Genomic DNA, 115,081 nt, shown 5'->3' with positions numbered 1-115,081 from the left:
CAGCTCCTGCAACAGTCCACGCGGCCCGAGCTGCTGCGCCCGGTCGAAGTGCGCGGAGATCAGCGCATCCTGTTCGTGGCACGCCCCCTTCCTTCCGGCCGCACCCTGCTCGATGCCCTGCGTGAGCGCCGCTCCTTCCCCCGCCCCGTCGTCGCGCGTCTGCTCGCCGTCATTCACTCCGCCTACGAAGCTCTCTGGCCGTTGATGGAGCGCCGCTACATGGCCACCTCTCTCGACCAGTTCTGGCTGCCCTCCGCCACTGGCGAGGCCGATGAAAACGGTTTGCTGCTGGATGCAGCGCAGCTTGTGATCGAGTCCACCAGCTCGAACTCCCAATCCACCGCGCGACAGGTGAACCACTTTGCACGCCTCGCCTTGCTGCTTCTCGGCCAGAATGTCGGCGGCCTCTCTGGCGAGGGGCAGGTACGGTTCACGCCCGTGCCCGAACTCAGCGCTGAGGTAAATGGCATGCTGCGCCTCGCCATCTCACCGGAGCAATCCGGGGACATGACCCTCCCGCGCTTCCTGGCGCAACTGACCGCGGCTCTGGCAGGCCATACCGCCGTGGCTGAGGCCAGCCGGCAGGTGCTGCAGGTCCCTGAAGACCTGCGCAGCATGGAGCTCAAGCCCAGCAGACGGCTGCGCTTGAAGCCCGTGGAGAACTCCCAGCCCTTCATCGCGCTCGTCGCAGACGAATCTCTCTGGCTTGGCCGCGCCAGCACCCATAGCGACTACGTGGCGCAGTTCCGTCCGCACAATCCGGTGAACGACAGCCGCACGCGCTTGATCAGCCGCGCGCAGACCCGCGTTTACATGCAGAACGGCCAGATTTTTCTCAACGACACCGGCACCACCAATCCCTCCTTCACGGCCGGACATCGCCTCGGCAATCCTGAAATGGCCGACCTGCCGATGACGCTCGTTCTTGCGGGTGAGTATTCGCTGGAACTGCGCCCGCTGAAGTCCGCATATGCCACGCCGGGGCCGGTCGTCACCGGCTGGCAGCCGAGCAAGCACCGCTCTCTGCGCCGTGGAGGCTGCGCCATCTTTTCCCTGGACCGCAGCACTTTGCCCTTTGAGGCCGCCTGGCTCTTTACAGACGCGAGCCTCGGCATCGACTCGAACGGCCGGCTGGCCTTCGATGATCAAAACACACAGAACAGCGTCGTGCGTTTCCACCACCATGCAGGGAGCTTCTGGGTGGAGGCCACCCTCGCCTCAATGCTCGAGATCAATGACCGGCGCCTCAACCCCCGCGAACTCGCCCCGCTCAATCCAGGAGATGAGCTGCGCATTCAGGGGCTGCTGTTTCGTGCTGAAGAATACGCTCTCGAAAGCAAAGCGGCGTAGCACCGAATCGTTCCACGCCTTTTGCAGAAGTGTCTTCACGCCACCCATTCTTGTCACGTGCTTGATCAATGCGTGCAGCACATCGGCTCCTCGAGAGATTTCAGCCGCCGGGACCACAGAAACTTTCCCTCCAGATACGGCAGCGGCTCAAAAGCCCTGACATCCCCGAACACCCGGCCGTTGGAGCGGCCCAGCTGCAGCTCCTGCTTCGCCTCACCGCGGCGGTACCTCACCCGGAAGTCCCCTGGCACCTCGCTGATCAGCCGCCGAAACTCAAACCACGGCAGGATGAAGTGCCCCGCACTGCCAAAGTGCTGAATGCTCCGCGGGCGCACGCCAGGCGCAAACACATCCGGCTCACTCGCCACCACCTGCACCAGATCCGTCTGCAGAGTGAAGAGATCCGTCCGCCTCAGGAAAAGATGGTTCCCCGCCCCCTCCGAGCGCAGATTGCTGAACATCGAGTACGAAGTCTCCGTGCGGCTCCCGATCCACGGCATCAGCCCGTTCAGCAGCACCGGCAGGAGCCCCACCCAGGCCACGGTCCATCGCGGCCCGCACGGCAGCGCCGCACGCGCTCCTCCTGCCCCACGGCCTGCCAGCAGATAGCACGCACCCAGCCAGCAGCCCCACACCCAAAAAACCGCAAACCCGATCCGGTTGGCCGTCTTGAAGACCGTTTGGTCCCGGTGCACAAACAGGTACAGCGCCACCTGCCACAGCAGGGCCGCAAAAAACAGCCCCACGATGCCCCACCGCGCCAGCCGCCGCCCGCACGCCTCATCACCCCGCCCCAGCCACGCCAGCTGCCGTCTCCACAGCCCCCGCAGTCGCGCCCCCCACTCGACCGGCAGGAAAAACACCAGCAGCGCAAACATCAAAGCGCTGTAGCTGAAGATCCCCGCCGCAGGATGGATCGAAAGCCACAAATGAAACACCACCGCCGCCGCAAAACCCAGGCGGCGCGTGCGCCCAGACATCAGCAGCACCGGTATGCCGAACTCAAAAGCATACGAAGCCCAGATCGCCCCATGCAGCGCCCACGACCCCGTGGGAATGAACCAGCCCAGGCACGCCGCGATCTCTCGGTGAAAGACCGCCGCGCAGGACGTCTCCGGATTAAGATAGTCCCAGTTCAGCTTTTGGATACCCGCCCACCCATACATGACCACCACCGCCGCACGCATCACCGGTGCGAACCGGGAAAACCACTCCTCACCCCCCGCCTCCACCACAGGCAGCCCCCGCAGCCACAGCGTAAAGGCACCCGGCACCAGCAGCGTCGTGCAGTAATCCAGCACCATCCCCCGCGGCATTCCCGGCACGTAATCATAGAGCCCCTTGATTGCCGCAGCCCCCGCCACAAGCACCCATCCCCAGGCCGGCCCCCACCTCGCAGCAAGCAAGCTCCTCAACCCCTTGCCCCGCACCAGCCATTCGACCAGCGCCACCCCCATCGTCAGGTGCAGCATGCCCTCAAACAGGATGTGATTCGGCACAAACGGCAGCTTGTCCCACAGATGCAGCAAGCCCGTCCCCACCAGCATCGCAAAACGCAGCACGCACGCCGGCTGGAAGATCACCTGCACCGCCGCAGCCGTCAGCAGCCAGCCCTGCCACGTCTCCGCCCAGAACGTAAACGCCAGCTGATGCACCAGCGTCGTCACACCCCAGATCAAGGCAAACACCGGAAAAGGTCGGAACACAGCACCCTTCGGGTCGGGCGAACGTTCTAGACCAGGGCTCGAAAAGATTGTCATATTGAACCGGCGAGCGCAGCGGCCCCAGTGGCAAGGCGGGAGCGCCGTCTGCTATTGAAGAATAACAGGCAAGCGACTAACGCAGCCAATGGGGCCGCTCCGCCGCCCGGGCAATGTGACAAGATTATTGAGAGTTGGTCTATAATCATACCAGACACATGGGGCCAACCACCGCTGCCCGCAAGCCAGGCATGGCCGCAGCACCCTCACGATCTCATTTCAGCGCGTCCAGATGCTCCTGCGCCATCGCCACCCCGCCACGCGCCTCACGCGGGAAAAAATTCCCCGGCTTCCTGGCGCTATGAACCGTGAACGATGAGCAAGGGGCGGAATTTTGACGTAATCGACCGCGCCTACGACAATGTCCGGCTCTTGATCGGAAAAAGCTGCCGGGTTCCTTCTTGATGTTCCAACCCATTTCAGATTCAATTCCGGAACTCCCCCGTCGCCTGCTCCAAAGCCTTCGCCCTGCCAGCAACGTCCACCCCTGAACGATCATGAAGCTTCTACGACCGCTCCCAGCCCTTGCAGCAGTCCTTCTCATCGCCGCCGCGCTCTTCGCCGGAAACCACTTCCGCCTCTGGCGGGACACCATCTTCCACTCCAAGGCCGGCGGCACCATAGTCCTCCCTTCCGGCCACTGCCTCCCGACCAACCAGTGGATCGTCTATCCCGCAGACGCTCCCGAATTCGGCCTCCTCCAGATCGGCGATGGCCGTTCGCGACGCCGGCACGTCATCCAGAACCTCGATTTCGACCATCTGGCCACCCTCGACACCCCCACGAAATCAGCCCCTGTTGTCGTCACGACTTACAATTCCGCCGGCCCAAAAGCCTACCGCGAATTCTGGGTGGAGCACTAAGTCGCCAGCGCAATGTTGCGTTTGGACAAGACACAAAGTCCTCCGTCCATGATACCTGAAGAAAACTCACTCCATGCAGTTCGAGATGCCATTGTGAGTTGGGAGAAGCTGAGGATCCCGTTCAATCTCCTTCAGCTCGCACTTGGTCTCCTGCTTTCATGGGATCTCCACCCAGCGTTCGGAGGAATGCATGCGTATGTTTTTTGGGCGATCATGTATGGAGTCACCGTCAATGCCTTCTACTGCCTGGGCCCGCTCTCCGAGATCTATCTTCTAACCCTCGTCCCGGGACGAATGCCCCAAATCCGGCTGCTTGTGTTTGCCGCCGGCACCCTGCTGTCTTTGGCGGTCACCACTGTCGTCGCGCTTGGCACAATGTGGAAGTTTGAATAAAATGCACGACATGAATGGCACTCAGTTAAGACAGCTTTTCGTTGGTTCACAATGCCAGCAACTCTGCGTTTTCTTGCGGTGGTGAAGCACTCTTTGCTCACCCCGCTCCGCGACACACCAGCCCTGAAGGGGCTGCGGATTACAGCCCAGGGTCAGCCGAGCCTCAGCGAGGCGACCCTGGGTACGGCAGCAAGCAAGCGGAAAGCAAACCCAAGACTCCGCCACGGCCCACGCCCACCAGCAGCGTCTGCGAAGTGCTCCGCCACGAGCCGAACGTGCCGAAGCTCCAGAGCCATCGAACTTCGTCCTTAACTGAGTACCATTCATGCCCGGCATCCTGTTGCCCACCCAGCGTCCTCACCGCAGCGCAGGCGCAAAAGACACTTGTCATCTTTTACGTTACCTCACTGCCTGCCATCCTTCCCCATGCGCTTCCTCTCCGCCATCGCCCGTTGGATCACCAACCGATTATCACACCCCAATTCCGAGGGCGTCATCACCGCCAACGCCCAGTTCAACCACAAGATCGGCCCCCTCCAGCGTGGAGACGTTTACGAAGATCCCCTCATCGACTTCCTGGAACATCACAACAATGCCGGAGAAGTCGATGGCGGCGGCACCCAGCAGGAAAAAACCGGCGAGATCGACTGGTGCGATGTGAACCTCTATCTGAAGCCCTCCGCCGCGTCCCTCATCCCCTCCATCATCCAGTTCCTCGAGCAGCGCGGCGCTCCCAAAGGCTCCAAGCTCACCTGCCACTTCCCGGACGACACCGAACAAGAACTCCCCTTCGGCCTCCGCGAAGGCTTCGGCATTTACCTCGACGGCGTCAATCTCCCCGACGAAGTCTATCGTGACTGCGACATCAATTTCGTCGCCTCAGAGCTCGACCGCCTCCTCGAAGGCCACGGCTCCGTCGAGTCCCACTGGCAGGGCCCCACCGAAACCGCCCTCTACATCTACGGCGACTCCCTCGCCATCATGAAGCCCCTCATCGCCGGTCTCCTCTCCACCTACCCCCTCTGCAAAGGTGCACGCGTCGTGGATCTGACACCGGCATGAACATGCACGCCCATACACGGGGCTTGGTGCAAGCCACGTAGCAAAACCGGTAGGCGCGGGTTCAATTCCCGCCCTCGCCTCCACAAGCCTTCCATGGCATTCGGTTCAGTCAGCACTCAGGGACGGCGACGGACCCAAGATTTCGGGTCAGTTCTAGGAGTGTTTGATCAGTGTCCGATGAGTGGTTCAAAACTCCGCCCCTGCTAAACACAAGGAAGTTCATCTCTTCTCCACAATCTAGCCGCCTTGAATTCAGGCAGCAGGAGCAAAAAGCCGCATTCCCTCCCCCGGTCCCGGCGCTCCCATTCCCATGCAGACCTCCGCCTCACCTCGCCTCAATTCGCCAGAAACCGGCGTAGAACAATCATGCAGCTTATCACACCCAGTGTGCCCAGGACCACATAGACCAGGAACTTCAGCGGGCGGTCATCCTCCTCGATCTGCCCCAGGTACTTCTCGATCTCCCGCACCTGTTCCTTCCGCGGCACCTCCTTCTCAATCGGCACCTGCTGCGCATAGGCCCGCACAGGGGCCAGACAATCCACCACTCCGAAAACAAGGCAGAGCCGCAAAAAAGTCGCCAGGCGTAGAAAAAGGAAGCGATGTTTCATATACAGAAACATACGCTTAAGCAGTTAGCACTCCATCTAAGGCATGAATCTTTATTTAGTTGAGCACATCCCCCGCTGCCCATGCCATTTTCCTGTTTGCCCAACACGGAATCACCCACAACCCACTCAGAATCAATTGGAAAACACCATGCGGCACGCGTGAAAAAAAGCACCATCCCAGCCCTGCCCGCACAGGGCAGGAGGCTGAAGGACAAGCCTCCGCCGAGCGCCCCCACACCGGCTTTTCAAAAACCAGTTTCAGAAAACGCCCGCGTCCTCCCGCAACAACGGTCGCTGGCAGCGGTCCAGCCACTCAGCCACTCCATCCCCCTCACCCGCTTACTTCCCACGCACCTCATCCACCCAACCCATTCACACTGTCGCCGACAGGCTCGCTACCCAGAGCTTCCGAAGCTCAGGCACCTCCAAACCACATTTTCATTGCCCCACAATCGCACGGGAATGTAAAACCACACCCATGCGCCCCACGGTCCGCACTTTACTTCGACGCCCCTACCCTGCGCGACTAACCCCCGCTGCAAACCTCGCACTCGCTTCAGGAAATGCCGAACCAATCTCACACCGCACAGAATGGAGCGCCGCAAAACTTTGATTCTGAGGGTATTCTCTGCGGTCTTCCAATCTCTTGCGGTGTTAAATCAGGGGTTTCTTAATTCTACTTTGGTAACTCTTCAGGGCGTTCATAAAAGTCATCAGGAGATTTCCACCCTCAGCCTCAGGCATCCGTGTCAATCCGTGTTATCCGTGGTCAAACATTCTGGAAGAATCAGGTCTGACCAGGCCCATATTAGAACTTACCAAAGTAGAATTAACCCCTCATCCAGTTCGCCCCACCTCCACCTGCCTCCCAGCCATGAGCAATGCCTACACAGTGCTTTGGAACAGTGACCGGGTCCGGATCGCCAAAAAGCACGGCCTCATCGGCAGGAGCATTGACTTTCTCTTTGGCGGCCCACACACCACGCAGCCAAGTTTCATCAAAGCCGGCGTGAAGGCCGGGGAAATCGTGTATCCCGTTTCAGTTCGAGACGGTGGCCTTCACATTCTCTCGCAGGTACGGATCAGGGCCGTTATGACGGTGGACGACTTCATCGCAGCTCATCCCCATCTCTATCCTCCCGAGACTCATGCACCACGCGCTTTCGAGACCCTCGAAAAAGGCGTCGAGTTGCACCCCTGGCTGCGCGCCTTAAACTGGACCGGGTCAGACCATGTCCTGCTGGCAGAGAGATCCACCCCGTTCAGCTTCGACACCGTCCTACCGCCCGAGCTGCTCACGCGGCTGACCTTCCGTTTCAACAAAGCCGACTGGCCCGTCAGTGGCGTCGCAGAAAGCCGCCTCACCACCACCGTCGGCCTTCAGGGCATCCATCGGTTGTCATTCACTTCTGCATGGGACTTTGCCAGCCTCTTCCCGGCATGATTTCAGACCAAATCCCTGGCATCTTTTTCTGAAAAAGTGCGTCCAATTAAGTGTTCGCAGTAAAAATCAAAACTGCTAGGGTTAAGCAATGGCCCCGACCGCACGACCGCTAAGTAACGATAACGTTGTCGATAATCTCGCACTTGTCGCCGACCTCCCGATGCTGGCAGAAGAACTTGGAATGCGAGTGATCTCGCGTGGCTCCAAAAATCCAAAGGCGCTTTGTCCGTTCCACGACGATCAGACTCCTTCGCTAAATTTTTATCCCGGCGAGGGCACTAAACGTGGCCAATACCACTGTTTTGCCTGCGGAGCGCATGGTGATGTCTTCGGATTAGTTATGCGCTTGAAAGACTGCGACTTTCGGTCTGCGCTACTCTGGATCGCGGACCGATATCAACAACCTCTGCCCACCGGGCATGAACGTTCGAACCGCAGTTTGCGTGCAGAAGGATTGGAATTGGCGTTTAGTGCATTCAGCAAGCAGTCGACCCCAGAAAAAAAGCTGCTCCGTGATTTTGCGGAAGCTCGTGAATTCGCTTCCAATTGGCTGGAGAAAGCAGAAGTTTTCGGTGCGGTTGGGCGCAAATTGACACGCAAAGCTATCCCAGGCGGCCGCGAAGGTGCGGAAGCGCTGCGCGAGGCTGGCGTGTTGCAGCGGGGTGAAATACCAACAGGTCCAGACGGTGTACCGTTGGCGCTCGATTTGCCATGGCGGGATTTTTTCTCGCAAGACCGTGTGCTCTTTACATTGCGGGATGATCGGGGCCGTGTTGCAGGCTTCGCCGGACGCGCCTTATCTTCACAAGATTCTCCCAAATACCTTTATACCCCCGGTTTTAAGACATCCGAAACGCTCTATCGTTTTGATCGTGCGAGGAACATCCTCCTCAAGAACAGCAAAACAGCTCAAAATGCCGACCTTTTTGTCGTGGAAGGACTGCTCGATGCGCTTCGCTTAGAATCCTTAAATTTCCCTGCGGTCGCAGTATTTGGCAGTCAAATAAGTGCGGGGCAGGCTAAGCTCCTGAATCGGCTGGCAGATGAGTTGGACCGGGATGGTCGTCGTCTTTCCATTCACTTGTTTCTCGATGCCGACGATCCAGGGCGCGCAGGCCTTCGCCGTTCGCTGTCCCGATTGTTGACGTCATTATTAGAAGAACAAACGCAAACGCTTGCGATTGACGTCATCTCACCGCCAACAACAGCAGAGAAAAGAGATCCCGATAGCCTATTATGTGAAGTCAAGACGCATGAAGACGCACAGAAACACTTGGCAGCATGGAATGCTGGAGTGTTGGAATGGCTGCTGGCGGACTCTCTGGAAATTCCGCCTGAACACTTACCGGCAGAATGGCCGCGACTAGCTGCTAGCCGAATACAGCGCGCTCATCGTAGCATCGAGCGTTTGCTTCCGCCTGAGAACTGGCCTCAGATCTTGACGCGTTATTCCCTTGCGGAGCGTGTCCTCGCTCCCTCAAACGGCCAGCCACCCGAATGGAGCCATGGGATCGAAGAGTTTTTACGGGCACGGCGTTCCGTAAGTCCAATTTCGCAGAATTTCCCTCCAGACCGCTCTAATACGAATAAACTTCAGCACGCAATGCGTGTTGCTAAAGCAAGTGGACAACGGCGAGAACTTCCGGTTGATGAAGGAAGCTGGCCTCGGCTCGAAGCCGCAATCGAGATTGCGATTCCCGCCCTAATCGAGGAACTAAGACATGGAAGGCAGCCGGAGGAACCATTTGTCAGCACGCTAGTGCCACGAAGCGACGCCCAATACCGGCCAAAGGCGCTGCCAAGCCCAGAGTCACTGACAATGCAGCAGTACATTCTCAACGAACTGCTGCGCGACTTTCCCGAAGTTCCACTCTTTGCCAAGTCCATTCCGGCAGTTCGATCTCTTACAGGTCGCGAACGAGGTCACTCGTGGACCACGGGACCTAAGATGAGCCAAGAGACGGTGGCCTTCGCCTACCAACTAGACATGGATATTATAGAGGCACGTCGGTTGCCTGAGCGTGAAGGAATGTTTCGTCCGTATTCGCGCTGCTGGAGCGAATTTATCAGCTTCATCGATAAGCGGACGAGCGAGTTCCACGCCTCCCTCTTTCACGTCGCGCGAGTGGATATTCGACGCTACTACTGCACCCTCCCCCGCTCTGTTGTCATCGCAGCATTGTTAGAGCCCCTTCGGACAGCGCTGCACGCCGTAGCAGCTTGGGACACTAACCGTAGTGCTGTGGGATGCGCGCCATGCTTTGCACCACAAGTGACTGACCCTGACGCAAGAGCGCAACGTCTCGTTGATTGGCTCTGCGATCAATGTTTCCAAATTGAAAAAGAGGATCCGAAGACCGGTGAACGGTTACTACAGCAACAAGGCGTGCCACAGGGGCCAGATTTGTGTGCTTATCTTGCAAACATCGCGCTTTTTCCCCTAGATCAAACGCTTCAGAAGCTCGTGGAGAGTATCAATGCTCAAGCTGAAATAACGCACGGGAAGGGCGTTCGCGGGGCGGTGTATGCACGTTACGTCGATGACATGGTTTTGGTGGCTACCACACCACACGATCTTGCCCGCATGCGTGCGACAGTTGAAAACGGCCTTTCGGCACTTGGTCTGACAATCAGCCCAAAGACGGAAGAACTGCCTGCAATGAGCTATACGGAATTACGCAGATGGTTGACTGAAAAGCGCGGCTTGGCTTTGGGAGCCTCCGGACCCTTTGCTGGCCCGCCAACAGTAGAGCCTCTTGGTTCATGGGAACCGCTTGCAGATGCCGGTGAGATTGATCGGAGTGACTCACTATTAGTATTACACGCGCCAAGCTTCACCGATCCAGAAACAGCACCAGAACAAGTGATTGAAGCCGTTCGGGTTGCCCTTCGAGGCGAGAATTTGCGTCATGGCGACAAAGCTAGGGCTGCCCAAGGCTTGTGGATATGTGCAGCGCAAAGTCATAACGAAAACGTAAAAGAAGCAGCGTGCAGTTTATCAAATTTGTGGAATTCTACAGCTCCATATCCCGTCGAAATTAACCCCTCTAAACAAAGCAAACCATGTTACGGTTTGCCGGAATTGTTGGCATGGTTAGATGGCTTGGAACGACTTCTCTGTTCGCGCCCAGAGCGCAATCCTAGCTTTTCTCCTGATAAACAGGAACGGGCGCTTCAAATCCGCCAAATCGTCGCTCGGTGGACGAATCAGGGGATTTGTGAACAACTCGCCAACCTAGTGGAGCATTCCGCACAAGAGCAGAACGCACATATGATTCGCTTGCGTAAAATGGCAATTTTACGCGCCTCACTTATGCTATTGCCTGAGCACGGGGTGCCGCACTGGTTCAAAAAAGAAGCAGCGCAACGCAGCATTGTAACACATGCCGAATGCCGTCTTTTAATATCTATTGCTGAGTCTTGCAACGACGCGGAGTTTCTCACGCGAGCAAGGTTGCACCCCGACGTTTCTTCTCCGTGGCTGCTGCTACATGAAGCGACTGCGCGCCTCATTATTGCAACCAGAGAAAGTCCGCCTAAGCAAGACACCCAAAATCAACCGGTAACAGAAACGGTGGACCCGCTTGAAGCGCTGCGTTCGCGAGTGTCTCCACTTAAATCCAAGGATTTTCATTTTTTTCTAACCACATCGCTGGAGTTTCTAACGCCAGATTTCTCAAGGAATTATTCCGAGGGTGACAATAAACCTGCACAAGCTGCAGCTCGCATGCTCTCGACGCTTGACCCTAGATGGCTAAATTCACTTTTTCGCAAACGACAACCATTGACTGAGGCAGTATTAGGACATGGTGGTGAGTGGACAGGTGTTGCCATCGCTACTCCCCCAGGACTAAACGTTCCGGGATTGCTAGGAGTGAAGACAGAAGAGCAGAATGAAGTTGTTCGAGTCGATTTTAGAGTTAACTCAAGCTCCGTCTTATCGCCCCTCTTAACATGGACACAACCGCAGGCCGCTGACACCGCTCTTCAATTCTGTAAAGCCGATCTTGGTATCCGGAGCTTATTAAGGCCTCGCGATCTCGGTGCGCCGTTCACTGCTTCGCAGTTTCCACGACTTGCTCGTGCGTTTCGTTGCCTGGCGAAACCGCCCTCAAGCACGACAGAGCCTTTATGCCCTGTTACGCCAGTAAACGTGCTTGGTCCTGACTTGAATTCGCAAGCTGCTGATAGAGAAGACGCGGTCTGGGAACCACTAGGCTACCAAATTCCTTTGGAAGATCTACGCGGACACGCATTTGTCAGGAACGGCTCTGGTCTTACTATCGAATGGGTCGCACAGCGCCACGACAATTTGTGGAGGGCTGGAACCGCGCTTGCCGATTTGGTGGGAAGGGGTAGCCACACTCGTTCATTCGACACTCAGCGCTTCGGCGAATCTTCGAATACTCTGAGAGACGAAGATGATTGGGGCACGGAAGCGATGCTTCGATATTGCCTCACGCGGCTACGCGGCACTGCTTTTCCTAGCCGTTCACCCATCTCGCGAGGACAAGAGTTTCCCGCCAGTATTGAGAGGGTGCTCAAACGGATGGAGAGCTTTCCCATAGGCAATGGTGAAAATGCTTCAATGATAGCACACCTTTTTGCGACTTTAGCCGAGGGCCGTGCTCTATACGCGAGCACTGCATGCGAAGGATACGATTGGACCTCCTCTGGTGGGCCTGCTGCACTTCTTGCGGATTTAGCACCATCCTTTTTTCGGGTGGATGAGATGCTGGCATACCATCTGCCACGAGTGAAAGTGTGGCCCGAAAAATTGCCGAAACGTCGTCCCACATTAGCTTGGCTGGCGGTCGCCGTCCGCATCGATCTTCTTGTGAACGCGGACCGTCGCGGCGATGTCGATCCGACTTTAACATGCGTTGCAGCTAGTGCGCGTCTTCTTGCATTACAGGCTGAAATACGTGCTCAAGCACTTGAGCAATGGGCGCGCCTGAGTGTCAATACACGCGAGCAACTGCGGGCGAAACCGCCGAGCCCCGGCGAGGCCTGGAGAATTGATGCCAGCTCTCTTTTACAACGTAGTCAGGGCCAAATGGGCGATGTGGGGAGAGCAGATGCAAACGTGTTGTCTCTTTTCGACACATTGGCTGACGCAACAAAGAAAGGTGCCGCCTTCCCATTTCAAAAATTAGAGAGTATCACACCGCTGGGTTGGCTTGTCGTTCTCGGCACGCTCACCTCAGCTTTTAAAGACAGTGCTCATGCTGGGACGGGGGCGCTTCATGCGGAATTGCTACCAGAACTCCATCGTGAGTTGGGCGATTTAGCGGCTGTGCTGGCTGCCAACGGCAGTATTGATGGTGAACCGCCGTGGGATTGGGTAGAGCCATTTGTGTCAAAGTTCGGTGTTGAAAGAGCAGAACGAGCTTTCAGCACCTTAGCGCGCTTGGACTTCGCCATGGGGGCTGAAATTGTCTCAAGTGTATCGAGCCTTTTTCGATTGATTCCCATTCAACGGCAGGGCGTGGTTCAATACTCTTCTGAACATGGCACCTTCGAACTGCCCGCGTGGCAAGTGCAGTTTGCAAAGGTTCGTGGCGAAAGAGGAAATGTGGTCGAAAATCATTGCCTTAATGGAGAGGTGTTTTCACACTTTGTTGAGACACGTTCAGGCGGACGACTATTAGGCTTGAGCGTCATTCAACCGCATCTCGCTATACTTGCAGATTTGACAAACCTGCCAGAACAGATATTGCCAGATCCTACGCCTTTGGAGACTGAACCCGAGCTTAACATCGGGCTTGCACAGCAGTCTATACCCCCTCTCCAGCCCGTCTCACCAGAGCCTATTCCTTCGCCTAGTGTTAGTTCACAGCGCTCTTCAGCGTCTCGCAATTATCGCGCTCAACTGGAACAGTTACAGCAGAGAGAGTGGAGCAAACGTTCGAAAAAGGCCCCCCGCCACGCTCGGGTCGCCTTTTTCCAGTGGGACGTCGATGACAGTTACCGCCATCCTCTCTTTGATGCGTGTCACGCCGACCAGAGCAGCGTTCCAGACCCCGAGGAACCGGGGAATTGGAAGCAGCATGAACAGGTTCCAAGTTGCGCTGAGGAGCGCCGTCGAGAACTTCTCATTGCAGCTCTCCGCGCGTGCAGACACTTTGAGGTAAACATACTCCTACTTCCCGAATACTCGATCCGGCCGGATACCGCTAAATGGCTGCGAGAGGTCTTACCAAATTTAGCACCTAATACATCGGTTTGGGCCGGCACATACCGAGTGCCCGGCAAAAGTGTTGTGGATGTTGCGGGTGATCAACTTATCCCGGGAGGATGGAGCGCAATAATGCCCGTCTTTCTTCAGGACGAAGGTCAAACAATTAGAGTAAATCTGCGACAAAAAAAATATCCATCTGTAGCCGCCGGAGAAATCTTCAGGCCGGAGATTAAGCCTCTCCAACCAGTTTTTAGACCCCTCTCTATGCGTTTCGACCCTCGGAACTATGTGACAGAACTGATTTGTTCCGAAGTGTTTCTCGCGACTAGTCCCGCCAACATTCATGGGACAACACTCGCACTCCGCGCACTCGCGGATCGCTTTTCGATCCCTGAGTTGTCTCGGGACGACCTTCTTGAAATTGTTTCAAAAGACATCCTTAACTTTGGAAAATATTGTTCTCTAAGTGGAGCTCCAGAGCAGCCAAGGCTGATTTTGCTTGTTCCTGCGATGACGGCTAGGACCGCAGACTACGCCGCGCTTGGGCAGGCCAGCTTTCTTGCATCCTCAATCACAACGGTTTTCTGCAATGCTGTATCGGAGTGCTCACGCGGTGAAAGCTGTATAATCGGCCATGACGGCTGGGGCATTGAGGCGGAAGAGAACTCAGGATTGCCTCAGCCCGGCCCCTACCACGGTGCTCTTCCCGGCATCTATCAGCCAACTGCTGCGATGAACGCACACAATCTTGGTAGACTCGGAAAAAAAGAACAGGCCTTGGTAATTGCCGATATTGACCCAGTCTATTCGCCAGAGGGCAAGCCTCGTCCTCAAGTGCTCCCGCCGCCGCTCTGCTTGGTCGCACACCTTCCGTTGATCGAAAGTGGCCATTTTTCTAATCCTTCTGTTCCCAAACCAAAGCATTTGTGCCGGTGTCAACACTCGTTGATCCAGACGGACAAAATAGCGCAAGTTGCCATAGATATACTTGAACGCATTAAGCGGGGAAGAGAATTGGATTGGAGGACGACAGCAGACGACTCAACTCCCGCCTCTACAGGAGAGTTGCTCGGCAAACTAGCAGAACTAATTGAGGCTAAACGCCCAGGTTGGTTGTTCAAAAGGAAAGACTTTTATATCCGCGAGCACTTAGCCAATCCTCTGCCTTGGCCCCCGCCTGCATTAATTGATTGGCTTTGGGTAGAGAGACAGCGGCCAGATGGAAATTTTGCAAAGCTCGATACTCCTCCGTACTCGATGTAAAGCATTTTAAGCATTTTAAGCATTTTCAATCTTAATAAGATGCCGGGCATTATTTGAGACGATCGGCGGCATCTCGCTGGTTTTCAGCGCTTTGGCACGGATGCGTGGCCCAACCCTTGGCGCGTGATCGGGCGACGGAAAACGGATTCATCCTCGCAGCCTTGCAGGACGATGGGGTTATTCCTGCTTGATGTTCCAGCGCTTAGGGGATTCTTTTCGGGGCTGCCCGCCAGTGAACTCCAAACAAAAACGAACGATGCGCAGCAGCGAACGGTAGGTCGTTCGCCAAACTCACCTATCCCTCGTAATGCAACAGAAGCCGCTCCTCGTTGGCCCATGGCGGGGCAAAGTATCATACGCCAGCATGAGAACCCTTGAGCCAAGCCTCCGACAAGCCGTCTTCCAGTTCGTTGCATCCTTGGGCATCTCGATAATTTTCGTTCTGCTCGCGGTCCCGTTGATCTCCAGCCCTGTGTATGTTCAGATTGAGGGCGCACCCGAAGGTCAATGTAGGATAGATGAATGGGCATCATTCTCCCGGAACTGGTTGCCTGACAGTCTGCTTCTGGCGGCTGGCCTCTTGGTTCTGTGGGGCCTGTTCATGCTCCTGAGAGCCACCTATCTCAAAGTATGTGCACCCTATAGGCACGATTAGCCCTCCTGAACATGGAATACACCGAATTCGAGTCCTTCATCGAGCAGGCGAGAAAGAAGACATAACCAAGCTTATTGAGGAGAAGTGGCCGGCAGAGGAAATCGATGGTTGGGAGATGACCTCGGTTTCAGCAAGAACCGGCGAGCGCAGCGGCCCCAGTGGCAAGGCGGGAGCGCCGTCTGCTATTGAAGAATAACAGGCAAGCGACTAACGCAGCCAATGGGGCCGCTCCGCCGCCCGGGCAATGTGACAAGATTTTTGAGAGTTGGTCTAGGTCGCCAAGTGCCAGTGGAGATTTGTTTTTGCTCTACGATAGGCTCGAGTTTATACCGGACGAAGAGAAGCAAGACTATCGCCCTCTCAAACGACCGGCAGGACAAGGTGCTGATAGCAGCTCCCACCCGCAATGAAGAAGCAGGGTCCCAGCCATTCACCCTCGCCAGCCAGTTCTCCCTCACTTCATCCACTTTCCGAACTCTCTTCAATCTCTGCCACCACTGCTCCTTGGCCCCTCTGCGGCAAACCGAAGCTCGGCTCCGTAGGCCCTCCTCTTCGTTCCCCTCCGGCTCCTTTCAGTCGTCTGCTTGCCTTCGGCTATCTCCGCTTCGCTCCGGTTCGCTGTCCCTCGGCTCCGTAGCCCACCATCTCTCCGTTCACAGCTCCACGAAAACGTAGGCCCTTCCTGCCTCATCCAGGTCATCGGGAAGATCGCTGAGTCCCCTTCAGCGACAGGCATCCGTGTCAATCCGTGTCAATCCGTGTCATCCGTGGTCAAACACTCTGGAACAACGAGCCTCTCTTCATCGTCCCTCCCTCCCCCTTTGACGATAACAGGCAAGCGCCCAACGCCGCCAATGGGACCGCTCCGCCGCCGGAAAGGGACAAGATTGATGAGAGCCGGTCTGCCAGACAACCGGGCACCTCAAATCCCGCCCTGACGATCATCATCCCAAACGCAAACAACCTGCAGGATTGCCGAATCCGACACACAACTCCCTCCCATGCTCCCTTCCATCGCCATGACGATCCTTGACCTCGCCCCTCTCACGGCCCCCACCCATAACCCCATCTCCCGCTCCCCCATCCCCTCCCAAGCTCCCCACCTGAGAGAACCCACCCCCGCCCCCCTTGGCCCGACGCCCACCGCCACCCCAAACCCCTGATCCTCATCCCCTTAAAGACGAAAAACACGACATTTTCTTACCTCCAGCGGCGAAAGCGCACCTTTTGAGCACGTAGGTAACCACTTCCGCCTGCCATACAGCCAGCCAACCAGCAAGGCGGACAGCCCGCCTGCATGCCACCACGCCTCGCCTCCTTCGATGCATATCGCGGCATCGCCCTCTTCCTCATCGGCCTGCACGAGCTCCTGCTGCTGGACGAAGTCGCAGCGCTCCACCCCGACAGCCCCGTCTGGCAGTTCATCCGCTTCCACACCTCCCACGTCCCCTGGTCCGGCTGCTCCCTGCACGACCTCCTCATGCCCTCCTTCGTCTTCCTCATGGGCGTCTCCATGGTCTTCAGCATCAATGCCCGCCAGGCCCGCGGCGACACCCGCCGCCAGCTGACGCAGCACGCCGTACTGCGCGCCCTGGGCCTCATTTTCCTCGGCATCTTCATCCGCAGCATCTCCCGCCAGATGACCCTGTGGACCTTTGACGAGACCCTCACCCAGATGGGCCTCGCCTGCCTGCCCGTGTTTGCGCTCGCCTTCTGCTCCATGCGCGCGCGTGCGCTTGCCTGCGCCTCCTTTCTCCTGCTGCACTGGCTCATCTACGCCCTCCACCCCATCCTGCCGCCCCACGCCGACCCCACCGCCTGGAACACCCCCGCCGGCTGGCCCCACGACTTCACCGGCTTCTTTGCCCACTGGAACCACAACCGCAACGCCGGCTGGGCCTTCGACGTCTGGCTCCTCAACCACTTCCCCCGCACCGCCCCCTACGTCGGCTGGCTCGGCGGCTACACCACCCTGAACTTCATCCCCACCATTTCCTCCATGATCCTCGGCCTCATCGCCGGCACCTGGATCAAAAACAACAGCACCCCAGTCCGCCGCCTCGTCATCACCGGGGTGGCCGGCATCCTCCTCGGCCTCGGCCTGCATTACGGCGGTATCTGTCCCATCGTGAAGCATTTATGGACCCCCGCATGGGTCTGCCTGAGCGGCGGCATCTGCATGCTCGTCCTGGCCGGCTTTCACCAGCTGATGGACGTGCAAAAGCACAGCCGCTGGGCCTTCCTGTTCATCGTCATCGGCATGAACCCCCTGGCCTTCTACCTCATGCGCCACGCTCTTGAGGCCTGGATGGCCGAGGCCGTGCACCGGCACTTCGGCACGCGCTACGTGATGCTGCTCGGCCCGCAGATGCAGTCCATCATGACCGGCGTCCCCAGCCTCCTCTTCATCACCCTTGTGGTTTACTGGATGTACCGCCGGAAGATCTTCCTCCGCCTGTAATCGTCATCATTTCTGGGTTCCTTTTTCACAAACTGAACCCGTTTTTCAGAAACATCGCCCGCACTTCCTGCTCGATCTGCTCCAGCGAGCGGTCGTTGAGCAGGATGCCCAGGTGCTTCGCGCAGACGGCGTCCGGATCGGTGTCGTCGGGCGGCTGGGGGTCCTTGGGGGGCGAGGGGGGCGGTGTGGGCGGAGTAAGGCCTTTGGGGTAGGAGAAACGGCCGCCGCCCAGGTCCTTCACTCCGGGCTGCTGCATGAACTCTTTCATGGCGCTGCGGTAGGCGTCATACAGCGGGCGCAGTTTTTTGAGCTCCGCATTGTAGGCGTCCACCTGGTCCCAAAAGGCGGGCCATTTTTTCTTTTCCTCATGCAGTGCGTCAAAGTAGCGCATGAGGCGCCGACCGCCGTCATCGTGCACAAAGAAATACGCGAGGATGTGGGAGGAGTGGTAGCGGTTGGCGAGGTCTTCCATGGAGGGCGGCGGGCCCGCGGGGCGCGCCCGCTGTTCTTCATGGTCCGCCACCTTGAAACTTTTGATCTCATGGCGCGTGCTGATGTCCGTGGTATAGCCCCACACCTCCTTCACACCGATCCACTGCGGCTTGTAACGCATGGCGCTCATCAGGCCGCGATTGCGTGAGCCGGGCTGTTTGGCCAGGAAGGAGGTGCCGTCCCCGCTCACGGAAAACATGCCGCCTTTGTAGGCCAGATTGGAGGTGTACTCCGCCAGACCTTCGATGAGCCACACCGGCATGTAGGGAAGGTACTCATGCATCATCTGATGCGTGATCTCGTGCGTGATGGTGTCGTTGTTGATCTCGCCTTTGCGGTAGTAGGCGCCATTGGCACCGACGGTGTTGGAGATGCCCAGCTCATTGAAGGGCATGCGGAAGACCTTGTCCGGGCGCACATACACGCCGCCGGACCATGGCGGCGCGCCAGTGGCCAGGTACTGGTCTCGCGAGGCATACAGCTCCGCCTGAAACTTGGCCCGTCCTTCCTCGGGCTTCGGGATGATGCCCCAGGGCATGAGGCGCACGAGTTCGTAGGTGCTCTCAAAAGCGCGGCAGACATCCTTCATGAGGATGGCGCCCAGCTTGGCGCTGGTCTTGAACTGAAAGTGGCCGGACTCGTAGATGCAGCTGCCCGGCTCCTCTTTCACCACCTTGATGTTCATGTAGAGCATCGGTTCCTTCACCTCGCTGGGCATGCGGCGTTTGTCCCAGGGGATGCGGGCTGCGTCCGCGGGATCTGCGGTGCTGGCGGCGGGCTTCGGGGTATTCGTGGTGTTTTGCCGCACCCAGGCCTGGTCTTCTGCGGAGAGGCTTGCAAGAGCCACAGTGGCGGTTTGTCCTCCGGACATGATCAGCGTGACGTTGCCGTCCTTCATGCCTCCAAATTCGGCCTGCACCTGCTTTCCCTGCGCATTGGTCCATGGACGTGGCTCAGCCTTCGCGGAGGAAACAGCCAGCAGGCTCAGGAGAGCCAGGGTGTGAGGGCGCAGGGACATGACGGCACACCATGAAGGAGAATGGCCTTCACTGACAAGAGCAAAAATGAGGGGGCTTTTCCCACAGCCCAGGCCCACTCTGGGCATTCCGCCTAATAGCCGCTCCAGCCATGCCCCGGCATGCCAGGCTGCACTCCATCTCCGGCCCGATGATAATGTGGCACCTGAAAAAACGCAGCGTAGAACAGCGGTCCGATCAGCGGAAGGAGAGCCACGAATGACCAAGACAACTTTTTCAGCCACGGCACTGCGGTGAATTTTGGCAGCAGCCACAGCCCGAACACCAGCCGCAGGGAGACCACCAGCGACACAAGGATGATTCCGGTGGCAAAGGAGTGCTGGCGGATGAACTCACTCATGTAGGCAACCTACCGGGGTTTGCCTTACTTTGTCAACGCATGACGAAACCTCTTTTCACGGCATCAAAAGTGCGCATTCTCGAACGGCTCTGATTTGAACCCTCATGGAAGCAGTCAACATTCAGTTTGCCCCTGCAACAGGCACCGAAGAAGAATGGAACGAGGCGTATGCACGCCTCGCGGACTACTTTCGTTCGTACCAGCTGCACAATCGAATCCGTCGTACGCAGCTCATTCTGGAAACTCTGCGCAATGCGTCCAAGGCGCATGCGAAAGATCCCTCGCGCACGCCCACGGCGCATTCCATCGAGCAGGCGCGGCTCATGCTGCGCGAGTGGCTTGGACGGATCTACAGCGATCTCAATCTCAATGAGGCGCAGCTGGAGGCGACGGGGCGGCTGGGCTTTCACCTGGCCGGCGGCCCCTCGCGCTGGCCGCAGTTTTTCCTGGATGAGCAGAACATGCCGGATGACATGGCCGAGGCCATGCGCTCCGCCATCCGAACCTCCGGTCCGGGCATGCAGGTGAGCAAGATGACTCCGCGAGACATCGACCTGGGCATGTTTACCGACGTGGCGGACGACACCTTTGACCGCCTGGGCCGCCACCCGATCCTGCGCTACTCGGTGCTGGTGATCATCATCGGCAGCGTGCTGGGCTACCTTTACTCCCTCTTCGGATGAGCGCACCCATTGGCAGCCAGACCGCGAACATCGCGATGACCGCCGGGATGCCGCCCAAGCACGTCTCCCGGACACGCCGCGCCACGTTCTTTTCACTCGTGGGGCTGGGCACCATCGTAGGTGCGTGGCTTTCGTATATTTTTCTTTCGGAAAATGGCATGCGCAAAGGGGAATGGGGGCTGCTGCTGGTGTTCATTCCGCTGTACTATCAGCTGAATGTCGGCTTCTGGACCGCGCTCTTTGGCGTGTGGCTGATGAACCGGTCCGAGGCCGACCCGCTGAGCCTGTGGCACTCGCTGAGCAAGGACGACTTTGACCAGCCGATCACCGCCAGCACGGCCATCATCATGCCCGTCTTCAATGAGGACGTGACGCGCGTGTATGAAGGCCTGCGCTCGATCTACCTCTCCCTGGAAGCCACAGGACGGTCCAAGCACTTTGACTTTTTCATCCTGAGCGATTCGGACAAAGCGAGCCAGTGGATCGAGGAAGAAACCGCGTGGCTGGAGCTCTGCCGGCAGCTGAAGGCGTTTGGCCGCATCTTCTACCGACGCCGCCGCAAGCAGATCAACCGCAAGAGCGGAAACGTCTCCGACTTCTGCCGCCGCTGGGGCAAGCGCTACCGCTACATGGTGGTGCTGGATGCGGACAGCCTCATGTCCGGCGCGCTGCTGACGAGCATGGTGCGCATCATGGAGAAGAATCCAGGCATCGGCATTTTGCAGACGTTCCCAAAACAGATCGCGGCGGACACGCTGCTGGGGCGCGTGATGCAGTTTGCGCAGGCGCTGTATGGGCCGCCTTTCATGGCCGGGCTGGACTACTGGCAGTGTGGCGAGGCGAACTTCTGGGGACACAACGCGATCTTGCGACTGGCGCCGTTCATCGAGCATTGTGCGCTGCCGCCGCTGCCTGCGAACGCGCCCTTCGGCGGGCACATTCTGAGCCACGACTTTGTGGAGGCGGCGCTGATGCGCAAAGCGGGCTACGCGGTGCGCTTGCTGCCCACCACGCGCGGCAGCTATGAGGAAGGCCCGCCCACGCTGGTGGACATGCTCAAACGAGACCGGCGCTGGTGCCAGGGGAACATGCAGCACCTGTGGCTGCTGTTTGCCAAAGGCTGGCACCCGATGAGCCGCATCAATTTCCTGCACGGCATCCTCAGCTATGTGAGCTCGCTGCTGTGGTTCCTGTTCCTTGTGCTGGCCACTTTCCTGGCCGCCACTCCCACGGAGCACTCGCAGCCGCAGGCCATCCTGGCGGAGAAAATACTTCTCGGCGTCACGGCGATGCTGATCTTCCTGCCGAAGACGGTCATCCTGCTGGACGAAGTGATCACCGGGCGGATGTTCAAGCCGCTGCGGCTGCGCTTTCTGACCTTTTTCAGCAGCCTGCTGGACACCGTGGTCTTCACGCTGATGGCGCCGGTGCTGATGGTCTTCCACGCGCGTTTCGTGGTCTATACGCTCATTGGCAAAAGCGTGAGCTGGGTCACGCAGCGGCGGAAGATCGATGGTGGGCTTAACTGGAGCGAGATCATCTTCACCTTCCTCAGTGTCACGCTGATGGGCGTGGCGTGGGCGGTGCTGGCCTGGTACGTCTCGGCGGAGTTTCTCACGTGGATCAGCCCAATTCTGTTCTCGCTGGTGGTTTCCATCCTGGTGGCGGCGATTGTTTCCGGCGGGCGCAGCGGACGGCGGCTCGGCCTCTTCCTCACGACGGAGGAACATGAGCCACCGACGGTGCTCAAGACCATGCAGCAGAATCTGAAGGAGATCAAAGACCGCATCCAGCTGTCGCCCGAACTGGAGCGCCACTTTGGCCTTATGCAGGTGTGCCTGGACCCGTATGTGAACGGCCTGCATGTGAGCCTGCTGCGCCGCCGCCGCACCATTGAAGTGTCCTCCACGTACCTGAAGGAGATCAGCCACCGGCTCATCACGCAGGGGCCGCAGACTCTGAATGCGCAGGAACTGAAGGCGCTGATGCACGACACCGACACGGTGACCAATCTGCACTACCGCATCTGGAGCGCCGCGGACCACGAGCTGGCGCCCTTCTGGGCCACCGCGATACGGCAGTACAACCTCGCCTCCACCAGCCCCTTCGCCCATACTTTGGCGAAGAAGGAGGTGGAGTAAAAAATACGACGCGCGAGGTCTGGGCCGCGATGGAAAGCCGATAACTCCGGCCATGCCCGGGCGGCGGAGCGGCCCCATTGGCTGCGTTAGTCGCTTGCCTGTTATTCTTCAATAGCAGACGGCGCTCCCGCCTTGCCACTGGGGCCGCTGCGCTCGCCGGTTCAATATGACAATCTTTTCGAGAACTGGTCTAGAAACCTCCGAAGTTGCCACCCAGTCCGCCTCCCGCGCCGCCGCCGCGGTAGCCACCCATGCTGGTGCTAGGGCGGGCGTAGTGATTGCGGTAGCCGCCGTGGTAGGGCCGGCGCACGTAGGCCCTGTTGTAACCGTAGGGTGCCACGCAGGAGCTCAGAGAGCCCAGGGTCAGCAATGCAGCACAGATGGCGAGAAGTTTAGTTTTCATAACAAGCAAGTGATTGGCGGGTTGAACCTAGGCAGCACCAATCAGGCCATCGGTTCTGCGCTGTTTTCTGAGCTTCACAAAACAGCGTCCGGAAAACTCCGGACGCTGCAGTAGAAGATTCAAAGCCTGCACGAATCGCCGGCCTGAAGGAGACTCTTCTTAGTGGTGGTGACCGCCAAAGCCGCCGTGGCTGAAACCACCTGCGTGGCTGAAGCCGCCCGCATGGGTGAAGCCACCATGATAGCCGCCGAAGCCACCGGGACGGTAGCTGCTGTAGCTAGGACGATAGCCGGTGAAGCCGGGACGGCCATAATAGGGGCTGCGGTAGCCGCTGTAGGCATAGCCGGGACGGTTATAGTAGTAGTTGTTGAAACCGATGCCGCCATAGAGGCCGCCCAAGCCATAGCCGGGATAATAATTGTTATACCCATAGCCGTAGCCGCCATACGGGGCGACACAGGAGCTCAGCGAGCCCAGCGTCAGCACAGCCGTGAAAAGAAGGATGAGTTTTGATTTCATAAACGTGAGGGTTGGTTCATCAAGTTCGACGCTGCCTGCCGAACCGTATTCAAAAAAACGCCCCCCTATCGTGGCGCAGGGGATTTGGATTCCCCCTTCCCAAGGGCGGCCGTTCATGCCAGCATCCCGCCCACCATGAAAATGCTGCTCCCATTTGCCCTGTTTTTTGCCTGCCTTTGCACCCTGAACGGCCAGCAGAAGAGCGGGCCAGTGATCTCGCCGGACATTCAGGAGGATCACAGCGTCATCTTCCGCCTCCGTGCGCCCAAGTCCGAGAACGTGGCCGTGCGCGGCCAGTGGGACAGGAAAACGACCGCGATGACGAAGGACGCCGAAGGCCTGTGGACGCTGAGCGTGCCGGGCGTGCCCGCAGGTGTGTGGGAATACAGCTTTGTGGTGGATGAGCTCAGCATGATCGACCCCGCGAACACGGCGCAGAAGCCGCAGCGCAGCCCGACCTCGAGCATTCTGCACATTCCTGCGAATCCGCCTGCGCCGTGGGATTTTCAGGATGTGCCGCATGGCACGGTGCACCAGCACACCTACCTCTCCAAGGCGCTGAGCAAACAGCGAGGGGCGTGGGTGTATACACCGCCGGGGTATGAAGGGGGCACGCATAAGGAATACCCGCTCTTTGTGCTGCAGCACGGCTCCGGCGACCGCCACGAGACGTGGGTGCAGCATGGGAAGGCGCACTGGATTCTGGACAACCTCATCGCCGCAGGCAAAGCGCAGCCGATGATCATCCTCATGATTGACGGCCACCCGCTGGGCCAGGTGCCGCGGGACATGGCGGACCGCCGCGCGCTGTCGCTGGCTGCTTTTAAGAACGAACTTTTCACGGATGCGATCCCGCTGGTGGAAAGCCGCTACCGTGTGTCCAAAGATCCCGCGCAGCGCGCTCTCGCCGGCCTCAGCATGGGCGGCTGGCAGGCGCTGAGCATTGGCATGACGAACCTGGACCGCTTTGCGTGGATCGGCTCCTTCAGTGGCGCGGTGGATGAGAATGAGATCAAGCCGGCGCTGGATGACGGCCAGGGAACGAATGCGAAGGTGAAGCTGCTGTGGATCGCGTGCGGAGAGAAAGATTTTCTGCTGGAGCGCAACCACCAGCTCATTGAGAAGCTCAAGAGCAGCGGGGTGAAGCATGAATGGCACGAGACGGCGGGGGATCATTCGTGGCCGGTGTGGAGGAATTATCTGACGGAGTTTGCGCCGAGGCTGTTTCGGTGAGGAGTGTCAGTCCAAGTTTTTGGATCGAGAATACAACCGATGTTTCATCCACCCATCGAACCTGCTGTTCCGTTTACCGAAACGCAGCTGGACTTGATCGAGCAGGCTCTTGGGAGACCGCTGCCCAAGGAGTACCGGGAGTTTGCGTCTGTGTATGGAGGAGCATTTGTGGGTGGATCCATCGATGGAAAGGCGGAGTTTCCTATTCTGACCTTTTTCGGTGCCAAAGCCGTGTTGCTAAGACTGGACATACACGATGATTTGAAGGCTGACGGGGTGCTGCCTGTCGCCGACTGCGAAATGGGCAATCTCTATGTGATTGACCGTCAAAACGCGGTTCACTACATCAACTATTACGGTGGACAAACCACTGCAAGGCGGGTGGCCGATGCATTCGATGACATGCTCAAGCGCATTGTTGTGGAAGAAGAATAAAACTCACGCGCTCTTCCTGCATGCCACAGCCCCACTTGCGCATCGCCATCGTTGGTTCCGGAACAGCGGGACCTGCAGCGGCGATTTATCTGGCCAGGGCGGGGCATGGGGTGACGCTGTTTGAGCAGGCGCCGAAGAAGCTGCCGGTGGGGGCGGGGTTCATGCTGCAACCCACGGGCATGGCGGTGCTGCATGAGCTGGGTCTTGCGGATGCGCTGCTGCCACACATCGCGAAGATTTCCAAACTGCATTGCCGCACCCGGTCCGGCCGGGTGCTGCTGCATCTGCCTTATGCGGAGCTGGGCAGTGAGCTCTTCGGAGCAGGGACTCATCGCGCGACGCTGCTGGACTTGCTGCTGGAGGCTGCCGAGAAGGCCGGCGTGAAAATGCTTTGGAACACGCACATCGCCAAACTGACGCGGGATGGTGCGCAGCGTCCGAGTTTGCATGATTCGAATGGCGCGGCGCATGGGCCTTACGATCTGCTGCTCATCTGCGATGGTGCGCACTCCACGCTGCGGGATCAGAGCGGGGTGCCGGCGCGTGTGAGCCGGTATCCGTGGGGGGCGCTGTGGTTCATCGGCAAACGCACGGCGGAGTTTGATCCGGAGGTGCTGTGGCAGTGCGTGGGCTCGACTCGCGAGCTGACGGGCTTTCTGCCCACCGGCACGCGGCACGATCTGCTCAGCCTGTTCTGGAGCATCCGGCTTGATCAGATCGAACACTGGAGGAACACGCCGCTGGCCGAATGGAAGCGTGATGTGCTCGCGCTGGCACCGCAGGCGGAGGGTTTTCTTTCGCAAATCGAGTCGCATGGGCAGGTTGCCACGGCGGCGTATCATGATGTGCGGATGAAGCAGTGGCACGGAGAGCGCGTGGCGATTCTTGGCGATGCCGCCCACGCTTTGAGTCCGCAGCTTGGCCAAGGGGTGAACCTGGCGCTGATGGATGCGGCTGAGCTGGCGCATGCAGTGGCAGCGCACGCATTGCCGGAGGCTCTCGCGCAGTACTCGCGTGCGCGGCGGAGACATCTGGGGTTTTATCAATTTGCCACACGCTGGACCACGCCGTTTTTTCAGTCTGATCTGCTGCCGCTGGGCTGGCTGCGGGATCTGGTGTTTCCTGTGATTCAGCGCATCCCACCGCTGCGGCTGCAGATGACGGCGACGATGGCGGGAGGGAAGACGGGGCCGTTTTCGAGTTTGAGATTGAAGGGGAGGTGATGGACGGGTGGGGGTGTTACTCGCTTCCGGAAAATGGCTGAGAGCGTGTTGCCTGCGGCGATGGAGTGTGGAGTTCGGTTCCGAGGCGGCGCTGTCGCGGTATCGGAATACCGCGCTACATTCCCCCATGCGCACGCTCGGCCTTAGCGGTTTTTTGGAATGCACGAGTTCCTTGGAGCTTTGAACGGCTCATAGCCTGCGCAAAGCTCGAGAGGACTGGAGCACTCCAAAACGCTGTCGCGCTGTGCGGAGGGGCCTAACATTCCGCGACGTTTACGGCGAGGCCGCCGCGGGAAGTTTCCTTGTATTTGGTGCTCATGTCGGCGCCGGTCTGGCGCATGGTGGCGATGACTTTGTCCAGGGAGACGCGGTGGGTGCCGTCTCCGCGGAGGGCGAGACGGGCGGCGTGGATGGCTTTCACGGAGCCCATGGCGTTGCGCTCGATGCAGGGGACCTGGACAAGGCCGCCGATGGGATCGCAGGTGAGGCCGAGATTGTGCTCCATGGCGATCTCGGCGGCGTTTTCCACCTGCGGGACGCTGCCGCCGAGGGCCTCGCACAAAGCGCCTGCGGCCATGGAGCAGGCCACGCCTACTTCTCCCTGGCAGCCGACCTCCGCGCCGGAGATGGAGGCATTGCGTTTGTAGATGAGGCCGATGGCGGCGGCGGTGAGGAGAAAGCGCACGATCTTGTCGTCGTCCGCCACGCGCTGCACGCGCACGAGGTAATGCAAAACAGCGGGGAGGATGCCTGCGGCACCGTTTGTGGGAGCGGTGACGACACGACCGCCGGCGGCGTTTTCTTCATTCACGGCCATGGCCCAGAGGCTGACCCAGTCGAGGATGCAGAGCGGATCATTCAGCGCGGCTTCGGGACGGGCGGAGAGTTCCTGAAACAAGGCGGGGGCGCGACGCTGCACGTGCAGGCCACCGGGAAGAATGCCGGGGCTGGCGCAGCCGCGCTGCACACAGCGCTGCATGGCCTCCCACACACGGAGGAGTGCGGTGCGGGTTTCAGATTCGGGGCGCCGGGCGTTTTCATTGCGCAGGGCCATCTCGCTCACGCTGAGGCCGGACGCTGCGGCGAGGCGCAGCAGGGCATCGCCTGTATGCAATGCGAAGGGTGGCGGTGTGCTGTCTTCCTGCGGGGCTTTGATTTCGTCCACCACGAAGCCGCCGCCGATGGAGTAGCAAGTGTGGGCCAGCAGCTCCGTGCCTTGCGCATCATTAGCAATGAAACGCATGCCGTTTGGGTGAGCGGGCAGGGGCTTGGTGCGATGAAATACAAGATCCTGTTTTTCCTCAAACGCGATCTCCTGTGTGCCGGCGAGGCGCAGCCGTGCTCCGGTCCGGATGGCGGCCACGCGTGAGTCGGCCGTGTCCACATCCACGCTTTCCGGGAGCGCACCCTCGAGACCGAGCAGGATGGCCTTGTCGGTGCCGTGGCCTTTTCCTGTCAGAGCTAAGGAGCCGTAGAGATGGGACTCAACACGCGCCGTGCGCTCCAGCACGCCCGCAGCCGCCAGCTTGGCGGCGAATTTTTGTGCGGCACGCATGGGCCCCACGGTGTGCGAGCTGCTGGGGCCGATGCCGATGGTGTAGAGGTCCAAGGCGGAGAGGCTCATGGCGGAATGATAGGCGGAGATGGCAGAATTTCACAGTCGCAAACGCAGTGTACGGGCGGACGCAAATCCAGGCTAAGTCCGGGCCGGGGCCGAAAGCGCTGATTCATGCGTCCAAAACGTCCGCGAATACGACATAGAACAAGCGGGTTTCAAATCGTCTTTCCCCTTGAATCCTCCTGCCCGGCTACGCTAGAACAAGAGACAGCATGCTTTCGGATTCATGAGCGCACGTGATCAGTCAACGTCTGAGGATAAGAAGGCATCTTCCACGAATGAGGCCTTCTTTGCCGCGCTGATCGATCAGGCTCCGGGGGGTGTGTATGTGGTGGACGACGAGTTCCGCCTGATGCGAGTGAATGCGCAGGCGCGGGAGGCGTTTGCGCCGGTGGAACCGGTGATCGGCCGAGATTTCGGGGAGATCATTCACCAGCTGCGCGGGAAGGAGCGCAGCGAGCACCTAACGCCGATCTTCCGCCACACCCTGAACACCGGCGAGCGCTATGCGTCCCCGCCCGAAGTGAGCGCGGGACGGAGCTATGAGTGGGAGCTGCAGCGCATCCTGCTGCCAAACGGCCGGCATGGAGTGGTGTGCTATTTTACCGACACAACGGTAAGAGAGCGTGCCCGGGAGGACGCCCTGCACGAGCTCTCCGCGCTGCGCCTGCTGCAGGAGTTCAGCACGCGGATCATCCACCAGGGGAACGTGGAGGAGCTGCACCAGCAGATTCTCGATACCGCGATCGCCATCATGCGCGCGGACATGGCCAGCCTGCAGATGTACGACGAAGGGGAAAAGGCGCTGCGACTGCTGGCCTGGCGCGGCTTTCATCCGCTCTCCGCGGCGCACTGGGCGTGCATCAGGTTTTCCTCCCTGACGATCTGTGGAAAGGCGATGGCCGATGGAGCGCGCACGCTGGTGGCTGATGTGGAGGAAAAGGCAGACCTGGCGGGCACTGCGGACCTGGCGGAGTTTCGCCGCTCCGGGATCCGGGCGTGCCAGTCCACCCCGCTGCTGTCGCGCACGGGGCGGCTGATCGGCATGGTGTCCACACACTGGCGGGCGCCGCATCTGCCCACGGAGCATGATCTGCGCCTGTTTGACCTGCTGGCGCGGCAGGCGGCGGACATCATCGAGCGAGCGCAGGCGGAGGCGGCGCTGAGGTCGAGCGAGAACTTCAACCGGAACATCGTGGAGGGGAGCCGGGACTGCATCAAGGTGCTCGATCTGGAAGGCAACCTGATATCCATGTCCAAGCGCGGACAGGAAATGCTGGGCATCGAAGAGATTCAGCCGTTCATCGGCAAATCCTGGGTGGAGATATGGGAGGGCGCTGCGGGCGAGGCTGCGCGCGAGGCGGTGCAGACGGCAGCAGCGGGAGGCAACGGTCGCATGGTGGGGCGCGCCCACACCCTGCGCGGGGAGACCAAATGGTTCGACACGGCCATCTCTCCCATCCCGGAGGCGAACGGCGCGGTGCTGCGGCTGCTGGCCAGCTCACGGGACATCACGGAGCGCCAGCAGGCGGAAATGGACGCGCAGCTGCTTGCGGAGGTGAGCCATGACCTGAGCGCGCTGAGCAGCGTGGAGGAGATCGTGCGCGTGGTGGGGGCAAAGCTGGGGCCGCACATGGGGCTCTCCCTTTTCAACTATGTGGACATCGACGACGCCGCAGGCGAGTGCGAGGTGGTGCATGCCTGGCACCGGCCGGACGTGCCCAGCTCTCTGGGACGCTACAAGCTGGCGGAGTACCTTTCCTCCGAGTATCAGGACACGCTGCGCAACGGGGAGCCCTTTGTCATCTGCGACACCGGCAATGATCCGCGCACGGATGCGCAGGCGTATGAGCGGCTGCGGATGAAGGCCTTTGTGTGCATGCCGCTGGTGCGGGACGCCGTGTGGCGCTTCACACTGAACATCCACCGTTCCGAACCGCATGTGTGGCGCGCGGGGGAGATCGAGCTGCTAAGGGAGCTGACGATGCGCATCTGGACGCGGCTGGAGCGCATGCGGATGGAAAACGCGCTGCATGAGAGCGAGGCGCGCTTCCGCACGATGGCCAATGCGATCACCCAAATGGCGTGGATGTCCCGCCCGGACGGCCATGTCTTCTGGTACAACCAGCGCTGGTATGACTACACCGGGAGAACACCCGAGGAGATGGAGGGCTGGGGCTGGCAGAGCGTGCATGATCCCGAAGTGCTGCCCCAGGTGCTGGAGCGCTGGAAAGGCAGCGTGGACAGCGGCGAGCCTTTTGACATGACCTTTCCCGTGCGTGGAGCGGACGGCATCTTCCGTGCCTTCCTCACACGTGCCATCCCGCAGAAGGATGCGGAGGGGCAGGTGACGCTGTGGTTTGGCACGCTGACGGACATCAGCGAGCTCAAGCGGATCGAGGCCACGCTGGCAGACCGAGTGGCGGACCTGGCGCGCGCGGACCGCAGCAAGGATGAGTTTCTGGCGATGCTGGCGCATGAGCTGCGCAATCCCCTAGCACCGCTGCGCAACTCGACAGAACTGCTGCGGACGTCCGGGGCCAGCGCAGAGGATCAGAGCCAGGCGCTGCATACGATCAGCCGGCAGATCGACAACATGACGCGGATGATTGATGATCTGCTGGATGTGGCGCGCATCACGGAAGGACGGATCGAACTGCGCCGCCAGCCGGTGTCCCTGGAGGCGGTGCTCAACGCCGCGACGACGCTGCAGCGTCCCGGCTGCGCCGCGCTGAATCAGGAACTGACGCTGAATGTGCCCGAGGAGCCGGTCTATGTGGATGGCGACGCCACGCGGCTGGAGCAGGTGTTTGGCAATCTTCTGAGCAATGCCTGCAAATACAGCGGTGAAGGTTCGCGCATCTCCGTGACCGCGGAGCGGGGAACCTGCGCGGTAACAGGCCAGCAGGAAGTTGCGGTGACTGTGCGGGACGACGGGCTGGGCATCTCCGCAGAGCTGCTGCCGCATGTGTTTGACCTGTTTGTGCAGGCCAGCCGCTCGCTGGACCGGGCGCATGGCGGGCTGGGCATCGGCCTGAGCCTGGTGCAGCGCCTGGTGCGGCTGCACGGCGGCAGTGTGGAAGCCCACAGCGCGGGGCTCGGCCATGGGAGTGAGTTTATCGTGAGACTGCCCATTCTCATCACCGTGCCGGTGCCCGCGCCCGCGCCATGCCCGCCGAGAACAAGGGAAGCACCACGCCGCATGCTGATCGTGGATGACAACACGGACTCCGCCTGCAGTCTCGCCATTCTGCAAAAGCGTCGCGGGCACGAGACGCGTGCGGTTTTCACCGGGCCGGATGCGCTGGAGGTGGCGGCCGAATTTGTACCGGAGGTGGTGCTGCTGGACATTGGCCTGCCGGGCATGGACGGCTTTGAAGTGGCGCGCCAACTGCGAAGGATGCCCTCCATGCGCGGCAGCCTGCTGGTGGCCATGAGCGGCTACGGCAGCCATGAGGACCGCGCCGCGGCGGCACAGGCCGGCTTTGATGAATACTTCGTGAAACCGCTCGACCTCGGTCTTTTGCGCCAGCGGCTGGAGCAGCATGGGAACGGCGGCGGTGTTGGCGCGGCTCATTGCGGGATGAATTCTCCCGAGTGATTTTTGCCGTAGCTTGCGCAGCGGCTCAGGGGCGAGTGGCTTTTGTTTTCGCGGCGGCGGCTGGAGTCAGTGAGGCCACGGGGACCACGGCGAGTTCATTGGCGGCATGGCTTTTATGCGTGTAGCCGATGTAGAGGCGGCCCTCGTGCTCGACGGCGTAGGGGTAGCTGAAGTCGGCCTTGGGATCCGAGACTCCTGGAGTGCCGGCGAAGACGGAAGGGCGGATGAGGAAGACCTGGCTGAAGACATTTTCTCCCGGCCTGCTGACGGCGATGGTGAGCGGAGAGCGGCGGCCTCCGGTGTCTGCCGTGGTGGTGCACACGAGGTAGCGCTGGCCGGTGCTGAGCGTGCCTGCATAGGGCTTGCTGGTGGCCATGGGAAGATTGGAGGGGGCAGAGGGCTTCCAAGTGCGGCCGCAGTCCTCGCTGCTGCTCACCAGTGCCTGCGCCTTCTGGCCATAGCGTGAGATATTGATGATATGGCTGCCTTCCACGATCACCGAGCATTCGCCCCAGACATTGCCGAGACCACGCACCACAGGGATGACCACGAGGTCCCAGCGGGTGAAGTCATCGCCATGGCTGATGGCCACGGCAGGCAGGTCTCCTTTGAAATCGTAGCCTTTGGAGACACGTGCGCCGGCCATGATCCAGTTGCCGTCAGCCATTTTTTGCGGCTCCTGCATGGGCCAGAATCCGGAGTCGATGATCATGCCATGCGGCTCCCAAGCGCCGGTGGTTTCATTCAGGGTGTAAGCACAAGTGTGCGTGCGCTGAAAGCGGTCATAAAACGCGCCCATGAAAGCCCAGAGCTTGTCTTTGTGGGAGAGGAACACGCCGTGGCTCACGCCGAGGCTGCCCTCTCCGGAGTCCATCACGACTGGTGGGCCCCAGGTGTGGCCGGCATCCTCGCTCACACGCACATGCGCCTCTTCGGTGGGCGTGTTTTCGCTGCCTTTGTTGAAGCCATAGGAGGCATACAGTTTGCCTTTGTGCCAGGCCAGACCGACACCGAGCGTCCAGCGGGCGCCGTCTGCATCCGGGGCCTGCTTTTTGATGACGTGGAAATCCGTGCCCTGCAGCAGTGGCAGATCTGCGGAAGCGGGGAGTTTTTGCGTGGCATCCCAAAGAGGGAAGTCGGCGGTGAAGGATTTCGGGAGATCATGTGTGGCCTCCACGGGATGATAGGCTGCGGCGATGTCTGCGGCTGACATGGCGTGTGGCTCGATGCGTGCGTCATCGAGCGCTCCGATGAACTGCTGGCGGGGTCTGCCCTCATCGAAGATGCCACCGAGTGTGACTGGTGCGGCGGTGGCGGGGATGGGCTGCGTGAGCTTGATCTCTCCGGCGGGCTGGCCATTCAGATAAAGAGCGGCGCGCTCAGGAGTGACCACCAGCGTGGCAAGGTGCCAGCGGCCCGGCTGCAGCGGTTGCGCGCAGGTGATCTCGCTCCAGCGTTTCTTCTGCTGCAGGTGCGCGCGCAGCCTGCCGTCCGGCTCCACGGTGATGCCCCACTGGCGCTCGCCGAGCGAGTAGCGGTTTTTGCCGATGAGCATCTGCTGCCCGCCGTGGAGCGAGTAGGGATTGAACCAGACGGAGGCGGTGAAACTGGAACCGCTGGCGAGGGCGCTGCTGTTCTTCAGTTCGATCACGGAAGCTCCATCGAGCACCAGGCTCTGCGCCACCGCACCGGGAGCGGAACCGGCGTCTCCATGCAGCAGAAGCGCGCCGTCCACGGAGTCCAGCGGCCAGACCTCCGCGAGGCAGGCAAGTGGCAGAAGGGTGCAGAGAAAGAGGAGGTGTTTCATGAAATGGCGAATGGCTGCTGCTGGAACGCCAGTGCTTGGGAGCAGAGGTGCCGTGGGTGGATTTGGCACAGGCGGGCGCGGCGGTGATATGATCAATCGTGCGCCCGCCTGCGTTTTCAATGCAGGGAAAATGGCACGGCGTCTTTTGATCTCTGCCGCATAGCCTGAAGCCCGATTTCGCATAATAACTGACGCCGCATGAATTTTACCGATGTCCGCAAGCTCTCCGAACTGCGCTCCGTGCTGGAGGGTTTTGCCGCGAGGCATGCGGCCATGAACGCCTCTTCCGCGCCGGCGGCGCTCAAGCAGCTGCGCGCTCTGCTGCGTCGGGTGACGCAAGCGGTGCGGCAGCGCGACTATGCGGCCTTTCGGAGCGCGGACCGTGAGCTGCACGAGAGCATCATCCAGCTGGCGGACCTGCCGCTGCTACGAGAGACGTGGCGGCGTGTGTGGGACAGTTTGCTCACGTTTCATCAGCAGGGCTTTGAGGATTACTTTCCTGACAATCGCGTGCTGGCGGATGAACACGAGCATCTGGTGGAAACCATCGCGCTGGGAGATCCCGCCGCTGCTGAAGATGCCGCGCGCAGCCATGTGGAGGCTGTGTGGTTTCGGATCGCCGAGGCTATGCCGAATGCGTCAGAACCCGCAGGCGATCCGCTACAGCGTGCTGCCGCGCATCTGGCCTTTCGCCTGCATTGCCCGCTTAAGCTCACAGAGGTGGCGCGCGACGTCGCTTTCACGAGTCCAGGAAATTTGAGCCGGCTGTTTCGCCGCCGCCACGGACTGAGCTTTCAGGCATACCTGCAAAAGCTGCGCCTGGAAAAAGCGGCCGAACTCCTGAGCCACACCCGCCTGTCCGTGGCCCGCATCGCGCGGCGCGTGGGGTATCGAGACGTCTCGAGATTTGGCCAGCATTTCAAACGCGCCTTTGATGAGACACCGGTGGGGTATCGTGCTTCGAGGGGGTGAAGCGGAATGCTTACGGTTTCGTTTCCTGGGTGCGCAGTTTGCCCAGTACATCCAGTGATTGCTTTTCGATGATGTCAGCCGCCTTGGTGGTGAGGTAGGAGTGTTCGCCGAACCAGGTCTCGTAGCTGCCGCCTTCGAAGGCTTTGGCGCTGGGGACGTAGCCGTGAGCGCCGTTGGTCTGCTCCACGGTCATGATGTGCTTGAAGGGAGACTGCTCTTTGATTTTCATGGCGATGCTGCAGAAGAGCTCGTCCGCATTGGTCACGATGGCGAAGTCCAGGCCGATGCGGATGCCGGTGAGGAAGTAGAGGTAGCTCGGCTGCTCGCGGGCCTTCATGCTGGTGTAGGCCTTGCGGTAGTGCTCGAGCTGTCCGGGCCAGTTGCGCGCGACTTCGGCTTCTTTGAATTCGGGGTGTTCGCGGCCTGGCATCTGGAACTCGCGTGTTTCGATGGCGAGCGTGGGTTTTGTCACGGGCTCCAGGCGCTCGAGGCAGTGCAGGATTTCGCCGCCGAGGCGTTCTTGGAAAAGATCGCGCCGGACGCTGTAGATGGGGTTCACATCGCCGCAGGCACCGGTTAGGAAGAGGGTGGGCACGGCGTAGCCGAGCGCCTTCTGCACGTGCAACTCCACATCGCCGGGATAGTCGGCGGAGATGAGGGGGGCGCGGTTGTTGGCGGCGTGGCAGGCGAAGTTATAGAGAATGGCTTTGTACTTTCCATCTGCGCTGCGCACTGCGAGGAGATCGAAGTCGGGATCGGCAGGGCCTTCGGCGGGATAATTGCCAGCCTCGTCCGGCTTGAGCTGCCAGCGGTTCCAGGCGTGGCCTTCTTTGATGACGCGGCGGCATTCGGCCACGCCCTCGGCGGTGCCGCGTGCCATGCCGAGTGTGCAGGGTGTGAGATCGTTCGCGGCTTTGCTCACGGCTTCCGTGATGGGGGTGACGAGTTTGTCCGGATAGTAACTCCAAAGCGGGCCGCTGTGCGTGTGCGAGGAGCAGATGATGACATTCGCTGCCGGGATGCCGGTGGCCTGCTCGATGCTGGCGCGTGCCTTCACCGTGAGATCCACGGGATACTTCAGCGTGTCCAGCGTGACGATGGCGACCTTGGTGTCGTTGGCTGAAAGCACGAGGGCACGCACGTTGAGGCGTGTCTTTATCTCTGAGGTTTTCTTGGGTGAAGGAGAACCTGCGAGCGTTACCTCGCCGGTGGGCGTGATGTCCACGAGGCCTACGCCGGCCTCCAAAGTGTCCGCTGCTGAGGCCAGGCACTGCAGGCCTGCCAAAGCGAGGGCGAGCAGGCTTTTGAAAATGGGGAGCGGAATGCGGGACGGATGATGCATGAGAGGGAGGTTTCTCAGTGAGGACGCAGGACTTTCCCGAGTGCTTGAATGCGTGAGTCGTCGGGCTTGCCGTCAGCTCCCAAGGTGGGGATGAGCCAGCCGCCTTCGTCATTTTCATTCCAGCCGTAGATGAGCACGCAGTTGGCGGGATTCAGGTCGCGGTGAGTGCGTGTCCACTGCACGGCCTCCTGCACGTGCCTGGCGATTTGTTCAGGCGTGCCTGTGGCGGCATCGCGCAGGGGCTTTTGCTGCTCGGGCGGTGTGAGGTCTGGCTCGGCTTTGATCCAGCGGCACCATGTCGGCGGCCGTTCCTGGCGCGGGCGGGTGTCCCAGCCTGCGGTGGCGAAGGTGATGCAGGGCGTGCGGTCATGCTCCCACTTCTGCCAGAGCTCCTGCGCCACATGCTTGCTCACGAGCTGCTCATACGCGGCGGGCTTGGGCGAGTAGCCGGTGCCCACGGCTGCGTATTCAGACACCGCATCAAAGCCGAGCTTCACGCGCTCCTCGGCGGGGTTCCAACCCATGAGCACGAGGTAGGGCTCCGGCAATCCTGCGGCGACGGTGAGCTGACGAAGTTCATCAAACACTTCCCTGCCGTATTTCTTCGGGCGGGCAAAGACGCAGAGCAGCGGGCGGCCATCCAACACGCGCAGGTAGTTCGGATTTTTGAAATGCTCGATCACACGCGGCCAGTCTTTCGGGCCTCGGCCATCGATCTGCCCGCCTTCCTCGATGAAGCAGAAGCGCAGGCCGCGCTTGTCCGCCGCTGCGAGGTAGCGGTTGAACGCATGCGTCATGTCGCTGCCGGGGCCGTAGTCAAGAAAGGCCCAGTAATCCAGGCCTGCTGTGGAGGCATAGTCGAGCTCCTGCCGCATGATGGTTTCGCTGTCGCCATTGATGCTCACGTTGTCTCCGCCTTGAAGCTGCGCGAACCACGGCAGGCGGAAGTGGTACTTCGGAGGGCCCAGAGAGCGCTCCACTTCCTTCACCGGTCCTTTGTCTGAGTACCACGCATCCCAGCGGATGGCCCCGACGAGCGGACGGCTTACTTCGGAACGAATGCTGAAGGAAGGCGTGGCGATCGCGAGGATGAGCAGGAGAGCGGACTTCATTTTGATTCGGGCTTTGTTTGTGGCTGCGGCTTCTCCGGGGCTCTTTTCCAGAGTTCGTCGAGCATCTCCACGCCGGTATCCACCAGTGTCTGGATGCCTTCCAGCGAGACGAAGTTGGCGCCGGCGAGGGTTTCGTAGCCTTCGTGTTTGAAGGCAGCTTCGGTGGGTTCGTAGCCGACCCAGTGGTTGGTGAGTTCGCTGAGGACGGTGTGAGGGAAGGGTGAGCGCTTCTTCACGGAGATGCCCCACTCCACAAAGAGCTCACCCGCATTGGTGGCGATGGCGAAGGGGCCGATGCGTGCGGCGCTCACGGGCACGTTCAGGAGGCGCGGCATGGATTCGGCGGTTTTCTTTGCGCCTTCAAACGACTCGGGCCGCCAGCCCAGGCGCGAGATCGCTTCCGGGCGCTGGGCTTCGGCATTGCAGCGTGGCACGTCCACATCGCGGCGCATGTAATCAACGACGGGAGATTCCACTGGCAGCGCGGTCTTGGCGGCCTCGACTGCGGCATTGGCAAAGACTGCGGCACGCTCCTTCCAGTCGGGGGCCCAGCAGACGGGCGGCTGGATGTTGCCAGAAGCGCCCTGCATGAAGACGCCAATGGCCTGCGGGCCGAACTCTTTTGCCAGGGTGTCTGCGATGACGCCGGGATAATCGGCGGACCAGGTGTGAATTTTGATGCGGTCATGCAGGCAGGGGTGGCAGGTGAAGTTCATCAGCGTGCCAAGCATTTTTCCTTCTGGCGAATCGAAGCGCACCAGCCACAGTTCGGGATCGATGACGCTTTCGCTGCCCAGCACCTGCGGCACTTCCTTGAGGTCGTTGAGTTTTTTCAGCCAGGTGTTCAACACGAGGCCGTCAGCCTTGGAGATGAGGCGGCGATTGATGTGGCCTTCGAGCACGAGAGAGCGCCCGACAGACATGCGTGCGGGCTGCAGTGCTTTGTTGGCCTGCACGATGCTGTCGGAGATGAGCCTGGGCAGGGTGTCGATGTATTCTTTGTTGGCCGTAGCTTTGTCTCCATCGGCCGGGATGAGGGGGCCGCTGTGGTTGTGGCTGGGGCAGATGAGAATGCCTTCGCGCGTGATGTCGGTCTGCTGCATCACCAGCTCGATGGCTTTGTCTGAGAGATCGCGACGGATTTTGACGAGGTCCACGCCCACGATCGCGAGTTTTTTGCCGCCGCTGGAAACCACCATGGCGCGTGCTTTGAGGGGATCGTCCGTGGCGGTGCTGAGCGGGCCCATCGGTCCCGTGATGATGGCACCGATGGGAGGCGTGATGTCCACCTGGGCAAAGCCGGCCTGCAGCTCGGCTGCACCTGCGGTGTTCCCAAGGAAAAGGCATGCGGAGAGGAGCATGAGGGCGGCGATTGCCGGAGCGAGGGATGACGTGGTACGCGATTTCATGGGACAGGTCGGAATGGGCGTGCCGGGAGCAGGAACCCAAGCGCTCTGTCTGTACGTGTGCAGCAGCTGCATTGCTTCCACGATTGTCTGGCAGGGGGCGGCATGAGGGTGCTCCTGGTGGTTGATGTCCCAGGGGACAAACCGGCTTTTGCAGGGCACGGAAAACTTTTTTCAGAAATCTTGTCCTGCCCTGTCCTCGGCAGGCGGGTTCGTTTGTCGTGTCATTGAACGGAACGCTGCGGCAGACCGGGAAGAAGGCAGAAACGAATTCCCATCAACACCCTACCCCCACCAACAATGACCATGAAAACGAAACACACGATTGCATCGCAGGCCGAGTGGCTTGAAGCCCGCAAGGCGCTCCTCGCGGAAGAAAAACAGCTCACCCGGCAGATGGACGCCATCAGCGCCAAGCGCCGCGCCCTGCCGTGGGTGAAGATCGACAAGGACTATCAGTTCGACAGCTGCGGCGGCCGCGTTTCGCTGGCGGATCTTTTCTGCGGAAAGAGCCAGCTCGTCATTCAGCATTTCATGCTCGGGCCCGGCTGGGAAGAGGGCTGTCCGAGCTGCTCCTACATGGCAGACCACACGGACTGCATGCTGCCACATCTGGCGGCGCGAGATGTGACGATGCTGGCTGTGTCCCGTGCGCCGCTGACGGAGATCGAGGCGTTCAAGAAGCGCATGGGCTGGAGCTTCGGCTGGGTGTCCTCCAATGGCAGCGACTTCAACCACGACTTCCACGTCTCATTCACCGAAAAAGAAGTGGAGAGCGGCAAGGTGGACTACAACTACACCGAGCAGCCCTTTGGCAGCACGGAGGCTCCCGGGATCAGCGTTTTCCAAAAAGAGGCCGATGGCACGATCTACCACACCTACTCGGTGTATGGCCGCGGGGTGGAGCTGATGATGGGTACGTATCGCATTCTCGATCTGGTGCCCAAAGGCCGTGACGAAGACAGCCTGGAATGGACGATGCAGTGGGTGCGCCACCACGACCGCTATGATTCCGACGCAACCTCCAAATGCGGCTGCCGCTCCGAGGAGGCGAAGGCATGAGCACGCGGCGCTGCTGCCAAAGCACGAGACCTGCCGGGCGCATGAGAAGAGTTGCCAGCTGGCTGGTCCCGGGCACGGTGCTGGCCCTGATGCCGAAGTGCCCGATGTGCCTGGCGGCGTATGTGGCGCTCGGAACGGGCGTCACGATATCCTATGCTTCAGCCCACATCCTCATGCGCTTGCTTACCTTGCTTTGCATCAGCGCATTGATCCTTTGCGCAGCGAGGCGTCTGCTGAAACATATACGTCAGAAATCTTCACTCAAACTTCACTCCACTCATTCCAATTCATGAAATCCGAACCCACCTCTCAATACATGTTTCTCGTCCGCGGCGGCTCGTGCAGCTCCGGACATTCCCCCGAAGAAATGCAGGCCCACATGAAGGTGGTCTATGACTGGATCGACGGTCTCACAAAGAAGGGCATCTTCAGCGCGGCACAGCCGTTGACGCCAGAAGGAAAAGTCGTCTCCGGCCCGGGACTCGTTTCTGATGGCATCGCCGCTGAATCCAAGGAGGCGGTGGGCGGCTTTTTCATCCTCAATGTGGCGTCGATGGAAGAGGCCGTGAAGATTGCGGAATCGTCCCCCATGTTTGGCAACGGTGGCAGGCTGGAGGTCCGCCGCATCGCCGCACTTACTGCGTGTGAATGATCATGAGCCTGCAGGGCACCAGTGCAGGTGAGGTGGCTGATCACTTCTTCCGCCATGAAGGCGCGAAGGTGATCGCCACGCTCACGGCGCACCTCGGCACGCATCGGCTGCAGCTGGCGGAGGATGTGGTGCAGGAGGCGCTGCTGCGCGCGCTGCAGACATGGTCCTACCGGGGTGTGCCTGACAACCCCGCCGCATGGCTCACGCAGGTGGCGAAAAATCTCGCGCTCAATGCGCTGCAGCGGGAGCAGCGATGGAACGAAAAACAGGACGGCATCGCCGCAGAGCAGGAGCGGTGGCTTTCCACACCGGCTGAAGACATGAAGCACGAAACCTTTGCGGACGACACACTGCGCCTGATGTTTGTCTGCTTTCATCCTGAGCTGGCCACGGATGCGCAGACGGCGCTGGCGCTGCGCACGCTGTGCGGCTTCAGCCCCGGGGAAATCGCGGCTGCCTTTCTCACGAGCGAGGCGGCGGTGGCGAAGCGGCTGGTGCGCGCGAGGCAGCGCATCCGCGAGCTGGCGCTGCCCTTTGTGGTGCCAGAGCCTGCGGAGCTCTCCGCGCGGCTAAGCGGCGTGCTGCACACGCTCTACCTGCTTTTCAATGAAGGCTACAAAGCCTCCACCGGCGACCGGCTGGTGCGCGATGATCTGTGCCATGAGGCCATTCGCCTGCTCACACTGGTCACCGAACATCCTGCCACGCAGGAGCCACGCGCGCTGGCCCTGCTGGCGCTGATGCTGCTCAATGCCGCGCGCCTGCACACACGCACGGATGATGCGGGGCATCTGCTGCGGCTGCATGAGCAGGACCGCAGGGCGTGGGATCAGGCCATGATCCAGCGCGGCATCGCATCTCTGCTTCAGGCCTCCCAAGGAGGGGTGCTGAGCGTGTATCACATCGAGGCGAGCATCGCCGCCACGCATTGTCTGGCGGCGGATGCTTCATCCACGGACTGGCCGCGCATTTTGCATTTGTACGATCAGCTGCTGGCCATCACTCGCTCGCCTGTCACGGCGATGAATCGATCTGTGGCCGTGGCGCGTGTGCACGGGCCACAGGCGGGACTGGACGCACTGCAGGGCATTGCGCAGCGCAGCGTGCTGGAGATCTCTCACTTATTCTACGCCATCCGAGGCACTTTCGCCGCCGAGCTGGGCCAGACCGTGGACGCGCTAGCCCATTTCAAACAGGCGCTCAAGCTGGCCACGCTGCCCGTGGAGCGCGAGTTCATATCGCGGCGGATCGCGGAGTGCGGTGGCTGAGGCCTGTCTCAACGATGGTGACCGCCATGATGGCTGCCACCAAAGCCACCGTAATGATGCCCGCTGTAGCCGCCGAACCCGCTGTGATGCTGTCCGCCGTAGCCATGGGAAGGTGAACGATAGCCAGGGCTGTAACGGTTGTATCCGTAGCTGCCGTAGTAAGGGCGATAGTAGGAGCTGCGGTAGCCGTAGCCATAACCGCCGCCGTAGTAAGGACCCACGCAGGAACTCAAGGAACCCAGGGTGAGGATGGCGGCGAAAAGAAGAACCATTTTTGATTTCATAGGTTCAGTGTCGGACGCAGCGCCTGCGGATCTATTCAGCGAATGACAGTGGATTATAAAAAGGGGGGCGGATTGCATACCCCGGCGCCGGCTTGGGCATGCAGGTGGCTAGTAGTTCCAAAGCACCACGGGGATGCTGTCGGAGACTTTTTCGCCAGGTGTGGCGCGGAGCACCAGCAGGGAAAGCTCCAGCGACATAGAGCATCCCGCGCCGCGGCATCCTCCACGGTGCAGCGCGAATCTTGGGAGAACGAGTGATGGGCGGAGCGTTTGCGGCCTCAATCACCTTCGGGCTCGGCGGGTGCTGGAATACCACGCCGGTTTCCAGCAGCAGACATTTTCTTCAGTTGCCAAAATTGCCTGGCGGTTTCGATTCAAACGTAGGAGCGGCAGGCTTCGTCTCCTCTGTTTTGGGCGTTGCTGAAGGAGGTGGAGGCGCGGCTTCGGCGGGCTTTTTTTCTGGCGGCTTGCGCAGGGAAGGAGCGCTCGAAGCAGGGCCTCTGCCGCCACCTTGGGCGATGCGCTGATTGAGATGCGCGAGTTCATCGGGATCGATCTTGCCGTTGCTGTTGTGATCCAGGCGGGACATGATTTTTCCACCCGCGAGCATCTTCTGCAAGCCTTCGACTTCGTCGGCATCGATCTGATGATTGCCGTTTTTGTCCAAGTGCTTGAACTCCGCCATCATGCGGCCTCTGCGATCGTGCGTCCCGTTTGATCTGGGGTTTTCGGCTTCGGCCAGTTCGATCTCGCCATTGGCATTTTTGTCGAGGTTTTTGAGGGTCATGTAGGCCTGCTGCAGCGCAGGCAGTTCATCCGCATCGATTTGATGATTGCCGTTTTTGTCGAAGGTCTTGAGTACTTCGCCATTGGCACCGCCGTGATGGGCCGCGGAGTTTGGAGGACGTTTGCCGCCTTGAGCAGCCCAGGTGGCTGCGGGGAGCAGGACTGCTGCGATGACGAGTCTGTGATAGGTGGTGGTTTTCATAAGAGGTTTTAACCGCTATTGGCAGCGCGGGTTGCGCAAGAAGGAAGAATTCGGATCGTGGGAAACATTTTTTCCTCGCGACGATGTTTGGACAGGGTCCACGCAGAGGCTCAGGCAAGTCTGGGCCAGGGTTGGGGTGAATCGATCAACCCAGCGTGCATCCATAAGTGCTGAGTCCGACGCAGCGCCCGCGAAACTATTCAACTCATCGTGGCTCATTTCAAAAATGGACGGCGGATAGCAAAGCACGGATGCGAGCCTCTTCACCGTTTTTGGCTTGATGCGGCGTGACGTTTTTATGTAAAAGTGCCGATATGCGGTGCAAATATTTACTCATGATTCTTCCCTGTCTGCTGCTCACCACCAAGAGTCTCAGCCAAGCAGCGGCACATGCGCGTCCTTTGGGCGAGTTCTTCAGCGGCATCACCGGCAAGCAGATGCGCAAACTGGCCGACAGTCGCGATGAACAGGAAAGGTTCCAGGCAGCCAAGGAACTCTCCGCGCTGCTGGAAGCCAAGGAAAAAGGCAAAAAGTGGACTTTGAAATTCACCAGCAGTGGCAAGGCCATGGTCGTCATGGACAATCAGATCTCATTGTCAGGCGACCCCGAGAAAAGTGTGGTGCGAGCCAACGGCGAGCAGATCCATGTGACAGTCATCGCCGAGGTCCCGCCGACCCTTAAGGACAAGGTCCTGAAATGCCGTGAAGGCAGGAAGGTTTTTGTGACCGGCACAATCAAATCGATCTCCATCAGCTATCGCGCGTCACTTGTGGGCACGAGCAATGGACGGAGTGTCTATGGACCGAACCGGTTCACTGCGGGGATCACCGTCACGGGGGAAGATGTGGGGCTGGACAAGTAGCAGGGGGACCCAGAGCTACAGCATCCCGGCCAGATCCTGCGCGAGAAGAGCGGCTTCATTCACGGGGCGACTGGCTTCGCGCTCGACTGGGGGGAGGGAGAGATCGGCTTCGTTGAAGACGCGTACGGCCATGTGGAGCTGGCCGTCGGCGATCCAGGTATTGGCGCCCACGGGGGTCTGACAGCCGGCGCCGAGAATTTTGAGGAATTCACGCTCTGCGGTGATGCGGGATTCGGTTTCGGCGTGGTTGAGAGCGCGGATGGCTTTGATCGTTGCTTCATCTCCAGCGCGGCATTCGATGGCGATGGCGCCCTGACCGGCGGCGGGGAGGAATTTCACGGGATCGAGCACGAGTCCGTACAGGGTGTGGGTGTCGATGTGGATGCGGCTGAGGTTTGCATTCAGCAGGCCCAGGCGCAGCAGGCCGGCGGCGGCGAGGAGGACGGCATCTAGGGCGTTTTCGCCGAGCACTTTCTTCACGCGGGTGGGGACGTTGCCGCGGATTTCGACGATCTGCACATCGGGGCGCAGGAATTTGAGCTGGGCGGCGCGGCGCACGCTGCTGGTGCCGACGCGGGCGCCCTGTGGGAGGGTTTCAAGGGTGTAGGGATGGGCGGAGACGAGCACGTCCTCGATGGCGGCGCGGGGCAGGACGGCGGCGATGGTGAAGCCGGCAGCGAGGTCGCTGGGCACGTCCTTGAGGCTGTGAACGGCGGCGTCGATCTGCCTGTCGGCGAGGGCGATTTCGAGCTCCTTGATGAAGATGCCTTTGTCCACCTGGGCCACGTCGCTGAACTCGGAGAAGCGCAGGTCCTGGCGCTTGTCCCCGCTGGTCTGGATGATCTGGCGCTCGATGCTGAGGTGCGGATGCGCGGTCTGCAGCGCGGCGGTGACCATGGTGGTCTGCGTCAGGGCCAGTTCGCTGCCACGGGTGCCGAGGATGATTTTTGCGGGGGTCATGGTGGGGTGCGCAGCTTTTCACGGACCGGGGCGGGACGCAAGGGATGCTCTCTCAGCTTTGCGCCCGGACTTGTGCCATGCTGCGCTCCACTTTCTCCCGGTCTGGTGGGGCCAGGGGATTGGTGGCATGCAGTTCTTCGAGGCGCTGCCAGGAGATGAGGCCGGTCTTCAGCAGGCGCGCACCCAGACGATGTCTTTTGGGCGACCGGCGTAGAGCTTGTTGTAGGCTACGTCGCAAACGTCGAGCACATGCAAGACGAGGCCTTCAGGGAGGATGATGGGATGTGCTCGATCTTTCCATCCTGGAGGTGTGCAGCGCAAGGTATCGGGAGTGGCATAGTCTGCATAGACCAGCTAGGTTTCTCGAAATTCACTCTCTGCTCCGATGAAGCGGTCCACCAAAACGCTGTCGAAATAAAGGATGGGCAGGTTCTGCGGAACAAAGTCGAAATCCACCGAGAAGCGCAGTTCGCCGGGGAGTTCTGGATGCAGGGCAGCCACGGCTCCAGAGCCAATGACATAGGCGTCCGTCAGCGCGGGAACGCACCACTTGAGTTTGCGTCCCACTTTTTCAAGATCCGCAAGCGTAAGCTCTTTGCCGTACATCTTCGTTTTCTTCCGGGGTGATGAAGGGACTGCCGTGAAACGGCGAGGAGGAACGCTGCCGCTGGCCTTCGTCATCTGTGGCTTCCAAAATCTGGCAGATCTGTGGGACGCTGGCCTGTTCGAGCAATTCAAGCCACTCTATCTGTGGGCGGTAGAGAAACGACCTTCTGGCAGCGAGGCGCTCCTTTGCCGTTTGAATGAGATCCGGGTTCTCACGCAGCCGCGCGGCGACGAGTCTGCCACGCTGCCACTGCATCCAGTCCTGCACCATATAGCCCGGCGGCAGGTCGAGCCAGGGCGGGAACATCGGAACTTCGTCCGGTGCATTTGGCGGAGTCTCCCTTACGACTGGCATGCGGTGAACATGCACCGGGCAGGCACCTGCGGCAAGCCCGGCTTATGAGGCGAGGCCGGACCTGGCTAAAACGATGCGACCTGAATTACGCGGGCACGAGGCCGCCGCCGGGCTTGAGGTAGCCATATTTATGCAGCTGCTCCTCGATGATGTGCTCGCAGGAGACAAGCTGGCGTTCGCGTTCGCGGCGGTTGTCGTCGGCGGTGGCCTGAAGGGCATCGATGTCGTAGAGATAGACACTTTCGATCTTGTTCACTTCCGGGTCCACATCCCGCGGCACGGCGATGTCGATGATGAGCAGGGGCTCCCAGCGGCGTTTGCGCATGGCCTGCTCGATCTGCTCGGGCTTGATGACGAAATGCGGGGCGCTGGTGCTGGAAATGATGACGTCCACCTCGTGGAGGGAGTGCTCCCATTCGTCAAATTTCATGGCGGTGCCCTTCATCTCCGCAGCCAGCTCCACGGCTTTGTCGTAGCTGCGATTGGAGACGATGATGCTCTTGGCGCCGCGGGAAAGCAGGCTCTGAGCGCAGGTGCGGCTCATCTCGCCGGCGCCGACGAGCATGACGCGGCACTGCTTGAGGTCGTGCACATTTTCCGCCAGATCCACGGCCACGCTGCCCACGCTGGTGGAGCCGCGCTGGATGGTGGTCTCATTGCGCACCTTTTTGCCGACGGTGAAGGCCTGCTGGAAGAGCTTATTCAGCGCGCGGCTGGTGGTGCCGGTGTCCAGCGCCAGCTTGTAGGCCGCCTTGACCTGACCGAAGATTTCCGTCTCCCCGAGCACCATGGAGTCCAGGCCGCTGACCACCCGGAAGAGATGCCGCGCGGCCTCGGCGGAGTCCAGATTGTAGAGCACCAGCGCCTCGGCGTGCTCGGGGTGGAGTTCAAAGCGGCGCACGAGGTAGTCGCGCAGGGCTGCATGGCCGTGATCCCCGCTTGGGAGGGCATGTGTGGCGTAGAGCTCCACGCGGTTGCAGGTGCTGAGGATCACGCTTTCCTCAAAGCCCGGCAGCCCGCGGACCTGCTGGACGGCCTCGGGCACTTTGGCCTCGGGAAAGGCCAGGCGCTCACGAACCTCCACGGGGGTGGTTTTATAGTTCAGGCCCACACAAACGAGGCCGCTGCGGCTGTCGGTCGGCTCAGGCATGCGTGACGATCCACAGAGAAATGAACGGCAGGATGAAGCCGATGACCGCCAGCCACGCGGTCCTGCGCGGCGAGGTGAAGTGCTTCCACATGAGGAACGCGCAAACCGCATACAGACCCCAGACGATCCAGGCAAACACGATGTGCCCCGCCTTAGTCATGGGCAGATGCAGGGCAAAGGAGATGCCCAGCGCGATGCTCAGAAGCAGGAGCCCCAGGCGCACAAGGCGCTGGATGGCCTGCGCCAGCCCGTGAATGGGCGGCAGCTGGTAAAACAGGCCGCCGATGTGGTGGCGCTTCAGCATGCGTTCCTGGACGAGGTACATGACGCCAGTGATGCAGGCGAGGGCAAAGGCTGCGTAGGAGATCAGCGCCAGGGCGATGTGCAGCTCCACCAGCGCATTGATCGGGCCCTTCGGCGGATAGGGCGCGAAGCCGTTCACAAACGCCATCCCCTGCATGAGGGTGACCAGTGGCGCGGTGAAAACCCCCAGCAGCGAAAGCCGAAACCCAGAACCGACGAGGAAATACAGCAGCACAATGCTCCAGGCGATAAAGACCAGAATGTCCGGCAAGCTGCGAATGGGGCACTGCCGCACCTCCTCCCCCCGCAGGTAGATGAAGCCGGTCTGCAGCGCAAAACCCAGCGCCATGAGGACGTACTGCGCCCGCGCCTGCTTCCACGCGCCGGCTTTCAGCGCCAAAAGCGCCTGCACGACCGCGCCCACAAAGACGATTGTGGCGGCGAGGAGCAATTGCTGGGAGGCTGGCATCTGGGCGGGGGGGCGAATACTCGCGGCCCTCGGCCCTTTCTGCAAGGGTGAAGAGAGTCTGTCCGGCAGCCGGATGCTCTTTTCCCGCCCGCTCGGCTCAGGGCTTTTGCTGCGCGGCTTCCAGACCGGCGGAGAGGATCGTCGTCATCGCCTTCACGACTCCTGGATTTGCCAGCCTTTCATCCACGGCAGAAAGGGCGTCGTGCACGATGTTCTCGGCAAAGCGCTCCCCGGCGGACTTGCCGGAGATGGGCGCCAGCACCTTGTCCAGGACGACGCGCATTTTCGCCGCGTAATCACCAGGCTCAGGCTGGAAGAAGACCACCTCCAGGCAGACGTTGATGGTGCGGTCAAACCGGGCCTGCTGCTTCAAACCTTCCTGCAGAATGACGAAGGAGGCGATGGACCCTACCAGGTCGCCTTCTTTGGCAGACTTGTAGAGGTAGTCCGCGCTCATGCCATTGATGGCCTTGGCGCCCTCATGCATGGCCACATACTGGACGAGCAGCTTGCTTGAGCGGTTGCGCTCCACCTCCCGCTCCACTTCGGAGAGCTTCTTCATGCGCACCCAGGCGTAGGAAAGCGCCGGCTCGAAGTCCAAATTCACGTTCTGACGCTCGGCCACGGCAAACATGCAGGAGGCAAGGGCGATGGCGACGTCCTGCCGCCCCATGCGAAGGTAGGCGGAGGCAAGGCTGTTCGTCGTCGCGAGCTGCCCCGCCAGACGGCCTGCACCCTGATTGATCTGCGCCAGTGCCTGCTCCGCGGCGGCTGCCTTGTCTTGCGCCTGCTTCACGTAGAGGTTTTTATGCGCGATGTCCACGGCACCGCCGACACGCCGGGGAGGGTTGGTTTCCAGACGCTTCAGAGCCTGATGTGCTTCCGTGAGGCTGGCCTTCTGCTGCGGCTCGCTCTGCACCAGCCTCTGGTATTCGAATTCCACTGCAAAGGGATGCTTGATCTGGTTGATGAGGTCGAGCACGGCCTTGCGCTCGGGCTCGGAGCTCGCATCCGCCGCCTTGGCCAGCACGAAGATGGTCTGCCGGGCGTCTTCCATGCTTGGCGTGGGCTTTTCTTTGAGCGGCCGCAGTTCCTCGGCCAAAGCAGGCAGATTCAATTCGGCCTTCACCGAAAGAGCTGCCGAAATGAATATGGTAACAGAGCTTAGGAAGACGCGTCTCATGCTGTAAGTATTTGAAGGTGTTGCTGATCGGATTCAGGTCAATGAATTAAAGCTCCAAAACAACCGGGGCGGACGGCAGCGCTTGCGCATCCCCGCATCTCCTCCATGATCGGCTGTCATGGCCCCCGACATTCTCGACAGCATCCGCCGCACCATTCGTGACGTGCCGGATTTCCCCAACCCCGGCATCCTTTTCAAGGACATCACCCCGGTGCTGGCCAATCCCACCCTGCTGGCGCAGACGATCGACGGGATGATCGAGGCGACGGGACTGACGGAGGTGGACAAGGTCGTCGGCATCGACGCCCGTGGCTTCATCTTCGGCGCTCTGATCGCGGAGCGACTGGGCGCGGGCTTTGTGCCCGTGCGGAAGAAGGGCAAGCTGCCGTGGCAGACGCGCGGCATCGACTACGCTCTGGAGTACGGCACGAACTCGGTGGAAATGCACCTGGATGCCATCGCCCCGGGGGAAACGGTGCTTCTGGCGGACGATCTGCTGGCTACCGGCGGAACGGCCGGGGCGGCGCTGCACCTCATTGAGGAGGCTGGCGGCAAGGTGCTGGGCAGCACTTTCTTCATCGAGCTGGCGTTCCTCGGCGGCAGGGAAAAGGTGGCTGCTGCAGGACCCGTGCACGCCCTGATCACCTACTGACTGCTCCTCCTGCGATGAACGAACGTGACTACCTGCGGCACCTCAACAAGAGCGTGCAGAAATTCTTCCCCCCCGAAGACAAGCTGCCGCGCGGCCGCACCGAGACGCTGCGCCAGGCCAAACGCTTCCTGAAGATCAAGGAGCAGCGCATCAAGCAGCGCCACCGTTCCGGCAGCTTCACGGGCGCGGAGATCTGCCGCATGCGCTCGGACATGGTCGACGTGATCGTGAGCCTGCTGTGGGACGAAAGTGTGGCCGCACTCGCACCCGAGGCACGGGCCAAGCTCAATGTGAGCGTGATCGCCCATGGGGGGTATGGACGACAGGTGATGAGCCCGGGCAGCGATGTGGACCTCACCTTCATGTTTCCCGGGAACAGTGGCAGGATCTCAAATGAAGTCGTGCAGCTCATCCGCGACTACCTGCTGTATTTTTACGATCTGAAGCTGAAGGTCGGCCACGGCTCCCGCTGCGTGGGGGAGTGCATCAAGCTGGCGAATGAGAGCATGGAGACCAAAACCGCGCTGATGGAGGCCCGCTTCATCACCGGGCATAAGGCGGCCTTTGAAGAATTCCGCGCCCGCTTTGACAAGGAGTGCATGGACGGGCAGGAGGCGGACTTTCTGAAGCTGCGGCAGATCGACCTGAACACGCGCCACACGAAGTATGAGAACACCCCTTTTGTGCAGGAGCCGAACGTGAAGAACGGCTGCGGCGGGCTGCGCGACTACCAGAACCTCATCTGGATGACCTATGCGCGCCACCGCACGCTGAACCCGAAGGACCTGGTGAACCTCGGCCTCATCTCCAAGAAAGGCTGGAAGGAGGTGGAGCAGGGGTACGACTTCATCCTGCGTGTGCGCAATGAAATGCACTACACGGAAAAGCGTGCCGAAGACCTGCTGACGCTGCGCCTGCAGGGCCCCGTGGCCACCAATCTCGGCTACCGGCACAAGCGCATTTTACGCCGAATCGAGGCGCTGATGCACGAGTACTACACGGCCACGCGGGACATTCTGCAGCGCAGCAACGAGGTGATGGACCGCTTTCACCTGCAGGCGCTGGAGACCCGCACGCAGAACAAGCTCATGGGCTTCATCGCACGGCGGAAGGCGGAGAAGGAGCAGGAAAGCTTCGACGGCTTTCAGCGCAGGCACGAGCGGGTGTATGCGGACGGACCGGCGATTTTCAAAGACGACCCGGAGCGCCTGATGCGCCTGTTCCTGCACACGCAGAAGCGCCATCTGCGCCTCAGCCCGGATCTGTTTCAGCTCATTCAGGACAACTTCCGCCTGGTGGACACAAGCTTCCGCTACAACAAGGCCAACCGTGAAACTTTTGAGACCATCCTTTCCAACAAGGGGGATGCGGCGCGCACCCTGCGGCAGATGCATCGCGTGGGCTTCCTGGGCCGCTACATGCCGGAATTTGGCGCGCTGACCAATCTGGTGCAGCATGAGTTCTTCCACCTCTACACGGCGGACGAGCACACTCTGCGCACCATCGACAAGCTCGATGAACTGAGCGATCCCACGCTCAAAGGCGTGGAGCTTTTCCAGCAGCTGTTTCACGACCTGCAGCAGCCCTACGTGCTGTACCTCGCGCTGCTGCTGCATGACGCCGGACGGGCGGCCAACAAGAAGACCCACAGCGATGAAAGCACCACGCTGGCCGCCGCCGTCTCCCGCCGCCTCCAGGTGAAAGGAGAGCGCCGCCGCCTGCTGCTCTTCCTGGTGGACAACCACCTGCTGATGTACCGCTTTGCCACCACGAAGAGCCTGGACGATCCGCAGGTCATCGAGGAATTCGTGGGCATCGTGCGCACCAAGGAGAACCTGGACACGCTGCTGCTCATGACCTACGCGGACTCCAAGGGCACCAGCGACAAGAGCTGGTCTGGCTACAAGGAGGCCTCCATCCGCCAGCTGTACCACAGCGCCCTGCGGTTCATGAACGCGCCGGCGGATTTCATGCGCCAGGTGCAGGTGCCGGTGCTGGACCTGAAGAAGGAGGTGTCACGCAGGCTTGGCTCCGGCTACGAGGCTGAAGTGGATGCGCACTTCCGGCACATGCCGCCTTCGTATTTCAACTTCCGCGAAGCGGAGCTCATCGCCGCACATCTGCGGCAGTTCCGGCTCTTCTTTGAACAGCTCATCCGTGAAGAGGCTGCGGCAGGGCTGCTGCCCGTCATGGTCTGGGAGGACCATGTGGACCAGGGCTACAGCGAGCTGACCGTCGTCTGCTGGGACCGGCATCTCCTGCTGGCGCGCATCTCCGGCGCGCTGGCAGCGGAAAGCATCAGCATTCTCAGCGCGGACCTCTACCAGCGCGCGGACCACCTGGTGCTGGACACCTTCCGTGTGTGCAACACGAACTTCGCCGCTGTCTCCACCAAGAGCGCCCGCAACCGGGTGGAAGAGTCCGTGCGCAAAGCCTTCAGCGGGCAGACTTTTGACTTTGGAGATGCCATCCTGCAGAAGCTGGGCAAGTCCGTCACCATGCTCGACGAGATCGGTGCGGAGATCCCGCAGCGCATTTACGTAAACAACAATCTCTCGCCGGACCAGACCGTGCTGGAGCTGCAGCTGGTGGACCGCCTGGGTCTGCTCTACGACATTTTCATGGCGATCGGCCGTCTCGGCCACAACGTCACCCACGCGCGGATCAGCACGGAGAAGGGCGTGGCCATTGACGCCATCTATGTGCAGGACGAGCAGAGCCGGAAGATCATCGACCGCGAGCAGCTCGATGAGCTGGCCGCCGCCGTGACCACCGCTGCGCATTTGCGACTGCGTTCTGCGAAGTAGGCCTCGGCTTTTAGCACGCTTTGGAAGGCATCCCGGTTCCGGAGATCCGGAGCGGGCTAAAGCTCTGTACTACTTTGTCGGCAGTGATACATTTCCGCCGCCGCATCGTTCGGAGAGCGTACATGAAACTCTCCATTCTGCTGCTGTTGCTTGCCGTTGTGCCGCTTTCTTCCGTGTCTGCCGCGGACAAGCCCAACATCCTCATTTTCTACATGGATGACATGGGCTGGGCGCAGCCCAGTGCTTATGGCGGAAAGATGGCCCCCACGCCCAACATGGATGCCCTGGCTGCGGGCGGTGTGCGTTTCACCAATGGGTACTCCTCCGGCTGCATCTGCTCCCCTGGGCGCGTCGGTCTCATGACGGGGCGCTATCAGGCGCGCACCGGCCACGATGCCAATCCTGGTCGCGCGGGCCGCGAACTTCTGCTGAGCGAGACGACCATGGCGCAGCATCTCAAGGCCGCGGGTTACACGACCGGAATCGTGGGCAAATGGCATCTGGGAGACAGCAGCGCGGAATACATGCCGACGGCACGCGGGTTTGACTTTGCCGTGGGTACGGTGGGCAATCTCGGCGAGGGCAAAGGGCCGGCGTTTTATCGCGGCAAAGAACTGGTGGAAGAGATGGCCGGGGCGCCTGTCACCTCGCCGGTGTTTGCACGGGAGTCTGCCGGCTTTTTGGAAGCGAACCGTGAGAAGCCGTGGTTTCTTTTCATGTCCTTCAATGCCGTGCACGCCCCGCACGTGGCTTCAGAAAAGTGGCTGGAGAAGTTCAAGGACCTGCCCAAGCATGATGCCGCGTATGCGGCACTGGCCGCCGAGGCTGATGAAGCGATTGGCACGGTGATGGCCAAACTGCGCGAACTCAAGCAGGAGGAGAACACGCTCATCTTCCTCATCAGCGACAATGGCGGTGCTTATCAAAATGCCGAGATGGGCGGGCTGCGCGGGCACAAGTGGTTCGTGTGGGAAGGTGGCATCCGCGTTTCCTGGCTGGCCGCGTGGAAAGGGCACATCCCCGCCGGACGCGTGAGCCATGAGCCGGTGATCCAGCTGGATGTGCTGCCCACGGCTCTCGCTGCCGCAGGCACTTCAGCATTCGCATCTAAAGGCGGGCAATTGGAACCTGTGGTGGACGGAGCTCACTCGATCGATGGTGTGAACCTCCTCCCTCTTCTCGAAGGCAAAACCGACAAGCTCGCCCCACGTGAGCTTTACTTCCGCTTCGGCGTCCAGCACGCGGTACGGCAGGGGGACTGGAAGCTGGTGAAAGCCAGCAAGGACATGCAGCCAATGCTGGTGAACCTGGCCACCGATCCTGGAGAACAAACCGATCTCACCGCCAAGGAGCCTGAGAAAGCCCAGGCGCTGCAAAAGCTCTTCGACCAGTGGAACGCCACCATGCAACCGCCACGCTGGGAGGATCAGCGCTGGAATGGTGAGGAGAACCGCAAGGAAGGGAAGAAGGAGAAGCGGAAGAAAAAGTAGCGGTGTCGCTTCATCCAGCAGAGCGCAGCGCGCCTGCACTCCCACAAGATTGGAATCCTAAGCGTTAAAAATTTCACGTTTCGTCTTGCCATTCCGGATTTGATTCGTTAAAAATATAACGAAATGTCCGACTCCATCCAGCTTTCCCGGCGCGAGCGCCAGATCATGAACGTCCTGCATGCGGAGGGCAGCGCCACGGTGGCAGCCGTGCAGGCGAAGCTGCCGGACCCACCTACTGACATGGCCGTGCGGCGACTCATGCACATCCTGGAGGAGAAGGGGCATGTGAAGCGTCTGCGCAAGGAGGGGCGCGAGGTCATCTATGCGCCCTCGCAGTCCAAGGCACGCGCAGGCTTGCAAGCGCTGAAGCAGGTGCTGGACACGTTCTTCGGCGGTGCGGTGGACGAGGCACTGGCGGCGCACCTCACGCGCAAAGATGCGGCGCTTACGGGTGAACAGGCGGAGCGCATCCAGAAACTCATCGACGAAGCGAAACGCGAAGGCCGCTGAGATGAAAACCATGTGCACCGCCTGACTCCTGATGAACACCAGCCCTATCCTTGATCTGCTTTCCCACACCGCGCTCAAGGGCGCGGTGGTTCTCCTCATGGCGCTGCTCCTCGGCCTGGCCTTGCGCAGGATGGCCGCTGCGCGCCGTTACGCTCTGTGGATCACGGCCATCGCCACGCTGGCAGTTCTGCCCCTGGCGATGTGGACGCTGCCTGCGTGGCACGTGCTGCCGAATGCCTCTGGAGATATGAACTGGCTGGTGATGGAGCCGGAGCCGGTGCAGGAAAATGCCGCATCCGTCCTGCCAACCGAGCACGTCACCGCCGTCGTGCCCACCGCCAGGGCAGTTCCGCCCACAGCACCGCAAATCGTGACGCCGCCGTCCTTCTCCTGGAATATTTCATGGCAGGATGTGGTAGGATCTTTGCCCGTGGTGTGGGTAATCATCGCAGGCATGTTGTTACTGCGCCTGGGACGCAGTGCCTGGAATCTGCACCGTTTGGAAGCTTCCCTGCGCCCGGGTGAGTGCGTCCTGCTGATTCAAGCCGCGCATGAGCTTGGCTTGAAACGAATGCCGCTCCTGCTCATCGGCCCCAGCGATTCCGTGCCCATGGTCTGGGGAGTGTTCCGGCCGCGCCTGCTACTGCCGCAGGAATTTGAAACCTGGAGCGCAGAGACACAACGCGGCGTGCTGCTGCACGAACTCGCCCATTTGAAACGCGGCGATCCCCTCGCCCTATGGGCTGCGCAATGGGTGAAGGCCCTGCATTGGTTCAACCCCCTCGTGTGGCTGACGCTGCGCCAGCTGCGTGCCGACCAGGAACGCGCCTGCGACGATGCCGTGCTGCGCCAAGGCGTGCGCGCCAGCGATTATGCGCAGTCCCTGCTGGATCTCAGCCGCCACAACCGCCTCGCGCCAGGGCTATCGCTTTGTGCGCTGACGATCACGCGCCCTGCTCCGGTCGAAGCGCGGGTAAAAGCCATCCTCGATCCCAAGCGCCGGCGCGAAGGCCTTACGCTGCGCTGGCTGGTTGGAATGGCTGCCTGCGCACTGCTCATCACCCTGCCGATGGCCATGCTACATGCCATCGATGGTCCCCCGCTGCGTGGGCGCATTTTGGACCGCAACGGTGTGGTGCTGGCGGAGAGCACGAAGGAAATGGCACGCGTTTATCCGTTGAAGGCGCTGACGGCGCATGTGGTGGGCTATACCGGGAAAACAGGGCCGCAGGATGCGACACCGACGGGACGATTCGCCCTCGAAAAGCAGCATGATGCGGTGCTGCGAAAAGGAAAGCACGTCTCCCTTACCCTTGATGCACGTGTGCAGTCACTGGCCACGCGAGCGCTGAATGAGAACATCCAGCGTGGGGCCATCGTCATCATGGATCCGGCGAGTGGCGGCATTCTCGCCTACGTCTCCGTGCCGTCCTATGATCCGAACCGCTTTATCCCCACGCTCAACGCGGCCGACTGGGAGAGCTACACGCGAGACAAGGATATGCCCCTCTTTGACCGTGTGAGCACCAGTCGTTCGGCGCCAGGAGCGGTCTTCCAGCCGATGACGGCACTGGCAGCGTTCGTGAGCGGAAAAAATCCCGGTACATACGAATGCGCGCCGCTGACCCGGGGGGCCGGTGGCGGTGTGCGATTTGCAAACACGACGAAGATTTGCCGCACCAGCCTGCTGGACGGAGCGGCCCATGGCCCCTTGACGCTGGAGCAAGCGCTGTCAAAATCCTGCTCCGGCTACTTTTTCCAGCTAGGCACGGAGACGGGCTATCCGGCTCTTCTGACCACTGCCGGTCATCTGGGCCTGCAGCGGGACACGGGCATTTTCGGTGCCAAGTCAGAGCCTGTGATGCCTGCGCAGGAAGAGATCGCAAAGACCCATTCCAGCCCGCGCCAGCTTACGGACATCACCACGGCCTTTGCCAGTGGAAACGGCAGCGCTGTATCCGTCCTGCAGATGGCCGTTCTTTATTCGGCACTCGCCAATGGAAAGGTATGGGATCCCACCCTTATCCGAAACGATGCAGGCCAGCCACGGCTGGATCTTCACAGCCTGCCGGGACTGCCTGAGGGCCTGGCGCGCGTGCGCAGCGCTTTACAGAATGCGGTGAATGATCCCAAGGGCTGCGCCCACGCCGCGGCCAGCGCGAAGGTCCAAATCGCAGCCTTGTCGGAGACGCACGTGACGGGACCGAAAGGGCCGCGTTCGGAGGTCTTCACCCATCATCACTGGGTCGGAGGCTACGTTCCCGCCGCCAAGCCCGCGCTGGCCTTTGCGCTGTACGCGGATGAGACCTCGGCAAATCGGTCAGCAGATCCTGCCAGGCTGGGACCCATCATCCGCCGCATCGTGGAAGAAACTCTGGCACTGCCAACGGATGGCAGTGGCGAGGTATTACCGGAGGAAGAACACCTCACCCCGCTGCAGCAGGCGCAGAGGCGGTTTGAAGCCAGGGCCGCTGAACTGAGGGCCATAGTCGAACGTCTCATCCCTGCCGCGGACACTGGATTTAAAGTGGACGAGATTACCACGCGCCATGGTCAGCTGCTTATTTCCGGCACAGCCTCCGGGATGCAGCAAGCGCTGGCGTTTCGTGAAAAAGTCGCCTCAGCCGCGTGGGGAGATTCACTCGAATGGACATTCCCGGTACCAAGGACTTTGAGCGATGGAAAGCGCGTGGAATTTAGGATTTTGGGAGAATTGAAACTGCAGGAGAAGAGCGCCGCACTCCAATTCGACTCCGCGGGCTCCGAGAGAGTGCGGCAGATCCACCAGCTAGCGGAGCAGTACGGCGTCCTCCTTAGAGAGCTCAAAAAAGAAGACGGGAAGCTGACTATGCGCGGTGATGGACCGCATGCGAACGCCGTGCTGACATTTCTGGACAAGATCAAACAACTGGAGCCGAAAAGCGAGATCCAGTGGGACATCCCACCTCCCACCATTCTGGCGGACGAGAGCGTGCGGTTTGAGATGCGCGCCGTGTATCCATCCAAGACACCGCGTGCATCACAGCCCACCGAGAAACCAGCAGCACCATTACCGACGAAACCTGCCAACGAGGCACAGGTCCGCCAGCGGAGCGACGCGGCCATCGGGATGTCTCGCTCACTGGCGGACCAATGGGCCGTGCTGAAAAAAGCCGGGCTTCTCGCGGATCTGCCCGCGGAAGCTACGGCGATCAGCGGCATTCAGAAGGGAAAAGGAACCTCAGCCTTTGAGGGCACCTTGGTATTCCGCTTCTCTGCACCCCGTGACGTAGCGCGCTGCTGGTTGCTCGCTTGTCTGTATCAGTCCAAACAGACGGAAGAAGCGCCCTTGCAGTGGCCGGATCCACCCGAGGCGTTCCAGCGTTCCTATGTGGCTGCGGGCAAGTGCGGGATCAACGTTCACTGCCCGGATGGCAAAACCGTGCACGTGACGGTGTCGAGATGGCAGAAACCGATCCTGATCGCGCCTGACGAGTCTCAACAGCCGCGACCGGCAGGCAGGCTGGCACCGGATTATCAGCAGGAGAATCTCACGCAGTTGGCGCCACCGCCGCCTACGTGGAATACCTCACTGCACCATCTGCGTTCTCAAGTTTATCCGGATGAGGAAAAGCCGCTGCCGTGGTTCATTTTTTCGCCGGTCCAGTTCAGTTTTCAGGCTTCAGATCCGCCCGCCCGCGACTTTTCGGACGACAATCTGCTGCTCAGCGTCACCCAAATAGGAAAGCGTGCGGATCAGAGCCTTCTTGTTCGGCTGCCGTTGCCGCGGTGATGATCACCGCGGGTGGATGCCTTCACAAATCTCCTCGATCACCTTCGCGTTGAAGGCGGGGATGTCGGCGGGTTTGCGGCTGGTGACGATGCCGTTGTCCACGACGACCTCTTCGTCCACCCACAGGCCGCCGGCGTTTTTCACGTCAGTTTGAATGGCGGGCCAGGAGGTCATGTGGAGGTTGTCCGCCAGACCTGCTTCAATGAGCAGCCAGGGGCCGTGGCAGATGGCGCCGATGGGTTTGCCGGCGCGGCCAAACTGGCGCACCCATTCGACTGCTTCGGGGGTGGAGCGGAGTGCATCGGGATTCATCAATCCGCCGGGCAGGACGAGGGCGTCGAAGTCGCCCTGCTGGGCATTGCGCAGTGGGATGTCCACATCGAATTCATCGCCCTTTTCGGCATGGCGCATGCCTTGGATTTTGCCTTTTTTGGGAGAAACAATGCTGACGGTCGCTCCGGCCTCCTGGAGGGCACGCATGGGTTCTTCGAGTTCAGACTGTTCAAAGCCATCCGTGGCCAGGATGGCGACGCGTTTTTCGGTCAGTGGTGTGTCGGAAAGTATTTTCATAGTACCCTTCGTTCGCGCACCACCGCGCTCCAGGTTATCAGGACCTGCCCTCATCCGCTGGTGAGGAGTCGTGAAGAGCTCATTCCAAAATCCCAAGCCAGGCCTGGCTGGTTTCGCCGGCGAGGGGGGTCTTGGCCAGTGTTTCGCCTTTGGCGCTGAGCTTGAGGATTTCCTTTGCTGTCACAGCCCACACACCGCCAGAGCGGTCTGCCTGCACCGCCAAAGCGGGGACGGGGCACTGCAGGAGAGTTTTTCCTTCCGGGGAAAAGTGTTCGAGCGAGCGTCTGAAATTCACCATCCAGACGCTGCCATCCTGCGGATTCACGGACAGGCAGAAGGGGCCCAGCACGCCGGTGGAAACGGCCGCAAGCTGCCTGCCTTCGCGGTCAAACTTGAGAAGCTGATTCTTGCTGCCTTCCACGTTGGGGTGCTCGCGTGCTGCGATCCACACAGCACCGCTCTGCGGATCGACATCCACACTCACACCGCACCAGGCGGTGACGTGCTGCGAAAGATCCACGAAGCTGTCAGTCGCAAAGATTTTATACAGCTGTCTTCCCACAACCCAGAAGGCGTTCTCTCTGCCGCTGAAAACGATGTCCACGCCGCTGGCGGCGTAGGTCATGATCTCGGTTCCCTTTTCGTCAAAGACCACGGTCCTGCTTTTGGTAAAGTCACCGGTCTCTGACACGATGGCCCAGACATGGCCGGACTCCGGATGCACCGCGATGGCTCCGCAGCCCTTCGCGGCAATGGTGGCGGTTACCTTGCCATCGAGATCGTACCGCTTGATGCAGCCGCCTACGTTTTCGGACACCCAGACGCACCGGCGCTGCGAATCGGCCGCGATCAGATGATGGCTGCCTACCGATTCACACACGTTGATGCCAGTGACCCGAAAGCCTTGCGTTCCCGCGGCAGACACGAAGGTCAGGTGGTCCTCGTACTTATCTTTGCCCTCATATTTTTTGTCGCAGTCATCGAGCACCAAAATGCCCCGTGGCATGGCGGACTCTGCAAGCAAAGCGCCTCCTGACAATGAGCCCAGCGCCATGAGGAGAAGAGTCGTGCAGATGCGGTGGGGCATGGGAGAGAGGGGCTGAGTGCGTGGAGAGAGTGGAAGGTGTCCCTCCCATGGCCACGAGCAAAACGCGCCGCGTGATGCGATTGTTAGAGCGGAGCGAGGCCCAGGTGGGCGAGGACCCGCGCGCCCATGTTTTCGATGGAAAAATGCTCCGCCACCTTGCGGGAGCCGCGAGCGAGTTCCTCATGCAGCGCGTCGTTTTTCACCAGGCTCTCCAGCTGCGCGGCCAGCGATCCTGTGTCCCAGCAGGCAAAGGTCATTCCGCCTTTGTGCCCGCCGGCCTCGATGAGTTTGGAGATGCCGCCGAGATCCGGCACAAGCACCGGAGTTCCCTGGGCCATGGCCTCCACGGGCACCATGCCAAAGGGCTCCTGATGGATCGAGGGATACACGACCGTGCGGCTGGCCCGAAACAAAGCGGAGCGAATCTCGTCGGACACGAAGTCTGACATCAGAGGTTTGATGCGCAGATGCTCCGCAATCTGGTCGCAGGCGTGAATGTAGTTTTTGCCGAAGGCGGTCGGACCGCACAGCGCCAGCTGGACGTGAATGCCGCGCTCCTCCAGCAGGCGCACAGCATAGAGGAGGAGATCGAGACCCTTCTCCGCATCGCGGCGCCCCAGGTAGGTCACCAGGGGCAGGGCGGGATTGTATTCGGGGAACTGGCGTGCGACGAGCTCGCGTGCACGGTCCAGAGCAAGGGGTTCTCCGACGGGAACACCGGGTGGAATGCTGGCCACCTGGGAGGGCTTCAGGCCGATCTCCCGCTGAATCCGTTCGGCGTACGCATCGCTGACGGCCACGGCGGGCCAGCCGGAGTGCGCCACTGCTTCTGCGAGCTTGTGATAGAGCCTTTCCTCCAGGCCGATTTTGCGGGCGAAGTTGGCGTAGATTTCGTAGCCCTGAAAGGTGACGACGTAGCGCGGCTTTCCACGGGTGAGGTCGCGCGCTTCCTTGGCAAACAAGGCCAGCATTTCGAGGTTCGGCAGGAGATGGGTGACTCCGGTCTGCTCCAGCTCTTTGGCGAAGGTTTGGATGAGGCTGCGGTCGCGCTCCACGCCGCGGCAGACGTGGCGCAGCACGGAGGTCATCTGACGCTCCATGAAGCCCGGGACGGTCTGTGCCACCCAGTCACGGAACTTGGCCGGAAACAGCCGGTGCGACAGCCTTCCCACCGCATCTTCGATGGCGAACCATCCCAAGCCTGCATAGCGCGACCAGCTGAACAGCCAGTGCTGCGTGATCCGCCGGTCCAGCACGGCATCATTTGGACGGTCAAAGGCCCACCAGGCGTGCACACGGTAGCCGCGGCGGGCCAGTTCATTCGCCAGCCGGATGTCTCGCACCTGGGCGCCCACCACAGCCCCACCCACCAGGATGAAACCAAACACCGGCTGTTGGTTGGAGGAGCCGGGATCGGAAGGGGTTGGAAGCGGTGAAGAAGTGGAAATGGCTTTACGAAGTTGTTGGGGGAACCAGCTACTGTTTCAGCAAGCCGCTGTCCGTCAACCACTCCGTGAAACGAGTGGGCCAGCGGGAGGCAGCCGTGGGCTTGGCATCGGGTTTGTACCCGAAACCGTGGCCTGCATTGGCAAAGATGTGCATCTCCGCCTTCACGCCGGCGGCCTTATACTTCAGGTAGAGGGTGGCCATGCCTTCGGAGATGTCAGGACGGTCGCTGTAACCAGCGGCGATGAAAAGCGGCGGCATGCCCTTTTTGGCGTCGAAGAGGCCGGAGGTGCCGGGGTAAATGAGGCCCTGAAAATCCGGGCGGCTGCTTTGCTGCTCGACGGTGTCGGCGGATTCCTTGATGCCGGGGTCGTTCGTCATGGCGGCGAAGGCGGCCAGCTCGCCCCCGGCGGAGAAGCCGAGGATGCCAATGCGGTCCGGCTGAATGTGCCACTCGGCGGCGCGGCTGCGCACGGTGCGGATGGCGCGGCGGGCATCTGCCATGGCGTGGTCTTGAATGGTGTAGGTGCTGCCAGGTTCTCGGGCCAGGCGGTACTTCAGCACAAAGGCGGCGATGCCGTGGTCGCGGAACCATTCTCCCAGCGCGTAGCCTTCATGGCCGAGGCAGAGCTTTGAGTGGCCGCCGCCGGGGCAGATGATGACGGCGGTGCCAGAGGCCTTGTCGGCCGCCGGGAGGAAGGGGGTGATGCTGGGGTTGTGGACGTTGCACACGTTGCTGCCGTCGATTTTTTCGGCCTCAACGGCACGGGCTTCGGAGCCGGGCGCTCCTTTGGGCCAGAGAGGAAGGGCGGCCGGGGTGTCTGCGGCGGAGCCGAGGGCGAAGGGCAGAAACAGGGAGGCAAGGAGGAGGCGGGGCATGGGCGGAATGTAACGCTGAGAAAGCCGAAGTTTACGCGAAATGATCGACTGATTGACAAATCGCAGAGTCCCGCTAGTTTCGCGCCCCCTTTTCTGGGGAGGCCGTGATTTGTCCGGTCTGAGCTTTCCATTTCGACTTTCACCACCCCACACGCCCATGCCAAAGACATTCAGGACCTACCAGCCTTCCAAGCGCACGCGCAAGCAGCAGTTTGGTTTCCGCGCCCGCACGAAGACCGCGAATGGACGCGACATCCTGCGCCGCCGCCGTCGTGCCGGACGCAAGCGTCTCCTGCCGAAGGGCGTGGAACTGCACTTCAAGCGCCACACCCAGCAGCACTCCTAATCCTGCTGCGGCGCGCTCCTGCCCATGCGCCTTTCCTCAAACCTGCGGATGAAACTCGCGAGCGACTTCGCTCGTGTGAAATCCCAGGGCAGCAGCCAGGCCGGAAAATATCTGGTGCTGGGTGCTCTGCGCGTGGAAGCGCTGGCGGAGTTCCAGTTTGGCCTCATCACCGGGGGTAAACTGGGCAATGCCGTGGTGCGGAACCGCATCCGCCGGCTGCTGCGCGAGATCGTGCGGGCACACCGTGCGGAGATCGCTCCGGGCTGGCAGATGGTGATCATCGCCCGCTGGCGTGCCCCTCAGGCCACGCTGGCGGAACTGGAAAATGACTGGCTGCGGCTGGCGCGGCGTATGAATCTGCTCACCCGGAAGCATCCTGCCCCGCCCGCACCATGAAATGGCTCATCCGAATCCTCATCCGCGGCTACCAAGTGTTCCTCTCCCCCGTCATTCACGCCATTGGCGGTCCCGGCTCCGGATGCCGCTACACCCCCACCTGCTCGCGCTACTTTCTTGAGGCGGTGGAGACGCACGGTGTGCTGCGCGGCTGCTGGCTGGGCTTCTGCCGCATCGGCCGCTGCCACCCCTGGGGCGGGCATGGGCATGATCCTGTGCCGGAGAAGAAATGACGAAAGCCGGATGCGAATGACGAATTTTTCTCAACAGTGTAATCGCAGACACGCCCCTCATCCGGCATGCGTCCTGCCGCATTCGTCAATGTCCGCCGGCCTGTCTCCCGCGCTGCCCTCCAAGGCCCGCCCTTTTAAAAACCTCTCTCTTACCCCAAGCTAAAATTTCATGGACCGCAAAAGTTGGATCGTCGTGACGCTGTGCGTCATCCTCATGGGAGTCAATTTCCACTACATGCAGGAAAACCAGAAGCTGGAGCAGGCCGAGGCGGCCCGCAAAAAGCAGGAAGAACTGGCCAAGAAACCCGCCGCAAACTCGACGCCTGCCGCCAACGCAACCGCCGCAGGCTCCACTCCCGCCCTTGGCACTGGCACTGGCACTGGCACTGGCACCACGCCGCCTGCCGCTCCCGCCGCACCGGTGCTTCCGGAGGAGACACACTCCCTGAAAGTCGGCACCGTGACGTATGAACTGACCACCAAAGGCGGCGGCATCGCCCGTGCGGCGCTGGCAGGCACTGACCGGGTGGTGCTGAACAAGGACGGCCTGGAGGCCATCGGCGCCCTGCGTCGCGAACCCGCCGGACTGGATGCCATCCCCTACAAGCTGACGGCCAAAAGCGACAAGAGCGCCACTTTTGAAGGAACGACCGCCGAAGGCGTCGTCGTCACCAAGACCTACTCGCTGAGCGAAGGAGACAAGAGCGACGAGCATCTTGTGAATCTGGAGATCACGCTGAAAAACACCGGCACGGCCCAGCACCGCTCCGAGGAATACTACCTCTACGCCGGTGCCGCCACCGCGCTGAAGCATGATGAGGCGCGCTACGACGGCTTCTTCTGGAACAACGCCGGAGACACGGGTTACGAGCTTTCGAAATACTACAACAAGGGCTTCTTCAGCGATGCTCCCACCGAGTACCGCCAGCCCTACAACGCACTGCAGTTCAGCGGTGTGATGACCCGCTTTTACACCCATATCCTCACTCGGATGGCCAAAAAGCACGCACCTGCCAAGTTCTGGTCCGGACGGCGCAAGCTGGCACAGCCGATCGACGCGGCCAACATCGGCAAATCTGGCATCGATGACTACACCTACGACGCCTCCATGGGCCTGCCTACGGTGGATCTCGCGCCGGGTGCCTCGGTGACGGAGTCGTATCAGATCTACCTCGGGCCGAAAGAGTATGACCGCCTCAACCACATCGGAGAGCAGCGCAGTCAGGCGATGTTTTACGGTTTCTTCAAATACGTCAGCATCGCGCTTTCCAAGGTCATGCGCTGGATGCACGACCTCAGCGGCAGCTGGGGCCTGGCGGTCATTCTGCTGACGATTTTTGTGCGCCTCTGCCTCTGGCCCATCCATGCCAAGTCCACCATGACGATGAAGCGCATGGGCCTGCTGGGTCCGAAGATGAAGGAGCTGCAGGAGAAGTACAAGGACAACCCCCAGCAGCAGCAGATGGAGGTGATGAAGCTCTACAAGGACTATGGAGTGAACCCGCTCGGAGGCTGTTTGCCGCTGCTGCTGCAGTTCCCCATCTTCATCGGTCTTTACAGCGTGCTGGAGGTGGCGGCGGAACTGCGCGGCCAGTCCTTCTGGTGGGTGCGCGACCTCGCCGCAGCGGACACTCAGGGCAACGTCTGGGGCTTCAACATCAACCCCCTTCCGCTCATCATGGGCCTGACCATGGTGGCGCAGATGAAGCTGACGCCGCAGCCAGCCACGGTGGACAAGACGCAGCAGCGCATCTTCATGATGATGCCGCTGTTCTTCCTGTGGATCAGCTATGACTTCGCGGCAGCGCTGGCCCTCTACTGGTCCACGCAGAACATCTTCAGCATCTTCCAGACCCGCATCATGAAGCTCTACATGCCGGAGCCTAAGCTGGAAAAAGTCTCGCAGAAGCCGGCCGCCAAGGCCGCTCCTTCCCAGAGTGCCTTCTTCAACGCAGGCACACCTTCCTCCGAGAAGAAAAAAGGCCCGAAACCACCCCGTCTGGGAGGCTAGAGACCCATGACCCCCCTCGAACACTCCCGCCACATTCTTGACTCCATGCTTGGCTACCTGGGCTTTGCGGTCCAGATCGAGGAGGACAATGGTCCTGACGGCCCCACCTTGCAGGTGCTCACTGATGAGTCGGACGCACTCATTGGCCGCCGGGGCGAGACGCTGGAGGACATCCAATACCTGGTAAACCGGGTGCTGCAGCGCCACATCAAGGACGCACCGCGCATCCGCGTGGATGTGGAATTCTACCGCTCCATGAGGGAGGACAAGATGGTCGCCCGCGCGAAGGAGCTGGGGGACCGCGTGCGCGCCACGGGCCAGAGCGCCGACCTGCCGCCGATGAACAGCTACTACCGGCGCCTGGTTCACAATGTGTTTGTCAACGACCCCGAGGTTATGAGCGTGAGCCAGGAGGGCACAGCGCGCTTCAAGCGCATCGTACTCCAGCGTCGCAACAAATAGCTCAGCTCCGCTGGTGCAGCCGGAGGAAAATCAGCTTCGTTCTTTACTCGTGGTGTGGTTTTGAGTTATTTCTCGAAACCCGCCCAAATTGGCGCGTCGCCGTCAACTCTGACTCATCTCTATTCCACCCCGTACTCCCCATGAAATTGAGCCGTTACCAATCTGCCGTCCTTGCCCTGGCTTGCAGCGCCGGATTTACACACGCCGACGTCGTGACCCTGAAGGACGGTAAAAAGCTGGAAGGCACCATCACCGCGGAAACGCCCACCTCCATCCACATGCGGTATCGCCTGACGCCCAAGATCTGGGACGACAAGGACATCCCGCGCTCTGAGATCGCCGAAGGCGGCATCGTCAAACAGAAACCGGAAGAGGTGGAGATTCTCGAACTGCGCAAGTATGTGCCAACTCCGGACCTGCTCAGCGCGGAGAAATACGAGCAGCTCATCCAGGACCGGCTCCGCCCCTTCCTGAACCGCTACCCCGGCACCAAGGAGGCCGCGGAAGTGGAGAAGATGATGACGGATGTTTTGGAGGAAAAGGAGAAGGTCGTGGCCGGCGGTGCCAAGCTCGAAGGCAAGTGGCTCAGCAGGGAAGAAGCCAAAGCGGAAAGTCTCAACATCAAGGCGTACGCCGCACGTTCCGCCATGCTGGAAAAGATCGAAGCCAAGGACTACACCGGGGCACTGCAAGAGTTTGACAAGTTCAAGGATCCCAAGACCTCCTTTGCTGCGTCCGTCTATTATCCCAAGGCAGTCGAGGATATCCTGGTGGTGATCGATAAATACCAGAAGCAGCTCGAGCAGATGGTCCGGGAGCAGCCTATCCTGCAAAAGACGCGCGAGGACAGCATCAAAAAGCTCATCGAGCCCGAACTCACGCGTCTGAAGGACGCAATCGCGCGTGAAAAAGACAATTGGAAAACCACCTACGACCAGGAGCGCAAGACCACCAAGTGGTTCACGCCCTACAAGTATGATTTGGAGAGTCTCAAGGCGCTCTCAAAGTCCCTCAACGATGAGAAGGAATACCTGAAGGGGCTGGATCTCGTCGCGATCACCAAGGTCAACGAGGCCATCGCACGCATGTTGCGGGCAGACGCCAAGGCCGGCAAGGACAAGGCTGAGCTGACCAAGTTGGGAGAGGCCATCGTGGAAGGTGAAACCGCCGCGGCCGGTGCCGATGCGACGAGCAAGCAGTTCTACAAAACCGTCTTTACCGCCTACCGCGAACGCCACGCCTATTTTGCCCAGATGCTGGCTTCCGCGGCGCCCGCAGAGGCGCAACCCGCCGTCACAGGCGCTGCCGGTGGCTCCGCCGCCATTTCTGGCACCGCGACTCCTGGCATGGACTCCAAGGTGGCAGCAGCCCTCGCCGCAGCTTCCGGTGGTGCGCCGGCTCCTGCGACTCCGGCTCCAGGCACACCTGGTGCTGTCGGAACCGTGCCCGGTGCTCAGCCCGGCATGGCGCCTGGAGTCGTCCCGGGTGCGCAGCCTGGAGTTGTTCCTGGTGCGCAGCCTGGAGTTGTTCCTGGTGCGCAGCCTGGCATGGTCCCCGGAGCACAACCCGGTATGGCTCCTGGCACTTACGCGCCACCGCAGCAGGCGATGCCTGCCGCACCCGCCGCGCCTGAAGAGGAAGAAGGCATGAGCACCACCACGATGATCCTCATTGCCGCCGGTGTGGTCGTCCTTGTGATCCTGCTCACCATGCTGGGTGGTGGCAAAAAGAAGAAGTAATCCCATTTCCTGCCATGGAATGCGGAGAGCCTCCCGCTGGCCGCATTCCATGAGCTGAGGAGAACGCCATCTGCGCGCTCATTTCCTCCGCCGGAGATCTGGCAGACGGCGCTGCAGGCGGCCCATGTCCTCGGGCTGGAGGAAGCTCAGGTAGAGCACCATCATCGAGAGGAAAAACAGCACGAGATTGTACGCCATGAGGCTGATGCCTGCATGCAGGAGGATGCCTCCGGCCACACCCCACCAGCGCCAGCGGCGGACTAGAAGGAGCGCGGGGATGGCCAGTTCCAGGAGCAGCACGAGGTAGGTGGCCACTTTCAGGAGGAAGCCATAGTTTAACACCCAGAGGCCGGGCCAGCGGGAGTTATGGGAGAGGAGAAAGTAGCTCAAAAAGTCTCCTCCGACCCAATAGGGGTCCTCCCATCTTGCCAGCACGGCCTGCACATAAATCACCACGAGCTGTGCCCGCATGAGGGTCAGGCCGTAGCTGGGGGCCTGGGGCTGAATGGAATATTTCTTGCGTGCCTTGCGGGAGCGCAGAGACCAGCAGACGGGCATGGGGGAGATGAGAACGAGAAACGAGGTGGAGCGCAGCACCTCGTCCCAGCCCACAAGAATGAGGGTGGCACGCATCGCGTAGGACACATACCAGACATAGACCACGGCGGCCGCGAGCCGGGGCCAGACGCCGAGCATCAGCAGCACCATCGCGAGACCGCTGAACAGCATGTAAACGCTCACCGCCTCCAGATTGGGACACAGGTCAAACGCTGAGACGTAGGCACCCACGGTATATTTCCGCACCACCTCCACATCAATCATTCCGGCATCCGTGAAGAAGGTCGCACGGTCCGGCCAGATCTGCATGAGATTGAGCAGAGACACGAAGGCGAATGCGATGCGCACACAGGCGTAGATGCGCGAGTCCGCGGGAGCGAGGAACAGGCTCTTGAGGCGGGTCAGGAGATCGTCAACACGCGCCGTCATGGGGCCAGAGTGGGGCTGTTTTTTGAAACGAGAGCGCCGAGCTCAAAAGGACCGAGCACGGAGGGTTTCTCCACCGCGATCTCCTTGAGCGTGCGCACACCCAGCAGGCTGCGGGTGTAGGCGGGAATCGCCTCGAGCCGCAGCTGGGAGCGGGGACCGTAGCGGCCCGAGCTGAGCAGGGCTGTGGCGGCATCCTTCATGTAGGCCTCACGAAACACGCCACGGGAGGGATTGAAGATGACATTGACCATCCAGTTGTTGAGCCGCACCTGGTCATGCTGGGAGAATTTCTTCAGTCCAGGCAGCACCATGCCCTCCTCACGCAGCTTGCCTTTGGCATCTGTCACCACCAGGCGTGCCTCCAGACGGTTCATGTTGGGAATGGTTTCAAACATGTTCCAGACCTGGTGGCAGCGTGTGATGCGCTCGTAAAACCGGTGGGCCGGAGAGATGTGAAGGCCGTCGCGCCAAGGCACGGGGAGAGCGCCAAGCCCGAGATAGAGCAGATGCACGGAGGCGAAAATCAGGATGGCCTTTTCGCGGATGGACAATGAAGAAGTGCGCATGAGCGGTGCGGACAAGAAAGAACCCTGATGCGCGTTTCATCAAACGAATAGAGCAGCATTCGCCGAAGCATTTGCGCGGCCGCCCCCGGTTCGTTTAATGTGGGGCATGGAACTGCCCGACGTCATCGAACATTGCCTGAAGCTCCCCGGTGCGGAGGAGACGCAGCCCTTTGGACCCGAGGCGCTGGTGTACAAAGTCGGCGGCAAGATGTTTGCCGTCACCTCACCGGACGATTTTCCCGCAAGCATCAATCTCAAGTGCGACCCCCAGCGTGCCATCGAGCTTCGAGATGAATACAAGGGCATCAAACCCGGTTGGCACATGAACAAGAAGCACTGGAACACCGTGATGCTGGACGGCACCGTGCCGCCAAAGCTGGTGCGGGAGCTGGTGGAGCATTCGTATCAGCTGGTGGTGGATGCGCTGCCGAAGAAGGTACGGGAGGGGCTGGGGAAGTAGCCTTTTTCAGGTAGCTGTTGGATCGATAGGTTCATATTGAATGTTGTGCCAGCAGTCATATATGGAGCTTGGATCGTCGGCTCTTAGTCGCGTAAGTTCACGACAAGTAGACTCTCGATCTGCTTCTGGGCTAATTGCAATCCTAGATTCCAAGCCACCGCCCCTCTTGAAGATACGCCAAATGGGAAGCTCAGAAGCAATCCCCGACTTAAAGTAGGATGACATAAATGATCCAGACCAATCGCAGTCCATGCCCATTGAGCCGCCCGAAAGAGACACCAAGCCCCAAGGGATTCGTGGTCCAAAGCCAAACTCACAATAAACGATGCAGGTGTTTGATGGAATGTGGCTCAGAACAATCCAACAAGGAAAGGTTTGGTCTGTCTCTCCATAATCCCAGTCACGGAGGCTTATGTGAGGCTGAACGAGAAGACTGCGAATGTGAGAGACAACACGAAGATCATTGAGGGACAAAAGCTCTTCCTCGACGAGTGCTCGAATCTTCGCTGGTGTGTAAGCCATATATAATCCGGTGTTCACCCCACCACCAGCTCCACCGGACAATGATCACTCCCATGCACATCCGCACGGATGGTGCATGACTTGATCGCGGGCTTCAGCTTTTCTGAGGCGAGCGCTGGGTCCACCAGGTGTAGCGGCCGGGGCTGGGATCAAACTGGCGGAAGACGTCGAGGAAGCCGGCGTCGAGATGCTTGGTGAAGCTGGCGCGCTCTTCATCGCTGAAGCCGGGGTTCATGCGGTTGGATTTCGGATTGGCGAGATCGATTTCTTGATGCGCGCAGTTGAGGTCGCCGCAGGCGAGCACGGGCTTTTTCTTTTCCAGCTTCTTTAAATGCGCACGGTAGGCGTCGTCCCAGGAAAGGCGGTAGCTGAGGCGGGCGAGTTCGGCCTGGGAATTGGGCGTGTACACATTAACGACGTAGAAGTCCGGGAACTCAACGGTGATGAGGCGGCCCTCGCGGTCGTGTTCGTCAACACCCAAGCCGTGGGTGGAGGTGTGAAAAGGCACGCGGCTGAGAATGAGCGTGCCGGAATAACCCTTTTTCTGCGCGCTGTTCCACACGGCGCTGTAGCCGGGAAACCACGCCAGATCCACCTGCTCCTGCTGGGCCTTGGTTTCCTGCAGGCAGATCACATCGGCATCGCCGCTGAGCATGTATTCGCGGAGGCCTTTGCCGAGGGAGGCACGGATGCCGTTGACGTTCCAGGAGGTGAGTTTCATGAGGGGAGAAATAATGAACTTGGCGGGAAATGGAGTTCGGGAAAGTGAGTAATTGGTGATGTTGCGCATGCGCTGTCCGGTGCTTTGACTCAGACATGAGTTTTGACCTGCTGGCACCGCACTATCGCTGGATGGAGGCGCTGTGCGCCGGCGGTCAGCTGCAGCGCTGCCGCACGGCTTTGCTGGGTGCGATTCATTCGCCGCGGAGTGCCCTGGTGTATGGTGAAGGGAACGGGCGATTTCTGGTAGAACTGCTGCGCCACTTCCCCGAGGTGAGGGTGACGGTGGTGGAGGCGAGCAGGGTCATGATCGATCTCGCACGAGCACGGCTGCTGCGCGAGGGGCTGGATGGCGCGCAGGTGGAGTTTATTCACGCGGATGCGCTGACGTGGCACCCACCTGCGGCAGTGTTTGATCTCATCGTAACCTGCTTTTTCCTCGATTGTTTTCGTGAAGATCAACTGCAGAAACTGATTCCCGTCATTGCCGCTGCGGCGAAAGGCGATGCGCAATGGCTGCTCGCGGATTTTCAAATCGCCCGTGCGGGAGTGTGGCGTGTGTGCAGCAGATTGATCGTGGGATTTTTGTATGGATTCTTTCGTTGGGCGACGGGTCTGTCTGCAACGGAACTGGTGCCTGTGGAGCCTTATTTAAGCGGTGAAAAATTCACACGCTGCGAGCGCCGCGAGTTTCTTTGGGGCCTGTTGTTCTGCGAGTGCTGGAGGCGTTGAGAGAATGCGTCTCATGTGCGACGCATAACTTGATCAGTGGATGCCAATCCACGCGGATCAATGAGGACGATTCCGTGCTTTATCTACGCATGGTCAATAAACCACACTCCCCCAATCGGTGGCTGTTAGCGCTGGGTGTCAGCGCCATGACAGCCGTGTCTTTTTCCACTGCAAGCGCCGCCACACCAGCCCCGGCCAAAGCCCCTGTAGCAGACGTCTTTGACTGGAAGGAGAACACCATCTCCCCAGTGACAAACCCGATCTACTTTGAAGATCCGGTGATCCGTTCCGAGATCCGCCCCATCTTCATCTACCACCGGTTTGACAACAGCTTCGTGACGGGCCGTGGCACCGCGCGTGCAGGAGCCATCCAGTTCCGTTACGCGCTCACAGACCGCCTCGCGTTCATCGCCACGCAGGACGGATATCTGAACATCAACGGCACTGCCGTGAAGGGCAACGGCTGGATGGATCTGGCCGCGGGCTTCAAGTATGCACTGATCAATGATGTGCAGAACCAGTTCATCCTGACACCCGGCTTCACCTTCCAGCTGCCCACCGGTGACAAAAAGATCTTCAATGGCCGCGGCTCAGGCCAGTTCAATCCCTTCGTGTCATTCGCCAAGGGATACGGCGACCTGCACCTGACGGGCAACCTGGGCGTGCTGATCCCGATGCTGAGGGCCGAGCAGAACACCATGGCGCACTACAGCCTGATGGTGGACTACCACGTCAGCGACTGGTTCATCCCCTTCGCCACGGCGAACTTCTGGACCACGCTGAACAACGCCTCCAACATTCCAGGGCTGCGCAGCAACGGCTATGACGTGATCAACTTTGGTGCAGGCAATGCCAGCGGCGTGACGCAGGGCATGCTGGGCATCGGCTTCCGCTCCAACATTCAGAAGAATCTTTCTCTCGGATTTGCCTATGAAATGGCGGTGGTGAAGCCCTACGGCCTCTCCAACAACCGCTTCACCATGGACATGTGCATCCGGTTCTAAGATCCGAAAAAACTGTCAGGTTGAGTTAGAGGTGTCATCAAGACGCACGGGGGCGAAAGTCCCCGTGCGTTTTTGCGTCCGCCCGGAGAATTGGAATTGGTGGTGGAAGGAGAAATGGTCTAAGTTGCCCGAAGGGGTCGCCGTTGCATCATGATCCCCCACCAACCATGACACGCCACCCCCTTTCCCAAGCTGCCGGCGCCTTTGCGCTGCTCCTCGCTCTGAACTCTTGTGGCAAGCAGGAGCAGCCTGCCGCGGTGGCACCGCCAGCAGCCCCCACCCCGGTGGCCGAAAAGCCCGCTGCTCCGGCACCTGCCCCTGCAGCGGCACCTGCCCCTGCAGCGGCACCTGCCCCCTCCGCACCTGCCGCACCCGCAGAGCCGGTGTTTGCCTCCTCGCCTGTGGATATCAACGGCTTTGGCAGCGACGAGCCGGTGCTGCGTGTGGATGAACCGAACCGTGGTGTGATCGTGATCCACCCGAAGGACATCAAGCACACCTCGCAGCAGCACTGGGACCAGTATGACTGCGACACCTTCAATGCCAAACGCTGGGGCAAGTATGAAGTGCGTCTGACCTACACGCTGCGGAATGCCACGCTGGGCACGCAGTTTCGGTTTGCCCAGCAGCCGCTGAAAAAGACGCTGCTGGCCACCAGCCAGCCCAAGCGCGTGGTTTATGGGACGGTGTATGTGGAAAAGCCCGCCGTGTATCCTTTCGCCCTGTTTGCCGCCGCGACTGGGAACGAGCCCGGCTTTGAAATCCAGGAGGTGGCATTTGTGCCCGCACCGGAAGGCCCGGCACCCGTGCAGTCCGCTGATGGCAGCATCGTGCTGGAAGCCAGCAGCGCGACGACGTGGTCAGAAACCATGCGCTACGAACCCAAGGCCGAGAAGAACTGCCTGGGATTCTGGACGAGCGAAGATGACTTTGCCGAATGGGACTTTGAAGTCACCAAGCCAGGCCGCTACAAGGTGACGGTGGTGCATGGCTGCGGTACGGGCAACGAGGGCAGCGAGGTGGCGGTGAAACTCGGCGAGCAGGAGCTCAAGTTTAAAGTCAAAGACACCGGCGGCTTCCAGAAATGGTCCGAGGAAGCCGTGGGAGAGGTGGAGATCAAAGCGCCGGGCAAGATGCGCCTGGTGATCGATCCCGTGTCCAAAGCCAAGAGCGCTGTGCTGGACGTGAACAAGGTGGTGCTCAAGCCCGTGGGCTGAGCCGCGCATGCATGGACGTCGCGAGGCCGATCACCCGAGATCCTGAAACCTGGCTCGATTTTGCGCCGGAGTTTTCACAGACCATGGCGAGGCAGGTGCGCGGATGGATTCAGCGCTGGGAGCCGGATCTGACGGAGGCCGTCAAATGGAACATGCTCTGCTTCAGCGGGCGGAAAAACATCTGCGGCATCAGCGCGTGCAAAAAGCACCTCGGCATCGCTTTCTTCCGCGGCACCGAACTGCGGGAGATCACAGACTTGTTTGAGGGCGGTGAAGAGAACACCAGCATCCTGACGATCCGCGTCACCAAGCTGGAGAAGCTGAATGCGAAGGCCTTTCAGCGCCTGTTGCATGCGGCGGTGGCGCTGGATGCCGATGAGTCTGCCAAGCCGCCACCCGTGAAGAAACGCGCCGAATGGCCCATGCCACCCGCACTGGAGAAAGCGCTGAAGCAGAACAAGGCGGCAGCAGCAGGTTTTTACGCAATGAGCATTTCCTGCCAGCGAGAGTACAAGGTGTGGATCAGCAGCGCGAAGCAGGAGGAGACGATCCAGCGCCGGCTCAAAGAGACGCTGCGTGCGCTGGCCAGCGGCAAGAAATGGGCGCAGCGCAAAGAGGCGTGAGATTTACGGCAGGTATTCCAGGCGGTCGGGGACGCCGTTGTTGTTGCGGTCAAAGGGCAGAGGGTCCTCGAGATCTTTGCGGCCGTCTTCGTCATGATCGTGATCGGGTTGCAGCCAGGAGTCGTCATCGTTGAGCCATTCGCCCTGCCGGCGCAGAGCATGCCAGAGCTGCACGGCGGCATCGGCATGCGTGAGCGGGCGCTGAGCGACGTCCTTGCTCGCGAAGCCGGGGTTTGAGGGGAGCTTCAAGGCGAGGGACCAGCGGTGGAGTGTGGTCCAGTCGGCTTTGTTTTCGGGATTGAAGGTTTTGTCTGTGGTGGTGATGCCCCAGGAGCAGAGGGACTCGATGGCGGCGCGGTCGGCATCGTCCTGGCCGACATCTTCAAAGCGTGGTGTTGCCGAGACTTTCCATTCAGGTGGACTAGCCTTGGCGCGAAGGATTCGAGCGAGGACACGGGCGAGCTCGCGGCGCGTCATGACGTGCTCCGCATCGAAGAAGATTTTATCCGCCTCCACCGGCCACAGGCCCCGCACGGCGAGCATATTGGCCGCTTCGAAATGCACGGAGTCGAGTGGGAGATCCTGCCAGGGAAAGAGCAGCAGGCCGGGGCCGCCGGAACCGCGCACAAGCCTGAGTTGAATCTCGCGCCAGTGTTTTTGCGATGCTGCTGCGGCACGTGGCTGAATGCCATCGCGCAGGCAAAGCCATGCCAGAGTGGCACTGGCCTGACCGACGTGCATCATCTGGCCATGCAGACGCAGCGCACTCTGCACCACGCTGCTAACGCCGATGTTTTTTGAGCAGCCGAGGAGGCCATCCCTCTGCACCGGAACGAGGCCGCGCAGGGGGAACATCGCGCGATCCGTGTCCGTGTGCCAGCCGCGCGAGGGTGTCTGCACATATTGCCAGGGGCCGTTGCGGTCCTCGCTGAGAAAGCGCCGGCGCGTGGGGTGAAAGTCGATGTTGAACTGAAAGCCGAACACGCCATCGGGCACCATGACTTTGGCCCATTTGGGTTCGCGGGATTCAGCACGGATATCCTGCTCGCGCAGCATGTAGAGAGCTTCGAGGCGCAGGCCTTCGCGCACGTAGGGCTTGGGCGGCAGCTGATCTGGCGTGCCAAATTCGGTGGTGAGCTGCAGGTAGCGGAAGCTCTGCGGAAAGTCGCCCACGCGATCATGCACCGCCGTTTGCAGATGATGGAGCATGCCCAGCGTGTGCTGTCTGGCGTCAGCGAAAATGATCTGCCGCTGTGCCGGTGTGAGATCGACGATGTTTTTCCTGGAGGCGCCCGCTGCGGATTTTTCGAGGGCATCGACGACGCGCTGTGGGAGCTGGCAGAGCGGGTAATCCTGCACGGGCCAGTTGAGAAATGTGGCCTCGGTGCCGGGAGCGAGGTTGTTGTGCCAGCGGTCCACGAGGCGTCGGTGGGTGTAAACGCTCCAGCCGGACTGGCTGTAAGGGCCGGTGCTCATGTCGCTGTCCACCCATGGCGGTGTTTTGTCGAGTGCTGCAAAGGAGCGCGGATCGTAGGTCGCGGGTTTGGGAATGGTGCTGTTTTTTCCGGCTTCACGCAGCACCACGCACCAGGAGAGCGGGTTCATTTCCTGCGCTCCTGCGTCGTCGAAGGCCGCAGGAGCGCTGGCTTCGCCGAAGCGGGATTTCAGATCAGGACCCGCGCCGTATTTTGCACCACTGAGGCGAATGACATCTCCCCAGTCGGAGGAGTCGAGGGTGAGTTTGGCGTGGACGGTGAGGGGGGAAGAATGCGATGAAAGGAATGTGACGGCGGTGACTGCGCCTTTTTCAGTGTGGACTGCTTCTGGCTGCCAGCCGCGCTCAATCCGCAACACGCCGGCATCGACGTAGGGCTTGAGGAGGTCTTCGAAGATCCTGGCTGCGGCCGCGGGCTCGATGGTCTCCGTGCCGCAGTAGGAATTGCCGGGAGAGGGAATGCCATAGGTCTGCGAGTTGTGGGCGCGGATGCGGTTGATGACCTCGCTGTAAATGCCGCTGCGGGGGAAATTGACGCGGCGTCCGTTCACGCCGGTCCATTCGTCCGGGCATCCAACACCCTCAGCACTGAACTGACCACCAAGCCAGTCGATGTCGTTGACGAGGACGATGTTTTTCACGCCGAGCCGAGCGGCCTGAACGGCTGCAGCACAGGCGGATTCGTTGCCGCCGACGATGAGGAGGTCGGCTTCGAGGGTTGCGGCGTGAAGGGAGATGCCAACGAAGGCAAAAAAAAGACAGCAGAGACACTTCATGGAAAAGAAGAAAGCCCGACATGCCTTCATTCTTCCAGCCAGTTTTCGAATCAAAGGCCGGGAACTTTGGTGAAATCACGAGAATTGGCAGTCAGAAACAATGCGTCATGTTGCAGGGCAATGGCTGCCATCTTGAGATCCATCGCGCCGACGCGAATGCGCTCCTCGCGTAACGTTTGCAGCCGAAGAGCAGCGCCTGAATCGAAATCTATCAGCCGCCATTGGGAGAAAAAACGCGCCAACGCGGCCAGTTCCGCATAAGCACCGACCTGCTTGATTGGATCGGAGTGGCGGGCGAGCAGAGCCAGCCAGCCACGGTGCTGTTCTTCATAGGCGATGACGGTTGTAGCGATGAAGTCATCTCCGCTCTCCATCAAACGACGTGCGAGCTTGATGGACCGTGGGTGCTGGCGATATTTGAGGGCCGTCAGGTGGTTGGTATCAAGCAAGATCACTTCGCGGCGGTGGCTTCCATCTCAGCAATGTCTCGTTCGGCCTGCTCTTTGCGCCATTGCGCGCCCAGTTCGTCGATTTCCATCATGAGCTCGTCGCCATCGAACATGCCGAGAGTGGTTTGCCACGCGTCACGAGCCGTTGGCGGCGGGATGCCGAAAGGGATCTTGCCGCCGAGGAGGCCGGTCGTCTGTTCGGTCGCTTGCACAGGCAGATTGTAACAGACTGTTCTCAAAAAACAAGCGTAGCTCTCACACCCCCGCCACTCTTACCGTCGCGTAGCTCTTCTTGCCTTTGCGCAGGATGCACAGCTTGCCGCCGAGGAAGTGTTCGGCGGTCAGCACGGGGACTTCGCCGGCGGGGACCTGGACGTTGTTGATGTAGAAGCCGCCGCCTTTCATGAGGCGGCCGGCATCGCCTTTGGACGTGGCGAGGCTGAGGGTGACGAGGAGATCGGCTATCTGCGGAATGGCACTCAGTTCCACGCTGGTGCTCGGGGCGGAGGCGGTGGCTTCGATGAGTGTGTCCACATCTGCGGTGCCAAGATCGGCTCCGCCAAACAGAGCCTGGGAGGCGAGAATGACTTTCTGCAACTCTTCTTCGCCATGCACCATGCGGGTGACTTCGGCGGCGAGGCGTTTGTGGCCGCTGCGTTGTCCAGGATTGGCATTGTGCTCGGCTTCGATGGCTTCGATCTCCTCATGCGAGAGCAGCGTGAACTGGCGAAGGAAGCGAGGTACATCTGGGTCTTCGGAGTTCACCCAGAACTGGTAGAAGGCATAGGGGCTGGTCTTCTTCGCGTCCATCCAGATGGCGCCCGCTTCGGACTTGCCGAATTTTTTGCCGGAACTGGTGGTGATGAGCGGGAAGGTGACCACAAAGGTGCGCTGTTCGGGCTGCTTGCGCTGATCACGCATTTTGCGGACGAGGTCGATGCCGGCGGTCATGTTGCCCCACTGGTCGCTGCCGCCGATCTGCACGGTGCAGCCGTGGCGCTCATTGAGCACCACGAAATCGTAGGCCTGCAGGATCATGTACGTGAACTCGGTGAAGGAGATGCCGCTTTCCAGGCGCGCGCTCACGGATTCCTTGGCGAGCATCCAGGCGATGGTGAAGTTTTTGCCCACGTCGCGCAGCAGTTCCACGGCGCTCATTTTGCAGATCCAGTCCGCGTTGTTTTCGACGATGGTCTGTTCTGGAACGAGGATGCTGCGGATCTGCACTTCGATGCGCTTCACAAATTCCGCGACAGTCTCGGGTGTGTTGAGGGTGCGCTCGTTGGCCTTGCCGCTGGGGTCGCCGATCAAACCGGTGCCGCCGCCGACGATGGCGATGGCCTTGTGCCCATGCTCCTGTACGCGGCGCAGGGCCATGAGGGGGAGAAGGTTGCCGATGTGGAGGCTGTCTGCGGTAGGGTCAAAGCCGCAGTAGAAAGTCTGCTGGGTTTTGAGGGCTTCCTTGAGGGCATCGAGGTCGCTGCACTGCTTGAGCAGGCCGCGCCATTCGAGGTCGGCGATCAGGTCGGACATGGGGGAAATGATGAGGGATGAAGGATGTAGGATGAAATGACGGCGGAGGGTGACGATGTTTTCGACTTCGTCATTCGACACTCGGACTTCGTGAGACGGCCGTCAGGGCGTGGAGCCCGGCTCCCCACGCAGGAGCTGGGAGCCGTTGAACTTCTCGTTGGGCTTGAAGAGCCAGCCGGGGGATTCATTGCGGACTTCCCAGCGGCGCAGTTCAAACTCGGGCAGGACGAGGTTGCTGTTGGGGTCGAAGACCTTGCGCCCGGTGTAGCGGCCCCACATGGTGTATTCGGCGTTGTGGTCGTCACCGTAGGCATAGCCGCCGTCGGTCGGCTGCTCTGGCAGGCGGTAGGGGATCTTCTGGTAGCGCTCGTTCATGATGACGAGCTTGGAGTTTGCCCAGGGTTCGCCCGGGCGGCGGAGGTAGCCCCAGAGATGGGTGTGATTGATGTAGAAGCGGCGGCCGATGTAAAAGTCTCCACGCGGCTCCATGGCGATCTGGCGGTTGCGTGCCTCAACGGCGGCGGCCTGCTGCGGAGAGAGGCCGGTGGTTTCGCAGCCGGTGATGAAGAGGCTGAGAAGGCAGAGGACGATGGAGATATGAGCGCGGCGTGACATGACGGCGGATACTGTGAAGCGTGCGCGAGCCGTCGCAATCAGAAAGGCGGCTGGAAAGGCTCAGCGCCCATACTGCTCGCTTTTCGACGTGTTCCCGGAGCCTCCCGTCTCCTGAATCCAATGCTCCAGGAAAAACATCTTTTTCTCCGGCAGAAGGGTGCTGGCGGTGCCGATGAGCGGCCGGAGGGCGGTGGACATCTGCAGGGTGACGACCAGGAAGATGCCCATCCAAATCGTGAGATAGAGACCTCCGGTCATGCCAAAAGTCCCGGCAGCCGAAACCAGCAGCCGGAAACCGAAAAGCAGCGCGATGATCCAGAAGGCAAGCACCAGGAAGCCCATGAACCCCACGGATTCGGTTGATTGGGAGAAGATCCACACCACGGGAGCAAAACCCAGCAGCAGCAGGGCGGTCAGCGCGATCATGGAAAGCAGCATGCCCGCGATCTGCGGCAGGCGGGCCTCGATGCCGCCGAGGGCGCTGAAGATGTACAGGCTGGGCAGGCAGATGAGCAGGGATGCGAGCACCCCGCCGACGACTTTGACGGGAGAGGCCCAGTATTGGGTGCCGCCGGAGAAGGTGCCTAGCAGGGCGCCGAAAACGGCGAGACCCAGCACCGCAGCCACCAGGAGGATGAGGGGGACCTTGCTGCCGCGCTGTTTGCACTCGTGGAGGATGCGTCCGGGATGTCTGAGAAGCGCCTCAATCACCACCACAAACGAGGCGGGCGCGCCTAGGGGCTGCAGCTCCATTTTGGCGTCGGAGTTATGTGTCGGATTCGGCAATGGCGGTGGCGGGGCCGGGGATGGGGCGGGTGTGGTTTCAAGGTTCATGGCGTGAGGTGGAGCATGGGTTGGAAGGGGGCGTGGAGACGCGGTTGACGGCACGAATGAAAAGCCAGGCGACGAGAGCCATGAGGCCAAAAAGCCGCAGCAGGACCGCCGCCATGCCTTCCGGCAAGCTTGCCTGCGTCATGGTCCAGACGGACTCATAGAAGTTGCCGTGAAACGGGTCCGGCCGCAGGAACTCGACTGCCAGGGCCGGATTGCCAAAGAAGGGGCGCAGGATGTAGGAAAGCTGGGCACCCACGAAAAGGTTTCCCGCCAGCCATGCCACCAAGGTGCGGCGGGCGGCGGCGGCACTGCCCGAAAAGGCCTCGATCAGGCGCAGCAGCTTGTGATTGGCGATGATGCCGGCAAAGGCGATGACGGCGGTGTTGCTCAGCAGGAAGACGCGGTACCAGCCCTCCAGATCCCTCGTTCCGTCCGCAGGACGGTCCAGCGCCATGGCGATGATGATCGGCGCAAGCGAGCCGACGATCAGAGCAAAGAGGGCAAAGCTCATCAGGCAGGCCTGCAGGGTTTGCCGAAAGGACATACCGCTGCCCAGCAAAGAGCCAAACATGCCGTTGATAAGACCATTCACGCCCAGCGTGAGGAAGATGAGCAGCGGCATTTTCACCGCGACAAAGCAGGCCATCAGCGGCGCCCGCCCCAGGCCGATGGCGAAGCCATAGACACCACATCCCGCCAAGATGCCCACGACGAGCGGGAGCATCGCCCGGACGGATTTTTCCTCCAGCCAGCCCACCAGACCGACGGTCTCGCCACGGGCCAATGACAGGAGCCGGGAGGTGAGCATGGTGGGCATTTGGAGAAGCGCGGTGAGGTTCGCGTGTGCATGCACTCTGTGACGCTGTGAGAACACGGTCAAGACGGCGGGCCTCAGTTCACGGCGAATTCACGAAAGGTCGAATGTGAACTCTTCGTGAAGGGGCGATGCGTTTTCTGCTCCTTTTCTCTCTCTTCGTTTCATCCGCTATCGCCGCTGACGCGCCGAACATCGTCATCATTCTGGCGGACGATTATGGCTACGGAAGCGCGGGCTGCTACGGTGCGGATGGAAGCCTGGTGCAGACTCCCAACATCGACCGCCTGGCCAGGGAGGGGCGGCGCTTTACGGATGCAAACACGACTTCTTCTGTGTGCTCGCCCACGCGTTATTCGGTGATGACAGGGCGCTACTGCTGGAGGACCTCGCTCACGCACGAGGTGCTCGGTACATTCTCTCCGCTGCATATCGAGACGACGCGGCTGAACATGGCCTCTCTGCTGAAAAAGCATGGGTACCAGACTGCGGCGATCGGCAAATGGCACCTGGGCTATGGCACGGAAGATGGCTCGCTGAAATGGCGCACGGATTATACGGCGGAGCTTTCCCCCGGGCCGCTGGACATCGGCTTTGATTATCACTTTGGCGTGCCGAGCAATCACGGCGACCTCACGGGCGTGTATGTGGAGAACCGCTTTGTCTATGGACTGCGCAGCGGGAAAATCCCAGCGGGCATGAAGCTGAAGGGGCCTGATTCTGATGATCCGAATTTCAAAGCCACCTACGGCCCTGAAGACACGGAAAACGGCAAGGCCACGATTCTGGACCTCGATGCGCCGCGCCGGGTGAATGACCGCGTGATGCCGCTGCTCACCACCAAGGCGGCGGAGTGGATCGCGCAGCAGAAGAAGGATACGCCCTTCTTTCTGTATTACACGCCCGTGGCGGTGCACAATCCCGTCACTCCGGAGAAGGATCTCGCTGGAAAGAGCAAGGCCGGGCCTTATGGCGACTGGATTCTCGAGCTCGACCGCAGCGTTGGCGGTGTCTTGAAAGCGCTGGATGAAAAGGGCATCGCGAAAGACACGCTGGTGATTCTGAGCAGCGACAACGGAGGTGTCTTCACACCTACGCGTGACACGGTGCAGACACAGGCTTTCAAAGCCGGTCTCAAGGTCAATGCCGCGCTCAAGGGGGGCAAACACGACGTGTGGGAGGGTGGGTTCAAGGTGCCCTTCATCACCCGCTGGCCGGCGAAGATCCCAGCGGGCACGGTGTGCGATGACATGATCAGTCTCGCGGACATTCTGGCCACCACGGCGGCTCTTGTGGGTGAAAAACTGCCTGCCGCGGCCACCGGTGCGGAAGACAGCTTCAACGCACTGCCTGCTTTTCTGGGAACGAAAGACGCTGCGCCCACGCGTGACCATATGTTTGTCCACAGCTCCGATGGTGTGTTCGCCATTCGCAAGGGGCCGTGGAAATGGATCGAAGGCATTCCGGTGAGTGACATTAAAATCGGCCCCCGCAAGGCGCATGCGACGCAGTTCAAGCCGCAGCTTTACAATGTGAAGGAAGATCCTGCGGAGACGACGGATGTGAGCGCGCAGCACCCGGAAGTGGTGAAGGAACTGAGCGCCCTGGTGAACCGCTACCGCGATGGCGGTTACAGCCGCGAGATGCCACCCGTCACGGAGAAAAAGCCGCAGGCCGCGCTCGCGCCACTGGCGGGAGAAACGGTGATGTCGCAGGATTTCAAAGCACTGCCGGCCAAGCCATGGACCATGACGCGCGGCACCTGGCAGGTGCATGACGAGGCGATCTGGAATCCCGCGCCGAAGGCGGAGGAGCAGGGAGCCACGCTGACCTGCCCTGTGGCGATCACCGACGGCACGCTGCAATACGAGATGAAGCTGCACACGGCGGGGCGTCATTCTCTGCGCGTCCAGACGGCGGGGAGGCGTTCCTTCCGCATTGTGGTCAGCAGCACGGTGCTTGAGATCACGAAGAATCCTGACCAAGGCCAGGACAAGACTCAGACGGAACCGCTGGCCCGGCAGAAGATCAAATTGAACGCAGAAGACTGGCAGACGCTGCGGATCAGCTTCAAGGGAGATCAGATCAGCGCCCAGATCGCGGGGGTGACAGCCACCGGCAAACATGCAGTGATCGCGGAGGAGAAAACACAGCTCAATCTGATCGTGTTTGATGGCGAAGCAGGCTTCAAGAATCTGCGAGTGGTGAAGTAGGCGAGCCGCGCGCCAGCGCGACCGTCAGGGGCAGCCAGAAAAGCAGGCCTTCGAAGCGCGGCGCCGTGGCCAGCGAGGTCAGGGACTCGCCGTCGAAGAGCAGGCCGCCGCAGCCGAAAGCGAGCAGGGAGACCCACGCGGCTTCTCCCCGAGCGGCGAGGCCCCAGGCGCGCCGGATGCCGATGCCGAGAGCCGTGAGCAGCAGCAGTGTGCCGAGAATTCCGCCGTGAACAAACGTGGCAAAAAACGCACTGTGGAGGTGGGACATCATGCAGATGTTTGTCTTGGCCTGCAGCTCGCACTGCCAGACTCCTCGCACCCCCCACTGGCCCGTCCCGAACCAGACGTTGTCCACCGTGTGCCATCCTGCGCGATAGATGTCGAGACGTGAGTTGTCTCCGCGCTCGACTGCTCTCTGAAAATGGTCCGTGATGCCGCGGGAGCTGATGGCTGCCGCAGGATCAGCCCGCCATTGAGCGATCTTCCCAAACAGCGGAGCACTGGTGAAATAGAGCGCCGCCGAAAGGACAAACACGCCGAGCGCAGCAGCAACACGTTTCCAGCCGCGTGCGAGCAGAAGCACCGCGTGGCCGAGGGCCAGCGCCAGCATGGCGCCACGGCTGCCCGAGAGAAACGTGGCGAAATGCAGCAATGAGAGGGCCGACCATGCAAGGCGATGCGGCACGTGCGCAAATCGATGCTCCACCAACGAGGCGAGCCACAGCCCTGAGAAACCGAAAATCAGTCCCGTGCACACCGGATTGAGGCCGCCGTGAACCAGCAAATTCATGAGCCGCTCCCCCGGCTGATGATTCGGCAGCACGAAGTAGGACAGCAGGATGCTGAGCAGCGCCGCGAGAGCGCTTGCAATGCCGAGCGTCCAGCCAGCGGCCAGCAGGGATGCACCTCTGCCGGACTGCCGCCAGACAAGAACGCAGAACAGCACCAGAAGGCCGAGCCCGACCAGACCGCACAGCATTTCATCCAGCGAGTGAACGGACATGCATGAGCGCAGAGTCATCCAGCAAAGGAAAGCGACCACGGACAGCACGCCTGCATCCATGCGCCGGCGCAGGAGATGCGGCCTCCAGCTTGTCCAGGCGCAAGCCATCAGTCCTGCCCCCAGCAACCATCCGAGATGCAGCCACCCGTTTGGAAGACAGGAATGACCGGCCACAAACCCGATGACTGCCGCAGGAGCCGCACACTCACCGAGCGCCGAAGGCCGCAACGCAGGCGATGCGAACTCATCCGGCAGAACCAACGAAAGGCTTTTCACGCGAGGTAATAACCGGCGGCCAGCAGGAACAGCAGCAGCGCGCAGGCGAGCGCCGCCATGGCCGAACCCTGCCAGGGCAGCGGCCGGACCAATGCCTCCGCCGGATTGTGCGGATGGTAGTAGACCGGCACCTCAGCATCCTGTGAAAGACGGGCGATGAACTGCGTGGCCAGACCGTCCGCATTGCGCACTGCCTTGTGGGTGAAACGAGTGCCTTCAAAGGTGTGCCCGCCCACGGAGTAGGAATATCGCAGCACCGGATCGTACAGCAGGCAGCCGTCCGAGTTTTTTGTCCTGCCACGACGCATTTCCGCGGTGATCACGCGGCCCTGGGTGCACCGCCAGCCGCGCATGGACCATGCGGTGCTGAAACGACGGAGAAAGTGGATGAAGGCAGACAGCGCCGCTACGGCGCAGAGAATGAAGAGAAGATTCATGAAGGGGAGTGGCTGCGACCGCCTCCAAGATGCGGGTGCCGTGCCGTTCTGCACGAAACACTATCGCCACACTCAGGCGTTTTGCTTGCGGCCGAGGTAGATGCCGTAGTTCCAGACACCGCCATAGGCGGCGAAGCGTTCGTCAATGAGCGGCGCAAATTTCCGGCCCAAGCATGGCCAAAGATGGCCCTCCATGCGCACATGATTCACGCCCATCCAGTTCCGAAACCATGAAAAATAGGAGTCGGAAAAATCAACGACGGCGATGCAGCCGCCCTCGGCAAGATCTTCCCACGCGGCATCGATGGCCTGCTCCCAGCCGGGATTGAACATGGAGAGGGCATAGGAGAAGACCACGAGATCGAAGCGCCGGCCGTCCTGGTGCACGGGCGCGGAGTACGAGCGTCGCAGCAACGTGACTTTGTCATCGCGCACTTTCTTTGAGGCGATGGCGAGCATCTGCTCGGAGAGATCGAGGCCGGTGATGTGCGCCCGAGGAAAGCGCCGGCGGAGGCTGGGAAGATTGCGCCCGGTGCCACAGCCCACTTCGAGAATGCGCTGAGGATGGGTCACACATGCGGCGCGGAGCAGGACTTCCTCGCGCCCAAACAGGAAGCTCCACCGGGTGGCGTCATAGATGCGTGAATGGAACCGGTAGTAGCGCTCCAGCGCTGTTCCCACGGCGGCGCCTGATGATGCGTGCGCGGTGCTCATCACAACACCTCCGCAAAGTGCAGGCTGCCATAGGTGCCCACGCGGTCGAGCTTATGCAGGGCTTCGGTGCGTTCCGGGAAGAAACGCACACGGTTGCGGATGGATTCTGGAACGAAGTCCAGGTTCACACCCGCGGAGCGCATGAGGATTTTGGCGCCGGGGGCGCTGTTGCTGAGAATGAGCTCCCATTCATCGCGCAGGGCCTCGACGTCGTGAGCAGCCAGCCAGTCCTGGTGATCGAGCAGCACAAAGTGCGTGTACTGTCCGGGATACTCGCGCAGGAAACCGGAGAGCGTGGTGGTGTAACTTTTCAGACGGTCCACGCGGGACCGCAGCGCAGGCAGATTCTCCTGCTTCAGGTAATTGGGACAGCAGCCCAGCGTGTAGGAGCCGGTCATGTACACACGCCAGAAGTAGTTGTCTGAAATGGGCAGCTCAGTGAATACGTGGCGCAGCTTGTCCTTCACATAATCCGTGAGGCCGCCGGGGTAGGAGTCCTGGATGAGCCGGATCTGCGGACGTGGCACGCCGAGCAGCGTCATGAGCGTGGGCTGGCGCAGCAGCCAGTTGCTGAAGGGGCCCCAGATCTCGCGCTCAAAGAGCTGATAGGCGCTGCGCTGCTCTTCCAGCGAACGCGCGTCCAGCAGGCAGGTGGCGAAGTTTTTCACGTTTGGGCGCAGCTTGAAAAGCGCATTCCCCATGACATACGCGGCGATGCCGGAGGTGCCGTGGTAGTAGAAAGACTTCTTCAAACTCGTGGGATTGAAGAAGCTGATGCGCCTGTCCCAATATTTCTGTGCGGGCTCGGACAGCGTGCTGCGCACCCCGGCATAGACGGAGGCGTAGTCCGCATGGGAGCCGAAGCCGAACATTTCAAACAGTGTTTCAAAGTCGCCCTGACGGATGAGCGCCTGCTTGAGCTCCAGCAAGGCGTTCTGGCGGTAGTTCATGTCCACCGCATGGATCTCAGCCGGATTGTCCAGCAGGTAGTCCAGCGCGTTGCAGCCTGCGCTGGTGATCATGACCACGCGGCTGTCTGAGTTCAGCTGCATGAGCTGTCGGTCGAGCCGCGGATCCTCCCAGGCGGTGTTGTAGATGAGGTTGGAGTTGTGAACATGGCGGAAGACCATGTCGTGAGCCGATTTCAACATTTGAACCGGGCGGCGGGAGGGGGACTCTTTGAGCATGAGCGCGAAGGGAGTGCCGAAGTAGTCATGCGAAATGTGACGCTGAGCCAGCAGGCCTGTGTGTTTGTTTCGTCACACAGCGAGGGAGCAACAAATTCGTTTCATCCGGGCACTGGGAAGCATCGCGGATCGTGGTTTGACTGTCTGCGATGGAGAAAAAGCATGGCCTGCTGCCACCGTATGCAGCGTCTTGGGATGAGCTTGCCACAGAGGCTTCGGCGTCATGGCTGCCCGCTGGTCTGAATCACCGCGCACGGCCTCTGCTGACCTGCTGGTGGGCGGATGTGGTGTGCCTGATTCGCAGTGCCAGGGCGATGTGGAGCGCCAATCGTTGGAAGCTGACAGGCTTTGTGTTTGCGAGCGCGGCGCTGGTGATCACGCTCATGCCATACGATCTGGCGCTGCTGGCACAGGTGCGGCATTTGGGGGATTCAGTGGAATCCGGGCGGGTCCGCAGCGTGGCGCGCTGGCTGAGCTACTGGGGAGATCTGGCGGGGTTCAATGTGTTCGTGTTTGCCACGCTCACGTGCTTTGCGTTTGTGCGGCGCTCGCCTTTCTTTCGGCGGCTGACGCTCGCGGCGGTGATGGGAACTGTGCTGACGGGTGGTCTGGTGAATGTGATCCGTGTCACCACGGGGCGTGCCCGGCCAGGCAGCGGTTTGGCGCCCGGGTTTTACGGTCCTACTCTGAGCGCACGCAAACAGTCTTTCCCAAGCGCCCACACCGCGACTTCGTTTGGCGCCTGCGTGCCTCTGGCCGTGGCCTTCCCTCCGGCGGGGGTGCCTCTTCTGGTGGTGTCTGGCGGCGTGGCCTGGTCGCGGATGCAGAACAACTGCCACCACCCCAGTGATGTGCTGACCTCGATCTGCATCGCACTGATTTTTGGTGTGCCGCTGGGACTGACGGTACGGCGCATGCGATGCGCCACGGCTAACGCCTGATGAAGAGCTGCACCTCCACCCAGCTGAAACGCGCCATGTTGAAGCCTGAAATGATCTGGCTCTGCACGCCGGGGGATTCAGCCAGCAAGCTCTGAGTGATGGCTATGTGATCTTTGGCGGCAGTTCCTTGCGGTGCTGCTCCCAGGAGTCCCTTGAACCAGCGGTCCAGCGTCCACTCACACCGCAGCACCACCAAAGTCACAGGGCCTGGTTTTTGCAGCAGCGCTTTTGCGGTGCTGACATCATCCGTGAGCGACCAGAGGTGATGGGAGTAAAACACCAGGCTGGGCTCGGTGTAGCCGCAGCCATGCAGCTCCATGCCCTGGGGGAACGGTCCAATCTCCTCCGCAATACGCACCGGCACTGAAGTGATGCGCAACTGCTGGCCGAGAAGCTCGATGCTTGCGCTCGTCAGCGCCACCGTCAGACAGAGGAGCCAGATGTTGCTGCGGGTCGTTTTCTGCTTCCACACCATGCAGGCCACGGTTCCACCCATCGCGAGCACGCAGGACAGCACAAACAGGGCGCAGCAGAGCAGGTCCCGGATGCCGCTGTTTTGGATCTGCGCCGCGGAAGCAAACACCCAGCCCCCGACGATCAGGAATGCCAGCCCGAATGTCAGCCCTTTTGCCAGCGCAGGAATGGTGTGACTGCGTTTTTGCCATGCCAATGCCAGGAGCACGATGAACGCCGGATAGCCGGGCATCACATAATGGGGCAGCTGCGTGGCATAAAAAAAGAAGATGAACTGCGGGGCGAGAAACCACGCGGCGAGAAACGACGTCTGCGCCGTCCAGTTCGCCCGCAGGCTGCGCCAGACAGGCACGGCAAAGCCCAGCCATGGAAAGAGGCTGAGCCAGGTGGTGAGGAGGTAATAGCCGGGGACAAACTTGCGGCCGTTGAACACATCCGTGCCGCGCTTTACCACATGCTCGCCCATGCCCGTTTTCCAGAAGGCGCCGTTGGTTTCGATCAAGGCCGGAATGCCCCAGGCCGCAACCATGGCGAGGGTGATGCACAGGCCCGCCACGACCTGCAGCCTGCCCCACGGCAGGGGCTTTTTCCAAAACACCCAGCGCCACAGCACCAGTGACAATGCAGGCACGAGCCAGGCGATGGGCCCTTTGGCCAGAAAGCCTGCGCCGAGCGAAAGCCACAGGCACCAGAACCAGATGTTCCAGCGACGTTGGGGTGGCATTGCCAGCAGTTCCATCAATGCCCTGCAGGCGAGTGCCACGCAGAGGATCATCGGCATGTCCGCCACGCACAGCCGGCCATGCACCAGCGACTGCAGACTGGTCAGCCAGGCCACGCCGGCCAGCAGTCCGGCACCCTCACTTTGCGCCAGCTTTCGAGCCATTCCCCCCACCACAAGGGCAGTCAGATAAACGGCCAGCACACTGTGCAGCCGTGCCGCCAGCTCATTCACACCCAGCAGGGCGTAATGCAGCCGCATCCACCAGTAGGTCATCGGCGGTTTGTCGAAACGGTGGACGCCATTGAAATAGGGGATGGTCCAGGTGTCCCGCTGCGTCATTTCCACGGTGGCATGGGCAAAGCGCGGCTCGTCTCGGTCCATCAGCGGAATGCTGGCCGTGCCCGGCAGATACAGCAGGAGGGCAAGCACCAGCAACAGCCACCAGCCGTGCTGGCGGCAGCGCTGGTCATTCCAGAATGAGGAGGCGGGCACAGCCATCACGCCATTTGGCATGACAGGCCGCTTCGTCCGTCAGCAAGTACCGACGTTTTCGTCACACGGCAGCCAGCTGGCTCAATAAAGCAGGAAGCCGATCTCGCTGTCCGTGAGCTGGGAGGTGTCGTCCACCGCGAGGAGGGCCTGGGTGTCAAAAGTGGCTTCCCAGGGAGTTTCCGCCGCCACGGCAGGGAGCAGAGGCAGGTCCGGAGCGGCCATCATTACGGGTGCTGCCTGGTGGGCGAGCTGGGTTTCAGCCGCAGGCTGGGTCTGGAAAATCACGAGCGCTAGAGCGAGAGCGGCCACAGTGACCGTGGCAAAGGCCCACTTGGCAGCCGGGGCCGCAAACGAGACATCCTCCCACCAGAGGCGCAGGGCCGCGAGCCATCCGCGATCCTGCGGAGTCTGGCGGGCGGCACGGAGCACGTTCTGGGTGAAATTGGAACGCACCTCCACCTTGCGGGCCTGGGCCAGCAGCTTGGCGATGGGGTCTTGAGGCGAGAGCGGTTCCATGACGGGCGGGGGTTTGATCAATCTTTCAAACAGCCACCATAAGCCAAAGTTGCAAAGAGGGCAGATTTTTTTGCCCGCAGGCGGCTAGAAATACATGCGCAGCGCGCTGGACCAGCTCCAGCCATTGTAGCTGCCGCCATGGCCGCCGCCGCTCAGGGTGACGAATTCCAGGCCGGTCATCAGCTTCAGTTTGTGACCATAGATGTAGTAATTCGCCCCCAGGTAGAAGGCATGATACTCGCCGCCATGACCTTTGTCGGTGATGTTTGGGGCCAGGCGGTCATAGCGGCTGGAAAGGCGGAGACCATCGTTTTCGCCCACCGCGTACTGGTAGCGACCCACGAACTGCAGCTTTTTCGTGGCGTAGAAGGTGGGCATGAGAATGAGGCCGGACACATCTCCCTGCGGCCCACGACCGTGGCCATGGAGAATGTCCGTATAGAAGCCATAGGGGCCTTTTTCCCAGCTGCTGTTCAGGGACATGGCGCTTTCAAACAGGTAGGGAGCAGGCGCTCCTTCAAAGGTGCTGCCCTTGACGGAGGTGTCCGCAGTCGCTTTCTGGTAGTCGAAGAAGATCGAGGCACGGTCCAGCCCTGTGGCCTCCTTGAGGTCATAGCCGAGGCCTGCCTGGATGAGCGCGCCACCGTGGAAGGTGGTGAATTCACGCTCATCATCGCCTGCGTACAAGGCCGCCTTCCATTGAAACTTCCCGGCCTTGCCGTTGGCCCAGACGCCGGTGTACCAACTCGTCCACAGCATGTCGGTCAGCAGGGAGCGCTCGATGGTGAGGACCTCGCGGGAGGAAATCATGCGCTCCAGGGCAAAGTAGGCCTGATGTTTGCCAACGCCCAGGGTCAGAGCATCGGAAAAGACATGCTCATAGAACAGGATGTTGATGCGGCCGTAGAACTGATTGAAGTCGGGGTTGATGTCGATCAGCCCATCCAGACGGCCCTTTCCATCCAGCCATTTGGATTTGAAACCGAGGCGCAAGCGGCGCACTTCGAAGTCACCCCAGCGGTTGTCCTGCTCGCGATCACGGCTGCCGAAATTGCCACGGTCCGACCAGCCTTGATCGTCTTGAATTTGCAGGATGCCGTAAAGCTGAAAGCGCGTCAGAAAGCCGCTCTTCGCGTCATAGAGCACCGGCAGGCCCCACATTTGGTCGAAGATGGAGACCGGCTTTTTAACGTCGACGGCATTTTGCGCCACGCTTGCCCGGGCAGCAGCAGCAGCCCTCAGCATTCCTGGCACAAGAACGATGTGCAGTAGCGCAAATAGGCAAATATTTAGAAAAGAAGGGGAGCGGGAGAGTTGAACCATTGGGGGCGGGCAAGGGTCCAACGAATGCAATGAATTCGTTGTTACGTTTTCGTCACAATGTAGGCGGCAGCATGACGGTGAATTTACAGCTTCGAATAGGCTGCGAGCTTAGCCTCTTCGCAAGAGCGGTCAGCCCGGAGGCCAGTCCAGGCCGCGACCTGCCAGAAGGTGGACGTGCATGTGGGGCACGGATTCTCCGGCGTCCTTGCCGTGGTTGATCACGAGACGGAAACCTTTGCTGCGGTCTTTGATGCCGAGCTTGTCGGCGATTTTTCCAGCGGCGAGGAGGAGAGCGCCGAGCGTGGCCTGATCTTCCGCCACGGCTTCACCGACGCGTGGAATGAGCTTTTTCGGCACGATCAGAACGTGAATGGGGGCCTGTGGGTTGACGTCGTTGAAGGCGGCCACCAGATCGTCTTCATAGACGAGCGGGGCGGGGATTTCGCGGTCGATGATCTTCTGAAAAATGGTCTTCTCGCTCATGGGGGAATTAACGGAAAAGTTCCGGCTGCCGGCCATCGCGGGGGCGGCGCTCGCCGAGGCTCTTGATCTCATCGATGAACTCGCCCACGTCCTCAAACTGACGGTACACCGAGGCGTAGCGCACGTAGGCCACGTGATCCAGACCCTCAAGACGGCGCATCACTTTAGCGCCGATGACGGTGCTGGGGATCTCGCGGTAGCCTTCTTCTTCGAGCTCATTGGCGATGTCGTCCACCAGCTGCTCGAGCTGCTCCATTTTCACCGGGCGCTTTTCGCAGGATTTGCGCACGCCGCCCAGGAGCTTGTCGCGGTTGAAGTTCTCCCGGGCGCCGTTGCGTTTGACCACGCGGAGCTCCTCGCGCTCGACGATCTCGTAGGTGGTGAAGCGGAAATCGCACTTCATGCACTCGCGGCGGCGGCGGATGGCGTGACCCTCCCGCGCCTCGCGTGAGTCGATGACTTTATCCTGGGAGCTTCCGCATTTGGGGCAGCGCATCTGGGGTGGTTTAGGGGTGGGGAATGTGCTTTCTCGGGGGCCGGATAGCAAGCGGCTTCGTAGTTCGGGCTTTGCGGGCGTATTTTAGGGGCTATCGTCCAATCATGTCCCGCATCATCCTCGGCGTCACCGGTTCCATCGCAGCTTACAAGGCGGCGGATCTCGCCAGCCAGCTCACCAAGGCCGGCCACAACGTGACCTGCGTGCTGACGAAATCGGCGCTGGAATTTGTTACGCCGCTCACGCTGGGAACGCTGTCGAAAAATCCGGTCATCACCGACCTGTTTGCGGAAAAGGAAGGCTGGCAGCCCGGGCACATCCAGCTCGCCGATGAGGCGGAGCTGCTGCTCATTGCCCCCGCCACGGCGAATATTCTGGCCTGCATGGCGAATGGCTTTGCCAATGATGCCCTCACCGCCATCGCGCTGGCAACTCGTGCGCCGATTTTGATCGCGCCCGCCATGAACGGCAAGATGTGGCAGCACCCCGCGACGCAGAAGAATGTGGAGACGCTGCGTGGCTACGGTGCGCAGTTTGTGGAGCCGGCCTCCGGCATGCTGGCCTGTGGGTATGAGGGTGTGGGGCGGCTAGCGGAGGTGGAGGTGATTTTGCAGGCGGTGGCGGCGGTCCTAGCCCCCCGCTAAAGTGCCCCTTGGCAGCCCGCTTGACGTCCACTATCTTCCGCCCATGCACGAACACGACGACACTGGCGACAAGCTGGAACACGCGTATTTCTGCTATCTCGCGGACAAGTTCGAGCGGGAGCCTGAGCTGCTGGAGATTCCGCTGCAAACCATTTCCCGCTGGCGCAAACGGGGCACATGGGGCGGGACGTTTCTCGAACGGTGGGAAACGTTGATCCGGGCTGCGCGGGTTTCCGAGACGAGTATGAAGGAGCTGGCGGGGATTTTGAGAGCTGATGATGAAGAAACCCGCGAATTCAAAGGCTTTGATCCTTTTCCGGGTGTGCTGAAGGATGGCGAGAAAGAGCAGTTTATATGCGCATCGAGGCACTGAAACATCTGGCCGCCTCTGCTGCCGCACTGGCTCCGGAAACGACCATCGTGGTCTTTGGTTCGGCGTCTGCGTTTGCGACTTATCCTGAGTTGGGTGTGGAATGTGAGCTTTATCGGCAGACGAAAGACGCCGATCTGATTTTTGAGCCGTGGGAACAAAGTCTCGGCCAGGCGCTCAACAACGCTGTGGGCAAAACGAGTTCCTTTTACGACCACTTTGGTTACTACGCCGACATCATCTCTCCCGCCGCTTTCGGCAATTTCCCTCCCGACTTCCGCGACCGCCTGGTCCCTCTTGAAGGCTGCCCTCGGGTGTTTGCGCTCGATCCGCATGACATGGCGGTGGCTAAGCTTTTCGCGGGAAGGCCCAAGGACATTCGGCTGCTGTCATTCCCGCTGGCAACAGACCGGCGGGATGAAGCGAAGGTGCGCAAGCTGCTCTGGGACACGCCGATGGAGGAGAAGTGGATTGTGAAAACGCACGCGGTTTGGGATCAGGTCGTGGCGGAAGCGGCGAAGCAAAGGGCGGCATGACGAACGGGCTTTTTTGCAGGAGTTGACGGCAATGCTCGCAAAGGGAGGGTGAATTTCTTCCATCGACCCTCCGGTTTTCATTGACGCAATTTCGCTTCTTTCCCAAAGTCGGCGCACGTGGCAAATTCGAGCGATCAACGGGGCATGCATCTGCTGGCTGAGGAACAACTCAGTGCGGGCGCGGATGCTTTTCTGGAGACGATTCGCGGGATGAAGGAGCCGAAGGCCCTCGCTGGACTGGCGGAGAAATGGAAGAATGATCCGCGGCCATGGGCGAGAACGCTGATGCAGCGGTACCTGGAGCTGCCCTTCGACAAGCCGGGGCATCAGGTGGTGGTGAAACGGCTGTTCAAGGCGGCTGAGCTGCGGGGGGATGACGCAGTGATGGCTCGCTGCCTGGTGGCGTTTGACCGGCTGGTGCGGCGTGTGCGCGCCAAAGAATTTCAGTACGACCGGGTCGCGCGAGTGATGATCCAGTCGGAAATTCTGAAGACACCTCGCGATGTATTTTCGAAAGCGATGTCGAAGTATCTCACGCCGAAGAAGCTGGAGAAGTTTCGCATCTTCAAATACCGCACGCGCTACTACCTGCAGCGGCGGGTGTGGCGGTACTACCGCAAGCTGGGCTTCAAGGATGGCGTGCGATACCTCGCGGCGCTAGCACCAGCGCTGGCGGCTTTTCAGGACGCGGACCTGGCGGCGGGGGAGCACCTGATGGACAGTTGGAGCCTCATGCATGCGTTGCATGGCGAGAGCCAGGCGGTGGAGTTCAGCAATCTGCGGGCCGTGCTGAAGGAAGGCCGCACGCTGGCAGATCTGCGACCGGAGCCGGCTTTTTCGAAGCACTGGCGCACGCCGGAGGGCGTGATGGCGGCGCTGGAGCTCATTGTGGCGGCGCAGTCGCGGCTGGTGCGCGTGTGGGCGCTGGCCTGGCATCAGGAACTGGCGAAAACGATCACGACCGCGCCATCGGCGGACGTTTTGACACGCATGCTGGCTCATGGGGATGAGGAGGTGCAGAGCTACGGCGCACGCCTGCTGGCCGAGTGTGCGGAAGCGGCCAGCTGGCCGCTGGAGACCTGGCTGAAACTTTTGAAATGCGAGAACCCGAGTGTGGCCCAGCTGCTGTGCGATGCGATGCTGAAGCATGTGCGCGATGAACGCGTGACGCTGGCGCAGCGAGTGGAGATCGCCCTGGCAAAGGCCACGCCGATCGCGCGTCTGGGGCTGCGGCTGCTGGAGAAGACCCCGCCGCGTGATGCTGCCGAGCGCGAGGTGATCGCGGGTCTGTGGCGGGCGCAGTGTCTTGGAATCGGGGGCGAAATCGTGCGCTGGGCGCTGGCGCAGCTTGGCACGGCGGAGGTGTATCAAATGCCGGTGGTGTGCCGATTCTTTGACAGCGCCAATGCAGGTATTCGTGAGGGGGCGTGGGCCTGGATGGAGCAGGTGAATTCGCCGGGCTGGGTGGATGCCGCGCTGTGGAGCCGGCTGGCGGAGACGCCTTATCCAGATCTGCGCGGCCGCATGGTCGATGCCCTGACATTGCGTGTCGGCAAGCCACCGGTGGGTGCGGATGATCTGGCCCCGGTATGGACGAGCGTTCTCTTGGATGTGCATCGCGGTGGCAGGCAGAAGCTGAAGGCGCTGCGGCAGATCGCGGACACGCTTTCGCTTACGCCGAATGAAAAACTCCTGCCGGTGCTGGTGGCTGCCGTACGCTCCATCCGGGGACCCGAGGCACGCGCGGCGCTGGCAGCGGTGATGACGCTGCTGGCCAAACGCCCGGAGCTGGAAAGCGCGATCGCTGCGGCATTGCCGGAGCTGGTGCTGAATCCAGCGGCTGGAAACCCACTCAAGGCTGCCGCATGAACATCACCTTTGCTTATCGCGGTCGCAGTCATGTCGCTGAAACAGGCGGCGGGCAGATCGTGTCGCTCGCGCCGAATTTGACGCGGGACATGGTGGCCTTTGACGCGGCATTGAAAAATCCGCTGACCTTCCGTGAGGCCATCTCCGCACTGCACGATGTGGTGATCAATGATCTGCGCTTCAAGCCGCGCGACAAAGCCGCCTATGAGGAATGGAAGAAGGGCGAGCAGCAGCGCGAGCGCGCCCTCCGCACGGAGGCGGTGTGCGATGCACGGCTGGAAGTGGAATCAAAACTCAAGCAGCCGATGCCGCGTGATTTTGAGCGGCACTTTGACCAAGCGCGAAAGCGCTATTGGGATGCGCGGCTGAAGTACTCGGACCATCTGCGCCGTCATGATCAGGAGCTGTGGCGTCTGCTCATGCCGTGTGATCCCGTGATCACCGTGGCGCCGGACGTGGTGTTTTTTGAATGCTTCAGCGCGGATGAGTCGAGCTATGGCTGCCTGAGCGTAGAGCGTGACGAGTGCTTCAGTGCTGCGGGAGGCGTGCAGTGTGGCACGACGAATGTGGATTACTCCTGGGATCTGTTTAACCACTTCCAGACGCTGCGCACTTATCAGCCTGCGCGCTTTCACGTGGATCCCTCCGGCTTCGAGGTGAAAGTGCAGGGCGGGGAGGATTATCGAGAAGAAAAGATCGATCTGCCGAATGGCTGGCTGCGGGGTTTCATGCAGCTTCAGGGTGCGATGACGCTGCCAATGCGACGCGTGACGCTTTCACGGCAAGGATTGTATTCCTTGCTTGCGTGGCTGCGGCGGCACAAGGCTCAGCGCAGTCCGCGCGCGCTGCGGTTTGAGATCGTAGAAGGGCGCGCACCGGAGCTGGTGCTGGAGCCGTGGGAGCAGCGCATCATCGACCGCGCCGCGCCGCTGTGTGCACAGTCGATGGAGCCGATTCGCGTGTGGGGCGTGCGGCGACTGCTAACACTGGCAAGGCTGCTGCCGCTGATTGATCGCGTGGAGGTGTGTCTGCTCGGCACCGGTTTGCCAAGCCTGTGGATCGCGCACATGGGGCCGATGAAGCTCACGCTGGGACTCTCCGGCTGGACCACGAATGACTGGACGCGTGGCAGTGCGCTGGATCTGCTGCTGCCGCCGCAGGAGCCGGGTGCGGATTTGATCAACAAAGTGGCTGCCACTCTGAAACAACAGCAGTCGGCGACTCTGGCCACACTTGTCAGCGCCGGCGGTGCGACGGAACCTTTGACGACCGCAGCGCTGAAGCATCTCGCGCATTCCGGACAGGTCATCTTTGATCTGCCTCATCAGGTGTACCGCTGGCGCCAGATCATGCCGCAGGTGCTCGGAGAGGTACAATTGGGGCCGCCTAATCATGAGGCTGAGTCTGCGCGTGACATTCGGGATCACGAGATACGCGTGCTCAGCAGCACCGATGCGCCCAATGACACCAAGCTGCACACCGGCACCGTGCAAAAGCGGTCCGTCGAGCTGCTGCTGGACCGCGATGGCATGATGCGCCGCGCGAAGTGCGACTGCTCGCACCATTTCAAAGGAGGGCTGAGGAAAGGGCCATGCCGCCACCTCATCGCCTTCCGCCGCAAACTTTTGAACCCCGTTGACCCAGGCACGCCTTCTCTGTATGAGAGGCTCTGGTCGGGGCTTCGCACGAACCCTTAACCACGGAGGCCGCCACCACCGAAACCAGATCTTTCCACATTTCCCGAGAGGGGACGCATGCTCACTGAGACCATCCTTGCGGTGTTCCGCCGCGAATGAAGCTGCCCGTCCATGCATCCCCAAGCCCGTTGTTCGGATGGCCTATGCGGCCTCCCGACGCTTGGCCAAGGCAACCCGAACGTTCACACGCGTCGGGAGGCCGCATAGGCCTGAGTGAACGGACTTGGTCCTGAGCAAGTAGTCAGTGACGCATGCGCCCCTCCCGGAAATATCACGAAACATCAACCTCGGTACGCAGAACACACGCATGGGACTTTTGAGCCTCATCAGACGACTCCTCGGCCAAGACCAGCCTAGTCGTCCGCCGCCTCTTCCACGGCCCGACTCGACTCCGCGGCACAACGTGGTGCCTCAGACGCGCAAGACGCCTCCGCCGCCCATTCAACGTACGCTGGCACAGCTCGATTCGAATGTGTTTGCGGGGATCTCCGGCAGTGAGACAAAGCAGCAGGCAAAGGCCATGGGCCGCCCGCTTTGGAGCAACCTTTTTGCCTTTGGCCGTCAGAGCGTCATCCCGCCCGTCACGGATGCGCGTACGCTCATGATTGATCGTGCGATGGTGGGCGAGGGGCTTATCACGCCGGAGGAGCTGACGGCCATCCACGAGATCGGTCAGAAGATGGATGAACTGCGGCCGGGTTATGACTGGGCGCAACATCAAGGCACAGCCGCGGTGATGGCGGACAAGGCCGCCAAGGCGGAGCTCAAGCGGCAGAAGAAAGCCGAGGCAGCGAAGCGCAAAGAGGAGCGTGTTGCAGGCATCGCTCATCGCAAAGCCACTGACATCATCTTCCTCGGGCGCGGTGTGTCGGGTGGTCTGGCAGACCGGCGCTCGCACGTGGAAAAGCTGCAGGAGGCGAAGCTGCCGGTGATCTCGACTCCAGCGGAACTCGCCACGGCCTTGGAGCTTCCCGTTAAGCGCCTGCGCTGGCTGGCCTTTCATGCCGAGGTGGCGGTGGTCACCCACTACATCCGCTTTCAAATTCCGAAGAAGAGCGGCGGCGTGCGGGAGATCTCCACACCGCACACCGATCTCGCCCGCGCCCAGCGCTGGATTTTGCAAAACATCCTCGAACGCGTGCCGGTAAGTGGCGTGGCGCACGGTTTTGTACGCGAGCGCGGCACTCTGACCAATGCGCGCTCCCACACCGGCAAGGACGTCGTCTTGAATGCGGATTTGAAGGACTTTTTCCCGAGCATCACCTTCCCACGAGTGCGTGGAATTTTTCAGCAGCTGGGTTACTCGCCCGCCGTCGCCACGGTGCTGGCCCTGCTGTGCACTGAGTGCCCACGCCGCACGGTGGTTTACGATGGCCAGACTTTCCATGTGGCCACGGGGCTGCGTGCCTTGCCGCAAGGTGCCTGCACCAGTCCGGCCCTGAGCAATCTCTGTGCACGCAAGCTGGATCTGCGCTTTGCGGCCCTGGCGGCGAAGCATGATTGGACCTACACGCGCTATGCCGATGACCTGACCTTCTCCGCACGCGGCGAAGCAGCGAAGTCCACCGCGCTGATCCTCAGCCGCCTGCACAACATTGTGAAGGACGAGCACTTTGAGGTGAACGAAGCCAAGACCCGCATCCAGCGCCGCAATGCGCAGCAAAGCGTCACCGGTGTGGTGGTGAACGACCACTGCAATGTGGACCGCAAAACACGCCGCCGCTTGCGGGCGATTCTGCATCAGGCCAAGCAGACCGGCATCCCCGCGCAGAACCGCATCGGCCATGACAACTTTGCCGGCTGGGTCAGCGGCATGCTCGGCTACGTGAAGATGATCAACCCGCAGCAGGGCGAAAAACTCTTCAAGGCTTGGGACCTGCTGGGCGGCCAGAAGTGACGCGTTGCAGCCACTCGCGTGCTTTGTCGCGCGCCGGGCTTGGGCGCAGCGTCCATGCATCGTTGTGGTTGACGAAGCCGGTGCTCAGGAAGGTGAGGTCCGCATTTGGAAGCAGGGGACGAAGGTAGGCCTCAGTAGGTTCTGGGTTCTTGCCCTCACCACAGATGAACTCGGGACGGCCGCCGAGACGCTTCAAACGCACGAGCGCTGATTCCCGATCCGAGCCTGGATAGGGCCATGTCTTCACGCCATCAAAATGACTGTAGGCGAAGAAGCCGCACCAGAGTTTCGCGGTTTCATCATCGTAAAGGCCCAGGTAGTTGCAGGCCAGCGCACCACGTGAGAAGCCGCAGAGCAGGACCTTCGATTCATCGCCACTGAAGTCCCGGCAGATCGTCTTCACCGCTTCGCGCAGGTGCTTCAGCGTGGGCTGAGGATCATACGTGGGCGGAGTGCCCCACCAGGTGATGGCAATTTCATCGCCCTTCCCATTCAAGTAAGGCACGCACAGCCAGATGAAGCCTTTCCCGGCAGAGAGGCCGTAGCCGAGATTGCTGCCTTCAGGAACACCCTTGCTCACATCGCCCTGCTTGCTGGTGAAATTGCCGTTACCCGCGAGTTCAACGATCACCGGCATCTTCACGCCAGGCCTCCAGTCCGTGGGCAGATAGAGCACATTGTAGAACGACTTGTCCTTCCAGCCTTCCAGCTTGTGCTTCACACGTTTGCCGGGAGCAGGTGCGTCTTCGCTCAATGCGGGAACTTCGAGATCTGGCGGAACGCTGCGGATGTCTGGAAGCTCCTGCGCGCATAAACTGGCACAGGCCAGCCAGAGGAAGAGGACGGTTTTCATAAGGTCTTGAGTTCTACCCGGGCCTTCTTCAGCGCCGCTTCGAGGGCTTCGCGATTTGTTTTGGCGGGATCGATCAACACGGTGAGCAGGGCGCTTTCATTCACGGTCGCGTGTTCGACACCGTCGAGTTTTGCCACGGCGATGTAGGCGCCGTAGCGGCAGCCTTTGCAGTCGAGAAGACCGCATTGGATCTCGATCTTTTGCAGCTTGTCCGCAGGCAGGGCGGTGAGTGGTGCCAGGATGAAGGCGCCGTTTGATGCGGCGCGCAGGAGATCTTCGAGACGCTTGGTGATGACTTCAGGCGTGGGTGGCTTCTTGGGATTGTAGTTTGTGATCAGCTTCGCTGGATCATAGCGGAAGGTGACTTCGGCGGTGTCAAAGTTGAAAGCGGCGAGTTCGACCTCGGGCATGGTTTTGACCTGTTCGCGCAAGTCCTGCTCGCGCGAGCGTTCGCTGAGGCCGATGATGCGGTGCTTGGATTCATCGGCGTGCAGATGCAACGCGATGAAGCTGAAGAGGAGGAGCAGGTGTTTCATCAGCGGGTTTGGAAGAGGGGGCTGAGGACGATTTCGTGGATCAAGGTGCGGATGCCGCCGCCTTGCTTCTCGGTACGCGCAACAATGTCATTGAGGGCAGCACGGTCGCTGAAGGCGATGTCGCGGCCGGTGGCGTAGATGATGAACTGCTGTGCGAGATTGCGCAGCAGCGTGTGCTTGTCGGCGGCGAGCATGGTTTTGAAATCGGCGATGCTGCTGAATTTGCGTTCGTCGGCGAACTGGCCGCTGGCATCCACCTTTGGGCCGAGTTTGAAGCTGATGGGAATTTTGGGATCGATGCTGCCGCGCGGTGCGGGATCGCTCTTTTCATTGAGAGAGCGGTAGCGGTCGCGCAGGCCGCCGATGACGTCGAAGGATTCCAGCGCAAAGCCGGGCGGATCAATCTTCGCATGGCAGGAGGCGCAGGAGGCGTCGGCACGGTGTTTGTCGAGCAGTTCGCGGATGGTGGTGGCGCCTTGAACGTCTGGCTCCACCGCAGGCACATTCGGCGGCGGAGGTTCGGGTGGCTTGCCGAGCAGGCGGGCCATCACGAAGGCACCGCGCACCACGGGGGAGGTAGTGGTGCCGTTGGCGGTGACTTTCAGCACGGCGGCCTGGGTGAGGAAACCGCCGCGTGCGCAGTCCTTGGGCAGCGCCACGCGGCGAATGGCCGGACCGCTCACGCCGGAGATTCCATAGTGCACGGCAAGCTTTTCATTGAGCATGGCAAAGTCTGACTGCACGAGATAGCCGGCATCCAGATTTTGCTCGATGAGTTCGCGGAAGTAGGCGCGTGTTTCGGCGACCATGCTGTCCTGCATGTAGGGGCTGAATTCCGGGTAGAGCTTTTTGTCGGGATCGTTGGCACCAATGGCGCGCAGCTTGAGCCACTGACCGAGAAAATCGTCGATGAAGCGCTGGGATTTGGGGTCTTTGAGAAGGCGATCCACCTGGGTGTGAAAGTCGCGCGGGTGCTGCAGCAGCTCGGCATCTGGTGCGGAGTTCCAGAGGAAGTAGGAGAGGCGCGCGGCGAGTGCCTGATCATCGAGTTTGGCTGCGGGCTCGATGTGGTAGAGGAAATCTGGCGAGCATAGCGCAGCACGGTACACCCAGCGCATGGCGGTTTCAAAGCAGTCTCCCGCTTTGAGGCGCGCATCGACTTGTGCGAGATATTGCTGGCGAACATCTTCGCTCACAGGCCGGCGAAAGGCTTTCGGCAAAAAGTGGGCGAGGAGATGATCTGCGGCAGCGAGCGGTTCTTTCGGCTCCACTGTCCAGAGGCCAGCCTCCGGCTCCGGCCTGTTCTTTGCGCCAGCCACTTCCTGCTTCAGCACCTTGCGCACCGGGGGGCGTGCTCCTTTGAATTCGGCGAGCGGCAGATCCCCGAACAGGAGCTGGTGCGAGCGCGGCGGCCAGACATCATTGAGCGGACCTTCGACCTCCACCCAGTCATTCGCAATGCACGGTCCGGTGAAGCCCATGGTGCGGTCTTTCTGCCCCCAGGTGCCGACGCGATACAGCACGACCGGTGCGAGTGAGGCGACATTGAAGCCGAACGTCTCCTTGAAGTTCAGCCACACATCCATGGTGTGGATCTGGGACTCCAGCGAAGGGGCATCGTAGTAACCGAGCACATAGCTCGGGTGCTGGCCGCCACGGCCATTCTCATTGAACTGAACCACGGAGAGGCGCGCGGCCTCGGTGCCGCGTGAGGGAAGGATTTTCCCCTGGTCCCACTGAAAGCTGTAGAATGAAGCGCGCACCTTGTAGCGGCCCGGATAGAGCGCGGCGAAGTGGCGGAAGTAGGCGTTCCAGGACTCGTCTTCATGGCGGAAGACGCCCACGCTGCTCATGCGGTCAAAGATGCCGAGCTGCTCGTGTGCGCCCTGGTTGACGTGTCCGTATTCACCCGCGGGCGGAAAGACGGGGTCGATCTTCTTGTCACGGAGCAGGATGGCATCGCCCTGCATGAGCATGATGTCGGGCTCGTAATTGCGCGCGAGCGAGAGGCGCACGATTTCCGATGCAGGAGCCGTGGGCCGCGTGGCGATGGCCATGTCCAGCGTCTTATCCGCCGCCTCGATGTAACGTGCGAGGTTTACGTGTGAGATGTCCAGGGCCTCGCTGTTGTTGTCGAAGCCATGCGCGGAGCCATCCGCGGGCAGACCTGCCTGCAAGGCGATGCCGGGCAGGTCAAAGAGATCACGCACGGTGTTTTCATACTCGCTGCGGGTGAGGCGTCGCACACCGGTGCGGCCTGCGGTGTCGAGCTTCTCGGCTTTGATGAGTGTGTCATTGAGCCATGCGGTCACGGCCTTGACATCCGCAGCCTGTGGGCGCGCTTTTTTCTTGGGCGGCATTTCACCGGACTCGATGAGATCGTGAATTTTGACCCATTTAGCGAAGTTCTCGGCATCGCTGAAGTTTTGCTTCAGGGCGGTGAGGTCGAGATTGCCTTTGTGCGTGTCCGCGTCGTGGCAGTCGATGCAGTGCGTGTCGAGAAACGCGGCGGTGGGTTCGGCGGCTTGCAAGCCGCAGGCGAGCAGGGCGAGTGCGAGCGGTTTCATCATGCCAGTTCCAGCCCCTTCATCGTGCCCTTGGCGGTGGAGAACTCATTCGTCTCGATGCCAAGGCGGTGCAGCATCGTGAGATAGAGATTGCTCAGCGGGTAGTTGTTCTGCGCGTCAAAGGCCAGGTGCTGGCCGTGTTTGAAGCCGCCGCCGGCGAGGAGAACGGGCAGGTTCACATTGCTATGCGAGTTGGCGCTGCCCATCGGTGTGCCGTAGAGGACCTGCGTGCGGTCCAGCAAGGTCTGGCCTTCCTCCTTGGTGCCGTCGAGTGCGGCGAGGAAGTCACTGAGCGCATCAAACTGCGCCTCTTCCTTCTCGCGCAGTTCGGCCAGGGCTTCGGGACGGTTGCCGTGATGGGTGATGTTGTGAATGACCTTGGTGTCAATGAACAGCGTGATGATGCGCGTGGAGTCGGTTTCCAGCGCGAGCTTCATCACATCAAACATGAGCCGGGTCTTTGCCACAAACTCACGCGCGTCATCGATGTCCTTCGGCGCATCCGCCTTGACCACGGGCTTCGGCTTGTACTCCCACTCCTCGGCGGCATGCAGGCGCTTCTCCAGCTCACGCACGGCAGTGAAGTACTCGTCCATGCGCTGCTTGTCCGCATAAGTCAGCGTTTGATTGAGCCGCTTGGACTGGCTGCCCACGAAGTCCAGCATGCTGCGACCCTGCTTAAGCATCTCCACATTTGCCTCCACTTCGCTGGATTTGCCCTGCACGAAGAGTTTTTGGAAGAGCTTGCTCGGGCTCTTCTCCGCCGGGATCGGCGCACCGCTGCGCGTGTAGCTCAGGGTCGAGGCACCATCGCTCTCCATGGCCAGCGTGAGCGACGGATGTCGCGTGGCCACGCCGACGTGCTCGGCGGCGAACTGATCGAGCGACACCCAGTTGCGGAAGCCCCCGCGCTCTGGATGCGGTGTGCCGGTGAGGAAGCATTTCTCCGCCGCATGTCCGCCTGTAACGCCGGGCAGGCTCACGCCGGAGAAGACCGTCATCTTCTCACGATGCTGCTTCAGCTTTTGCAGGTAGGGCGAGAGCGCATAATCACGCCCGGCTTTTTCCGGGAAGAAGAACTGCGGGATGATGCCCATGTTTGTCTCGATGGCGACCATGCGCCGAGGAACCGTGGCGGTTTCGCCGGCACGCAGCATGGATTCGAGAAACGGAAGCGCGAGCGTGGCACCCGCGCCCTGCAGCAGCGTGCGGCGCGAGAGGGGTCGGTTCAGATTGAGGTTCATGAGTGGGAAAATGATAACACGACTTAACGCAGCGGCACACCCCAGAGATGGCCGCCAGAGGTGATGAAGAGAGTCTTGCCGTCCTTGCCGCCGAAAGCGCAGTTGCAGCATTCGTCGGGAGCCGTGGGGATGAAGTCGAGCAGGCGGCCGGAGGGTGCGAGGATGTAGCAGCCGGCTTTGAAGCGGGTCGTTTCAAACTCGTTGGCCTTGTTGACTCCGGCAGCCACGTAGATGCGGCCTGCACTGTCCATCTTCATGCCATCGGGACCGCGACCGTCTTTCCAGTCGAAGATGACCTTGCGTGTGCCGGGTTTGACGTCGCCGTTTTTGTCGAGGGTGTAGCGCAGGAGTTTGCGTGAGCCGCCGTAGGTGTTGTTATTGTTGTCGGCGATGTAGAGATGGCGGTCGTCTGGGGAGATGAGGATGCCGTTGGGGCGTTCGGCACCGTCGCAATGGATGCGGGTGACGTTGGGGATGTCATACGCGAATGAGCAAAGGCCATCTGGCAAATGGGCTTTTCTATTGATTCGATAAACGCCTTCGATGGGCACTAGCGCCCGATGCACTGCCATCGCCGGATTACCTGATTCTGGTACGACATCAAATGACGGCACAGGTCCAAGAATCTCCATCCCCGCCCGCGAACCATACCTCGGATCGGTGAAATAAATCTGCCCCTTCGAGTCCATGCAGAGATCGTTCGGCGAGTTAAAGCGTTTCCCTTCAAGCCGGTCCGTCATCACCGTGATGCTCCCATCCTTTTCAGTGCGTGTCACGCGACGCAGGCCGGACTCGCAGGCCACGAGGCGGCCCTCTTTGTCAAAGAGCAGGCCGTTGGAGGCGTTGTGGCGGAAGACGGTGGTTTTGCCGTTGGGGCCCATGCGGTTGATGTGCTTCCCATCGGTGAAGTAGAGAGAGCCGTTGTGCCATGCCGGTCCTTCGGTGGCGCCGATGGCTCCGTGATCCTTGGGTTTGGCCCCGGGAATGACGGGAGAGCGCATGGAGGTGCACGAGGCAAGGGTGATGGCAAGAGCGAGGATAGGCAGAGGGCTGATGGACATGCGGGACATCAATACGGCACAGATTAGAAAATTTCAGCGACACAACGTGTGTGAGGCGTTTTCTTGCAGGACATGCGTTTGAATTTTCTGCCTTCGATTTTCCTCCTGCTCGCCGCAGCCTCCACGCTGCTGCAGGCCCAGACGAGCGTGCCGATGCCGGCGCGTGAGCTGCGCGGCTCGTGGATCGCGACGGTGCATTGCATCAACTGGCCCAGCGAGCCGGGGCTGCCGGTGGCCAGGCAGCAGGAGCAGTTGCGGACGCTCATCGACTCAGCGGCGGATGTGGGGCTAAACGTCCTGATCTTTCAAGTGCGGCCGGCGGGAGATGCGGTCTATGACTCGAAGCTCGAGCCGTGGTCGCCGTTTCTCACGGGAAAGATGGGAGTGGCGCCGTCGCCTCCATGGGATCCACTGACGTTTGCGATCGATGAGGCGCACAAACGGGGGATCGAGCTGCATGCGTGGTTCAATCCCTTCCGTGCTCTCGCGGGGGAAAAGCGCGAACCCAGTGCGGACCACATCGTGCGCAAGCATCCGGAGTGGACGATGAAGTATGGACCCGACACGTGGATGGACCCCGGTGTGCCGGAGGTGCGCGCGCAGGTGATCGCGGTCATCATGGATGTGGTGCGGCGCTACGATGTGGATGGCATCCACATGGACGATTACTTCTATCCCTACCCGCTGATGGACAAGGCCAAGAAGAACATCCCGTTTCCGGATGATGCGAGCTACCGGCGCTACAAGGCCGCAGGCGGCACTCTGGAGCTCACGGCCTGGCGGCGGCAGAATGTGGATGAGACGGTGCGCGCCATCTATGAGGGCATCAAGGCGGAGAAGAAAGCTGTGAAGTTTGGCATCAGCCCCTTTGGGCTGTGGCGGCCAAATTTTCCGGAGGGCACGGGCGGCGGACTGGACCCCTATGAGGATCTCTGCGCAGACTCCCGCAAGTGGCTGCAGGAGGGCTGGGTCGATTACCTCACGCCGCAGCTGTATTGGACGATCAGCCGGCCGAAGCTGGGCTTCACGACCTACTATGACTGGTGGCTGGAACAGAACACGCAGGGCCGCCACATCTGGCCGGGGATGAACACCTCCAAGGTAGGTGATGACCGCAATGCGGGTGAGATTTTACACCAGATGAGCGTGCTGCGTGAGCGTGGCAGCAAAATGACGCCCGGACACTTCCACTGGAATTTTGGATCTTTGCACAAGGACCTGGGCAAGGTAGGCACCTACACGAAGGAGCGCGCCTACATCACCCATGCGCTGCCGCCTGCCTCGCCCTGGCTCAGCCAGACGGCGCTGCCGGCGCCCATCGTCGGCAAAACGGTGCCCGGCGGCAGGCTCACCGTGGACTGGCAGCACAGCGATCCGCAATGGATGAACGAGACACGCTGGTGGGTGATGCAGGCGCAGATCAATGGCAAATGGATCACCTGGGAAACGTATTTCAAAGATCAGCTCAGCGCCCCATGGCCGGCCAATGCAACGGCGGTGGCGATCCGTGCCGCAGGGCGTGGCTGGGAGGTGGGTGAGGCGGGGGTGACTACAAAGTAAGGGTGGGTTTAGAAGGACATGTGAGTTGTCATTTGAGGCTCGGGCCGCATCTTGTAATCATGAGACCAAGAACCTTCGAAATCCGCGGACTGCCCGCCATGCTGCTGCTTGGCGTGATCGGCGTCGTGCTGGTCGGATTGGTGGCGCTGGTGCTCATGGTGGGCGCGGCGGTGGCGGTGGCGGGGCTGGCGGTCTCTGCTGTCGCCGCGTTGTATTACACGCTGCGCCGTAAGCTTTCGGGGTCCAGGCAAAGCGCCTGGCTGCCACCGGAGAAGCCGGTGGCGTCGAGCTCGGCGCTCGTGGTGCGGGAGATTGAGGTGGAAGTGCTGCCGCAGAACGAACGGTGAGTCAGCAGAGCTTTCCGGAGCGATCCATAGCTCGCGAGTACTTTTCGGATTACCGGCAGTACTCCCAGAACAGGCCGCCCATCATGCAGCCGAGTTCGTTGCGCGGGGCGAAGTTGCCACGGGTGTAGAGCACGATGGCATAGGGTGTGTTGCGGTAATAGAAGAAGAGGGATTCGTGATCCCACTCGCCGTAGTTGCCGGTCTTGCCGCCGATGTGGGTGATGCTGGCGGGCATGACCCAGCGGCCAAGGCCGTACTGGTCCCGCCGCATGGCCTCCAGCAGCAGCTCGCAGCCGTAGTCCAGGCGGTAGTTCACGCAGCGTTCGTAGAACTCGGCGTAAAAGCGTGGTGACTGCCAGTTATTGAGGATCTGCGCATGGGGCAGATGATACTTCTGCTTGAAATACTGCTCATCTGCCGACGTGAGGCGCGCCATCAGGTAGTACCAGGAGGCGTTGATGCTTTGATCGCAGGCGTAAACGATGTTTTGAAACTCCTCGCGGGTGAGATTTCCGCGGCGCTTCTCCAGAAGCACTGCGGCCACGGCGGGCTTCGGCATGGAGCCTCCCACGAAAAGCTTGTCTGCCTGAAACTCCGCAAGGTACTGACCGGTGGCGAGATTTTTGACCGCGTAGCCGATGCGCGGATCGCGCTTGTGCGTGCGGTAGAAGTACTCCATGGCCGAGGTGTAGGGGCGGCCATGCGCGCTATGAGAGCGGAAGCGCAGGTAGGCACCCGAGGCAAGGAAGTGATTGCGATACTCCCATTGCGCACGGTTTTTACGGGCCGAGAAACCGAGCACTGAGGAAGACGATGCGGCACAGCCCGCGAGCGCCGCAGGCAATGCCAGCAGACCACGCTGCAGCCAGGTGCGGCGTGTCTCTGGAAGCACTGGGGGGACATCCTCGGACATGGGGCGATTATTGCCCTCCTATACGGCGGGCTGCCAGAGAGAAAGTGTCAGAAAATTGTGCGCGTAATTTTTGGGGAAAGTGATCTGCGTTCAAACTCAGCCCGGAGATTCGGAAGGAGGAGGAATAGTTGCTTCTGGCGCTGTCAGCTTTGAATGTGCTCGCAGCGCTGCCGGATGACTTCGAGAATGGAACCCTGGATCTGGTTCATGACCCACTCGCTCCACCATCCGGCATAGCGGTTGAAGCGCGTCGAGAGACGATGAGTGCTGGAGAGATGCAGGATGCAGGTGCCATCGCTGCGCGGCTCGATTTCATACGTGCCGTCGAGCACGTCGTAGAAGCGGCCGCCGACGATGATGTGGCGGTCAAAGGCGGTGTGCGGGATGAACTCGGGGTCTGCCTTGATGGTGAAGGAGAGCCGGTGCTGGGGCTCCCAGACGGTGACGACTTCGAAGAATGAAACATCGCGCTCAAAGGTGGCATGCCTGCGGCCGCCGATTCCTTGTTTGTCGATGGTGGCAGCGATGGGCCGTGGAAAGCCGATGAGGTAGATCCACTGCGCGGGCAGCTCCTCTTTCCGAATGGCCGGGACTTGATAGATCTGGTTCCAGATCACTGCGGGAGATGCCTTGATGGTGACGGCATTCTGCATCACACGCGTTTCATGCGGCGCCTGCCACATCTGCTCGATGGGTGAGACCGCGTAGGGCAGCAGGACCAAGAATGTGATGGAAAGACGGCCACTCTCAGTTCTTTTCAAAATCAGGCTCATGATCACACCCCCGATGAAGGCCATGATCATCAGAATTGGTGCAGCCACCACGGCACAGATGATCGCCTCCATGTTAAAAAGCAGGCTTGCGATCACGAGCGCAAACATGGTCAGGGCGGGGGCCGCATACGCCCAGAAACCGCTGGGCCTGTCCAGCTTGTAACCCAGGAAACAGACGAGCGCTCCAACGCTGCAGGGCAAGGTGTAAATGAAGGCGGCGGAAACCGTCTGCAACCAGCCGCCCAGGGACTGGGAGAACAGCAGCCAGGTGATCAGTGCATACAGCGCGACGATGGATGCAATGACAAGGATGTGGCGGCGGTTCACGCGCATGGGTGCAGGCTGACATCTTTCCCCGCATGCCGCCACTGGGAAAACTGGGGAGGATGATCAGGGAGACTCTTTGAAGTGAGTCCGCTCCAGAAAGCACCCGCTGCTGATGGGAGAAAGGCTGGCGCCGAAGATAAGCTGGAGCTGCTTGAATGCGTCCGGCTGGATGTCTTCCATGGAGGTCCGCAGCACGAGGGTGTGGCAGACGGGAGAGCTGCCGTACTGCACCGACCACACCTCCAAAGAAGGAAGGGCGGATTTTGCTTCCCTGGCTTTCGTGATCATCTCCCGGGCCTGCTTTACGGCCTCCTCCGCTTTGGGAAAGCTGCCGGCGCACAGATACATGGGCTGCAGGTCCAGATGGTCATGGACCTGGCGCGTCTTGGCCGGGATGATGCAGATCCAGCGGGACTGCCTGCTGCCTTCATCGTCTGCCTCCACGCCTTCCAGTCCGGTGCTGACGCGCAGATAGAGGGAGTTCATGTCCTCCGTGGCCTGCTCCAGTTTCCATTCGGGTCGGTGTTCGTATTTCCCAAAGATCTCCTCTGGTAGGGAGGTGTAGTTTGAAAGGAAATTCGCCTGGCCCGAGGTGATGCGGCCGTCTCGTTTCCATGAAGAGAGCTTGGCAAAGCGGGACCCGTCCCAACGGTAGGCTCGCTCTGGGTAGCGAGTCAGCAGATCCGCCAACTGGGTGCTGTCATTCCGGGTTCTGACGTTTTCACTTTTGGCTCCCGTGTCGGGATCGATCAAACGGTCCATGTCCAGCAGCGTTGTACGTTTGATCCTGCGGGCGAGAAAGGAGGCCACGGGCTGCTGCTCGGGGGTTTTCTCGTACTCATCAAGGTAGCGCGTCACCTGCAGCCGGTAGTAACTCGAGTGATTGTCGGTTTCCGTTCTGAGGATGGCAAAACTTGTCGCATTGGAGCCGAGAAAATCTTCATCGACGGTGATAGTGCGGTCCGGAGTGCCAAGCAGAGACATCGAAGAGGCGAAGATGCACGCGAGGCAGGCAAGAGTGGCTTTCATGCGGGAAAGAGTAAGGGCAGCGGGTGGCGGGTCCAGCAACATTCTTACACAGAGTGCTGATTTCTTCGGGTGGGGAGGCGGGGTCAGGACTGACAGGTTTGATCTCTTCCTCCCCTGACTCTGGAGACATCGGAGGGAATCATGAAACTCGATATGTTCGCGGCTCCGACGACGGCGGGCTAGGGACAGCCCGCCCTACCTGCCCTGGGTATGCGAGAGTCCAGCGCCAGGTAGGGCGGCTTGTCCTCAAGCCGCCGTCGAATGTCCCCCATGCTCTCATGGCAGCAACGCTCCCGAACAAGGGAGTAGGAGGAAGAGGAAGAGGCGGAGAAGGATTGCAGGCGCACTGGGTGGGCTTTACACGCAGGCCGAAAAAAAGAGGGCACCTCGCGGTGCCCTCTTCGTGGTTGATTGGATGTTAAGTCTCAGATCGCGGATTACTGGCCGCCTGGACGCCACTCTTCGGTGGCGAACTTGAAGGCCTGCTCCAGACCGACGAGGTCGGTGCTTGGGCGGAGGGCTTCGAAGGCCTGGCTTTCCTTCTGGATGTCGGCTTCGCTGTAGTTCATGGCCTTGATGGAAAGGCCGATGCGGCGCTCCACCTTGTCCACCTTGATGACGCGTGCTTCCACTTCGTCGCCAACGTTGAGCTTGTCCTTGACCTTCTCGATGCGGTCTTCGCTGATCTGCGAGATGTGCACGAGGCCGTCGATGTCGTCTTCCAGTTCGACGAAGGCGCCGAAGGAGGCGATCTTGGCCACGCGGCCCTTCACGACGTCGCCCACCTTGAAGCGGGTGTCGATGATGGACCATGGGTCGGTGTCGAGTTGCTTCATGCCCAGGCTGATGCGCTGGTTGGCCTTGTCGATGCCGAGAACGACTGCGTCCACTTCCTGGCCCTTCTTGAGGAGCTCGGAAGGATGGTTGATCTTGCGGGTCCAGCTGAGGTCGGACACGTGGATCATGCCATCGATGCCTTCTTCCAGCTCCACAAACGCACCGTAAGCGGTGAGGTTGCGGACCGGACGCTTAAGCTGCGTACCGATCGGGTAGCGGGCGTCGATGTCGTCCCATGGATTGGTGTCCAGCTGACGCACGCCGAGGCTGATCTTGCGCTCTTCCTTGTTGATGCCAAGGACGGAAGCTTCGATTTCCTGACCGACGGTGAGAACGTCCGAAGGACGCGCGATGCGCTTCGTCCAGGAGAGTTCGGAGACGTGGACGAGGCCTTCGACGCCTTCTTCCACTTCCACAAACGCGCCGTAGGCGACGAGCTTCGTGACCTTGCCGCGCACGCGCTGGCCGACGGGGTAACGGGCTTCGATGTTTTCCCAAGGATTGTTCTGAAGCTGCTTGAGGCCGAGGGAGACACGCTCCTTCTCGCGATTGACTTCGAGAATCTGGACTTCGATTTTCTGCCCAATTCCGAGCATTTCGGAAGGATGGTTGAGGCGGCCCCAGGACATGTCCGTGATGTGGAGCAGTCCGTCCATGCCGTTGAGGTCCACGAACGCACCGAAGTCGGTGATGTTCTTGACGATACCGATGACCTTGTCGCCAGGGGTGACGCCGTCGAGGAACTTCTGGCGCTGTTCGGCGCGCTCGGCCTCGATGACTTCGCGGCGGGAAAGGACGATGTTTTTGCGTTCGTCGTTGATCTTGACGATCTTGAATTCGAACACCTTGCCGACGTACTCGTTGAGATCCTTCGGCGGGATGATGTCGATCTGGCTGCCGGGGAGGAAGGCTTCGACGCCGACATTGACCATGAGGCCGCCTTTGACGACGCTCTTGACCTTGCCTTTGACGAGACCGCCGTCCTTGAAGACGTTGTAGATCTTTTCCCAGTTCTGGCGGTGTGCGGCCTTCTCCTTGGAGAGGACGACCATGCCTTCGTCGTTTTCGAGGCGCTCGAGGAGGACTTCCACCTCATCGCCTACCTGGATGTCTTCATCTTCAAACTCGTTCGCCGGGATGGCTCCTTCGGACTTGTAGCCGATATCGACGAGGATGACCTGTGGTTTGATTTCGAGGATCTTGCCTTTGACGATGGATCCTTCGGAAAGCTCGCGGAAAGAACCTGCGATCAGGTCTGCGAGTGTCGCTGTTGCGCTCATTATCTGTTGTTTACGGGTTGCGAGTGTTTAGGTGGTAAACCGCACGCGCACCTCCACTCCTGAGGCGCCCGGCGGGCTTTCGTCCCGCAAAGCCAAAAGGCTCCCGGACAAGAGGGCCGGGAGTGTCGGGGAGGATCGGTGTTTGGCAAGGGGGAAATGTGGGAGAAAACCGGGGCTGAAGGGCCCCAAACTGCGCAGACTCTGCCCTTAACCCCCCACCGGGTGCTGCCGGGGAGCGTCCTACGCCTTGAGATACTCTTCTTTGAGCAGCGGAATATCCTCGTCGGAAACCGGGGTGCGGAAAGGCCAGCGCTTGAGCAGCCACTGCCAGAACAAATAGTCCGGGTCGTCCAGCGGCACCTCGATGGCACCATCCCAAAAGCCGGAGCCTTCGGCGTAGCCATGGGCCGGAATGTAGATGGTGCCACAGTCCAGCACGCCGCCACTCCGGGGCGAATAGTTCGTGGAGTTCCTAAACGACGGTTTGTCCGCTTGGGGCGGGACTTCGCAGCACCCCCGAGTCTTCCAGCAGCCGGCCACGATTTCGATGTCAACTGCCTCTTCAGCGTCCCACCAACGGTCAAAGAAAGCCGTCAGGATGTCCATGTTGGTGAGCAGTCCTTCAGGCAACTCCAGCAGTGACAGCGGAGGATACTCCAAAGTCTCGCGGAAAAAGGCCTCCTTGCATTTGTTTTTGATCGCAGGCCGCCAGCCTTCGATATCCCGCTCAAACGGGACCTCTTCAGTCATGACGACGGTGGGAGATCGCATTTCATCGATTTCGTGCGCATCGAGATTTGCACCACTCACGATGAGATGAGCTATGAGTTCTGGCCTGGCGCGGATCACATAGACTCTCCGGCAGTAGAGGTCGCGCGTCTCAGGGAGGTACCGGGGTTCTCGGATCATGCGTGATTTTATGGACTCGAGAAGGACGCCGCAATGGAAATGCCGGACGTCATTCCGTGCCAGTCACTGCAGCGTGAGCTCCGCGAGATAGATCGCAGTGATGGTCTTCCCGGCGGCGTCTTTTTCGTGGCTGGAGTAGTAGGAGACGAGGGCGCGTTTGTCTGACAGAGGGACGAAGCCGGGATAGGAATTGTCGCCGCCGCTGGGGAGTTCTGCGAACTCTTGCAGGGCATCGCCGACGAGCCAGCAGAGCGAGGTCTTGGGGCCGTGCTCCTTGGTGGTTTTGCGGCCGCCAACGAGGGTGTGCTCTCCCCATTTCACGACGAGCGGGCCGCCCACCGGCCGGTCCAGGCTGTGGCGGCTCCACTCCGTGTAGGGTGGCTGGGAGCGGATGACGAGGGCGTTCTTGCCACCGCCATGACGCCCGATGGCGAGCAGGCCGCCGTCTTTCTCAAAGAGAAACGCGGTTTCGTCTCCGGCGGCCTCGGCGAAGTAGGCGCGCTTTTTCCAGATCAGGCCGTCATCGCTTTCCAGCAGGAGGGACTGCACTTTGTCGCCCTCGCCTTTGGGGCCGATGTCGTAGCCGGGCTTGCGCCGGCCGCAGAGGTAGGCCCTGCCACTGGTGGCGGCGGCGCGCCAGATGTAGAGGCCGAAGGTGCCCTCCAGCAGTTCGGGCTCGCTCCACTGCGTGCCATCAGCGCTCCAGGTGGCGAAGCCGAGCATCTTGTTCATGTCGTAGTCCTTGGGCTGGATGCTGCCGGGGCCGCTCCACCAGGTGCCGGTGTAAACAAAGAGCCGGTCTTTGAAGACGAGGAAGTGGGGATCCCGCGTGTCGCGGTCCTTGATGGAAAAACGCTGCACCTGCGTCCATGTGGCGCCTTCATCCGCGCTGCGCATGACGATGGCGGAGGCGGTGTTGAAAACCATGTGGCCGTCCGGGCAGCTGCGGAAGCAGAGGTAGAGCTGGCCGCGAAAGCGCACGAGATCCGTGAAGGCATTGTGCTCGCCATTGTGGAAGATGCGGCGGATGTTGCTGACGGTGACCTGCGGTGGTGTGTCGGCACCCTGGACGGAGCCCAGCAGCAGGAGGGCGAGTGTGGTGATGAGGCGCATGGGAGGACGATGGAAGGAAAGGCGCAACGCAGCTGCAGATGCCGCCGGAACCGCCAGCTACAAACGTTGCTTCAGCCGCCCTTCCATGGCGAAATCTTCTTGCCAAGCGAGGCAGGCAATTTGACCAACTCTCAAAAATCTTGTCCCTGAGCGGTGGCTTGCATCTGCGCGCTGACCATTTCAAAGCAGGCGATCAAGACTCCGCACAGGCACACGACGAGGGCCATGCTGAAGACAGCGCCAAAATCCGCCAGCATCGCGGTGACGCGGGGTGAGGCACCGGGGGCTGGGAGGCGAAGGCTGCTACTAGCCATGGCCGGGTTATACGGGAGCGGCGAAAGGATTGTCAATGGTTTCGCAGGGAGTCCCCCCGAGCCTGTGTGAAACTCAAGATCACGGCGCACTCCGCAGGTCCACCTTGTGGCCGTCGGGAAATTCCACCTCCAGCGTAGTGTACTGCCACTCGGCCCCGGAGGATTTCTCGGCTTTCACCTTCAGGGAGCCTTCGCCCTTGGGACCGGATACCGGGACGGTGAAGGCGGCGTTGCCCGCGCCGTTGTTGTAGTTCACAGAGCCGGAAAACGTCCAGCCATTGGTGATGGGGGTGCCCAGTGCCTGCTGCACCTCGGCGGAGTTTTGCACACGTTTGAACGCCTCCGTATACACATCCGTTTTCTTGATGACGTTCATCGCGAAGAAGAACATGACGAAGGAGCCAATCACACTGAGCACGATGAGGCCCAGGCAGCCGCCGCAGCCAAACAGCAGACACTTTCCGCCGCTGCTTTTCGGGGGTGAGGGCACTGGGGTGGGGGCCGCGTTGGAAAAGGGCGATTGAGCAGGAAAGGAGGGTGGCGGCGGTGGGGGCTGCGGAAGAGAATCCATGGTCTTGGGTGGTGGGTGTATTTCCAGCATTCTACACGGAGGCCTGTCAGCGTGTCGAGCCTGCCGCGTGGTGCTGCGTTCGGCCGTATATCGTGAACAATGCGCCTGGCGGATGGCGTTTAGACCTAATGCCGCTAAGCAAAAGCTGGTTGGTGCCGGAAAAAGAGCGCTGTACAAATGAACTGCATGGTTAACTAAAGGCGGATGCCTGCATCATCCACACCTGATCTTCCCCCTGGCGTCTTTGCCCACACTCTC

General features: G+C 60.6%; 98 protein-coding genes and 2 pseudogenes (1 of these 100 cut by a window edge). 45 read left to right on the top strand and 55 right to left on the bottom strand.

What is annotated here, in order from left to right; genetic code table 11:
• Positions 1–1,350, top strand: partial view of a hypothetical protein gene (locus ACILSR_RS25775; RefSeq protein WP_395752689.1) — the 3' portion only. The gene continues 1,131 nt to the left of window position 1, outside the view; only the last 1,350 of its 2,481 coding nucleotides appear in the window; its start codon lies off the left edge, out of view; its stop codon occupies positions 1,348–1,350.
• Positions 1,351–1,415: 65 nt separating this feature from the next.
• Here ACILSR_RS25775 and ACILSR_RS25770 read toward each other — a convergent pair whose 3' ends face one another.
• Entirely contained in the window at positions 1,416–3,056 is a 1,641-nt protein-coding gene (locus ACILSR_RS25770; RefSeq protein WP_395752688.1) for an HTTM domain-containing protein, read from the bottom strand.
• Between the two features lie 551 nt (positions 3,057–3,607).
• Between ACILSR_RS25770 and ACILSR_RS25765 the strand changes: the two genes are divergently transcribed.
• From ACILSR_RS25765 to ACILSR_RS25755, 3 genes are all read left to right on the top strand, one after another.
• Positions 3,608–3,973: a hypothetical protein gene (locus tag ACILSR_RS25765; protein ID WP_395752687.1), complete on the top strand. Its 366-nt coding sequence runs from the start codon at positions 3,608–3,610 to the stop codon at positions 3,971–3,973.
• A gap of 213 nt (positions 3,974–4,186) precedes the next feature.
• Entirely contained in the window at positions 4,187–4,366 is a 180-nt protein-coding gene (locus tag ACILSR_RS25760) for a hypothetical protein (protein WP_395752686.1), read from the top strand.
• 426 nt (positions 4,367–4,792) lie between these two features.
• Positions 4,793–5,428 carry a hypothetical protein gene (locus ACILSR_RS25755; protein ID WP_395752685.1) on the top strand — a complete coding sequence of 212 codons (636 nt, stop codon included), beginning with the start codon at positions 4,793–4,795 and terminating at the stop codon, positions 5,426–5,428.
• Between the two features lie 335 nt (positions 5,429–5,763).
• Here ACILSR_RS25755 and ACILSR_RS25750 read toward each other — a convergent pair whose 3' ends face one another.
• Positions 5,764–6,039, bottom strand: coding sequence for a hypothetical protein (locus ACILSR_RS25750; RefSeq protein WP_395752684.1), 276 nt, complete (start codon positions 6,037–6,039; stop codon positions 5,764–5,766).
• Positions 6,040–6,913: 874 nt separating this feature from the next.
• Between ACILSR_RS25750 and ACILSR_RS25745 the strand changes: the two genes are divergently transcribed.
• From ACILSR_RS25745 to ACILSR_RS25730, 4 genes are all read left to right on the top strand, one after another.
• Positions 6,914–7,483, top strand: a complete 570-nt coding sequence (locus tag ACILSR_RS25745) for a hypothetical protein (protein ID WP_395752683.1) — start codon at positions 6,914–6,916, stop codon at positions 7,481–7,483.
• A gap of 88 nt (positions 7,484–7,571) precedes the next feature.
• Complete coding sequence (locus tag ACILSR_RS25740; protein WP_395752682.1) at positions 7,572–14,927, top strand: CHC2 zinc finger domain-containing protein; 7,356 nt, start codon at positions 7,572–7,574, stop codon at positions 14,925–14,927.
• Positions 14,928–16,583: 1,656 nt separating this feature from the next.
• On the top strand, positions 16,584–16,745 hold the full coding sequence (locus tag ACILSR_RS25735) for a hypothetical protein (protein ID WP_395752681.1): 162 nt from the start codon (positions 16,584–16,586) through the stop codon (positions 16,743–16,745).
• A gap of 134 nt (positions 16,746–16,879) precedes the next feature.
• On the top strand, positions 16,880–18,043 hold the full coding sequence (locus ACILSR_RS25730) for a hypothetical protein (RefSeq protein WP_395752680.1): 1,164 nt from the start codon (positions 16,880–16,882) through the stop codon (positions 18,041–18,043).
• A 25-nt stretch (positions 18,044–18,068) separates the two neighbouring features.
• Here the strand turns inward: ACILSR_RS25730 and ACILSR_RS25725 are convergent, their stop codons facing one another.
• Together ACILSR_RS25725 and ACILSR_RS25720 are read right to left on the bottom strand one after the other, a co-directional pair.
• A complete protein-coding gene (locus tag ACILSR_RS25725) occupies positions 18,069–19,553 on the bottom strand; it encodes an SHD1 domain-containing protein (RefSeq protein ID WP_395752679.1) in 1,485 nt (494 codons plus the stop codon).
• A 92-nt stretch (positions 19,554–19,645) separates the two neighbouring features.
• On the bottom strand, positions 19,646–19,912 hold the full coding sequence (locus ACILSR_RS25720; RefSeq protein WP_395752678.1) for a hypothetical protein: 267 nt from the start codon (positions 19,910–19,912) through the stop codon (positions 19,646–19,648).
• Positions 19,913–20,016: 104 nt separating this feature from the next.
• Between ACILSR_RS25720 and ACILSR_RS25715 the strand changes: the two genes are divergently transcribed.
• Together ACILSR_RS25715 and mdoH are read left to right on the top strand one after the other, a co-directional pair.
• Entirely contained in the window at positions 20,017–20,595 is a 579-nt protein-coding gene (locus ACILSR_RS25715) for a hypothetical protein (protein WP_395752677.1), read from the top strand.
• Positions 20,592–22,736: a glucans biosynthesis glucosyltransferase MdoH gene (gene mdoH, locus ACILSR_RS25710; protein WP_395752676.1), complete on the top strand. Its 2,145-nt coding sequence runs from the start codon at positions 20,592–20,594 to the stop codon at positions 22,734–22,736. Before ACILSR_RS25715 ends, mdoH begins: the two co-directional genes overlap by 4 nt.
• Before the next feature lie 190 nt (positions 22,737–22,926).
• Here the strand turns inward: mdoH and ACILSR_RS25705 are convergent, their stop codons facing one another.
• Together ACILSR_RS25705 and ACILSR_RS25700 are read right to left on the bottom strand one after the other, a co-directional pair.
• Entirely contained in the window at positions 22,927–23,139 is a 213-nt protein-coding gene (locus ACILSR_RS25705; RefSeq protein ID WP_395752675.1) for a hypothetical protein, read from the bottom strand.
• 159 nt (positions 23,140–23,298) lie between these two features.
• Positions 23,299–23,658 (bottom strand): hypothetical protein, encoded by a 360-nt coding sequence (locus ACILSR_RS25700; protein ID WP_395752674.1) that lies wholly within the window; start codon positions 23,656–23,658, stop codon positions 23,299–23,301.
• 135 nt (positions 23,659–23,793) lie between these two features.
• Here ACILSR_RS25700 and ACILSR_RS25695 point away from each other — a divergent pair, with 135 nt between their 5' ends.
• Genes ACILSR_RS25695 through ACILSR_RS25685 form a run of 3 tightly spaced genes read left to right on the top strand, consistent with a single transcriptional unit; the run spans position 23,794 to position 26,549 of the window.
• On the top strand, positions 23,794–24,891 hold the full coding sequence (locus ACILSR_RS25695; RefSeq protein WP_395752673.1) for an alpha/beta hydrolase-fold protein: 1,098 nt from the start codon (positions 23,794–23,796) through the stop codon (positions 24,889–24,891).
• Between the two features lie 39 nt (positions 24,892–24,930).
• The gene (locus tag ACILSR_RS25690) at positions 24,931–25,326 is read left to right on the top strand and encodes an SMI1/KNR4 family protein (protein WP_395752672.1); all 396 of its coding nucleotides are present in this window, start codon (positions 24,931–24,933) and stop codon (positions 25,324–25,326) included.
• A 20-nt stretch (positions 25,327–25,346) separates the two neighbouring features.
• A complete protein-coding gene (locus ACILSR_RS25685) occupies positions 25,347–26,549 on the top strand; it encodes an FAD-dependent oxidoreductase (RefSeq protein WP_395752671.1) in 1,203 nt (400 codons plus the stop codon).
• 256 nt (positions 26,550–26,805) lie between these two features.
• Here the strand turns inward: ACILSR_RS25685 and ACILSR_RS25680 are convergent, their stop codons facing one another.
• Complete coding sequence (locus ACILSR_RS25680; protein ID WP_395752670.1) at positions 26,806–28,173, bottom strand: L-serine ammonia-lyase; 1,368 nt, start codon at positions 28,171–28,173, stop codon at positions 26,806–26,808.
• 220 nt (positions 28,174–28,393) lie between these two features.
• Between ACILSR_RS25680 and ACILSR_RS25675 the strand changes: the two genes are divergently transcribed.
• A complete protein-coding gene (locus ACILSR_RS25675) occupies positions 28,394–31,768 on the top strand; it encodes a PAS domain-containing protein (protein ID WP_395752669.1) in 3,375 nt (1,124 codons plus the stop codon).
• Between the two features lie 25 nt (positions 31,769–31,793).
• On the opposite strand, the gene ACILSR_RS25670 is transcribed toward ACILSR_RS25675, so the two are convergent.
• Positions 31,794–33,575: a LamG-like jellyroll fold domain-containing protein gene (locus ACILSR_RS25670; protein WP_395752668.1), complete on the bottom strand. Its 1,782-nt coding sequence runs from the start codon at positions 33,573–33,575 to the stop codon at positions 31,794–31,796.
• A gap of 198 nt (positions 33,576–33,773) precedes the next feature.
• Between ACILSR_RS25670 and ACILSR_RS25665 the strand changes: the two genes are divergently transcribed.
• The gene (locus ACILSR_RS25665; protein ID WP_395752667.1) at positions 33,774–34,547 is read left to right on the top strand and encodes a helix-turn-helix domain-containing protein; all 774 of its coding nucleotides are present in this window, start codon (positions 33,774–33,776) and stop codon (positions 34,545–34,547) included.
• Between the two features lie 10 nt (positions 34,548–34,557).
• On the opposite strand, the gene ACILSR_RS25660 is transcribed toward ACILSR_RS25665, so the two are convergent.
• From ACILSR_RS25660 to ACILSR_RS25650, 3 genes are read right to left on the bottom strand one after another with little or no spacing between them, the layout of a single operon-like run.
• On the bottom strand, positions 34,558–35,889 hold the full coding sequence (locus tag ACILSR_RS25660; RefSeq protein WP_395752666.1) for a neutral/alkaline non-lysosomal ceramidase N-terminal domain-containing protein: 1,332 nt from the start codon (positions 35,887–35,889) through the stop codon (positions 34,558–34,560).
• A gap of 14 nt (positions 35,890–35,903) precedes the next feature.
• On the bottom strand, positions 35,904–37,001 hold the full coding sequence (locus ACILSR_RS25655) for a glycoside hydrolase family 99-like domain-containing protein (protein ID WP_395752665.1): 1,098 nt from the start codon (positions 36,999–37,001) through the stop codon (positions 35,904–35,906).
• Positions 36,998–38,410: a hypothetical protein gene (locus tag ACILSR_RS25650; protein WP_395752664.1), complete on the bottom strand. Its 1,413-nt coding sequence runs from the start codon at positions 38,408–38,410 to the stop codon at positions 36,998–37,000. The genes ACILSR_RS25655 and ACILSR_RS25650 overlap by 4 nt, the downstream gene beginning before the upstream one ends.
• A gap of 303 nt (positions 38,411–38,713) precedes the next feature.
• On the opposite strand from ACILSR_RS25650, the gene ACILSR_RS25645 reads away from it, so the two are divergent.
• The 3 genes from ACILSR_RS25645 (at position 38,714) to ACILSR_RS25635 (ending at position 41,389) form a co-directional block, all read left to right on the top strand.
• A complete protein-coding gene (locus ACILSR_RS25645; protein WP_395752663.1) occupies positions 38,714–39,469 on the top strand; it encodes a DUF899 domain-containing protein in 756 nt (251 codons plus the stop codon).
• A gap of 289 nt (positions 39,470–39,758) precedes the next feature.
• Positions 39,759–40,121, top strand: coding sequence for a YciI family protein (locus ACILSR_RS25640; protein WP_395752662.1), 363 nt, complete (start codon positions 39,759–39,761; stop codon positions 40,119–40,121).
• A gap of 2 nt (positions 40,122–40,123) precedes the next feature.
• Positions 40,124–41,389 (top strand): RNA polymerase sigma factor, encoded by a 1,266-nt coding sequence (locus ACILSR_RS25635; protein ID WP_395752661.1) that lies wholly within the window; start codon positions 40,124–40,126, stop codon positions 41,387–41,389.
• Positions 41,390–41,397: 8 nt separating this feature from the next.
• Here ACILSR_RS25635 and ACILSR_RS25630 read toward each other — a convergent pair whose 3' ends face one another.
• On the bottom strand, positions 41,398–41,661 hold the full coding sequence (locus ACILSR_RS25630; RefSeq protein ID WP_395752660.1) for a hypothetical protein: 264 nt from the start codon (positions 41,659–41,661) through the stop codon (positions 41,398–41,400).
• 355 nt (positions 41,662–42,016) lie between these two features.
• Positions 42,017–42,661 carry an EF-hand domain-containing protein gene (locus ACILSR_RS25625; RefSeq protein WP_395752659.1) on the bottom strand — a complete coding sequence of 215 codons (645 nt, stop codon included), beginning with the start codon at positions 42,659–42,661 and terminating at the stop codon, positions 42,017–42,019.
• 335 nt (positions 42,662–42,996) lie between these two features.
• Between ACILSR_RS25625 and ACILSR_RS25620 the strand changes: the two genes are divergently transcribed.
• Positions 42,997–43,524: a hypothetical protein gene (locus tag ACILSR_RS25620; protein ID WP_395752658.1), complete on the top strand. Its 528-nt coding sequence runs from the start codon at positions 42,997–42,999 to the stop codon at positions 43,522–43,524.
• 15 nt (positions 43,525–43,539) lie between these two features.
• Here the strand turns inward: ACILSR_RS25620 and hemC are convergent, their stop codons facing one another.
• The 6 genes from hemC to ACILSR_RS25590 form a co-directional block, all read right to left on the bottom strand.
• A complete protein-coding gene (gene hemC, locus ACILSR_RS25615; protein WP_395752657.1) occupies positions 43,540–44,484 on the bottom strand; it encodes a hydroxymethylbilane synthase in 945 nt (314 codons plus the stop codon).
• A gap of 354 nt (positions 44,485–44,838) precedes the next feature.
• The gene (locus tag ACILSR_RS25610; RefSeq protein ID WP_395752656.1) at positions 44,839–45,051 is read right to left on the bottom strand and encodes a hypothetical protein; all 213 of its coding nucleotides are present in this window, start codon (positions 45,049–45,051) and stop codon (positions 44,839–44,841) included.
• Positions 45,052–45,055: 4 nt separating this feature from the next.
• Positions 45,056–45,445 (bottom strand): hypothetical protein, encoded by a 390-nt coding sequence (locus ACILSR_RS25605; RefSeq protein WP_395752655.1) that lies wholly within the window; start codon positions 45,443–45,445, stop codon positions 45,056–45,058.
• Positions 45,446–45,530: 85 nt separating this feature from the next.
• On the bottom strand, positions 45,531–46,595 hold the full coding sequence (gene hemA / locus ACILSR_RS25600) for a glutamyl-tRNA reductase (RefSeq protein WP_395752654.1): 1,065 nt from the start codon (positions 46,593–46,595) through the stop codon (positions 45,531–45,533).
• Positions 46,588–47,367 (bottom strand): cytochrome c biogenesis protein CcsA, encoded by a 780-nt coding sequence (ccsA, locus tag ACILSR_RS25595; RefSeq protein WP_395752653.1) that lies wholly within the window; start codon positions 47,365–47,367, stop codon positions 46,588–46,590. The genes hemA and ccsA overlap by 8 nt, the downstream gene beginning before the upstream one ends.
• Before the next feature lie 97 nt (positions 47,368–47,464).
• A complete protein-coding gene (locus ACILSR_RS25590) occupies positions 47,465–48,550 on the bottom strand; it encodes a hypothetical protein (protein WP_395752652.1) in 1,086 nt (361 codons plus the stop codon).
• 118 nt (positions 48,551–48,668) lie between these two features.
• Between ACILSR_RS25590 and ACILSR_RS25585 the strand changes: the two genes are divergently transcribed.
• From ACILSR_RS25585 to ACILSR_RS25565, 5 genes are all read left to right on the top strand, one after another.
• Positions 48,669–49,202 (top strand): adenine phosphoribosyltransferase, encoded by a 534-nt coding sequence (locus ACILSR_RS25585; RefSeq protein ID WP_395752651.1) that lies wholly within the window; start codon positions 48,669–48,671, stop codon positions 49,200–49,202.
• A gap of 14 nt (positions 49,203–49,216) precedes the next feature.
• Positions 49,217–52,009 carry a [protein-PII] uridylyltransferase gene (gene glnD / locus ACILSR_RS25580; RefSeq protein ID WP_395752650.1) on the top strand — a complete coding sequence of 931 codons (2,793 nt, stop codon included), beginning with the start codon at positions 49,217–49,219 and terminating at the stop codon, positions 52,007–52,009.
• 122 nt (positions 52,010–52,131) lie between these two features.
• On the top strand, positions 52,132–53,499 hold the full coding sequence (locus ACILSR_RS25575; RefSeq protein WP_395752649.1) for a sulfatase-like hydrolase/transferase: 1,368 nt from the start codon (positions 52,132–52,134) through the stop codon (positions 53,497–53,499).
• Between the two features lie 123 nt (positions 53,500–53,622).
• Positions 53,623–54,009 (top strand): BlaI/MecI/CopY family transcriptional regulator, encoded by a 387-nt coding sequence (locus ACILSR_RS25570; RefSeq protein WP_395752648.1) that lies wholly within the window; start codon positions 53,623–53,625, stop codon positions 54,007–54,009.
• A gap of 31 nt (positions 54,010–54,040) precedes the next feature.
• Entirely contained in the window at positions 54,041–57,781 is a 3,741-nt protein-coding gene (locus ACILSR_RS25565) for a M56 family metallopeptidase (protein WP_395752647.1), read from the top strand.
• A 3-nt stretch (positions 57,782–57,784) separates the two neighbouring features.
• On the opposite strand, the gene ACILSR_RS25560 is transcribed toward ACILSR_RS25565, so the two are convergent.
• The 4 genes from ACILSR_RS25560 to ACILSR_RS25545 form a co-directional block, all read right to left on the bottom strand.
• Complete coding sequence (locus tag ACILSR_RS25560; protein WP_395752646.1) at positions 57,785–58,351, bottom strand: type 1 glutamine amidotransferase domain-containing protein; 567 nt, start codon at positions 58,349–58,351, stop codon at positions 57,785–57,787.
• A 79-nt stretch (positions 58,352–58,430) separates the two neighbouring features.
• Complete coding sequence (locus tag ACILSR_RS25555; protein WP_395752645.1) at positions 58,431–59,438, bottom strand: hypothetical protein; 1,008 nt, start codon at positions 59,436–59,438, stop codon at positions 58,431–58,433.
• A gap of 83 nt (positions 59,439–59,521) precedes the next feature.
• On the bottom strand, positions 59,522–60,826 hold the full coding sequence (locus ACILSR_RS25550; RefSeq protein WP_395752644.1) for a glycosyltransferase family 4 protein: 1,305 nt from the start codon (positions 60,824–60,826) through the stop codon (positions 59,522–59,524).
• Between the two features lie 88 nt (positions 60,827–60,914).
• On the bottom strand, positions 60,915–61,763 hold the full coding sequence (locus tag ACILSR_RS25545) for an alpha/beta hydrolase (RefSeq protein WP_395752643.1): 849 nt from the start codon (positions 61,761–61,763) through the stop codon (positions 60,915–60,917).
• Positions 61,764–61,920: 157 nt separating this feature from the next.
• On the opposite strand from ACILSR_RS25545, the pseudogene rpmH reads away from it, so the two are divergent.
• From rpmH to ACILSR_RS25515, 6 genes and pseudogenes are all read left to right on the top strand, one after another.
• Positions 61,921–62,055 (top strand): annotated as a pseudogene (gene rpmH, locus ACILSR_RS25540) (50S ribosomal protein L34); the annotation flags it as partial.
• A gap of 78 nt (positions 62,056–62,133) precedes the next feature.
• Positions 62,134–62,505, top strand: coding sequence for a ribonuclease P protein component (gene rnpA, locus ACILSR_RS25535; RefSeq protein ID WP_395752642.1), 372 nt, complete (start codon positions 62,134–62,136; stop codon positions 62,503–62,505).
• Positions 62,502–62,738, top strand: coding sequence for a membrane protein insertion efficiency factor YidD (gene yidD / locus ACILSR_RS25530; protein WP_395752641.1), 237 nt, complete (start codon positions 62,502–62,504; stop codon positions 62,736–62,738). Before rnpA ends, yidD begins: the two co-directional genes overlap by 4 nt.
• Before the next feature lie 169 nt (positions 62,739–62,907).
• Complete coding sequence (locus tag ACILSR_RS25525) at positions 62,908–64,749, top strand: YidC/Oxa1 family insertase periplasmic-domain containing protein (protein ID WP_395752640.1); 1,842 nt, start codon at positions 62,908–62,910, stop codon at positions 64,747–64,749.
• 6 nt (positions 64,750–64,755) lie between these two features.
• Positions 64,756–65,211 (top strand): protein jag, encoded by a 456-nt coding sequence (locus ACILSR_RS25520; protein ID WP_395752639.1) that lies wholly within the window; start codon positions 64,756–64,758, stop codon positions 65,209–65,211.
• Positions 65,212–65,351: 140 nt separating this feature from the next.
• Positions 65,352–66,950 (top strand): PTPDL family protein, encoded by a 1,599-nt coding sequence (locus ACILSR_RS25515; protein WP_395752638.1) that lies wholly within the window; start codon positions 65,352–65,354, stop codon positions 66,948–66,950.
• 78 nt (positions 66,951–67,028) lie between these two features.
• Here ACILSR_RS25515 and ACILSR_RS25510 read toward each other — a convergent pair whose 3' ends face one another.
• Together ACILSR_RS25510 and ACILSR_RS25505 are read right to left on the bottom strand one after the other, a co-directional pair.
• On the bottom strand, positions 67,029–67,937 hold the full coding sequence (locus ACILSR_RS25510; protein ID WP_395752637.1) for a hypothetical protein: 909 nt from the start codon (positions 67,935–67,937) through the stop codon (positions 67,029–67,031).
• Positions 67,934–68,503: a hypothetical protein gene (locus ACILSR_RS25505; RefSeq protein ID WP_395752636.1), complete on the bottom strand. Its 570-nt coding sequence runs from the start codon at positions 68,501–68,503 to the stop codon at positions 67,934–67,936. The genes ACILSR_RS25510 and ACILSR_RS25505 overlap by 4 nt, the downstream gene beginning before the upstream one ends.
• A gap of 106 nt (positions 68,504–68,609) precedes the next feature.
• On the opposite strand from ACILSR_RS25505, the gene ACILSR_RS25500 reads away from it, so the two are divergent.
• Positions 68,610–68,963, top strand: a complete 354-nt coding sequence (locus tag ACILSR_RS25500; protein WP_395752635.1) for an MmcQ/YjbR family DNA-binding protein — start codon at positions 68,610–68,612, stop codon at positions 68,961–68,963.
• Positions 68,964–69,499: 536 nt separating this feature from the next.
• Here the strand turns inward: ACILSR_RS25500 and ACILSR_RS25495 are convergent.
• Positions 69,500–70,206: pseudogene (locus ACILSR_RS25495) on the bottom strand (exodeoxyribonuclease III).
• Positions 70,207–70,301: 95 nt separating this feature from the next.
• Here ACILSR_RS25495 and ACILSR_RS25490 point away from each other — a divergent pair.
• The 4 genes from ACILSR_RS25490 to ACILSR_RS25475 all read left to right on the top strand — a co-directional run bounded on the left by ACILSR_RS25490 (position 70,302) and on the right by ACILSR_RS25475 (position 73,781).
• Positions 70,302–70,937 carry a class I SAM-dependent methyltransferase gene (locus ACILSR_RS25490; protein WP_395752634.1) on the top strand — a complete coding sequence of 212 codons (636 nt, stop codon included), beginning with the start codon at positions 70,302–70,304 and terminating at the stop codon, positions 70,935–70,937.
• 155 nt (positions 70,938–71,092) lie between these two features.
• Positions 71,093–71,941, top strand: a complete 849-nt coding sequence (locus tag ACILSR_RS25485) for a hypothetical protein (protein WP_395752633.1) — start codon at positions 71,093–71,095, stop codon at positions 71,939–71,941.
• Positions 71,942–72,108: 167 nt separating this feature from the next.
• Positions 72,109–73,158 carry a DUF5077 domain-containing protein gene (locus ACILSR_RS25480; protein WP_395752632.1) on the top strand — a complete coding sequence of 350 codons (1,050 nt, stop codon included), beginning with the start codon at positions 72,109–72,111 and terminating at the stop codon, positions 73,156–73,158.
• An 11-nt stretch (positions 73,159–73,169) separates the two neighbouring features.
• Complete coding sequence (locus ACILSR_RS25475) at positions 73,170–73,781, top strand: DUF1801 domain-containing protein (protein WP_395752631.1); 612 nt, start codon at positions 73,170–73,172, stop codon at positions 73,779–73,781.
• Between the two features lie 3 nt (positions 73,782–73,784).
• On the opposite strand, the gene ACILSR_RS25470 is transcribed toward ACILSR_RS25475, so the two are convergent.
• From ACILSR_RS25470 to ACILSR_RS25440, 7 genes are all read right to left on the bottom strand, one after another.
• Positions 73,785–76,052 carry an FAD-dependent oxidoreductase gene (locus tag ACILSR_RS25470; protein WP_395752630.1) on the bottom strand — a complete coding sequence of 756 codons (2,268 nt, stop codon included), beginning with the start codon at positions 76,050–76,052 and terminating at the stop codon, positions 73,785–73,787.
• A 50-nt stretch (positions 76,053–76,102) separates the two neighbouring features.
• Positions 76,103–76,507, bottom strand: coding sequence for a type II toxin-antitoxin system VapC family toxin (locus tag ACILSR_RS25465; RefSeq protein ID WP_395752629.1), 405 nt, complete (start codon positions 76,505–76,507; stop codon positions 76,103–76,105).
• Positions 76,504–76,713: a hypothetical protein gene (locus ACILSR_RS25460; RefSeq protein ID WP_395752628.1), complete on the bottom strand. Its 210-nt coding sequence runs from the start codon at positions 76,711–76,713 to the stop codon at positions 76,504–76,506. The genes ACILSR_RS25465 and ACILSR_RS25460 overlap by 4 nt, the downstream gene beginning before the upstream one ends.
• A gap of 43 nt (positions 76,714–76,756) precedes the next feature.
• Positions 76,757–78,034, bottom strand: coding sequence for a tyrosine--tRNA ligase (gene tyrS / locus ACILSR_RS25455; protein WP_395752627.1), 1,278 nt, complete (start codon positions 78,032–78,034; stop codon positions 76,757–76,759).
• Positions 78,035–78,136: 102 nt separating this feature from the next.
• Complete coding sequence (locus ACILSR_RS25450; RefSeq protein WP_395752626.1) at positions 78,137–78,649, bottom strand: hypothetical protein; 513 nt, start codon at positions 78,647–78,649, stop codon at positions 78,137–78,139.
• Between the two features lie 60 nt (positions 78,650–78,709).
• Positions 78,710–79,483, bottom strand: coding sequence for a hypothetical protein (locus ACILSR_RS25445; RefSeq protein WP_395752625.1), 774 nt, complete (start codon positions 79,481–79,483; stop codon positions 78,710–78,712).
• Positions 79,473–80,291, bottom strand: a complete 819-nt coding sequence (locus ACILSR_RS25440) for a hypothetical protein (RefSeq protein WP_395752624.1) — start codon at positions 80,289–80,291, stop codon at positions 79,473–79,475. The genes ACILSR_RS25445 and ACILSR_RS25440 overlap by 11 nt, the downstream gene beginning before the upstream one ends.
• Positions 80,292–80,428: 137 nt before the next feature.
• Here ACILSR_RS25440 and ACILSR_RS25435 point away from each other — a divergent pair, with 137 nt between their 5' ends.
• On the top strand, positions 80,429–82,510 hold the full coding sequence (locus tag ACILSR_RS25435; protein ID WP_395752623.1) for an arylsulfatase: 2,082 nt from the start codon (positions 80,429–80,431) through the stop codon (positions 82,508–82,510).
• Here ACILSR_RS25435 and ACILSR_RS25430 read toward each other — a convergent pair.
• The 4 genes from ACILSR_RS25430 to ACILSR_RS25415 form a co-directional block, all read right to left on the bottom strand.
• Entirely contained in the window at positions 82,485–83,513 is a 1,029-nt protein-coding gene (locus ACILSR_RS25430) for an O-antigen ligase family protein (protein WP_395752622.1), read from the bottom strand. The genes ACILSR_RS25435 and ACILSR_RS25430 overlap by 26 nt on opposite strands.
• Before the next feature lie 272 nt (positions 83,514–83,785).
• Positions 83,786–84,226 (bottom strand): DUF3592 domain-containing protein, encoded by a 441-nt coding sequence (locus tag ACILSR_RS25425; protein WP_395752621.1) that lies wholly within the window; start codon positions 84,224–84,226, stop codon positions 83,786–83,788.
• 72 nt (positions 84,227–84,298) lie between these two features.
• On the bottom strand, positions 84,299–84,940 hold the full coding sequence (locus ACILSR_RS25420) for a class I SAM-dependent methyltransferase (protein ID WP_395752620.1): 642 nt from the start codon (positions 84,938–84,940) through the stop codon (positions 84,299–84,301).
• Positions 84,940–86,127, bottom strand: a complete 1,188-nt coding sequence (locus tag ACILSR_RS25415; RefSeq protein ID WP_395752619.1) for a DUF3419 family protein — start codon at positions 86,125–86,127, stop codon at positions 84,940–84,942. Before ACILSR_RS25415 ends, ACILSR_RS25420 begins: the two co-directional genes overlap by 1 nt.
• Positions 86,128–86,276: 149 nt before the next feature.
• On the opposite strand from ACILSR_RS25415, the gene ACILSR_RS25410 reads away from it, so the two are divergent.
• A complete protein-coding gene (locus tag ACILSR_RS25410) occupies positions 86,277–87,068 on the top strand; it encodes a phosphatase PAP2 family protein (protein WP_395752618.1) in 792 nt (263 codons plus the stop codon).
• Here ACILSR_RS25410 and ACILSR_RS25405 read toward each other — a convergent pair.
• From ACILSR_RS25405 to nrdR, 5 genes are all read right to left on the bottom strand, one after another.
• Positions 87,058–88,764, bottom strand: coding sequence for an ArnT family glycosyltransferase (locus tag ACILSR_RS25405; RefSeq protein ID WP_395752617.1), 1,707 nt, complete (start codon positions 88,762–88,764; stop codon positions 87,058–87,060). The two genes, ACILSR_RS25410 and ACILSR_RS25405, sit on opposite strands and share 11 nt — an antisense overlap.
• 75 nt (positions 88,765–88,839) lie before the next feature.
• Positions 88,840–89,274 (bottom strand): hypothetical protein, encoded by a 435-nt coding sequence (locus ACILSR_RS25400; RefSeq protein WP_395752616.1) that lies wholly within the window; start codon positions 89,272–89,274, stop codon positions 88,840–88,842.
• A gap of 84 nt (positions 89,275–89,358) precedes the next feature.
• Entirely contained in the window at positions 89,359–90,486 is a 1,128-nt protein-coding gene (locus tag ACILSR_RS25395) for a porin (protein ID WP_395752615.1), read from the bottom strand.
• Positions 90,487–90,726: 240 nt separating this feature from the next.
• Positions 90,727–91,080, bottom strand: a complete 354-nt coding sequence (locus ACILSR_RS25390) for an HIT domain-containing protein (RefSeq protein WP_395752614.1) — start codon at positions 91,078–91,080, stop codon at positions 90,727–90,729.
• A 7-nt stretch (positions 91,081–91,087) separates the two neighbouring features.
• Complete coding sequence (gene nrdR / locus ACILSR_RS25385) at positions 91,088–91,576, bottom strand: transcriptional regulator NrdR (RefSeq protein ID WP_395752613.1); 489 nt, start codon at positions 91,574–91,576, stop codon at positions 91,088–91,090.
• Positions 91,577–91,680: 104 nt separating this feature from the next.
• Between nrdR and ACILSR_RS25380 the strand changes: the two genes are divergently transcribed.
• The 6 genes from ACILSR_RS25380 (at position 91,681) to ACILSR_RS25355 (ending at position 98,589) form a co-directional block, all read left to right on the top strand.
• On the top strand, positions 91,681–92,220 hold the full coding sequence (locus tag ACILSR_RS25380; RefSeq protein WP_395752612.1) for a flavoprotein: 540 nt from the start codon (positions 91,681–91,683) through the stop codon (positions 92,218–92,220).
• Between the two features lie 43 nt (positions 92,221–92,263).
• Positions 92,264–92,593, top strand: coding sequence for a hypothetical protein (locus ACILSR_RS25375; protein ID WP_395752611.1), 330 nt, complete (start codon positions 92,264–92,266; stop codon positions 92,591–92,593).
• On the top strand, positions 92,575–93,126 hold the full coding sequence (locus tag ACILSR_RS25370; RefSeq protein ID WP_395752610.1) for a DUF6036 family nucleotidyltransferase: 552 nt from the start codon (positions 92,575–92,577) through the stop codon (positions 93,124–93,126). Before ACILSR_RS25375 ends, ACILSR_RS25370 begins: the two co-directional genes overlap by 19 nt.
• A 144-nt stretch (positions 93,127–93,270) precedes the next feature.
• Entirely contained in the window at positions 93,271–94,995 is a 1,725-nt protein-coding gene (locus ACILSR_RS25365; protein WP_395752609.1) for a hypothetical protein, read from the top strand.
• Positions 94,992–96,692 (top strand): metal-binding protein, encoded by a 1,701-nt coding sequence (locus ACILSR_RS25360; protein WP_395752608.1) that lies wholly within the window; start codon positions 94,992–94,994, stop codon positions 96,690–96,692. Before ACILSR_RS25365 ends, ACILSR_RS25360 begins: the two co-directional genes overlap by 4 nt.
• A 307-nt stretch (positions 96,693–96,999) precedes the next feature.
• A complete protein-coding gene (locus ACILSR_RS25355; protein WP_395752607.1) occupies positions 97,000–98,589 on the top strand; it encodes a reverse transcriptase family protein in 1,590 nt (529 codons plus the stop codon).
• On the opposite strand, the gene ACILSR_RS25350 is transcribed toward ACILSR_RS25355, so the two are convergent.
• From ACILSR_RS25350 to ACILSR_RS25330, 5 genes are read right to left on the bottom strand one after another with little or no spacing between them, the layout of a single operon-like run.
• Positions 98,555–99,442 (bottom strand): hypothetical protein, encoded by an 888-nt coding sequence (locus tag ACILSR_RS25350; RefSeq protein WP_395752606.1) that lies wholly within the window; start codon positions 99,440–99,442, stop codon positions 98,555–98,557. The genes ACILSR_RS25355 and ACILSR_RS25350 overlap by 35 nt on opposite strands.
• A complete protein-coding gene (locus tag ACILSR_RS25345; protein ID WP_395752605.1) occupies positions 99,439–99,978 on the bottom strand; it encodes a heavy-metal-associated domain-containing protein in 540 nt (179 codons plus the stop codon). Before ACILSR_RS25345 ends, ACILSR_RS25350 begins: the two co-directional genes overlap by 4 nt.
• Positions 99,978–102,548, bottom strand: coding sequence for a DUF1592 domain-containing protein (locus ACILSR_RS25340; protein WP_395752604.1), 2,571 nt, complete (start codon positions 102,546–102,548; stop codon positions 99,978–99,980). The genes ACILSR_RS25345 and ACILSR_RS25340 overlap by 1 nt, the downstream gene beginning before the upstream one ends.
• Positions 102,545–103,789: a DUF1552 domain-containing protein gene (locus ACILSR_RS25335; RefSeq protein WP_395752603.1), complete on the bottom strand. Its 1,245-nt coding sequence runs from the start codon at positions 103,787–103,789 to the stop codon at positions 102,545–102,547. The genes ACILSR_RS25340 and ACILSR_RS25335 overlap by 4 nt, the downstream gene beginning before the upstream one ends.
• Positions 103,790–103,812: 23 nt before the next feature.
• Positions 103,813–104,850, bottom strand: coding sequence for an SMP-30/gluconolactonase/LRE family protein (locus ACILSR_RS25330; RefSeq protein ID WP_395752602.1), 1,038 nt, complete (start codon positions 104,848–104,850; stop codon positions 103,813–103,815).
• A gap of 72 nt (positions 104,851–104,922) precedes the next feature.
• Between ACILSR_RS25330 and ACILSR_RS25325 the strand changes: the two genes are divergently transcribed.
• The gene (locus ACILSR_RS25325) at positions 104,923–106,410 is read left to right on the top strand and encodes a glycoside hydrolase family 10 protein (protein WP_395752601.1); all 1,488 of its coding nucleotides are present in this window, start codon (positions 104,923–104,925) and stop codon (positions 106,408–106,410) included.
• A gap of 59 nt (positions 106,411–106,469) precedes the next feature.
• Positions 106,470–106,757 carry a hypothetical protein gene (locus ACILSR_RS25320; RefSeq protein WP_395752600.1) on the top strand — a complete coding sequence of 96 codons (288 nt, stop codon included), beginning with the start codon at positions 106,470–106,472 and terminating at the stop codon, positions 106,755–106,757.
• A gap of 49 nt (positions 106,758–106,806) precedes the next feature.
• Here ACILSR_RS25320 and ACILSR_RS25315 read toward each other — a convergent pair whose 3' ends face one another.
• The 8 genes from ACILSR_RS25315 to ACILSR_RS25280 form a co-directional block, all read right to left on the bottom strand.
• Positions 106,807–107,670 (bottom strand): hypothetical protein, encoded by an 864-nt coding sequence (locus ACILSR_RS25315; RefSeq protein ID WP_395752599.1) that lies wholly within the window; start codon positions 107,668–107,670, stop codon positions 106,807–106,809.
• A 143-nt stretch (positions 107,671–107,813) separates the two neighbouring features.
• Positions 107,814–108,776, bottom strand: a complete 963-nt coding sequence (locus ACILSR_RS25310) for a hypothetical protein (protein ID WP_395752598.1) — start codon at positions 108,774–108,776, stop codon at positions 107,814–107,816.
• 57 nt (positions 108,777–108,833) lie between these two features.
• The gene (locus ACILSR_RS25305) at positions 108,834–109,799 is read right to left on the bottom strand and encodes a hypothetical protein (protein WP_395752597.1); all 966 of its coding nucleotides are present in this window, start codon (positions 109,797–109,799) and stop codon (positions 108,834–108,836) included.
• A 437-nt stretch (positions 109,800–110,236) separates the two neighbouring features.
• Positions 110,237–111,916, bottom strand: coding sequence for a 30S ribosomal protein S1 (locus tag ACILSR_RS25300; protein WP_395752596.1), 1,680 nt, complete (start codon positions 111,914–111,916; stop codon positions 110,237–110,239).
• A 240-nt stretch (positions 111,917–112,156) separates the two neighbouring features.
• The gene (locus tag ACILSR_RS25295) at positions 112,157–112,825 is read right to left on the bottom strand and encodes a hypothetical protein (RefSeq protein ID WP_395752595.1); all 669 of its coding nucleotides are present in this window, start codon (positions 112,823–112,825) and stop codon (positions 112,157–112,159) included.
• Positions 112,826–112,888: 63 nt separating this feature from the next.
• Complete coding sequence (locus tag ACILSR_RS25290; RefSeq protein ID WP_395752594.1) at positions 112,889–113,938, bottom strand: sialidase family protein; 1,050 nt, start codon at positions 113,936–113,938, stop codon at positions 112,889–112,891.
• A 131-nt stretch (positions 113,939–114,069) separates the two neighbouring features.
• Positions 114,070–114,252 (bottom strand): hypothetical protein, encoded by a 183-nt coding sequence (locus ACILSR_RS25285; protein WP_395752593.1) that lies wholly within the window; start codon positions 114,250–114,252, stop codon positions 114,070–114,072.
• Between the two features lie 79 nt (positions 114,253–114,331).
• Positions 114,332–114,742, bottom strand: coding sequence for a cytochrome c oxidase assembly factor Coa1 family protein (locus ACILSR_RS25280; RefSeq protein ID WP_395752592.1), 411 nt, complete (start codon positions 114,740–114,742; stop codon positions 114,332–114,334).
• Positions 114,743–115,081: the final 339 nt, after the last annotated feature.

Origin of the sequence: Prosthecobacter sp. (assembly GCF_044222565.1) — a bacterium.
GTDB lineage: Bacteria > Verrucomicrobiota > Verrucomicrobiia > Verrucomicrobiales > Verrucomicrobiaceae > Prosthecobacter.
This window is presented reverse-complemented; position numbering and strand designations above follow the sequence as displayed.

Bases quoted from the DNA above. Each gene is read 5' to 3' on its own strand.
- ACILSR_RS25765 (WP_395752687.1), top strand. From the start codon at position 3,608: ATGAAGCTTCTACGACCGCTCCCAGCCCTTGCAGCAGTCCTTCTCATC.
- ACILSR_RS25760 (WP_395752686.1), top strand. From the start codon at position 4,187: ATGTATGGAGTCACCGTCAATGCCTTCTACTGCCTGGGCCCGCTCTCC.
- ACILSR_RS25755 (WP_395752685.1), top strand. From the start codon at position 4,793: ATGCGCTTCCTCTCCGCCATCGCCCGTTGGATCACCAACCGATTATCA.
- ACILSR_RS25750 (WP_395752684.1), bottom strand. From the start codon at position 6,039: ATGAAACATCGCTTCCTTTTTCTACGCCTGGCGACTTTTTTGCGGCTC.
- ACILSR_RS25745 (WP_395752683.1), top strand. From the start codon at position 6,914: ATGAGCAATGCCTACACAGTGCTTTGGAACAGTGACCGGGTCCGGATC.
- ACILSR_RS25740 (WP_395752682.1), top strand. From the start codon at position 7,572: ATGGCCCCGACCGCACGACCGCTAAGTAACGATAACGTTGTCGATAAT.
- ACILSR_RS25735 (WP_395752681.1), top strand. From the start codon at position 16,584: ATGCTCCCTTCCATCGCCATGACGATCCTTGACCTCGCCCCTCTCACG.
- ACILSR_RS25730 (WP_395752680.1), top strand. From the start codon at position 16,880: ATGCCACCACGCCTCGCCTCCTTCGATGCATATCGCGGCATCGCCCTC.
- ACILSR_RS25725 (WP_395752679.1), bottom strand. From the start codon at position 19,553: ATGTCCCTGCGCCCTCACACCCTGGCTCTCCTGAGCCTGCTGGCTGTT.
- ACILSR_RS25720 (WP_395752678.1), bottom strand. From the start codon at position 19,912: ATGAGTGAGTTCATCCGCCAGCACTCCTTTGCCACCGGAATCATCCTT.
- ACILSR_RS25715 (WP_395752677.1), top strand. From the start codon at position 20,017: ATGGAAGCAGTCAACATTCAGTTTGCCCCTGCAACAGGCACCGAAGAA.
- mdoH (WP_395752676.1), top strand. From the start codon at position 20,592: ATGAGCGCACCCATTGGCAGCCAGACCGCGAACATCGCGATGACCGCC.
- ACILSR_RS25705 (WP_395752675.1), bottom strand. From the start codon at position 23,139: ATGAAAACTAAACTTCTCGCCATCTGTGCTGCATTGCTGACCCTGGGC.
- ACILSR_RS25700 (WP_395752674.1), bottom strand. From the start codon at position 23,658: ATGAAATCAAAACTCATCCTTCTTTTCACGGCTGTGCTGACGCTGGGC.
- ACILSR_RS25695 (WP_395752673.1), top strand. From the start codon at position 23,794: ATGAAAATGCTGCTCCCATTTGCCCTGTTTTTTGCCTGCCTTTGCACC.
- ACILSR_RS25690 (WP_395752672.1), top strand. From the start codon at position 24,931: ATGTTTCATCCACCCATCGAACCTGCTGTTCCGTTTACCGAAACGCAG.
- ACILSR_RS25685 (WP_395752671.1), top strand. From the start codon at position 25,347: ATGCCACAGCCCCACTTGCGCATCGCCATCGTTGGTTCCGGAACAGCG.
- ACILSR_RS25680 (WP_395752670.1), bottom strand. From the start codon at position 28,173: ATGAGCCTCTCCGCCTTGGACCTCTACACCATCGGCATCGGCCCCAGC.
- ACILSR_RS25675 (WP_395752669.1), top strand. From the start codon at position 28,394: ATGAGCGCACGTGATCAGTCAACGTCTGAGGATAAGAAGGCATCTTCC.
- ACILSR_RS25670 (WP_395752668.1), bottom strand. From the start codon at position 33,575: ATGAAACACCTCCTCTTTCTCTGCACCCTTCTGCCACTTGCCTGCCTC.
- ACILSR_RS25665 (WP_395752667.1), top strand. From the start codon at position 33,774: ATGAATTTTACCGATGTCCGCAAGCTCTCCGAACTGCGCTCCGTGCTG.
- ACILSR_RS25660 (WP_395752666.1), bottom strand. From the start codon at position 35,889: ATGCATCATCCGTCCCGCATTCCGCTCCCCATTTTCAAAAGCCTGCTC.
- ACILSR_RS25655 (WP_395752665.1), bottom strand. From the start codon at position 37,001: ATGAAGTCCGCTCTCCTGCTCATCCTCGCGATCGCCACGCCTTCCTTC.
- ACILSR_RS25650 (WP_395752664.1), bottom strand. From the start codon at position 38,410: ATGAAATCGCGTACCACGTCATCCCTCGCTCCGGCAATCGCCGCCCTC.
- ACILSR_RS25645 (WP_395752663.1), top strand. From the start codon at position 38,714: ATGAAAACGAAACACACGATTGCATCGCAGGCCGAGTGGCTTGAAGCC.
- ACILSR_RS25640 (WP_395752662.1), top strand. From the start codon at position 39,759: ATGAAATCCGAACCCACCTCTCAATACATGTTTCTCGTCCGCGGCGGC.
- ACILSR_RS25635 (WP_395752661.1), top strand. From the start codon at position 40,124: ATGAGCCTGCAGGGCACCAGTGCAGGTGAGGTGGCTGATCACTTCTTC.
- ACILSR_RS25630 (WP_395752660.1), bottom strand. From the start codon at position 41,661: ATGGTTCTTCTTTTCGCCGCCATCCTCACCCTGGGTTCCTTGAGTTCC.
- ACILSR_RS25625 (WP_395752659.1), bottom strand. From the start codon at position 42,661: ATGAAAACCACCACCTATCACAGACTCGTCATCGCAGCAGTCCTGCTC.
- ACILSR_RS25620 (WP_395752658.1), top strand. From the start codon at position 42,997: ATGATTCTTCCCTGTCTGCTGCTCACCACCAAGAGTCTCAGCCAAGCA.
- hemC (WP_395752657.1), bottom strand. From the start codon at position 44,484: ATGACCCCCGCAAAAATCATCCTCGGCACCCGTGGCAGCGAACTGGCC.
- ACILSR_RS25605 (WP_395752655.1), bottom strand. From the start codon at position 45,445: ATGCCAGTCGTAAGGGAGACTCCGCCAAATGCACCGGACGAAGTTCCG.
- hemA (WP_395752654.1), bottom strand. From the start codon at position 46,595: ATGCCTGAGCCGACCGACAGCCGCAGCGGCCTCGTTTGTGTGGGCCTG.
- ccsA (WP_395752653.1), bottom strand. From the start codon at position 47,367: ATGCCAGCCTCCCAGCAATTGCTCCTCGCCGCCACAATCGTCTTTGTG.
- ACILSR_RS25590 (WP_395752652.1), bottom strand. From the start codon at position 48,550: ATGAGACGCGTCTTCCTAAGCTCTGTTACCATATTCATTTCGGCAGCT.
- ACILSR_RS25585 (WP_395752651.1), top strand. From the start codon at position 48,669: ATGGCCCCCGACATTCTCGACAGCATCCGCCGCACCATTCGTGACGTG.
- glnD (WP_395752650.1), top strand. From the start codon at position 49,217: ATGAACGAACGTGACTACCTGCGGCACCTCAACAAGAGCGTGCAGAAA.
- ACILSR_RS25575 (WP_395752649.1), top strand. From the start codon at position 52,132: ATGAAACTCTCCATTCTGCTGCTGTTGCTTGCCGTTGTGCCGCTTTCT.
- ACILSR_RS25570 (WP_395752648.1), top strand. From the start codon at position 53,623: ATGTCCGACTCCATCCAGCTTTCCCGGCGCGAGCGCCAGATCATGAAC.
- ACILSR_RS25565 (WP_395752647.1), top strand. From the start codon at position 54,041: ATGAACACCAGCCCTATCCTTGATCTGCTTTCCCACACCGCGCTCAAG.
- ACILSR_RS25560 (WP_395752646.1), bottom strand. From the start codon at position 58,351: ATGAAAATACTTTCCGACACACCACTGACCGAAAAACGCGTCGCCATC.
- ACILSR_RS25555 (WP_395752645.1), bottom strand. From the start codon at position 59,438: ATGCCCCACCGCATCTGCACGACTCTTCTCCTCATGGCGCTGGGCTCA.
- ACILSR_RS25545 (WP_395752643.1), bottom strand. From the start codon at position 61,763: ATGCCCCGCCTCCTCCTTGCCTCCCTGTTTCTGCCCTTCGCCCTCGGC.
- rnpA (WP_395752642.1), top strand. From the start codon at position 62,134: ATGCGCCTTTCCTCAAACCTGCGGATGAAACTCGCGAGCGACTTCGCT.
- yidD (WP_395752641.1), top strand. From the start codon at position 62,502: ATGAAATGGCTCATCCGAATCCTCATCCGCGGCTACCAAGTGTTCCTC.
- ACILSR_RS25525 (WP_395752640.1), top strand. From the start codon at position 62,908: ATGGACCGCAAAAGTTGGATCGTCGTGACGCTGTGCGTCATCCTCATG.
- ACILSR_RS25520 (WP_395752639.1), top strand. From the start codon at position 64,756: ATGACCCCCCTCGAACACTCCCGCCACATTCTTGACTCCATGCTTGGC.
- ACILSR_RS25515 (WP_395752638.1), top strand. From the start codon at position 65,352: ATGAAATTGAGCCGTTACCAATCTGCCGTCCTTGCCCTGGCTTGCAGC.
- ACILSR_RS25510 (WP_395752637.1), bottom strand. From the start codon at position 67,937: ATGACGGCGCGTGTTGACGATCTCCTGACCCGCCTCAAGAGCCTGTTC.
- ACILSR_RS25505 (WP_395752636.1), bottom strand. From the start codon at position 68,503: ATGCGCACTTCTTCATTGTCCATCCGCGAAAAGGCCATCCTGATTTTC.
- ACILSR_RS25500 (WP_395752635.1), top strand. From the start codon at position 68,610: ATGGAACTGCCCGACGTCATCGAACATTGCCTGAAGCTCCCCGGTGCG.
- ACILSR_RS25490 (WP_395752634.1), top strand. From the start codon at position 70,302: ATGAGTTTTGACCTGCTGGCACCGCACTATCGCTGGATGGAGGCGCTG.
- ACILSR_RS25480 (WP_395752632.1), top strand. From the start codon at position 72,109: ATGACACGCCACCCCCTTTCCCAAGCTGCCGGCGCCTTTGCGCTGCTC.
- ACILSR_RS25475 (WP_395752631.1), top strand. From the start codon at position 73,170: ATGGACGTCGCGAGGCCGATCACCCGAGATCCTGAAACCTGGCTCGAT.
- ACILSR_RS25470 (WP_395752630.1), bottom strand. From the start codon at position 76,052: ATGAAGTGTCTCTGCTGTCTTTTTTTTGCCTTCGTTGGCATCTCCCTT.
- tyrS (WP_395752627.1), bottom strand. From the start codon at position 78,034: ATGTCCGACCTGATCGCCGACCTCGAATGGCGCGGCCTGCTCAAGCAG.
- ACILSR_RS25450 (WP_395752626.1), bottom strand. From the start codon at position 78,649: ATGTCACGCCGCGCTCATATCTCCATCGTCCTCTGCCTTCTCAGCCTC.
- ACILSR_RS25445 (WP_395752625.1), bottom strand. From the start codon at position 79,483: ATGAACCTTGAAACCACACCCGCCCCATCCCCGGCCCCGCCACCGCCA.
- ACILSR_RS25440 (WP_395752624.1), bottom strand. From the start codon at position 80,291: ATGCTCACCTCCCGGCTCCTGTCATTGGCCCGTGGCGAGACCGTCGGT.
- ACILSR_RS25435 (WP_395752623.1), top strand. From the start codon at position 80,429: ATGCGTTTTCTGCTCCTTTTCTCTCTCTTCGTTTCATCCGCTATCGCC.
- ACILSR_RS25430 (WP_395752622.1), bottom strand. From the start codon at position 83,513: ATGTCCGTTCACTCGCTGGATGAAATGCTGTGCGGTCTGGTCGGGCTC.
- ACILSR_RS25425 (WP_395752621.1), bottom strand. From the start codon at position 84,226: ATGAATCTTCTCTTCATTCTCTGCGCCGTAGCGGCGCTGTCTGCCTTC.
- ACILSR_RS25420 (WP_395752620.1), bottom strand. From the start codon at position 84,940: ATGAGCACCGCGCACGCATCATCAGGCGCCGCCGTGGGAACAGCGCTG.
- ACILSR_RS25415 (WP_395752619.1), bottom strand. From the start codon at position 86,127: ATGCTCAAAGAGTCCCCCTCCCGCCGCCCGGTTCAAATGTTGAAATCG.
- ACILSR_RS25410 (WP_395752618.1), top strand. From the start codon at position 86,277: ATGGAGAAAAAGCATGGCCTGCTGCCACCGTATGCAGCGTCTTGGGAT.
- ACILSR_RS25405 (WP_395752617.1), bottom strand. From the start codon at position 88,764: ATGGCTGTGCCCGCCTCCTCATTCTGGAATGACCAGCGCTGCCGCCAG.
- ACILSR_RS25400 (WP_395752616.1), bottom strand. From the start codon at position 89,274: ATGGAACCGCTCTCGCCTCAAGACCCCATCGCCAAGCTGCTGGCCCAG.
- ACILSR_RS25390 (WP_395752614.1), bottom strand. From the start codon at position 91,080: ATGAGCGAGAAGACCATTTTTCAGAAGATCATCGACCGCGAAATCCCC.
- nrdR (WP_395752613.1), bottom strand. From the start codon at position 91,576: ATGCGCTGCCCCAAATGCGGAAGCTCCCAGGATAAAGTCATCGACTCA.
- ACILSR_RS25380 (WP_395752612.1), top strand. From the start codon at position 91,681: ATGTCCCGCATCATCCTCGGCGTCACCGGTTCCATCGCAGCTTACAAG.
- ACILSR_RS25375 (WP_395752611.1), top strand. From the start codon at position 92,264: ATGCACGAACACGACGACACTGGCGACAAGCTGGAACACGCGTATTTC.
- ACILSR_RS25370 (WP_395752610.1), top strand. From the start codon at position 92,575: ATGCGCATCGAGGCACTGAAACATCTGGCCGCCTCTGCTGCCGCACTG.
- ACILSR_RS25365 (WP_395752609.1), top strand. From the start codon at position 93,271: ATGCATCTGCTGGCTGAGGAACAACTCAGTGCGGGCGCGGATGCTTTT.
- ACILSR_RS25360 (WP_395752608.1), top strand. From the start codon at position 94,992: ATGAACATCACCTTTGCTTATCGCGGTCGCAGTCATGTCGCTGAAACA.
- ACILSR_RS25355 (WP_395752607.1), top strand. From the start codon at position 97,000: ATGGGACTTTTGAGCCTCATCAGACGACTCCTCGGCCAAGACCAGCCT.
- ACILSR_RS25350 (WP_395752606.1), bottom strand. From the start codon at position 99,442: ATGAAAACCGTCCTCTTCCTCTGGCTGGCCTGTGCCAGTTTATGCGCG.
- ACILSR_RS25345 (WP_395752605.1), bottom strand. From the start codon at position 99,978: ATGAAACACCTGCTCCTCCTCTTCAGCTTCATCGCGTTGCATCTGCAC.
- ACILSR_RS25340 (WP_395752604.1), bottom strand. From the start codon at position 102,548: ATGATGAAACCGCTCGCACTCGCCCTGCTCGCCTGCGGCTTGCAAGCC.
- ACILSR_RS25335 (WP_395752603.1), bottom strand. From the start codon at position 103,789: ATGAACCTCAATCTGAACCGACCCCTCTCGCGCCGCACGCTGCTGCAG.
- ACILSR_RS25330 (WP_395752602.1), bottom strand. From the start codon at position 104,850: ATGTCCATCAGCCCTCTGCCTATCCTCGCTCTTGCCATCACCCTTGCC.
- ACILSR_RS25325 (WP_395752601.1), top strand. From the start codon at position 104,923: ATGCGTTTGAATTTTCTGCCTTCGATTTTCCTCCTGCTCGCCGCAGCC.
- ACILSR_RS25320 (WP_395752600.1), top strand. From the start codon at position 106,470: ATGAGACCAAGAACCTTCGAAATCCGCGGACTGCCCGCCATGCTGCTG.
- ACILSR_RS25315 (WP_395752599.1), bottom strand. From the start codon at position 107,670: ATGTCCGAGGATGTCCCCCCAGTGCTTCCAGAGACACGCCGCACCTGG.
- ACILSR_RS25310 (WP_395752598.1), bottom strand. From the start codon at position 108,776: ATGCGCGTGAACCGCCGCCACATCCTTGTCATTGCATCCATCGTCGCG.
- ACILSR_RS25305 (WP_395752597.1), bottom strand. From the start codon at position 109,799: ATGAAAGCCACTCTTGCCTGCCTCGCGTGCATCTTCGCCTCTTCGATG.
- ACILSR_RS25300 (WP_395752596.1), bottom strand. From the start codon at position 111,916: ATGAGCGCAACAGCGACACTCGCAGACCTGATCGCAGGTTCTTTCCGC.
- ACILSR_RS25295 (WP_395752595.1), bottom strand. From the start codon at position 112,825: ATGATCCGAGAACCCCGGTACCTCCCTGAGACGCGCGACCTCTACTGC.
- ACILSR_RS25290 (WP_395752594.1), bottom strand. From the start codon at position 113,938: ATGCGCCTCATCACCACACTCGCCCTCCTGCTGCTGGGCTCCGTCCAG.
- ACILSR_RS25285 (WP_395752593.1), bottom strand. From the start codon at position 114,252: ATGGCTAGTAGCAGCCTTCGCCTCCCAGCCCCCGGTGCCTCACCCCGC.